We start from the raw sequence: 112,759 nt of genomic DNA on the forward strand, positions 1-112,759 counted from the left end.
CAGTCGCGCCGCCGGGCGGTGGAGAGGGCCACCTGAAACACCGGACAGCCCGGCGCGTCGAGTGGAGAGGTGCCGTCATCCCCGCGCCCCGAAAAGGCGGTGGCGTTGACGATGGCCACGGGTTTCATCGCAGCGAGCGCGTCCCCCAAAAAGCCCCGCGCAGGATCGGATTTGAGCGAGGGCACGAAAAGCCCGATCGCGTTTAGCCCCGCCGCCCGCAACGCCCGGATCAGCGCATCGACCGGCGCGGTATCGGCAGCCAGAAGATAGCTGCGGTAAAAGGTAACCGCGACGGTCTCCCCCGCCGCGTCGGCGAGGGGGAGCACCCCTTGATCGGGGTCGTAATAGCCGCAATCCGGCACCGTTTTCGTGCCCATGACCGGCCCGGCGTAAAATCCCGCCGCCAGCGCCATCTGCGCCAGCGCGGCCTGCGCCGCCACCGGCCCGCCCGCGTCACAGAGGTGCGCAAGACGGCGCAGCGTGGAAACCGGCAAAGTCGAATGCGCATCGAGCCCCGGATCCTCGCGCCCATCGGCGGGCAAGATGGCCAGCGCGATGTCATGGCGGCGGGCGAAGTCTTGGACCTGCATGATGCCGTAGGGCCAGTAATTCTCCCCCCCGATGAGGCGGATCAGAATGCCCTTGGCCCCGGTCAGCGTCTGTTCGATATAGTTGTCGACCGAGGCTGGGTGCCGCAGCGCCACAAGGTTGCACAGCCGCAGCGAGGGCAGCTTGCCCTCCCTGCCGCCGCCGCGATGCCAGCCTGCCGCGAAAGCGCCGAGGTCACTGTCGGAAAACGACAGCACCACCAGATCGGCGGGCGTTTGACCCGGATCATAGGGGGTGTCGGTATCCTCCAACCCGTGGCTTTCGCGAAAGACGACATGCATGGGCGGTCAGGCTCCCAAAGTCTCGCGGATTTTGGCAAGGTCGATGTCGTCATGCTCGGCGATCACCACCAGATGCCCGGCGCGCGTGTCGCTGCCCCAAGGGCGGTCGAACTGCTGGCGCACCCGCGCGCCCACGGCCTGCACCAACAGGCGCATCGGCTTGCCCTCAACCGCGACATAGCCCTTCACGCGCAGGATATTCTGTTCGCGCGCGAGCCGCTCGATCGAGGCCACAAGCGCATCGACATCCGAGACTTCCGGCATCGGGATCACCACGGTTTCGAAATCGTCATGCTCGTGATCGTCGTGGCCGTCATGGTGCGAGGGGCGCGCGGCAAGGTCGTCTTCGGCGGCGGCGTTGAGGCCCAGCACGACCTTGGGGTCGATCACGCCCTCGGTCATCTCAAGAATCGGAATCTCACGCGGGCTTTCCGCTTCGATCACCTTGCGGGCCTTGGCGAGGCCATCGGGACCGGCCAGATCGGCTTTGGACATCAGCACGATATCGGCGCAGGAAATCTGATCTTCGAACACTTCGGAGAGCGGTGTTTCGTGGTCAAGGCTGTCGTCGGCCAGACGCTGCGCATCCACGGCGGCGACATCGGCGGCGAAAGTGCCCGCCGTCACGGCTTCGGCATCGGCCAGCGCAATGACGCCGTCGACGGTGATCTTGGACCGGATCGCGGGCCAGTCGAAGGCTTTGAGCAGCGGTTTCGGCAGGGCCAGACCGGAAGTTTCGATCAGGATGTGATCGGGGCGGGTGGGCAGCGCCATCAGCGCTTCGATGGTGGGGATGAAATCATCGGCTACGGTGCAGCAAATGCAGCCATTCGCCAGCTCGACGATATTCTCCGCCGGGCAGTCGTCGATGGCGCAGGATTTCAGGATGTCCCCATCCACCCCCACGGTGCCGAACTCATTGACCAGAACGGCAAGGCGGCGCCCGCCTGCATTGGTCATAAGGTGGCGGATCAACGTGGTCTTGCCCGCGCCGAGAAAGCCGGTGATGACGGTAACGGGGATTTTGGCGAGATCGCTCATACGGTAGGCTCCTGCGGCAGGGTCAAAGGGGGGATACGCGCAATGCTTTGCTTGCGAAAGATGACCGGGCGTTCGCGCCATGGCACCAGCCCGTCTTGGGTGGCGGCATAGGCGGCGGCTCCGGCAAGGATGTCGGTGGCGTCTTCCTTGGTCAAGCGGCCATAGACATAGGACCATTTGCCCGGCGCAGACAGTGCCACGGCGGCCCCCTGCGAACAGGCGGAAAGACATTGCACCGGCACGATGGTCACGCCCTCGGGCGCGCCTGCGGCGTCGAGGGCGGCATGAAGCTGCGCGCCGGGGCGCGGGGCGTCTTCCTCCAGCACTTCGCCGGCGCGGCAGGTCATGCAGACATGTAGGGTTGCGCTCATTGATCTTGTTCCATCGGGTTTATGCGTGCCGGGTATGCGCTCCGGCCCGCCATGAAAAGGGGAGGCGGGGCGATTATTCAACCGTCAGCACCTCGCGGGCCGTAATCGGCGCACCGTTCACCGCCAAGGGGCGGTGATCATTGGCGTTAAGTGTGACCTCTACCGTGACCTCACCCTTGGGCAGATTGGCCAGATGCAACCATGGGCCGTAAAGCCGCCCGATCTTGGCACCGTTGACATAGACATGGGCATGGCCCTCGCCCGGTTGATTTTCGCCGCTGGCGTTCTGGGGGGCAAAGGCGAAGCCTTCGGTCTCGACAAAAAGGTTATGGCCCGACATCGGGTCGGGGGTGACGCGGATGGCAAGGCTGGGGACCTCTTCGGCGGCCAGCGCGATGGGCTGGCCATGCATGCGCGCGTGATCCGCGCCACCGTGATCCATGGCCGCATGCCCGCCGCCGCCATGGGCGGCAGGGTCGCCGTGATCATGGCCGTCGAAGGTCACCCCGTTGCTTGCGGCGATGGCAAAACCGATGCCACCGCCAAAGACCAATCCAATGGCGAATAGCGCCAGCGATCTGTCCATTTCGACCTCCCTCAGGCGCTCTGCGCGCCTTCACGTTGCCAAAAGAACCCGGCGAAACTGCCCAGCAGAACCCAGGCTGCAAGGCCGATGCCAAGCGCACGGGCAGCGAAAAGCGCGCCGATCTCGGTCGGCACCGGGCCGCTGAAGCTGTCGGGCTCGGGTGCGCCGATGACATGCGGAGCCATCAGCAGAACCGCCGCCCCGATCCATGCGCCCCACCCCTTGCCAAAGGCCAGCAGCCAGAGCGCCACCAGCGCCGCCCCAGCGGTGGCGAACCACCAGATCTGCCGCGCGGTGATGTCTGCGGCGGCGACACCGGGTACTTCCGGCGCAAGGCTGAACCCCGGCGCGAGGTGGAAAGCGACGAAGCCCGCAACGCCCCAAAGGATGCCCCAGCGGCCATCGATCACCGCGCCGCGCTCTTCGCCAAAGCTCATCGCGGCCAAAAGGATCAGCGCATAGGCGGTATAGGTCAACATGGTGAAAATCAGGCTCAGCCCATCGCGGACGGCATCGAAACCGGGCAAATCGGGATGTGCGCTGACGGGGTCGGCCCCGAAATGCACCAGCGCGCCGGTCTCATAAAGCTCGGCATGAAGCAGTACGGGCTGCACGAAATAGAGTTGCAGCAAACCGGTCAACAAGCCGGCAGAGGCCCCGGCGAACAGGGCGGAAGTCAGAAAACGTGAAAACATCGCAATGATCCTTGGATGCGAAATAACACCCGGCGCCGCGCCAATAGCGGGCCGAGCCATCAGCCAGCCTTAGGATGCGCCAAAGCCCTGCCCACACGGTGAAGGGCAGACGCAGACGAAACGGCAAGAGGCGGGCATGGAAAGAAAGCCAGAATCACAGACAGCCGGACTGCGGCATGGCAGCCCGGACCCCTGTGATACCGAACGCGGCGCTTAGTGGCAGGGAAAGCCTGTCGCGTGGCGCACGTCATGGGCGGCATCATGCAGTGCTGCGGCCTGCACATGGCCGGTCAGCGCCATCAGAGCCACACCCAATACGGCGGCAAACAGCGCCGGTACGAGTTTGCTGCGCGTGGCACCGGCGGTCTTAATCATCGTCGTCATATTCAATCTCCTTACCGTCACACCCGACGGCATCTAGCGTTTCATTTGCCTGGCAGGTCTCCTGGCTCGCGGGTCGTGGCCTTTGCCCGCCTTCCCCGCCCGAATGGACAAGTGGCACGAGGGGCATTGGCTTACCGCTTACAGTCGCGGGGGCGGCTTCGGCTTCGGGGTCTGGCGACCCCTTACTGAATTCCCTTTTCGGTCCCACACCAACAGGCGCTTTTCGGGACACCAAGCGCCCTCAATTACGCATTTTCGACCCTTCCTGACAAGCCGCATTTATCGAACCTCGCGAAACCTTATGGCTCACACAGCATTTAGTGTATAAATCTAACCCAAACCCCAGTATGCGGGTTGACCCAAACGCCACGCGCAAGGCACATTGACGGCTAGTTTCGATCGAAGGGCGGCAATTCATGAACGACAATCCGGTCTCGGCCGCTCGACAGACCCTGACCGATGACGTTCTAGGCAAGGTCGTGCGCTATGCCCGTCTGCCGCTGTGTATCACCGACCCGACCCAGCCGGACAACCCCATCGTCTATGTGAATGACGCTTTCACCGATCTGACCGGCTATGCGCTGGACGAGATCGTGGGCCAGAACTGCCGCTTCTTGCAAGGCCCTGAAACCACGCCCGAGAGCGTCGATGCGGTGCGCGAGATCCTCCTGGCCCGCCGGGTCGATACGGTCGAGATCGTGAACTACCGCAAGGATGGCAGCCGTTTCCTGAACGCCCTGCAACTGGGGCCGATCAACAACGAAGACGGCAATCTGATCTATTTCTTCGGCTCGCAGCTCGACGTTTCCGAACGCCGCCGGGTCGAGCGGGAGCACCGGCAATTGGCCGATGACGAATTGCTGCACCGGCTGCGCAATATCGTCAACGTCATGACCGCCATGGTCCGCATGACCGCCCGCGAAGAGCCGAGCCCCGCGGCCTTTGCCGACAAGGTGATCGAGCGGCTGGCCGCCTTGGGCGCGGCGCATTTCGACACGATTGGCCGCAGCGACCAGCATGAGGTGGATTTCGAGACGCTGATGGGGCCGATCATGCGGGCCTATACCTCGGCCACCGAGGATCAGATCAACCTCACCGGGGCAAACCCGCTGATCTCGCATCGCCTCGTCTCGCCCCTGACGCTGGCCTTGCATGAGTTGGCAACGAATGCGGTGAAACACGGCTCGCTGAGTTCCAGCGCCGGGCGGGTATCGTTGGATATCACTATCCTGCAGGAGCCTGCGCGCCTGCGGTTTGTCTGGCGCGAAACAGGTGGGCCGGAGGTCATCAAATCTCCGCGCAACAGCGGCTCGCGGATCATCCAGTCCTTGACCCGCGCGGTCGGCGGCACCCTGCACTACGATTGGCAGCCCGAAGGGTTGATCGCCACGGCGGAGTTCCCCGTGGCCGCCCTTGGCAAAGACTGACCGTCAGACGATCACCTGCTGCGCGGCCTGCTCTCCGACCCCGAAAACACGCTTGTAACGCGCGATCTCATCCGCCGGACCCATCGCCTTGTTCGGGTTGTCCGAGAGTTTGACCGTGGGCCGCCCATTTGCACTCACCGCTTTGCAGACCAGACTGAAGGGCGCCAGCGCATCATTCGGCACCAGCCCGCGGAAGTCATTGGTCAGCAGCGTCCCCCAACCGAAAGAGACCTTTGCCTTGCCCGCGAACTGGGCGTGCAGTTCCTTGATCTTGTCCACGTCCAGCCCATCGCTGAAGATCACCCGCTTGGTCGTCGGATCCTCGCCGCGCGCGCGCCACCAGTCGATGGCCGTCTGCGCCGCCGTGGCCGGATCGCCGCTGTCGACCCGGATGCCGGTCCAGCCCGCCAGCCAATCCGGCGCGTGATCCAGAAACCCCTTCGTGCCGTAGGTATCGGGTAGGATAATCCGCAGATTGCCCTCATGCTCATCATGCCAATCCGACAGCACGTCATAGGGCGCGCGCGCAAGGGCGCCGTCATCCTCGGCCAAAGCGGCATAGACCATGGGCAACTCATGGGCATTGGTGCCAATCGCCTCAAGCTCGCGCATCATGGCGATGCGACAGTTGGAGGTGCCGGTAAAGGCGTCGCCCAGCCCCTCATGCATCGCCTGCACGCACCAATCCTGCCAGAGGTAGGAATGCCGCCGCCGGGTGCCGAAATCCGCGATGGAAAGGTTGTCGACCTCGCGCAGCGCCTCGATCTTTTCCCAGACGCGGGTCATGGCGCGGGCGTAAAGCACCTGAAGCTCGAACTTGCCCATCGGGTCGAGCGCCGCGCGGCTGCGCAGCTCCATCAGCACCGCCAGCGCGGGGATCTCCCAAAGCATGACCTCATGCCACTTGCCCTCGAAGGTCAGCTCATATTGATCGCCCTTCCGCTCCAGATGATAGGGCGGCAGGCGCATCCCCTCGAACCACTCCATGAAATCGGGGCGGAACATCTGGCGTTTTCCGTAGAAGGTATTGCCGCGCAGCCACGTGCTTTCCCCCCGGCTGAGGCTGAGCGAGCGGATGTGGTCGAGTTGCTCGCGCAACTCCCCCTCGTCGATCAGCTTGGCCAGCGGGATATGGGTGGAGCGGTTGATCAGGCTAAAGGTGACCTGCGTGTCCGGCTTGTTGCGGAACACCGACTGGCACATCAAGAGCTTGTAGAAATCCGTGTCGATCAGTGACCGCACGATGGGGTCGATTTTCCACTTGTGGTTATAGACGCGGGTGGCGATGTCGACCATGGGGACGTTCCTTATTGGATGCCCCTTCATGCCAAGGGGGCGAACAGATGGGCAAGATAAAAGCGGCGGATCAGGCCAGCGTCACCCCCGCTGCGCGCATGCCTTCGCGGGCCTTGGCAAGCGATCCGTCCAGATCAATCGCGCGGCACAGGTCTTCGCGCACGTCGACCTTGAACCCCAGCTTGGCCGCGTCCACCGCCGAGAAGTTCACGCAGAAATCCAGCGCCAGCCCTACCATGGTCAGCCGCTCGATCCCGCGCGTGCGCAGGTAGCCTTCGAGCCCCGTGGGGGTGCGGTGGTCATTCTCGAAAAACGCCGAATAGCTGTCGATCTCGGGGTTATAGCCCTTGCGGATGATCAGATCGGCACGGTCGGTTTGCAACTCGGGGTGGAACTGCGCGCCGATGCTGCCTTGGATGCAGTGATCGGGCCACAACACCTGCGGGCCGTAGGGCATGGTGATGACCTCGTAAGGCCCGTTGTTCTTATGCGATGAGGCGAAAGACGAATGCCCCGCCGGGTGCCAATCCTGCGTCAGGATCACCGCGTCGAAGTCGGGCATCAGCGCATTGATGCCGCGCAGAACCTCATCGCCCTGCGGCACTTCCAGCGCGCCGCCGGGACAGAAATCATTTTGAACGTCGATCACGATCAGGGCATGGGTCATGGGCATTCTCCTTAACCAAAGGGGTAGGGCTGCGGATGGGGTAGGTCAATGGCACGCGCCGGATTGAGCTTTGCCGCCGAAGCGCTTATTTGACGCTCATGTATACAATCGCCGCGCTATATCACTTCACCCGCTTCGACGATCCCGCCGCGCTCAAACCCGCGCTTTTGGCGCTTTGCGAGGCGCAATCGGTCATGGGCACGCTTCTGCTGGCCCCCGAAGGGGTGAACGGCACCATCGCGGGGCCGCGCGCCGGGATCGACGCGGTGATCGCCCATCTGCGCGCCCTGCCCGGCTGCGCCGATCTGGAGTGGAAAGAAGCCACCAGCGACAAGCCGCCCTTCGGCAAGATGAAGGTGCGCATCAAGCGCGAGATCGTGACGATGGGCCAGCCCGATGTCGACCCGCGCGCCAAGGTGGGCCATTACGTCGACCCGAAGGATTGGAATGCGCTGATCCGCTCCCCCGATGTGGCGGTGATCGACACGCGCAACAGCTACGAAGTGGCGATTGGCACCTTCGAAGGCGCAGTCGACCCCGAGACCGAGAGCTTCGGTGAATTTCCCGCGTGGTGGGAGGCGAACAAAGACCGCTTCCACAACAAGAAAATCGCGATGTTCTGCACCGGCGGCATCCGGTGCGAGAAATCGACCAACTATCTGATCGGTCAGGGGGTCGAGGATGTGTTCCACCTCAAAGGCGGCATCCTGAAATACCTCGAAGAGGTGCCCGAACAGGAAAGCACATGGGAAGGCGACTGTTTCGTCTTCGACAACCGCGTCAGCGTCGGCCATGGGCTGCGCGAGGGGCCGCATATGCTCTGCCACGGCTGCCGCCGCCCGATCCTGCCCGAGGACAGGCAGCACCCTGCCTATGAGGCCGGGGTGTCCTGTCATCAATGTGTGGATGAGACTTCGGCAGAGGATAAGGAACGGTTCCGCGAACGCCAGCGCCAGATGACGCTGGCCAAGGAACGCGCGGCGCGGGAAGAGGGCTGACCGCCGCCCTCAGCGATCCGACAGCGCGAAGCCCGCATAGGCAAAGGGCATGACCGCCCGGCGAAAGCGGCCCAATTCGAACCGCGCAAGCGGGGTGCGCATGGGGGCGGGATAGGGCCGCTCAGGCGATATGCCGCGAACCAAATCGGCCAAGAGCGCTCCGGAATAGCTGCCCATCGCCACGCCATTGCCATGGTAGCACAGCCCCGCGAACATCCCCGGCTGATCCGGCACCGGCCCGACGAAGGGCATGCGGTTGCGTGCGATACAGACCATGCCGGACCAGCCATGCGGCGTTTCGACATGGCGCCACGCGGGGAACATCGCCTCGAAATCCGCCCGGGCCCGGGTCAGCGCGCGCCGCTCGGAACTGGGGTTGGACATCAGCCCGCCGCGCACGCCGAACAACATGCGATTGTCGGGCATCAGCCGGAAGTAATGCAGCAGACGGCGGCTGTCATAGCAGGCCTGTTGACTGGTCCAGCCTTGGGCGGAAAGCTCTGCCTCGGTCATCGGGCGGGTCACGATCACGCTGGACTGTGTCGGCATGTAACGCGCGGCCAACCATGGCGGCAGGTCTTCGGAGGAATAGCCGTTGGTGGCGATGATCACCCGCTCGGCCCGAATGCGGCCCCGAGGCGTCGTGACCTCGAACGCGCCCTCGCGCCCCGTCACCCCGCAGGCCGGGCTGTTGTGATAGATCGCGGCCCCCGCCTCTTCTGCGGCCTGCGCGAGGGCGGTCACATATTTGCGGGGGTTGAGCCCAAAGCCGATCGGCACGGTAATCGCGCCCTCGAACCCTGCGTTCAGCCCCTCGGCGGCCAGATCGGCCTTTTCGGTCAGCCGCGCCGTGACGCCGTAATTCTCCGCATAGTAAGCCAGCCTGCCGCGCATCTGTTCGAAATCACGCGGGCGATGGGCAAGCTGAGTTTCCCCTTGGGAATGCCGGTCGACATTGATGCCGCGGGTGGCGATGAAATCCTCCACCTGTCGGATCGCCGCCACCTCGGCCTGCCGCCAGCCAAGCCGCTCTGCCCGCCCGAATTGCCGGTCGAGCGTCGCGTCATCCAGCATCCCGCCGCCCAAGCAGCAAAAGCCCCCGTTGCGGCCCGATGCGCCGAAACCCACACGCTCGGCCTCCAGCACAGTGGCCCCGACCCCGGCCTGCGCCAGATGCAGCGCGGCGTTAAGGCCGGTGAAACCGCCGCCGATGATCACCACATCGGCCTGCGCGTCGCCTTGCAGTGCCGCACGCTCCGGCGCGCCTTGGGTCTGATCCCACCAGCAGCCTGCACGCGGCGCTTCGGAATAGGCGAAATCTGCGTAGATGCGCTTCATGCGGCGGGCCGTTCCGCCGCGCGGGCCTCCTCCTGTGCCCGCAGGCTTGAGCGTTTGCTGACCAGCGAGGCGGTGATGACCCCCACGGTCACGATGGCGATCATGATCGTCGACAGCGCGTTGATCTCGGGCGAGACGCCCAAACGCACGGCGCTGAAGATCTTGATCGGCAGCGTCGTGGCCGATGGCCCGGCGGTGAAGGAGGCAATGACCAGATCATCGAGGCTGAGCGTAAAGGCCAGCAGCCAGCCCGAGATCACCGCAGGCGCGATGATCGGCAGGGTCACGAGGCGGAAGGCTTCCCACGGGGAAGACCCGAGATCGAGCGCGGCTTCCTCCAGCGAGCGATCGAAGGTCACCAGCCGCGAGGAGACGACGACCGAGACATAGCACATCGCAAAGGTCGTATGCGCCAGCACGATGGTCAGCACGCCCCGGTCGAGACCGATGCCAATGAAAAGCAGCAGGAGCGACAGGCCGGTTATCACCTCGGGCATCACCAGCGGCGCGTAGATCATGCCGGAGAACAACGTCCGCCCCATGAACCGCCCGCCGCGCACCAGCACATAGGCCGCCATCGTGCCCAGCACCGTGGCGATGGAGGATGAGATCACCGCGACCTTCAGGGTGACCCAGGCGGCGCTCAGGAAGGCCTCGTTCTGCAACAGCTCGCCATACCAGCGGGTCGAGAATCCGGCCCAGACCGTCACCAGTTTCGAGGCATTGAAACTGTAGATCACCAGAATGATCATCGGGAGGTAGAGAAAGGCGAACCCCAAGGTGAGCGAGGTCACGTTGAACCATGTCATCCGCTTCATTGTTCGGCCTCCGCCTGTTTCTGCTGGTTGCGCTGGAAGAGGATGATCGGGATGATCAGGATCAGCAGCAGGATCACCGCCACCGCACTCGCCACCGGCCAATCGCGGTTGTTGAAGAACTCTTCCCACAGAACTTTGCCGATCATCAGCGTGCCCGACCCGCCCAAGAGCGAGGGGATCACGAATTCACCCAAGGCGGGGATGAAGACAAGGAAACTGCCCGCCACGATGCCATTGCGCGACAGCGGGATCGTCACCAGCCAGAAGGCTTGCAAACGCGAGCAGCCAAGATCCTCCGCCGCCTCGTTCAGGGATTCATCCAGACGGTCCAGCGCGGCATAGATCGGCAGGATCATGAACGGCAGGTAGGTATAGACGATGCCGATGTAGACTGCCGTATTGGTATTAAGGATCTGTAAAGGCTCTGCCGTTAAACCCAACCCCATCAAAAGTTGGTTCAGCAGCCCTTCGTTGCTGAGGATGCCCATCCACGCATAGACGCGGATCAGGAAGGAGGTCCAGAACGGCAAGATCACCAACATCATCAGGGTGGCGCGCCACTCTTCGGGGGCGCGGGCCATGCCGTAGGCGATAGGATAGCCGACCAAGAGCGTCAGCGCGGTCGATATCACGGCGATGCGCAGCGAGCTAAGGTAGGCTTTCCAATAAAGATCGTCGGAGGCGAGGAAGGTGAAATTCTCAAAATCCAACTGGGCGATCAGGGCGCTGATGCCGTCCTTCATGGTCGGCGTATAGGGCGGGATCGCCAGCGCCGTATCGGAGAGGGAGATTTTGAAAACGATCAGGAAGGGCACCAAAAACAGCGCCAACAGCCAGAGGTACGGGACCGCGATCAGGGCGAAGCGACGCATGTTCATTGCGCCAACAAAACGCCTGCGGTGGCGCTCCATGAAATCCAGACCGGGTCTTCCCATGTGATGTCACGGCGCGCGATGCGGCGGGTGTTGGCCGTCTGCGCCTTGATCACCTGCCCGCCGGGCAGTTCGACGTGATAGGTGGAGAGGTTCCCAAGATAGGCGATGTCGAGCACTTTGCCCTGAAGCGCATTGGGCGCATCCTCGGGCCGCTCGGTCGAGATGCGGATCTTCTCGGGCCGGATCGCCAGATGGGCCTGCTGCCCCTCGCTGAACGGCGCGGCAGAGGTGGCGGTCAGCGGCGGCTGCCCCTCGATCCAGTTCAGGTGGTATTGATCTTGGCCGATGGCCTTGGTGCTGGCTTCGATGATGTTCACGTCACCGATGAAGTCGGCCACATAGACGGAATTCGGCGCCTCATAGATCTCGGCCGGGGTGGCCACCTGAATCACGCGCCCCTCGTCCATCACCGCGACGCGGGAGGCGACGGTCATCGCCTCTTCTTGGTCGTGGGTCACGATGACAAAGGTGGTGCCGGTGGATTCTTGAATGTCCATCAACTCGAACTGGGTATCTTGCCGCAGCTTCTTGTCGAGCGCGCCCAAGGGTTCATCAAGCAGCAGAAGCTTCGGCGCTTTGGCCAGTGACCGCGCCAGCGCGACGCGCTGCCGTTGACCGCCGGAAATCTGATGCGGTTTGCGGCGGGCGAATTTCTCAAGCCGGGTGAGCTTAAGCATCTCGGCCACGCGGGCGGCGATGGCATCCTTGTCCATCTTGTCGCGGCGCAGGCCGAAGGCGATGTTGTCCCAGATGCTCAGATGCGGGAAGAGCGCGTAGGATTGGAACATCATATTCACCGCGCGTTTGTTCGGCGGCACTGGGGCGATGTCTTGCCCGGCCAATTCGATGCGTCCGGTGGTCGGGCTTTCGAACCCCGCCAACATGCGCATCATCGTCGTCTTGCCACAGCCCGAAGGCCCAAGCAGAGCAAAGAATTCCTGTGCGTAGATGTCCAACGACAGATCGTCGATGGCGACGAATTCACCAAATTTCTTGGTCACATTCTCAAAGCGAATGAGCGGTTTTTCGTCGGGGTTGTTCCAAGGGGCGAAGACGGTTGGGCTCACGGTTGAGAGTTCCTCTGCTCGGGCTTTGATCGGGTCACGGGGCAAGAAAAAGGGGCGCGACCGGACTGGCCGCACCCCCTGTCTCAGATCAGGTACCGGATTTGATCTTGGTCCAGAGCCGGGTCACCACGCGCTGCACTTTCGGCGGGTAGGGTGTGGTGGTGAACAGGTTGTTCAGCGCCGCCTCAGAGGGGTAGATCGCCGGGTCGCCGATCACATCCTCGACCAGATGCTCTTGCGAGGCTTTGTTGCCGTTGGCATAGTACACATAGTTCGACGCGGCGGCCATATTCTCGGCGTCCATGATGAAGTTCAGGAACTTATGCGCGCCCTCGGGGTTTGGCGCGTCGACCGGGATGGCCATCTGGTCAAACCACATCTGCGCACCTTCGGAGGGGGCGTTATAGGCGATTTCGACACCGTTGTCGGCTTCAGCCGCGCGGTCACGGGCCTGCAGGATATCGCCCGACCAGCCCACCGCGACGCAGACGTCACCGTTGGCCAAGGCGTTAATGTATTCCGAAGAATGGAACTTCTGGATATAGGGGCGGACCGGCATGAAAACCTCTTCGGCCTTCGCGATCACATCGGGGTCATGGCTGTTGGGGTCTTCGCCGATGTAGTTCAGCGCGGCAGGGATCATCTCTGCCGGGGCGTCAAGGAAATGTACGCCGCAGTCAGCCAGTTTTTCCATATTGGCCGGGTCGAAAACCAGATCCCAAGAGTCGATCGGGGCATCGTCGCCAAGAAGCTCTTTCACCTTGCCGACATTCACGCCGATCCCGGTGGTGCCCCACATATAGTTGATGGAATGGGCGTTCTCAGGATCATATTGTTCGGTCCGCGAGGAAACCACGTCCCACATGTTTTCGAGATTGGGCAGTTTAGAGGAGTCCAGCGGCTGGAATGCACCAGCCACGATCTGACGTTGCAGGAAGGTGCCCGAGGGAACGACCACGTCATAGCCTGACCCACCGGCAAGCATTTTGGTCTCCAGCACTTCGTTGCTGTCGAACACGTCATAGACCAATTCGATGCCGGTCTCTTCTTCGAATTTATCCAGCAGGGATTCGTCGATATAGTCGGACCAGTTGTAAACCCGAACGGTTTCGGCAGTGGCGGCACCTGCCATCAAGGTGGCAACGGCGACGCTGCTTAGTAGCACATGTTTCATTTCATACTCCCGTTAGACAGGTCGGGTTGATCCCCACCTTTCGTCAATTTGATCAAGTTTTGCCTCTTCGGGCAAGATGGTTTATGCTTTCATGCAGGATGAAATGCTGCAAGACACGGCAAAACAAGACGGAAAGACCGCTCCCATGGGTTCAGAAAAAACCGATTCGAGATTGCTTCCCGCCGCCGATGCGGCGGTCAAGACACCGATCCATCAGCATGTCTACGAACGCCTGCGCAAGATGATTCTCTTCGGCGATCTGGCCCCCGGACAGGGGGTCACGATCCAAGGTCTGACGACCGCTTTGGAGGCGGGCATGACGCCGGTGCGCGAGGCCATCCGCCGCCTGATATCCGAAGGGGCGCTGACCCATTTGGGCAACCGCCGGGTCACCGTGCCGGAACTGACCCATGCGGGGCTGGAAGAGCTGGGATTCATGCGGGAAACGCTGGAGCCGGAACTGACGAAACGTGCTGCAAACCGCATGACGGAAGAGCGTTTGAACGCTTTGAAAGATTGCGACAGCGCCCTGAACCTTGCCATCGACCGGGGCGATGTCGGTGGCTATTTGATGCAGAACTACAGCTTTCACCGGATGATTTACGACCTTGCCGAAGCGCCGATCATGGCCGCGACGGTGGACCGTCTTTGGCTGCGTTTCGGCCCCTCGCTTCGGGTGGTTTGCGGGCGCTATGGCACCAGCAATCTGCCCGACAAACACGCCGAGCTTTTGGCGGCCTTTGCCGAGGGAGACGCCGCTTTGGCGGGTGAGGTCATGGCGGGCGATGTTGCCCAAGGAATGACCCAAATTCGCGCAGCCCTCGATGGGCTGCCGGTTCCGCGTTGATTCGATTGACATACTATAATTTGATCATATTCTGCGGCTAAGCTCATTTTTCATGCAACTAGAAGGTGCACAGCCATGCCGCCCATCACGAATCACCTCCCCACCGCAGACCTTCAGGCGCTGGATGCGGCGCATCACATGCATCCTTTCACCACCAATGATGAACTGGGTGACAAGGGCGCGCGCATCATCACAAGGGCCAAGGGCATCTACCTGACCGACAGCGAAGGGAATGAGATTCTCGATGCGATGGCGGGGCTGTGGTGCGTGAACCTTGGCTATGGCCGCGAAGAGATGGGCAAGGTCGCCGCGCGGCAGATGAACGAACTGCCCTATTACAACACGTTCTTCCAGACGACCCATGTGCCCGCCATCGCGCTGGCCAAGGAACTGGCCGATCTGGCCCCCGGTGATCTGAACCACGTCTTCTTCGCCGGGTCGGGGTCAGAGGCGAATGACACCAACCTGCGCATGGTCCGCACCTATTGGGCGCAAAAGGGCAAGCCCGAGAAGAGCCATGTCATCAGCCGCAAGAACGCCTATCACGGCTCTTCGGTCGGTTCGGCCAGTCTGGGCGGCATGACCTATATGCATGAACAAGGTGGCCTGCCGATCCCCGGCATCCATCACATCGGTCAGCCCGATTGGTATGCCGAAGGTGGGGATATGTCGCCCGAAGACTTCGGCCTGAAACGCGCGCAGGAGCTGGAAGCGAAGATTAATGAGCTGGGCGCAGACAAGGTCGCCGCCTTCATCGCCGAACCGGTTCAGGGCGCGGGCGGGGTCGTCGTGCCGCCCAGCACCTATTGGCCCGAGATTCAGCGCATTTGCGACAAACACAACATTCTGCTGATCGCCGACGAGGTGATCTGCGGCTTTGGTCGGACAGGCAATTGGTTCGGCTCGCAAACCATGGGCATCAAGCCGCATATCATGACCATCGCCAAGGGGCTGAGCTCGGGCTACGCGCCCATCGGCGGGTCGATTGTCTGTGACGAGGTGGCCGAGGTCATCAACGCCTGCGAGTTCAACCACGGCTACACCTACTCTGGCCATCCAGTCTGCGCCGCCGTGGCACTGGAAAACCTGCGGATCATGCAGGAAGAGAACATCGTCGAGCATGTGCAAAACGTCGCCGCCCCCGCGCTGAAAGAGGCGTTGGACAAGCTGGGTGAGCATCCGCTGGTGGGCGGGGTGAACGTATCGGGCCTGATGGCCTCCCTCCCGCTGACACCGCATAAGGAAAGCCGCGCGAAATTTGCCGATAGCGGCACTGCCGGATACATTTGCCGCGAACATTGCTTTGCCAACAATCTGGTGATGCGCCATGTCGGCGACCGGATGATCATCTCTCCGCCGCTGGTCATCACCCCGGAAGAGATCAAGATCTTCGCCGAACGGGCAACCAAGGCGCTCGATGCGACCTATGCCGATCTGAAAGACAAGGACATGCTCAAGGCCGCGTCCTAAAACATCGGGCTGCCCCCAACCGGGGGCGACCCCTCACTCTTTGCGCAGTCGGGCCAGCAGACGGGGCGAGGCATAGCCGTCCGGCGCGATCCCCTTGGCCTTTTGATAGCTGCGCACGGCATTGACGGTCAGCGGACCGATCTTGGCGTCGATCTTTTGCGTGTCAAAGCCCGCGTCGGTCAGCAGGGTCTGCAATTCGATCCGCTCATCAAAGCTCAGCGCGCGGTCTTCGCGCGGCCACTCTTGCTGTATCTCCCCCGCCCCGCCGATACGGTCGGCCAGATGGCCCACACCAATGACATAGGCATCCGCCGTGTTATAGCGTTCGATCACCGCGAAATTGGGGAAGATCATAAAGGCGGCCCCCTCTGCGCCCGCAGGCAGCAAGATCGACGCGGGCCCATGATCCGGCACCGCCCCACCTTCGAGCGCGGTGACGCCAAGGTCGGCCCATTCCGCCGCGGTCTTGGTCACCGCGCGGTCGGCCAGCAGATAGTCGAACCCTTCCGGCAAGGCCACTTCGACACCCCAAGGCTGCCCCTCGGTCCAGCCGAAATGCTTGAGATAGGCGGCGGTAGAGGCCAGCGCATCGCTGGGGTTATCCCCCCAGATGTCGCGCCGTCCGTCGCCATCCCAATCGACCGCATGGGCGTGAAAGGACGAGGGCATGAACTGCGTATGCCCCATCGCGCCCGCCCAAGAGCCGCGCAACTGTTCGGCATCGGTATCGCCCGCCTGTAGGATGCGCAGAGCGTCGAGCAATTCGCCTTCGAAAAATTCCGCCCGCCGCGCGTCATAGGCAAGGGTGGCCAGTGAATCCAACACCCGATCCCCGCCCCGGAAGCTGCCATAGGCGCTCTCCAGCCCCCAGATCGCGGTGACGATCTCTTTCTCGACCCCATATTCCGCTTCGATTTCTTCCAGCGTGCGCTGCCATTGCGCGAGCGCCTTCTGCCCGTTCTGCACCCGTAGGTCCGAGGTAGCGGTGTCGAGGTAATCCCAAATCGTTTTGGTGAATTCCGACTGGTTGCGGTCGCGGCGGATCACCTCCGCATCGTAGCTGACCGTATCCAGCGCGCGGTCAAAGACATCCGGGTCGATGCCCTGTTGCAGGGCGCGCGGGCGAAACTCTTTCACCCAAACGCGCAGTCCGGCATCGTCACCACTGATCTCTGCCGCGGGTTCCTGCGGCGCTGGTGTCACGGAGGCCAGCACCGCCTGCGGCGCCCGCGGCGCGGGACGCAGGGATTCAGCCGGGCCAGACGCAAAGGCCGGCGCCCCCATGCCAGCGGTCGCCAGAATGCCTGAAATCATCGCGTAATGCCGGATCATAATCGCCTCACCTCATAGAGTTGCGGCAAATTCTATGCCCGCCCCGCCCCGGTGGAAAGGGAGGGGAGCGGCCATCCGCGAAGCTCCGCCGGTTTGCCGCTTCAGCGACGGGTGCGGGTCACTTTGCGCTTGATCTTGTCCTTCTTGCGCTTGGCCTTCACGGCCTTGCCGCGCGGCTTGCTACGGCCCGCCGGGCTGCGGCGGCCCCCACCCCCGCCCTGTTTGACCTTTTGGTCTTCGATCTCGAGCAGTTCCAGCGCGATGCCCCCGGTCACGGGGACCGCCTCGGCCAGCCGCACGGTGACCCGCTGTCCGAGGCCAATGGTCATGCCGGTGTCCGAGCCCATCAGTGTCTGCGCCTCGGCGTCGTGGTGGAAATACTCGCGCCCGAGCGAGCGCATCGGCACCAGACCGTCGGCGCCGGTCTCGTCAAGCTTCACAAAGGCACCAAAACGCGCGATGCCACTGATCCGCCCGGTGAACTCATTGCCCACGCGCTCCGACAGAAAAGCCGCGAGGTAACGGTCGGTCGTGTCACGCTCGGCCACCATCGAGCGGCGCTCGGTGTCGGAGATATGCGCGCCGGTCTGCTCCAGCCCCTCGATTTCCTCGGGTGTCAGCCCATCCTTGCCCCAGCCATGCGCCGTGATCAGCGCGCGGTGCACGATAAGGTCGGCATAACGGCGAATGGGCGAGGTGAAATGCGCGTAGGAGCGCAGCGCGAGGCCGAAGTGCCCAATATGCGCTGGCCCGTAATAGGCCTGCGTCATCGAGCGCAGGGTGCTGAGGTTGATCAGCTCCGCGTCGTTGGTCCCCGCCGCCTGATCCAGCAGCCGGTTGAGATGCGCGGTTTGCAGCACCTGCCCCTTGGCCAGCGTGAAGCCCGCCGCCTGCGCGGTTTCGCGCAGGGATTCGAGCTTCTCTGGCGAGGGTTCCTCGTGGATGCGGAACAGCAGCGGGGTTTTCTTTTTGATCAGCGTCTCGGCGGCGGCGACATTGGCCAAGACCATGAACTCTTCGATCAGCCGATGCGCGTCGAGCCGGTCGCGGAAGTTCACCGACTTCACCTTGCCGTCCGCGCCCAGCTCGATCTTGCGCTCCGGTAGGTCCAGTTCCAGCGGCTGGCGCTCGGCCCGGGCCTGTTTCAGCGCGCCATAGGCGGCGTAAAGCGGCTGAAGCACAGGCTCCAGCAGGGGGCCGGTGCGGTCGTTCGGATTGCCGTCGATGGCGTCCTGCACCTCCTCGTAATGCAGCGAGGCGGGCGAGCGCATGAGACCCCGGTGGAACGTATGGCCGATCTTGTTGCCCTTGGTATCCAGCACCATGCGCACGGCGATACAGGCACGCGGTACGCCCTCGTGCAGAGAGCAAAGGTCCCCCGAAAGCCGATCCGGCAGCATCGGCACCACGCGGTCGGGGAAATAGGTCGAGTTGCCGCGCTTGCGCGCCTCGCGGTCCAGTGGCGAGCCGGGTGTCACATAGGCGGCGACATCGGCGATGGCGACCCAAAGCACATGGCCGCCCTCGTTCTTCGGGTCGTCGTCGGCATGGGCATAGCAGGCGTCGTCATGGTCGCGCGCATCCGAAGGGTCGATGGTGATGAGCGGCAGGTCCCGCAGGTCTTCGCGGCCCTTCAGCCCCTGCGGCTTGGCGGCATCGGCCTGCGCGATCACGTCGTCCGGGAAATCGTCGGGGATGCCGTGCTGGTGGATCGCGATGAGCGAGACCGCCCGCGGCTCGGACGGGTCGCCCAGCCGCTCGACGATGCGCGCGCGGGGCGACCCCATGCGCGCCTTGGGCCCGGCCTGCTCGGCCTCGACCAACTCGCCGTCTTTCGCGCCATGTGTATGGTCGGCACCGACGCGCCATTCGCGATCCGTGCCCTTGTCGATCGGGACGATCCGCCCGCCTTCGGCAGCCTTGCGGAAGATGCCCAGCACCTTGCGCGGGTTAGATCCGATGCGGCGAATGAGCCGCGCCTCATAGTGATGATCTTCGCCTTTTACCAGCGTCAGCCGCGCCAGAATGCGGTCGCCTTCGCCAAGCGCCGGGTCGCTGTCGCGCGGGATTAGCAGCACGATGGGTTCTTTGCCCTCGCCATGCCACTCCATCGGCTTGGCAAACAAATCGCCATCGCTGTCCGGCCCCGTGACCAGCAAGACCGAGACCGGCGGCAGGCGGTCGGGATCCTGATAGCTGCGCTTGCGCTTTTCCAGATGGCCCTCGGCCTCCAGCTCTTTCAGCACGCGCTTCAGGTCGATCCGCGCCGCGCCTTTGATGCCAAAGGCTTTGGCGATGTCGCGCTTGGCGGTCAGCGTGGGGTTCTGTTCGATCCAGTCGAGGATCTCGGATTTGCTGGGTATCTTGCTCATAGCTCAGCAGGTAGCACGCAGCCCCCCTGTCGTCATGGCAAATCGTGAATTTCGTCCACGTCCCGCAGGGTGGAGACTTCGGCGATGCGGTAGCCCGGCAAGGTCGCGCGGCTGTCGGCCAGCGCATGGGGGCCGGACCAGCGCACCCCGTCAAACAGGCTGGGCGGCGCGCGGCGGGGGTGCTTCAGCCCCACGAGCCAATAGCCGCCATCGGGCGCAGGTCCAAACACCGCGTCATGGTTGCCAAGCGCATCGAAGGCCCGTGACAGTTCCCTGCGGGTGATGCCCGGGATATCCGCCCCGATCACGCAGGCCGGCCCCGGCGTGTGGCGCAGCATCCGCGCCATACGGTCACCGAGGTTGCCCCCGCCCTGCGGCCAGCGCGGCAGATGCGCGGGCCAGACCCGGCTTTGCACCCCTTCGACATCGGGCGCGACGGCCAGCACCACCTGCCAACGCGAGTCTTCGATCCGACGCAGCAGGCGGCGCGTTTGATGGCGAAACCACCACGCCGCGCCGACCATGCCGATGTCACGGCCCAGACGGGTTTTCACCCGGCCGGGGCGCGGCTCTTTCACCATGACGATGAGCGTTGGTTTCACGTGAAATAATTCCGCAGCACGCGCGCGTAGATGGATTTGAGCTGTTCGATATGTTCGACCCGCACATGCTCATCGACTTGGTGCATGGACTGCCCCACCAGACCGAATTCCACCACCGGGCAATGCGCCTTCACGAAACGCGCGTCCGAGGTGCCGCCGGTGGTGGAAAGCTCTGGCTGCACGCCCGTCTCAGCCTCAACCGCGCCCGCGACCAGATCGGACAGCGCGCCCGGCGGGGTGATGAAACTCTCGCCCGAGATGGTGATCTCCACCTCCACTTGCAGACCGAACTCCTCGGCGATTTTGTCCGCCTCGCCCCGCAGCCAGTCGCTGAGGCTCGCGCCCGAATGGTGGTCGTTAAACCGGATGTTGACCGCGCCACGGCATTGCGCCGGGATCACGTTGGTCGCTTTATTGCCGGTGTCTACAGTGACCACGGCCAGCGTCGAAGGGTCGAAGTGATCGCTGCCCTGATCCAACTCATGGCTGGCCAGACGATCCATCAGCCGCACCATTGCGGGCAGCGGGTTGTTGGCGCGGTGCGGATAGGCGGCATGGCCCTGTTTGCCCGTCACCTTGAAATGCGCGTTCATCGAGCCGCGCCGCCCGATCTTGATCATATCGCCCATGGTCTCGGGGCAAGTCGGCTCCCCCACAAGGCAGACATCCATCCGCTCGCCGTTTTCGGCCATGTAGTCCAACAGCGCCGTGGTGCCGTCGAGGGCATCGCCCTCCTCATCCCCGGTGATCGCCAGTACGATGGAGCCGTCAGGCGGTGTGTCCTTCGCGAAATCCACCGCTGCCGCGACGAAAGCCGCCACGCCCGATTTCATATCCGTGGTGCCCCGGCCATACATGATGCCGTCTTTGATCTCGGCCCCGAAGGGGGGCATCGACCAATCGGCCTCATCCCCGATGGGCACGACATCGGTATGGCCGTTGAAGCCGAAAGACTTGGTGTCGCCCTTGTTGCCCCAGCGGGCAAAAAGGTTGCAGATGCCGCCCCGGTCGACGCGCGTACAGTCGAAACCCGCCGCGTCCAACACCTCTTCGAGCACTTCCAACGCCCCGTCGTTCGCAGGGGTGACAGAGGCGCAGCGCACCAGTTTCGCGGTGAGATCAACAGGGTCGAGACCGGACATATCGGCTCCTTTTCAGGGGTTATCGCTTGTCCGGTAACTTGTGTGGGCAAATCGCGCCGATGCCAAGGGGGCGCATTGCAATTCCCCGTGTGGGGCGCGGGTCAGTCGTAAAAGGGGGTCATTTGCGCGACGATAACCGAATTCTCCTCAAGCGCGCGCTGCATCAGGGCGCGCTCCTCGGCGTCGATTTCCTGACCTTCCGCTTCGCGCTCTTCCAGCGTGCCATAGCCGGTCACGTCCAGCGGGTTGGTATCGGCCTGTTTGAGGATTGCCACCGTCTCGCGCACAGCTTCGGCCTCATCAATGCCGGAGGCGAAACACATCAGCGCAGCACCGGTGGCCTTGTCGGGCAGGCCATCACCCTCCTTGCGGCCAATCTGAACCAAAAGGGTAAAGACCTGCTGGCGCGAGGGTTTCTTGGTTTTCTTGGGTTCAGACATGATAAGGGCCGCCGATTGCTTTCGGCAGCCCTAACCTTTTCGCTCAGACTTGGAAAGGGGCCACGCCCCTACCCTTAGGTCTTGCCGCGGACCAACCGTGTGACCCAGATCAGCAGGCAGGCACCGATGACACCCACCACCAACTGACCGAACCAACCGCCGAGCGTGCTGCCGACGATCAGCATCAAGAGCCAGTTCGCGACCAAGGCACCCACGATGCCGAGGATGATGTTCATGATCAGACCCATGTCCGATTTCATGATCTTTTCCGCGATCCAGCCCGCAAGGCCGCCCACGATGATTGCGGCAAACCAACCGATACCCGTCATGTCGTCAATCTCCTTTGAATTCAGGTCTCAACGCCATGACGGGGCATTTGGTTCCGATCAGTCGCGCAGCAACTCATTGATCGAGGTTTTGGAGCGGGTCTTGGCATCCACCCGCTTTACGATCACGGCACAGTAAAGGTTCACGTTGTTCTTCGACGGCATGGTGCCCGCCACAACGACAGAGCCTGCAGGCACTTCGCCATACATGATCTCACCGGTCTCACGGTCGACGATCTTGGTCGACTGGCCGATGAAGACGCCCATGCCCAGCACCGAGCCTTCGCGCACGATGCAGCCTTCGACGACTTCCGAGCGCGCGCCGATGAAGCAATTGTCTTCGATGATGGTCGGCCCGGCCTGCATCGGCTCAAGCACGCCGCCGATGCCGACGCCGCCCGACAGGTGCACGTTCTTGCCGATCTGGGCGCAGGAGCCGACGGTGGCCCATGTGTCGACCATGGTGCCAGAGTCGACATAGGCGCCGATGTTCACGAAAGACGGCATCAGCACCACGCCCGGCGCGATATAGGCCGAACGGCGCACCACGCAGTTCGGCACGGCGCGGAAGCCCGCCTCTTTCCACTCGGCATCGCTCCAACCCTTGAACTTGCTGTCGACCTTGTCCCACCAGCCGGCGCCCTGCGGGCCGCCTTCCTGGTGCTCCATGTCCTTGATGCGGAAGCCCAGCAGCACGGCCTTCTTGGCCCACTGATTGACGTGCCACTGACCGTCGTCCTGCTTTTCCGCCACACGCAGCTTGCCGCTGTCGAGCGCGTTCAGCGTCTCTTCGATGGCGTCGCGCACTTCGCCGGTGGTGGCGGATGTGATCTGATCGCGGGTATCCCAAGCGGCTTCGATGGCGGTTTCAAGTTGGGCGTTGGACATGGGGCAAGTCTCCGAATGATGAAAAGGCCTTTTGAGGGCTATAGCCTTGCACTGCCAAGGGTGCAATTGCCGGGCGATGAGGGGCGTGGTCATTCACCGAACAACAGGGCATCTTGACCTAAGCGGCCATCGCGCCACCTGAGCCAAGCCCCAGACCAAGGAAAGACCCGAGGATGACCGACGAACACCGCCACCCCCTGCGCCGCGCCAATGTAGACCGTGCCAAGGCCCAAGACGCCCCCGACACGCCGCAAACCCGCGCGCCGGCCTATCGTCTGGCCTTTACCGACGATGACTTCATGTGCCGCGACGAGTTGCGCCCGGTGCGTCTGCAACTGGAACTGCTCAAGCCCGAACTGCTGCTGGACGCCCATGGCATCCAATCGACCATCGTGCTCTTTGGCGGGGCGCGCATCCCCGAACCGGCCGAGAAACACACTGCCCGGACCAAGACGCTGGCCGATCTATCGCGCTTTTACGACGAGACGCGCACCTTTGCCCGGCTGATGACCGAAAAGTCGATGGAAAGCGGCGGCACCGAGAACGTCATCGTCACGGGGGGCGGGCCGGGTGTGATGGAGGCGGGCAACCGCGGCGCGCTGGACGCGGGCGGCCATTCCATCGGGCTCAACATCGTGCTGCCGTTCGAGCAGGCGCCCAACGAATATGTCACGCCCGAGCTTTGCTTCAACTTCCACTATTTCGCGATCCGCAAGATGCATTTCCTGATGCGTGCCCGCGCGATCTGCGTCTTCCCCGGTGGTTTCGGCACTATGGACGAGCTCTTTGAGGCGCTGACGCTGATCCAGACCGGGCGCATGAACCGGGTGCCCTTCTTGCTGTTCGGGCGCGCATTCTGGGAAAAGATTATCAACTGGGACGCGCTGGCCGATGCGGGCACGATCTCGCCCGAAGACCTCGACCTGTTCCGCTTTGTCGAGAGCGCGGATGAGGCGATGGAGGTGATCGACAATTGGGAAACCGCCCCCGCCCGCGAACATGTGCCGGGCCGCGAAGAGGTCGAAGATCACGGTTGAGCCGCCTTTCCCCGCCCCCAGCCCCGTCACCGGGTAAAGGTCTGATCCAAGGCCGCTTCGGCCCCTCGGACGATATCGTGCAGGATATCAGCGGCGGGGCTGACCGCGCCGATCAACCCGGCCACCTCTCCGACAAAGGCGTTGGCGGTGCGCGCATCGCCCGCTGCCACTGCTGCCTGCCAGCGCGGCAACTCCTGCGCCAGTGCGGCGCGCAGCCCGTCGGGGTCGTCATGCCAGCGATCGGTGAAATCGTTGCGCAGAACACGGCCCGTGTAGCGTTTGGGCCAATCATAGCCGCGCATGATGTCGGTCACGGTGCTGCGCAGCGTGTCGTCGCCGCTGGCCTTGATCGCGGCCTTTAGCATCGCGGGATGCACCAGCGCCTCTGCCGAGGCCCAGAAGCGCGAGCCAACGACCACGCCGTCGGCCCCCAGCATCAGCGCCGCCGCCAATCCGCGCCCATCCGCCACGCCGCCTGCGGCGCAGAGCAGCACCTCGGGCGCATGGCGGGCGATGTGATCCGCGACTTCGGGCACAAGGGTAAAGGTCGCGCGTTTCTCGCCGTGGCCGCCGGCCTCGGCCCCTTGGGCCACGATGATCTCGGCCCCCAGATCAATCGCATGGGCGGCATCGCGCAGGGTTTGCACCTGACAGATCAACGGCACCTTCGCTGCGCGGATCGCAGGGATGAACTCTGCCGGGTCGCCGAAGGAAAGGAAGATCGCTGCCGGATCACGGTCGAGCGCTTGTTCCAGCGCCTGCGGATGCTCACGCAACTTCCATGTGATGAAACCGCAGCCGACCGATTGGTTGCCCGCCATATCCATCTGCTCGGCGATCCAATCGCCTGCGTCATAGGCGCCGCCGATCATCCCCAAACCGCCCGCACCCGAAACCGCCGCGGCGAGCCGCCCGCCGGCGGCGAAGGCCATCGGCGCCTGGATAATCGGGTGGTCAATCCCCAGCCGTTTGGTCAGCCGCGTGGTCAGCATCGCCTACCGCCCCGCCAGAATGGCATCGGCAGCCTTCTCGGCGATCATTACCGTCGGCGACGCCGTGTTGCCCGAGACGATCTTGGGCATGATCGACGCGTCAACCACCCGCAGGCCGCCCAAGCCATGCACCCGCAGATCGCTATCGACCACCGCCATCGGATCGCTGCCCATCTTGCAGGTGCCGACGGGATGGAAAATCGTCGTGGCGATGTCGCGCGCCTTGTCGAGCAGGTCTTCGTCGCTCTGAACGGCGGGGCCGGGCAGAATTTCCTCGGGCGCATAGGGGTGCAGCGCCTTGGCTGTCATGATGTGCCGCGCCTGTTTCATCGCCGTGACCGCCACGCGCTTGTCGTTCTCTGCGGAAAGGTAATTCAGCCGGATATCGGGCTGCACCGCGCTGTCGCAGCTGGTGAGATGGCAAGAGCCGATGCTTTCGGGGCGCAGGTTACAGACCGAGACGGTGATCGCCGGGAAAGGGTGCAGCGGATCACCCAGCTTGTCGGTCGACAGCGGCTGCACGTGATACTCCAGATCCGGCGTTTCCAGCGCGGGGTCGGATTTGGTGAACATGCCGAATTGGCTGGGCGCCATCGCCAAGGGACCGCTGCGGCGCAGGAGGTATTCCAACCCCATCCGGCCCTTGCCCCAGATCGAATGGGTCATCGTGTTGAGCGTTTTGGTGTTCTGCACCTTGTAGACAGTGCGGATTTGCAAATGGTCCTGAAGGTTCTCCCCAACGCCGGGCAGATCATGCAGCGTGTTGATCCCCATGCCGCTCAAAAGGTCACCCCGCCCGATCCCCGAAAGCTCAAGGATCTTGGGCGAATTGATCGCCCCTGCCGACAGCAACACCTCGCCCTCGGCCTCGGCGCGCATCGCGCGGCCCTGATGGGTGAAGCGCACACCGCTGACGCGCTTGCCGTCCAAGACCAGCCCATCGGTATGGGCATGGGTGATCACGCGCAGGTTGGGCCGCTTCATCGCAGGGCGCAGGAAACCGCGCGCCGTGTTCCAACGCACGCCGCCCTTCTGGTTCACCTCGAAAAAGCCCGAACCTTCGTTATCGCCATCGTTGAAATCGGCCCGCGGCTCGATCCCGAACTCCCGCGCGCCGTCTTGCACGGCCTCCAGAATATCCCACCGCAGGCGCTGCTTGCTGACCTTCCACTCGCCCCCCGCGCGGTGCATTTCGCTGCGCCCGCCATGGTGATCCTCGGATTTCAGGAAATAGGGCAGCACGTCGTCCCAGCTCCACCCGGCATTGCCCAGTTGCCGCCAGTGGTCATAGTCCGCCGCCTGCCCGCGCATGTAAATCATGCCGTTCACCGAAGAGCAGCCGCCCAGCACCTTGCCCCGCGGATAGGCCAGCGAGCGCCCGTTCAACCCCGCCTCGGGCGCAGTTTTCATCATCCAATCCGTGCGCGGGTTGCCGATACAGTAAAGATATCCCACCGGCACCTTCACCCAGTGATAATTGTCATCCCCCCCGGCTTCGAGCAGCAGAACCCGATTGGCCGGATCGGCGCTGAGACGGTTGGCCAAGACACAGCCCGCGGTGCCCGCACCTACAATGATATAATCATAGCGGCCCTCTAGCTGGGTCTCGTCATTCATGCTGCTCTCTCCCGATAATCTGTCCCGCCTCCCCGGCCCGTCATTGGTAGAGCGCGCGGCGACGGGTCACAATCCCTGCCGTAAATCGCCCCCCGCTTCTACGGCTTTTGCCGCAAAGCCACATTCACCGCGCTTTGCATGTGCGGCGAATCCGTTTGTTGATTTTTTCGACCCATGAGTGAATATGGCCGGATTGGACATATTCCTCCCGCGATGCGCGACGTTCATTTCGGGGGAAAGACTTTGCCGCCAATTGGTGGCCAGAAACAAAGGCTTGAACTGGTGCGGCGACCCGAATTCATACTCTTTCTCGGATGTCTCGCCATCACCTTTGGGGTGTTCCTTTACGGCAATCGCAGCAATGATGCCGCCGCCGAACGGGCCTTTGACCGCATCGCCGAGGAAAGCCTGCAAAGCCTTGATGCGCGGATGCATACCTATCTGCAAAGCCTCAATGGCATCGCCGCCTTCATGAATGCCTCGGACGAGGTGACGGCAACTGACTTCGCGCATTACGTCGACACGCTTGAGATCGACAGCTTTCTGCCCGGCATCAACGGCATCGGCTTTGTCGCCCCCGTCGCCCGAGGCACCGAAGAGGCATTCATCGAAAAGGTCACCGCCCTCGGGATCAAGGATTTCCGCATCCACCCCGACACCGGCAATGCCGAGAAGATGGTGATCCAGTACATCTACCCCCAAGGCCCGAATGCCGAGGCTGTGGGCCTTGATATCAGCTTTAACGAAGACCGCCGCCGCGCCGCCCTGCGGGCCCGCGAAACGCGAGAGCCGAAGCTGACGCCGCGCATCCTGCTGGTGCAGGACAAGACGCGGCAGCCCGGTTTCCTGCTGCTGCGCCCGGTTTATGCCGCCGAGAACAGCCCGGCGCAGGAGACCGCCGGTTTCATCGGTTGGGTCTATGCGCCCTTTGTCGGGGCGAACCTGCTGTCGGGGCTGACTCCGGCTCAGGGAGAGTCCTATGACATCCAAGTCTACGATGGGCTGACCACGGCCCCCGAAAGCCGGATCTTCGACAGCACGCCCGAAGGCGTCGCCTCCGGCCACCACAGCATCACCCAGACCATCGAGCGCTTTGGCCGCCCTTGGACCGTTGTCCATATCAGCACCGCCAGCTTCGATCGCGCCACCCATAGCGCGGTGCCGGAAATCCTGCTGATCTCTGGCATCCTGCTGGCGATCCTGTTCTTCGTGGCCTTCCGCAGCCTGCGCCAGCGCAGCGCCGCGCTGAGCGAGCTTGCCGTGCTGCGCGAACGCCAGATCGACGCCCATGAAGAGGAAAACCGCGCCGTTATCGAGAATGCGGTCACGCCCATCTTCTTGCTCGACAGCGATGACCGGGTGCTCTTTGCCAACCAAGCGGCGTTGGTCTGCTTTGGCTATGGGCATGAGGCGCTCAAGGGGATGGAGTTCGGCGACCTCGTCACCGATCTGGTTGAGGATCACGACCACGAACAGGTCAACGCGGCGGGCAAGACCTGCTTTGGCCAAGACCTCAAGCTTGATCTGCAACGCAACAATTGGACCACCCACACGGGCGACCGGCGGGTGACCGCGATCGTGCGTGACCTGACCTCGGAACTGGCGGTGCAGGACGAGCTTGCGCGGAACAAGGCACTTTATGACCTCGCCCTCGAAGGCGCGCAGATTGGGGTTTTCGACATCGACCTGCGCACCGGCAAATCCGAGGTGTCCGACACATGGCGGCGCATTCTGGGGATGGCGGATTTCGAGCGGCTGCCCGACCCGCAGGGGGAATTCCTCAAACGCGTTCACCCCGATGACCTGCCCCTGCTGACCCAGACCGATCAGGCCTGTATCTCGGGGCAGCAACAACGTTCCGTCACCGAATACCGGCTGAAAATCGGCACCGGCGAATGGCGCTGGATGCGCTCGGACGCGGTGGTGACCGAACGCGACGAAAACGGCACCGCCCTGCGGATGGTCGGCACCCAGACCGATGTGACCGACATCGTCCACGCCCGCAACGCGCTTGAAACCAGCGAGCGGCGGTTTCGCCAAGTGCTGGCCGCGGCCCCGGTGGGCATGGCGATCTTGGGCGAAGGCGGCGTGTTCAACAGCGTCAACAGCGCGCTTTGCACCCTCTGCGGCTATAGCGAAGAAGAGCTTTTGTCGAACACCAAACTGGGCGATCTCATGCCCGAGGGCGATCTGAAAAAGCTCTACGGTGAGGTGCGCGGGCTGGTCGATTCCCGCAGTTCGCAGAACTATCAGGCCGAATACCGCATCACCCACAAGCTGGGCTATGAACGCTGGGGCCTGTTCAACGTCTCATGGACCTTTGACAAGAACACGCGCGGCTATGTCTTTATCGTGCAGATCAACGACATCACCGACCAAAAGAAGCTGGAGCAGATCAAGAGCGAATTCGTCTCGACCGTCAGCCATGAGCTGCGCACGCCGCTGACCTCGATCAAGGGCGCTTTGGGGCTGATCGACACTTCGGACGACAGCCGCTTCCTCCCCGCGCATATCCGCCTGATCGACATTGCGCGCAGCAATGCCGACCGGCTGTCGCATATCGTGAACGACATTCTCGACCTTGAAAAGATTTCATCCGGCGAGGTGCAGTTCGACTTCCACGATGTCGATCTGAACAAGGTGATCGCCGACTCGGTCAACGAAATGTCGCCCTTTGCGATCACCCATAACAACACCTTGGGCCTGCAACTGCCCGACAAGCCGCTGACGGTTCGGGTGGATGAAAGCCGCACCCGGCAGGTGCTGGCCAATCTGATCTCGAACGCCTGTAAATACTCCGATGCCGAGAGCGAGGTGCAAATCCGCGCCGAGCGGCTGGGGGACCGGGCCATCGTCTTTATCCAGAATACCGGCCCCGGCGTGCCGGAAAACTTCCGGCCGCGCATCTTTCAGGCTTTCTCGCAGGCCGACGGCTCTGACACCCGCGCCAAGGGCGGCACCGGGCTGGGGCTGAACATCACGCGGCAGATCATCAAGCGCCAAGGCGGCACCATCGGCTTCGAAAGCATCCCCAACGGCGTCACCGTCTTTTGGTTCACCTGCCCCATCGCCGAGGCGCAGACCGCGCAAACGCCCGCCAGCCCCGACGCGGAAGCAGAGGAGCGGGACACCAAGCTGCGCGTGCTGCATATCGAAGACGACATCGACTTTGCCGAGGTGATCCGCACCGGGTTGGACAGCGTGGCAGAGGTGACCAATGTCACCAACCTCGCCCAAGCCCGACAGTTGATCGGCCAAGACGAACTCGACGTCGTGATCCTTGATTGGTCCCTGCCCGACGGCGACGCACGCTCTTTGCTGGAAGACATCATTCGCCTGCATCCTGCTGCCAAGATCATCAGCCTTTCCGCGGACAACAACCGCGAACCCGACCCCCGCGTGGGGATCAACCTTGTCAAATCACGGAGCGGGATCAGCTCGGTGGTCAACTCAATCACAGGGACAACTGCGCGCGCTTCCTGACCGGCGCATCATAAACCGTGGCATTTTGGCGAAGTGACGCTAAAGTGCGACATGCCATATTATTGCCAATATGCTCTGGCATTTTGATTAAATTACAACGCACAAGTCATGCTATAGTTTGAAGCATGTCCGCTTCGGGGCGAGGAATTCCAAGTGTCGTCAAAGCCATTTACCAAGCGTACCGCCGCCACATTTCTTCTGGGCACTGCCATTTCCGGCAGCTGGTACACCGCAACATCCGCACTTTTCGCGGGCCAAATGGGGGAGGTTATCCCCGTCGTCGGTGCGATCATTCTGGCGGGGCTTACGCCCTTTGCCGCGACCGCATTGCAACCGAACTCACAGACTACTGCCGATAATTCAGATATCGAACAAAGGCTTAGAGTATTTGACAGCCATGCCATTGTGAACATCGTGGATACGGGCGGGATGCTGGAACAGGTCAACGACCGTTTCATCGAACTGACGGGCTACACCCGCGACCAATTGATCGGCCAGCCTGTGTCGATGCTTTACCAAGAAGAGTTTCGCGAACTCGCCGCAGAGATCCGGGCCGCCTTGATGGCAGGCAAGACGTGGCAGGGCGAAACCCCGCTGCGCTGCGCCGATGGCCGGGTGATCCAGACGCAGTGCACCGTGATGCCACTTTTCGACAGAAAGGGCGCTTGGACCGGGTCGATCTCGGCCCGTACCGATGTGACCCACGCCAAGGAACTTCTGGCCGAACGCGACACGGCGGAAACGCTCTATGAGTTGCGCGACGATATCTGGATCGTCGACGCCGAGACAGAGCGGTTCAGCTACATGAACCGCGTCGCGATGGGCCACACGGGTTGGAGCAAGGACAGCTATCGTAGCAAAACGCTCGAAACCCTGACCGAGGATAGCGACAACCCGGCCCTGATCGACGCCTGCCGCGCGCTGAAAAAGTCGGGCAAAGCAATGACGCAGTTCGACACGCAACTGTTCGGCAACCATTTCCAAGTTACGATCAAGCTGCTGCCCACCGGCGGCTCGGCGGGGCGGTTCTTGATCATGCTGCATGATATTTCGGATATCATCGACGAAGAGCGGATGAAGTCGGAGTTCATCTCGATGGTCAGTCACGAGCTACGCTCGCCTCTGACCTCGATCAAGGGCTCCATGGGGCTGCTCTTGTCGCGGGCGGCGGGCGAATTGCCCAGCAAGGCGCGTGCCTTGCTTGAGATTTCTCACCGCAACGCCGACCGGCTTGTGCTGATCATCAACGACATCCTCGATCTTGAAAAAATCTCGAACGGGCGGCTGGAATTCAATCTTGAGGAAGTGGACATCGCGGAACTCCTGCACGAGACCAGCGCCGCCAATGCCTCACTGGAACAGCGCCATGGCGTGCGCATTCAGGTCGAGGGGACGGAGGACTTGAACAAGGTCACCACGGATCCGAACCGGGTCATTCAGGTGCTGACGAACTTCCTGTCGAACGCCGCCAAATTCTCCAAACCCGGGGAGCGTGTGACCATTCGCGCCGAAGAGAATGACGACGAATTGCGCGTCTCCGTGGCGGACCGTGGCCCCGGCATTCCGGCTTCGGAGCAGCACAAGGTGTTCCAGCGGTTTGCCGATCTGTCCAATTCCGACAGGGCCGACAAAGGCGGCACCGGGCTGGGCCTTAGCGTTTGCAAAGCCATCGTCGAGAATCTCGGCGGCAAAATAGGTTTTGACAGCCGCGAGGGATTTGGTACGACATTTTACTTTACCCTGCCGAAGAAAAATTCTCAGGTAGCGGCAGAGGAACCGGCTGCGTTGCTGCGCGAAGCCTCCTAGAGAGAGTATGGAATGATCAAACTGCTGCACGTCGAGGATGACGCCGATATTCGTGAAATCGCGCTGATGGCGCTTGAGCTGAGCGGCGATTTCGACGTCGTCCAATGCGAGACCGGGGAAGCGGCGCTGAATCAAGTTCAGTCCTACACGCCCGACGTGATCCTGCTCGATATGATGATGCCCGGCATGACCGGTCGCCAGACGCTTGAGAAGATGCGCGAGATGGAAAGCCTGCGCGACGTGCCCGCGATCTTCATGACCGCCCGCGCCCAGCACAATGAGATCGAAGAGCTGCGCGATCTGGGGGCGGCTGACGTGATCAGCAAACCCTTCGATCCGATCTCGCTGGCGGATCAGGTCAAGGCGGCAATGCAGGCAGGCTGAGCCAACTTGCCTTTGGCCTGCCCTGCCGGTCGGGTTTGCGATAAATTGTCAGTAAGTTTTGGATCGACCCACCGGTCGCCGCGCCCTTAGGCGTGGGTGTCGATTTCCTGCCGGCAATGGGCGACGAACCCATCCAGTTCCGAGATGATCTCGATCGGGCAATCCGCGTGGTTGGCGCGCGGCCCGGCCAGATGTTCGACAATCTGTGTTTCGCATTTGCGCGCCAGACGGCCCAGCTCTTCAAAGCCGAGCGACCCGGCGCTGCCTGCGATCTGGTGCAAAATAGCCTGTGCGCTGGCCAGATTGCTTTTAATTTCGTCAACGGTGGTCCCGTCCCAGGCGGCCAACCCATGGGTTGCGATCAGCGTCTGACGCTCGTCCAGCATTTCGACAAAGCGCTGCCTGATGCGCTCTATGCCGGGAAGTTCCGCTAACATTTTAGTCATGCCTGTTGATCATTCTGCCAAAAGTCATTGAGTGATCTGGTATGCGCCTCACTGGCGGCTTCTGCACTCGCATGGGCCTGTGCCAGCGCATCCATGACGGAATTGCCGCTCTTCCAGATCAGCCGCACGGCCTCTCCCGCGCTGACACGCGGGTGAACACGCTCGCCATTATTGTCGAACAATTCGGTTTGAGACAACTCAAAGTTAACCGCATCCATCAAACCGCCCATATTCGGACGCCAGCCGCTCTCGGTGACACAAACGAAGGTGCCATTGCCCGCGTAGGACATCAGCACCTGATGATCGACGAGCGTGTCGGCCAAGATCTCGGCCACATCGGAGACAAGGCTATAGAACTCGAAAGAGGTCATCGTCGCGTGGAAAGCGTCGACCTCGCGGATGGTGAAGGCAAAGGCGGTGGAGCCGAAAAGCGCGCTGCGCGACAGTTGGGCGACGTAGTTCTCCATCGCGGTATAGTCGATCACATTGTCCACGTCATAGATCGGGACCGGCTCGAACAGCTCCATATGCGTCGCCTGATCGGCGATGGACTTGGCGGCGAAGATCTTTTTGGTCCGCTGCTGACGCTCTTTCACCATGCCTTCGACCAGCCCGATGCGGGCTTTGAGTTCGGCAATCTCGAAAGGCTTGGTCACATAGTCGGTTGCCCCGGCGGCAAAGGCCGCGTCGATATAGCGCTTGTCGGACATCGCGGTGAGCATCAGGATCGGCGTATCGGCATGGCGCGCCGAATTGCGGATGTGCTGCGCCAGTTCGATCCCATCCATGCCCGGCATCTGAATATCGAGCATGAAGCAATCGATCGGCCCAAGGTTGGGATCGCCCAACATGTCAACCGCATGCAGAGCCGATGGGGCGGTCGTCAGGTCATGCGCGCCGATGATCTCTACAAATTGCCCAAGCAATTCGAGGATAATCGGATCGTCATCCACCGCCAGAATTCTCATTACATCTCTCCACAGATCAAAATCTTTGGGCCCCAAATTGGACGGACCGCTGCTTTCTTCCAATTTCTCTGGGAACTGTGGCCTAATTTTGGCGAATTCTTAGTAAATAGGCGACAAACCGGGGCACTGTTTCCTTATCGGGGGGATTTAGCCCGACAAACGGCCCTCTTTACGGTTTCTTCATTCCTGATCGGTCAGAGTGCGACCTCTCGCGGGGTGTGATTCCCTCCAATGCAAACGGCCCGACGTTTCCGCCGGGCCGGTCCAGTGTCTCCTAGCTTTAAGCCTTAGCCCAAGGTCGCCTTGATCGCGTCGGCGGTGACCCCCACGACCTTATCCGCTTCCTCGCGGGTCAGGCAGAAGGGCGGCGCGAAACCGATGATGTCGCCTTGGGGCATGGCGCGGGCGATAACACCGGCCTTGACCATATCGCCGACGATGGTCGGCACCACCTTGCGTGCGGGATCGAAGGGCGTGCGGCCATCGCGATCTTCGACCAGTTCCACGGCGCAGAGCATCCCTTCGCCGCGGATGTCGCCCACCTTGGGGTGGTCGCCCAAGGCCTCCTTCATCTGCGCATTCAGATAGCCGCCCACGTCCGAGGCATTCTCGATCAGCTTCAGATCGTCGATTAGCTTGAGGTTCGCGATCCCCGCTGCCGCACCGATGGGGTGGGCCGAATAGGTCCAGCCGTGACCGATGGGGCCGTTCTCATCCGTGCCCTGCTCCAACACCTTCCACATTTTGTCGCCCACGATGGAGCCCGACAGCGGCGCATAGGCCGAGGTCAGCCCTTTGGCAATGGTGATCAGATCAGGCTTCATCCCGTAGTGGTCCGAGCCGAACATCGAGCCCAGACGGCCAAAGCCGGTGACGACCTCATCCGCGACCAGCAGGATGTCATGCTTGTTCAACACCTCTTGCACGGCGGCCCAATAGCCCTCGGGCGGCGGCACGATGCCCCCGGTGCCCAGAACCGGCTCCCCGATGAAGGCGGCGATGGTGTCGGCCCCTTCGCGTTCGATCAGCGCTTCCAACTCGCCCACCAGATGGGCGGTGAACTCCGCTTCGCTCATCTTGGCATCGGGGCGGCGGTAGTAATAGGGCGCGTCGGTGTGGACCACCTGCGCCAGCGGCAGGTCGAATTTCTTGTGGAACAGCTCCAACCCGGTGAGCGAGCCGGTGACGAGGCCCGAGCCGTGATAACCACGCCAACGCGAAATGATCTTCTTCTTCTCGGGGCGGCCAAGGATGTTGTTGTAATACCAGATCAGCTTGACGTTGGTCTCATTCGCGTCCGAGCCGCCGAGGCCGAAATAGACCTTGCTCATGCCTTCGGGCGCGCGGTCGAGGATCATCTTGGACAGGGTGATGCTCGCCTCGGTGCCATGGCCGACGTAGGAGTGATAATAGGCCAGTTCATGCGCCTGTTCGGCAATCGCCTCGGCAATCTCGGTGCGGCCATAGCCCACGTTCACACAGTAGAGGCCCGCGAAAGCGTCGAGCAATTCATTGCCGTCGCGGTCAGTGATATGGCTGCCCTTGGCGGTCTTGATCACACGGGTCGGGCTTTCGCCGCGCGCGTGCTGCGCCAGATGGGTGGAGGGGTGAAAAAAATTCTCACGGTCCCATTGTTCGAGCATATCGTTCTTCAGCATTGGTCTTTCCTTTCTTCCGACGCGCCTTTGCGCCGTATCTTTCAAATCTTAGGCCCAGTCACGGCAGACGTATTTGACTTCCGTAAAGGCTTCGAGCCCCAGCCGCGATCCCTCGCGTCCGATCCCCGATTGTTTCGTGCCGCCAAAGGGGATCGGCGCGCCGGTCACCTTGGTGCGGTTCACCGCTACCATGCCGAAACAGAGCGCCCGGCTGGCGCGGTAGATGCGGCGCGGGTCTTGGCTGTGGACATAGGCCACCAACCCATACTCCGTGTCATTGGCCCGCTGGATCGCCTCATCCTCGCTGTCGAAGGCCGCGATGGCGGCCACGGGGCCAAAGGTTTCCTCGCGCATGATCAGCGCATCCGCAGGCACATCCGCCAGCACCGTCGGTTCAAAGAACAACGGCCCTGCCGCGTGACGCTTGCCACCACAAAGCAGCCGCGCCCCACGGTCAAGCGCATCTTTGACGTGTTCTTCTTGTTTGGCCACGGCCTTTTCGTTCATCAACGGCCCGATGTCGGGATCATCCGCACCGATACCCACGGTCAGCGCCTGCGTTGCTGCGGTGAACCGCGCGCAGAAGGTGGCATAGCTGTCGCGGGCAATGAAAAAGCGGTTCGCGCCGAGGCAGTCCTGACCGGAGGTGGCGAACTTGGCCTTGATCGCCTCTTCGACGGCGCGGTCCATATCGGCATCGTCGAACATGATGAAGGGCGCATGGCCGCCCAGTTCGAGCACCAGACGTTTCACCGAATCCGATGCCTGACGGTAAAGCAGCTTGCCGATCTCGGTAGAGCCGGTGAAAGAGATGGCCCGCACCCGGGTGTCTTCCATCCACGGCTTCACAATCTCGGGCGCCTCCCCGGTGACGACGTTGAACACCCCCTTGGGCAGCCCCGCCTGTTCGCCCAATTCGGCCAGCGCCAGCGCCGAAAACGGCGTCTCTGCCGAAGGATGCGCCACCACGGTGCAGCCCGCCGCCAGCGCCGCCCCCGCCTTGCGGGTCAGCATGGCAGAGGGGAAGTTCCACGGCGTGATGAGCGCGGCCACGCCCACCGGCTCGCGCCAGATTTCCACCTCGGCGTCGGGCAGATGCGAGGTGACGCCCTCGATGTTGGGGCGGCGGGCCTCTTCGGAATAGAACTCGAAGAAGGAGGCGGCATAGTCGATCTCACCGCGCGACTCGGAGATGGGTTTGCCCTGTTCGGCGGTCATGATCCGCGCCAGATCTTCGCGGTTCTCCAGCATCAGGTCGCGCCAGCGGCGCAGGATCGCGCCACGCTCTTGCGGCAACAGGCCCGACCAATGGGGGAAGGCAGCATGTGCGGCATCCACCGCGCCGCGGCTGTCCTCGGCGCTAAGCTTGGCCACCGCACCGAGCACCGCGCCGCTGGCCGGGTCGGTCACGGTGAAATCATCGCTTCGCGCCCCCGCGACCCATGCGCCATCGACATAGGCAAAGTGGCGGGCCAGTGCGCCCCGCGACAGCGCGGGCAGACCATCGGCAGGGGTTGGGATCATCTTGGTCATCGGGCACCTCCTTGGGATGAATTGCCCGGAAGGTAAGACAGGATGCGGCGCGGGTTTGACTGAATATCAGCCAATCCGCAGGAGGTTTTGCGGCGCGGCCCCCGGCCCGCCGGAAAAACTACGGCGGCTTAGCTTTCGCCCTCGGGCAGCAGCAGCGACAGCGGCAGCGGTGCCGATTTGACCGATTTGGTGACGACATAGGTAAAGTAGCGGCTCAGCCCGGCCTGCTGGTCCAACAGCGCATCCATCAGACGTTGGTAGCTGTCGATGTCGCGGGTGACGACCTGTAGCAGATAGTCAAAGCCGCCGCCCAAGGCCCAGCACTGCACGATCTCATCATGCTGCGCGATCACGGCCTCGAAACGCTGAAACGCCTCGGCCCGGTGGTTGCCCAATTCGGCCTGCACAAAAACAGTGACATGCGGGGCGATGCGGCGCAGGGCGACATGGGCCTGATAGCCGGTGATAATGCCCGCAGCCTCCAGCCGCGACAGCCGTTCGCCGCAGGCGGTGGCGCTCAGGTTGACCTTGTCGGCAAGCGCGGATTTGGCGATGCGCCCCTCGCGAGAGAGGATCGACAGCACCGCGATATCGCGCTTATCGAGTTTGACAAAGCTCATATCCGCTTCATGCGAGCGCATGCCGGACTTGTCAATTGTCATGATTGTGGTGATCATCCAGATCATGACAAAATGGCGCCCAGACCCCGGATCCCTGACCCGTCCTGCCTATCGCTCACTCGTTCAGGCGATTGAAACGGCAATACAGAACGGCGTGCTCAAACCCGGAGACCGCCTGCCGACACAGCGCCAGATGGCCTTTGACCTGTCGCTCAGCGTGCAGACCGTCAGCCGCGCCTATGACAAGCTGGTCGAGGCGGGCAAGATCGTCGGAGAGGTCGGGCGCGGCACTTTCGTGCGCGCGGCGAGCGATGAGATCTCCATGCCCTTCGTCAGCCGCAAGGCCGCCGGGCGGTTGCTGGATATGTCGATCCTGAAACCAGTGCTGGATCACGCCCATGAAGAGGCGATGCAAAAGACGCTCCGCGCCATGGCCCGTTCCCTGCCCCGCGCGATGATGGGCGGGTTTCGCCAAGACCTCCGCGCCGGGGACAGCAGCAGCGCGGCGCGGCGCTGGCTCTCGCTCTGCGGGCTGGATCTGGAGGGGATGGCGGTGGTGCCCACCAACGGCAGCACCAGCGCGATGACCGTGGCGATGATGACGGCGGCGCAACCGGGCGATCTGATCGTCAGCGAAGACATCGGCCATCATACCCTGCGCCCCCTCGCCCGTTTTCTGGGCATCCGCCTGCAAGGGGTGACCGTCGACGCGGGCGGCATCTGCCCCGACGGGCTGGAGCGGATCTGCGCGAAAGAACCGGTGAAGGCTGTCTACCTGATCCCCAATGGGGCCAATCCGCTGGCCTTTACCATGACGGAAAGCCGCCGCGCCGCGGTGATCGAGGTGGCAAGACGCCATGACCTGCTGATCATCGAAAACCAATCATGGGGGCCGCTGCAAGACGCGCCGCCGCCGCCGATAGCGGCGATGGCCCCGGAACGGGTGCTCTATTTCACCAGCCTCACCAAATGTCTGCTGCCGGGGCTGCGGGTCGGCTATCTGGTGGTGCCGGATCACCTCTGCGCCTCGGCGGCCAACCGGCATATGGTGACCAGTTGGATGGCCACAAATATGATGACCGAGATCGCCGGGCGCTGGATCGAGGAAGGCACTGCCGAAACCCTGCTCAACCGTCAGCAATTGGCCCTGCGCGACCGCGCCGATTTCGCCGCCAATGTGTTTCGCGGCCTCGACATGCGGACCAGTTCGAACGGGCTGCACCTCTGGCTGCCCTGTCATGACATCTACGAAGAGGCCGACCTGGTCAAATCCATCCGCGAAAGCGGCGTCGCCGTGGCCAACGGGGCCAGTTTCGCCATCGGCCCGCCCGACCGCCACCCGGGGCTGCGGGTCTCAATCGGGGGGCAATCCTTTCCCGAATTCGCCCGTGGGATTCGCATGATCGATGCAAGATTACGCAACAGGGGTAGGGCGGAAGGACTGTGAGAGCGGCCCAAATTGTCATGGATCAATATTCACATTGACATGATTGGGATCGGTTTAAATGATCTAGCAGTCAGGACATTAGTTTCGCTGCGGCCTTTGTGCTGCGCGGGCAATAAATGAAAGGGAGACAGATGGCTAATTTCAAGACCGTTATCACCGGGGGTATCCTCGCAGCCGTGACAAGCGTCGCAGGCGCGGCCTCCGCCGACACATGGCGCTATGCATTCGAAGAGGCACTGGACGAGGTGCAGGGTAAATACGCTCAGAAATTCAAGGAAGAGGTCGAGGCGAACTCCGACCACGAAGTGCAGCTTTTCCCCTATGGCACCTTGGGTGAATCCGTCGACACGATGGAACAGGCGCAGGCCGGCATCCTGCAGTTCGTGGACCAGTCCCCCGGCTTCACCGGCGCGCTGATCCCCGAGGCGCAGGTCTTCTTCGTGCCCTACCTGCTGCCGCAGGACGACGAGCAACTGTTCGAATTCTTCCGCAGCTCCAAGGCCATCAACGAAATGTTCCCCGAGCTTTATGCAGAGCAGGGCTTGGAACTGCTCAAGATGTTCCCCGAGGGTGACGTTTGCATGACCACGCAAGAGCCGGTCAAAACGCCCGAAGACCTCAACGAGGTCAAGTTCCGCGTCATGACCAACCCGCTCTTGGTCGAAAGCTACAAAGCCTTCGGCGCGACCCCGACACCGCTGCCATGGGGCGAAGTCTATGGCGCGATGCAGACCGGCATCATCCAGGGCCAAGAGAACCCCGGCTTCTATCTGGAATCCACCAAGATGTATGAGGTGACCGAGGTCATCACCTGCATCGGCCACAACAACTTCACCACCGCTGTGATGGCCAACAAAGATTTCTATGACGGCCTGTCGGATGCGGACAAAGAGGTGGTTCAGAACGCCTCTGATGCGGCATTCGAATACATCCTCGAATACCAGTCCGGCCTGCAGGAAAAGTCGCTGGATAACATCGCCAAGGCGAAGCCCGACATGCAGATCAACATCCTGTCCGAAGAAGAGCGTCAGCCCTTCAAAGACAAGGCCGCTTCGGTCGAAGAAGCCTTCATCGAGATGACAGGCGACAGCGGCAAGAAAATCCTTGACCAATTCAAGGCAGACCTCGAAGCCGTCAAGTAAACGATTTTCTCACCCTCCGGCATCACCGGGGGGTGACCTTATTTTGACGCGATCCATTTGAACCATTCACGGGATGACGCCGGTGACGGAAGACAACCACAGTTCGCAACTGCAATCTCAGACAGATACCACCGGCACCGATGACGCCCCCGTGGGCACCTATAAATCCACCCTCCCCGGCCCTTTGGGCACGATCGACAACGCGATCAGCTGGCTTGAGTCCGTAATGCTCGCCGCTGGTGTCTTGTTGATGGCCGCCAATACGATTGCCAATGTGGTGGGCCGCTTCGTCTTCCAAAGCTCAATCTTTTTTTCCGAAGAGCTGAACAGCGTTCTGATCATTCTCATCACCTTTGCGGGCATCTCCTATGCCGCGCGGCATGGGCGGCACATCCGCATGTCGGCAATTTTCGACGCCCTGCCCCCGCGCCCGCGCAAAGTGCTGATGATCTTTATCGCCTTCGTCACCGCCGTCTTCATGTTCGGCCTTGCTTGGTACGCATTGCAATACATCATGACCCAAGCCGGGCGCGGCCGCCTGCTGCCCGCGCTGCAAGTGCCGGTGTGGTGGACGCTGGTCTGGGTGCCTTTCGGCTTTTTCATGACAGGGCTGCAATACCTGCTGACCGCGATCAAAAACATCATCGAACCAGATATTTACCTGTCGACCAGCGTTCTCGAAGGCTACGACGACAACGAGCGGGAGGTCTGAGCCATGGCCGTCACCATTTTCTCTGTCATGGTCGTTCTGCTGCTGCTCGGCTTTCCTATGATGATCCCGCTGATCGTGGGGGCTTTCGTCGGTTTCTATTCGCTCTTCGGCGGTTTCGGCCAGCTTGAGACGATGGTGCAGCAGATGATGGCGGGGGTCAGACCGGCCTCGCTGATTGCCGTACCGATGTTCATCTTTGCCGCCGACATCATGACACGGGGCCAGTCCGCCGGGCGGCTCATCGACATGGTGATGTCTTTCGTCGGCCACCTCAAGGGCGGCCTCGCCGTCTCTACCGCCGCCGCCTGCACGATGTTTGGCGCGGTCTCGGGCTCGACGCAGGCCACCGTGGTCGCCGTCGGCTCACCGCTGCGGCCTCGGATGCTCAAAGCGGGCTACAAGGACAGTTTCGTGCTGGCGCTGATCGTAAACTCCTCCGACATCGCCTTTCTGATCCCGCCCTCCATCGGGATGATCATCTACGGCGTCGTCTCCAACACGTCGATTGCCGAACTCTTCATCGCGGGCATCGGGCCGGGGCTGCTGATCCTCGCGCTCTTCTCGGTCTATTCCGTGATCTACGCCTACCGCCACAACGTCCCCACCGAGGAAAAAGCCACATGGGGCGAACGCGCCCGCGCGGTGCGTCAAGCGCTCTGGCCGCTGGGGTTCCCGGCGATCATCATCGGCGGCATCTACGGCGGTGTCTTCTCCCCGACCGAGGCGGCGGCGGCCTGCGTGCTCTATGCCATTTTCCTTGAGATGATCGTCTTTCGGGAAATCGACTTTGCCGGCATCTATGAGACCGCGAAATCGACCGGGTTGATCACCGCCGTGGTCTTCATCCTCGTCGCCGCGGGCGCGGCCTTTTCTTGGGTGATCTCCTTCGCGCAGATCCCGCAAGCGGTACTGACCGGCATCGGGATCGACAGCATGGGCCCGATTGGCGTGCTTTTCGTCATCTCCATCGCCTTCTTCATCGGCTGTATGTTCGTGGACCCGATCGTCGTGATCCTCGTCTTCGTGCCGATCTTTGCCCCGGTGGTGGACTCGGTCGGCCTTGACCCGGTGCTGGTCGGCACCGTCATCACGTTGCAAGTCGCCATCGGCTCGGCCACGCCGCCCTTCGGCTGTGACATCTTCACCGCCATCGCGGTCTTCAAACGGCCCTATATGGAGGTCATCCGCGGCACCCCGCCCTTCATCATCATGCTGCTGAGCGTCTCGGTTGCCCTGATCTTCTTCCCGCAGATCGCCCTGTTCCTGCGCGATCTGGCCTTTGCGAAATAAGAGGAGAGCGTCATGTTCACCCATATCCTCGCCCCCTATGATGGCTCGGTGAATGCCGACCGCGCGCTGATGAAGGCGGCAGAGATGGCCAAGCTGACCGGGGCAAAGGTGACGCTGCTGACGATCTACCGGCATCATTCGATGCTGGAGGCGTCGCTGTCGATGGTGCGGGTGAACGATCCGGGCAATATCGACGACGCCATGCAGGCCCATGCGACCGAGATCATCACCCATGGCAAGCAACTGATGAAAGACGCGGGCGTCGAGAATGTCCGCGCCTTCGTCCGCTCTGGCCGCCCCGCGCGGGCGGTGACGGAATTTGCCAAGAAACATGAGGTCGATCTGATCGTCATCGGCTCACGCGGCCTTGGGGCCACGGGTGACAGCTATCTCTTGGGATCGGTCTCTCACAAGGTTACGGGGCTCGCGAAATGCCCCGTGCTTGTCGTCTAGGTCAAAGGAATATTCAGGTGACACCCCCTGTGCAAAGCGAGACGCTTGATTGCCGTTTGCGTGAAGATGACCCCGTGCGACTGGGGGCGATGCTGCTGTCGACCGACATGACCTTTGAACGCGACGCCGCGCGGCTGATCGACCCGGCGCAGGCGGCGCTGCATGTGGCCCGGATCGCCTTTGAGAACCCCACCACACCCGACCGGCTGCGCGCCATGACCCCCGATATGGCGCGCACGGCGGCGCTTTTGGTGCCGGGCATCCAGCTCTCGGCCATCGCCTTTTGCTGCACCTCGGCCTCGGTCGCCATCGGCAACCCGGCAGTGCGCGAGGCGATTGGCGAGGGGCTGCCCGGCGTGCCCGTCATCACCCCCGCCTCTGCCGCCATCGCAGGCTTTGCCGCGCTCGGCGTGACACGGGTGGCGATGCTGACCCCCTATCTGCCGGAAACCGCCGCGCCGCTGGCCACCTATTTCAACGATCAGGGGCTAGAGGTCATGCGCAACGGGGCCTTCGCATTGGAAGACGACCGCGACATGGCGCGGATCGACGACGAGAGCATCATAAACGGCGCCGCTTCGCTGGATGGCGCGGAAGTAGAGGCATTTTTCCTCTCCTGCACCTCCCTGCGCGGCGTCGACGTGATCGACCGGATCGAAGCACGGCTGGGCAAGCCCGTCGTGACCTCAAACCAAGCGCTGTGCTGGGCGTTGCAACGGATGGGCGGGCTTTCGGGCCGCCCCGATGGCTATGGCCGTCTGTTCGACTGCGACATGCCAAGCGCCCATGCACAAGGCATCATTCCGTGATCCCGGCCCCTCTGGCCGGATCGCATTATTCGGATAACCAGACATGAAAGGGGCTGGCCTATGACCACGTATGAGGCGAATTTTACAAACAGCGAGTACCAGCGCCGGGTCGACCGAACGCGCAAGACCATGGCCGCGCGCAATCTCGATGCCATCGTCGTCAGCGATCCGTCGAACATGTCTTGGCTCTCGGGCTATGACGGTTGGTCGTTCTATGTTTACCAAGCGGTGATCCTGACCCATGAGGGCGAGCCGGTCTGGTGGGGCCGCGGCATGGACGCGCTCGGTGCCCGGCGGACGGTCTTCATGGAGGACGACTGCATTCGCGGCTATGACGATACCTACGTCCAGAACCCCGAAAAACACCCGATGGAAGACCTCTCGGCCCTCTTGAGCGAAATGGGGTTGGAGCAGGCGCGCATCGGCGTCGAGATGGACAACTACTATTACTCCGCCCGTGCCCATGACACGCTGAAAGCCAAGCTGCCCAAAGCTACCTTCATGGATGCCACGGCGCTGGTGAACTGGGAACGCGCGATCAAATCCGAGCGCGAGATCGAATATATGGAACGCGCCGCCCGCATCGTGGAGGAAATGCACGTCCGCATCCTCGAAGTCGCCGTGCCCGGCATGCGCAAGAACGATCTGGTGGCCGAGATCTATGCCACCGGCATTCGCGGCGCGCAGGGGTTCTGGGGCGACTACCCGGCCATCGTGCCCATGGCCCCCTCGGGCATGGACGCCACCGCCCCGCATCTCACGTGGGACGACCGGCCCATGCAGCCCAATGAGGCGACCTTCTTCGAGATCGCAGGCGCGCATCGGCGCTACCAATGCCCCCAGTCGCGCACGCTGTTCTTTGGCGATGTCCCGCAGAAATACCGCGACGCGGAAAGCGCCGTGCTGGATGCGATTGACGCAGGTCTCGAACAGGCCAAACCCGGCAACCGGGCCGAGGATATCGCCAACGCCTTTAACGCCACGCTGAACAAGGCGGGATTCGAGAAGGACAGCCGCTGCGGCTATGCCATCGGCATCAGCTACCCGCCGGACTGGGGCGAGCGCACCATCTCTTTCCGCCGTGGCGACAAGACGATCCTAGAGCCCGGCATGACCTTCCATTTCATGCCCGCCCTTTGGCTCGACGACGGCGGGCTTGAGATCACCGAGCCGATCCGCATCACCGAAACCGGCCATGAATGTTTCTGCACCACACCGCGAAAGTTGTTTGTTTCCGCATGACCAGCAATCCCATCACCCCGACCATCCCGCTCGACCAACCCGGCGCGCATCACGGATTCCTGCGCCTGCCCTACAGCCGCGACGACAGCGCTTGGGGGTCGGTGATGATCCCCATCACCGTGATCAATGGCGGCCACGGCCCGACCGCTCTGCTCACAGGCGGCAACCACGGCGATGAATACGAAGGCCCGATTGCCCTACAGGAACTGGCCGCCACGCTGGATCCGGCTGAGGTCACGGGCCGCGTCATCCTCCTGCCGATGATGAACCAACCTGCCTTCACCGCCGGACGCCGCTGTTCGCCCATCGACGGCGGCAACATGAACCGCTGTTTCCCGGGCCGCCCCGACGGCACGGTGACCCAAAAGATCGCACATTACATCGCCAGTGAACTGGTGCCGCTGGCTGACCTGGTGCTCGATTACCATTCCGGCGGGCGCACGCTGGATTTCCTGCCCTTCGCAGCGGCGCATATCCTGCCCGACAAGAAACAGGAGGCCGCCTGTATGGCCGCGATGGCGGCGTTCAACGCGCCCTACTCCATGAAAATGCTAGAGATCGACAACCGCGGCATGTTCGACACCGAGGTCGAGGAGCAGGGAAAGGTCTTTGTCACCACCGAACTGGGCGGGGCGGGGACATCGACCGCCAAAAGCGTCGCCGTGGCCCGCAAGGGTGCGCGCAACCTGCTGATCCATGCGGGCATTCTGCAAGGGGAGCCGGAAGTGGCCGAGAGCGTGATGCTCGACATGCCCGACGGGCGCTGCTTCACCTTTAGCGAGACCAACGCCCTGCTAGAGCCTCTGGTCGATCTGGGGGATGCAGTGACCGAAGGCCAGCCGATTGCCCGGCTCTGGCCCAGCGACCGCAGCGGTCAGCCAGCGGTCCTCGCCCATGCGCAGCTCAGCGGTATTCTGACCGCCCGGCATGTGCCGGGGCTGGTCAAAATGGGCGATTGCATCGGCGTGGTGGCGCAGGTGGTCTGAACCACCCGCGCCCGCCTCATTCGTCGACGGGGAAGTAGCAGGCCGCCGGATGCGGTGCGCCCTCCAAGGGGGGGCGCTCCTTGCGGCAGACGTCTTGCACCTTCCAGCAACGCGGCGCGAAGGGGCAGCCCTCGGGGATCGCCAGCGGGGAGGGCAATTCGCCCTGCAGCTTGATCCGCTCCTTGCCGCCTTCGGGGTCGGCGCGGGGCGTGGCCGACAGAAGGGCCGCCGTATAGGGATGGCGCGGGTTGTCGAAGACCTCGTCCTTCGGCCCCTTTTCCACCGCGCGGCCGAGGTACATGACGATGACGTCATCGGCCACGTGTCGCACGACGGACAGGTCATGGCTGATGAAGAGATAGGCCAGATCCATCTTCTCCTGCAGGTCGACCAGCAGGTTCAGGATGGCCGACTGGATCGACAGATCCAAGGCCGAGACCGGCTCGTCCAGCACCAGCACCTTGGGGTCGAGCATCAGCGCGCGGGCCACCGCGATCCGCTGGCGCTGACCGCCCGAGAACATATGTGGGTAGCGGTCGTAATGCTCGGGCCGCAGACCGACGAGGCGCAGCATCTCGCGCGCCTTTTCTTCGCGCTGCTTCTTGGACATGTCCTTGCGGTTAATGACCAAGGGTTCCTGCAGGATCGTGCCGATCTGCTGGCGCGGGTTCAGCGAGCCGTAGGGGTCTTGGAACACGATCTGCACATGCTGGCGCAGGTCGGCCCAGTCCTCTGGCCGAACCGCTTTGCCATCGAGCGTGAGCGCGCCTGCGGTCGGCTCCTCGATCATCGTGACCATGCGCGCCAGTGTGGACTTGCCGCAGCCGCTCTCGCCCACCACCGCAAGCGTCTTGCCGGGGTGCAGTTCGAAATCGAGGCCGGCCACGGCTTTCAGCGTCTGGGTCTTGCGCAGGAAGCCGCCACCAACCTGATAGTGACGCTGCAGCGCGTCGGCGGTCATTACGGGGGCAGTCATGACGCGACCCTTTCATCGGTGTTGAGCGGATAGAAGCAACGGGCCTTGCCCAGATCCTCGCCCAAGGGCGGCGGGTTCTCGGCGCGGCATTTGTCGTTGGCGAACTTGCAGCGCGGCGAGAACAGGCAGCCCGCTGGCCGGTCGAACTGGCCCGGCACCACGCCGGGGATCGTCGGCAGGCGTTTCTCGGTGGCACGCTCGGGCAGCGCGTCCAGCAGCGCCGCCGTATAGGGGTGATGCGGTTCGCGGAACAGCGGCAGCACCTGCTGCTCTTCGATCTTCTGGCCTGCATATTGCACGCTCACGCGCTCGGCGGTTTCGGCCACCACGCCCATGTCATGGGTGATCAGCACCAGCCCCATGCCGGTCTCGTCGCGCAGCGTGGTCAGCAGGTCGAGGATCTGCGCCTGAATGGTCACGTCGAGCGCCGTCGTCGGCTCGTCCGCGATCAGCAGCTTCGGTTTGCAGGCAATCGCCATGGCGATCATCACGCGCTGGTTCATCCCGCCCGACATCTGGTGCGGGAAGACCGAGAGCCGCTTTTCCGGGTCCGGGATGCCGACCTGCTCAAACAGCTCGATGGCCCGCTTGTGCCGCTCGGCCCGGTTTAGGCCCAGATGCACGCGGAGCGATTCCTTGATCTGCCAGCCCACCGGGAAACAGGGGTTGAGCGAGGACATCGGCTCTTGAAAGATCATCGCCAGATCGTTGCCAACAATCTTGCGCCGGGCGCGTTTGTCCATGGTCAGCAGGTCGTGGCCATCAAAGGTCAGTTCATCGGCGGTCACGGTGGCGGTCCAGGGCAGAAGCCCCATCAGCGCCAGCATCGAGACAGATTTGCCCGAGCCACTTTCGCCGACGATGGCGAGAATCTCACCGGTGTCGACATCCTGATCGACGCTGTCCACGGCGCGGAACTTGCCCGACGCGGTGGCGAAATCGACCGAGAGGTTGCGGATACGCAATAGAGACATCAATCAGCTCCGCTTCAGTTTCGGGTCGAGGGCGTCGCGCAGACCGTCGCCCATGAGGTTGATCGCGAGCACGGTGACGAGGATCGCAAGACCCGGGAAGGTCACGACCCACCATGCGCGCAGGATGAACTCGCGCGCCTCGGCCAGCATGGTGCCCCATTCGGGGGTCGGCGGCTGTGCGCCCATGCCCAGAAAGCCCAAGGCGGCGGCGTCGAGGATCGCGGTGGAGAAGGACAGCGCGGCCTGCACGATGATCGGCGCAAGGCAGTTCGGCAGCACGGTCACCACCATCAGCCGCAGCGTGCTGGCGCCAACGACGCGGGCCGAGGTCACATAGTCCTTCTGCCGCTCGGAGATCACGCTTGCGCGGGTCAGGCGGACGTAATGCGGCTGCAGCACGATGGCGATGGCGATCATCGCATTGGTGAGGCTCGGCCCGAGGATCGCCACCAGCACCAGCGCCAGCAAGAGCGACGGGAAAGCGAGGATGATGTCCATGATCCGCATGATGATCGTGTCGACCCACTTGGGCGCGAAGCCGGAGATGAGGCCGATGATGATCCCGCCCGAGGCGGCAATGGTCACCACCACGATGCCCACGAAGAAGGAATAGCGCGCGCCGACGATCAGCCGCGACAGCATGTCCCGGCCCAGAGGATCGGTGCCCAGCACGTGTTTCCACGTCCCCCCCTCTTGCCACGCGGGCGGTTGCAGGATGGCCGAGCGGAACTGCTCGGTCGCGTCATGCGGGGCGATCCATGGGCCGAAGAGCGCCAGCACGGCGAAGATGGCAAAGATCCACAGGCCGATCACGGCCCCGCGGTTTTCTCGGAAATAGAACCAGAATTCGCGCAAGCGGCCGGGGCGGTCGTGCACCATTTCGGCTTCGGCAGAGAGTGCGTCGTCCATTAGCGTTTCCTGATCTTGGGGTTGATGATGCCGTAAAGCATGTCGACGGTGAGGTTCACGACCATGACCATGACGGCGATGAGCAGAAGGCCACCCTGCACCACCGGGTAGTCGCGGCGGAAGATGCTGTCGACCATCCACTTGCCGATGCCCGGCCAGCTAAAGATCGTCTCGGTCAGGATGGCGCCCGCCAGCAGTGTGCCGACCGACAGGCCGATCACGGTGATGACGGGGATAAGCGCGTTGCGCAGGGCGTGGATGCCGTTGATCCGGCCCGTCGACATGCCCTTGGCGCGGGCGGTACGGATGTAATCCTCGCCCAGGACTTCGAGCATGGCCGACCGGGTTTGCCGCGCGATCACCGCCAGCGGGATCGTCCCCAGCACGATGGTCGGCAGCAGCAGGTGCCGCAGCGCCGAGAGGAAGGCCCCGTCCTGCCCCGAGACGATGCTGTCGATCAGCATGAAGCCAGTGGCGTTGGGGAAATAGTAAAGAAGGTCGATCCGGCCCGAAACCGGGGTCCAGCCCAAGTTGCCGGAAAAGACGATGATCAGAAGCAAGGCCCACCAGAAGATCGGCATCGAATAGCCCACCAGCGCGGTGGACATCAGCGCCCGGTCAAAGAACTTGCCCCGGTTCACCGCAGCGATCACGCCTGCGGGCAGGCCCAAGGCCACGGCGAAGATCATCGCACAGAGCGACAGCTCCAGCGTCGCGGGGAAGAGCGAGAAGAACTCATCCCACACAGGGCGTTTGGTCACGAAGGACGTGCCCAAATCCCCCTGAATCACGCCGGTGAAGTAATCCCAAAACTGCACATAGATCGGCCGGTCAAAGCCGAACTGCTGTTGCAGTTCGAGATAGCGTTCTTGGGAAATGCCGCGCTCACCGGCCATGACGACAATTGGGTCGCCGGGCAGCAAACGGATAAAGGCAAATGATATCAGCGTGACGCCGATAAAGGTGGGGAGGAAGGTCGCAAGGCGCGACAAGACATATTTCAGCACGGGAGCACCATCAGTTCCTTCGGAAAGTTGGTCAGGGATTTGTAGCCATCTTCGGTGATCAGCACGTCATCTTCGATGCGTACGCCAAAGTTGCCGATCTCATAGAGGCCGGGTTCGTTGGTGTACACCGTTCCGGCGGGTAAAGTCATGTGGTTGCCGCGCATAATATAGGGCGCTTCATGCACATCGCGGCCAAGGCCGTGGCCAGTCTTGGTGCGGATGCGATCGGCAAAAGGAGAGGCTTCGAGCACGCCCGTTACCACGTCGTCGATCTCATGCGCGGTGACGCCTGCACGGGTCGCCTCCAGCCCGGCAAGGTTGGCGCGCAGCACGGTGTCATAGACCGCGCGCCCCTCGTCGCTGACATGGCCGAGGAAAACGGTGCGGGTGATGTCGGCGGCAAAGCCGTCCTTGCGCGCGCCGAAGTCGATCAGCAGCGCATCGCCCGCTTTGACGTGGTAATCCTCACGCGCCTTGGCATGGGGGCGGGCCGAGCCGTCACCGGCGGCGACGATGGGAGCGAATGACAGATCATCGGCCCCTTCAGCGAAGACCATCTGCACAAGCTTCTGTTCGATCTCTTTCTCGGTCTGGCCGAGCTTGACGGAGTCCAGCGTGGCGCGCAGGGCGCGTTCGGAAATGTCGATGGCCTTTTGCAGCGCCGCGACCTCGGCCTCGGTCTTGATCATGCGGGGGGCGGAGATTTCGCGCTCGGCGTCGATGATCCGCAGGTCGGGCTGCGCTTTCTTCAGCGCGTGATGCACGAAGACGCGCATCACTTGGCCTTCGACGGCGAGCGAGGTGATGTTCAAATGTTGCATCAGCGCGGCAAAGGCATCGTCATAGCCCGTCTGGTCGCGCCAATCGAAAACGGCCCCGTCGAAACCGATCAGTTCCCAACTGCCCAACTCAAGGTTCGGCACCAAGGCGGCGGCGGGGCCGCGGGCGGGGATCACCAGAACGAAGGGGCGTTCGTGGCTCATGAAGGCATGGTCGACGGCGCGGGTGAAATTCGGGCCGGGCACCAGCGCCACGGCATCGACCGATAGGTCGGCGGCGATATCGGCATAGGCCGACAGGCGATCATTCAACGAAGGAGACATGGGCTGGCTTTCGGGCTGGCGAGGTTAATAAAATGGGGACGGCACATGATGCCGCCCCCTTTGGTCAAAGCGGCAGGGTTACTGCTTCAGGCCAACTTGGTTGAAGATGTGGCCACCCAGCGGGTGCACGACATAGTTTTCAACTTCGGGGCGCATGGTCATGTAGACGACCGAATGCGCGATGGTGGCCCAAGGCGCTTGATCCTTGAAGATTTCCTGCGCTTCTTCGTAAAGCGGCGCGCGCTCTTCTTGGGTCGGCAGAACCTTGGCTTTCTGGATCAGCGCGTCGAATTCCTCGTTGCACCACTGGGCGCGGTTGGATTTCTCGACACCGTCACAGCCCAGCAGAACCGCGAGGAAGTTGTCTGGGTCGCCGTTGTCGCCGGTCCAACCCAGCAGCACCGCGCCGTCACGGTCCTTGGACTTGGAACGCTCAAGGTACTCACCCCATTCGTAGGAGACGATTTCGACATCGACACCAACCTTGGAGAAGTCCTCTTGCATCAGCTCTGCCATACGGCGGGCGTTGGGGTTGTAGGGACGCTGCACCGGCATCGCCCAGATCTTCATCGACAGATCGCTGACGCCTTCTTCCTCGAGCATCGCCTTGGCGGCCTCGGGGTCATAGTTGTCGTCTTCGATGGCGTCGTTGTAGGACCACATGGTCGGCGGCAGCGGGTTCTTGGCGATTTCGCCGGAGCCTTGGAACACCACGTCGATGATCGCCTGTTTGTCGATCGCCATGTTCAGGGCCTTGCGGACCTTGGCATTGTCGAAGGGCGCGACCTGCGTGTTATAGGCCAGATAGCCCACGTTCAGACCTTCCTGCTCCATCACGACGATGTCTTCGGCGTCTTTCATCGCCTGAACATCGGCCGGGTTCGGATATGCCATGACGTGGCACTCACCCGCCTGCACCTTCTGGTAGCGCACGGAGGCGTCGGGCGTGATCGCGAAGATCAGGCTTTCGACCTTGGCCGCATCGCCCCAGTAGTCATCGTTGCGCAGATAACGGATGACCGCGTCTTTCTGGTAGGCTTGGAACTTGAACGGGCCGGTGCCGATGGGCGCTTGGTTCACCATTTCAGGCGTGCCCGCTTCCATCATCGCGTCGGCATATTCCTTGGACACGATCGAAGCAAAGTCCATCGCCATATTCGCGATGAAGGGCGCTTCGGGACGGGTCAGGTTGAAGGCCACGGTGTAGTCGTCGACCTTCTCGATGCTTTCGATCAGATCGGGCATCGACATGCCGCCGTAGTATTCCCATGTGCCGCCCGAGACGGTGTGATAGGGGTTCTCTTCGTTGCCCTGACGGTCAAAGCTGAAGATCACGTCGTCGGCGTTGAAATCGCGTGTCGGCGTGAACTGGTCGTTGGCGTGAAATTTCACGCCTTTGCGCAGCTTGAAGGTCACGGTCATGCCGTCTTCGCTGACTTCCCAGCTTTCGGCCAGCGCGGGCACGACTTCGGTCGTGCCGACTTTGAACTCGGCCAGACGGTTGTAGATCGGGTGGCTGGAGGCGTCGAATGTGGTGCCGGCTGTGTACAGCGCGGGGTCAAAACCCTCGGGCGAGCCTTCGGAGCAATAGACCAGCGATTGGGCCGATACCGCCGAGGCCCCAAGGGCCGCCAGCATGGCACCGGTGGCCAATTTCGTTGTAAAAGACATAATATTCTCTCTCCTGGTTGGTTTGTTTCTTGGCAGCGGGGTATCCGCCGCAGGTGATACGCCCTTACGGGCGAGACGACGCGAATGCGGTAGCAACTGCCCCTTCATTCGGACGTATTCTATTGGGGCCAGCGGCCTGTTCGTATTGCATCCGCCCCACCCAAAGCACGCGGGCGGGCCTGTCGGTCTTGTTGGACCACGAATGCGGGCTGCTGCCGAGGTAATGCAGGCTGTCGCCGGGCCGCATGATATGCTCCCCCCCATCGACGACCTGCGCGATCTCCCCCTCAAGGATATAGATCACCTCTTCGCCCTCATGGACAACCTCTTCCGAGGCGTAGCCCGGCGGCACGTTCATGATGTAGGAAGACAGTTCATGGCCCGGAAAATCCGCGCCGATCTTCTCATATTCGATGGATGAGCCCGAGACGGCAAAGCGCGGCCGCTCGGCGGCACGGGTCAGGCTGTCTTGGGTCTTTGGCGTATGGATGAAAAAGCTGACATCGACCTGAAGCGCCACGGCGATCTGCGACAGGGTGCCCAGCGAAGGCGTGGCCCGGCCCCGCTCGACCTGGCTGAGATACCCGACCGACACGCCAGAGGCTTCGCCCAACTGCTGTAGAGTCAGGGACAAACGATGACGTTGCTTACGCATACGCGCGCCAAGCGTCGATACACTGTCGCCATTGGCAGTCAGCAAATTCACCCTCCCTGTGAACAGCGGCCCGATCTCATGCCGGGCATAGCCTTTTCATGTCTCGCTGTGTGAAATCAAAAAGGTTGAGGGTCAACAATAATTTTTTTACTTCACCGCGGCGCAGGGCGCGCGGCTCTGGTCAGCGGCGGCGGATGTCATTCTACTCAAAGGATTTTAGTTGCGCCCGGTCGATCCGCGCCACTTCACGCGCCGTCGGGTCAAGCGGGGCAAAAGAAACGCTCAACCCGCTGGGATGCCATTCGCAAAGGCCGATTCCAGTGCCCTCCACGATACGCAGGTCGCGGGTTTCGGTCAGGTCGATGGTGGAATGCAGCCCGTTGGAGATCACCACCGGAATGCCGTGCCAGTGGCTCACCCTGTTCACATGAACATGGCCCGAGAGGATGCCCGCCACGCGCTGCCCCTTCAGCGTCTCGGCCAAACGCGCACTGCTCGCCCCGTCCAGACTGCCCCATGCGAGGGTGGCGGGATCAATGCGCGGCGGGTGGTGGATCACCAAGAGTTTCGCCAGATCGCCATGACGCTCAAGCGCGGCTTCCAGAAACTCGAACTGCGCGTCGTCCAGCGCCCCGGCCACCTTGCCCGGCACGCTGCTGTCCAAGGTGATGACATGCAAATCGCCCTGCCGCGCATCGTGGAAATAGGGCGCATCGGCCAGCCCCGGCGCAAAGACCGCGTTGAACCCGTCGCGTTTGTCATGGTTGCCGAGGGCCATCACCAGCGGCGCTTTCAGCGGTTCCATGATCTCGCGCACAAGGGCATAGCTTTGCTGGTCGCCGTGGTTGGTCAAATCGCCGCTGGCGACCACGAAATCGGGCTGGGGCTCCATCGCGTTGATCACCTCCACCACGCGGCGCAGGGTGGCGGGCGTGTCGCTGTGCAGATGCGGGTCGTTCAGATCGGGATGCGAGATATGCAGGTCGGTCAGGTGGACGAAACGGGTCATGGGCGTACTCCTGCGGCTGTCAGCAGGGTTTTCGTATAAGGGTGCTCGGGGCTGCGCAACACATCTGCCGCCGCACCGCTTTCCAAGGTCTTGCCATGCTGCAGCACCAGCACCCGGTCGCAGATCGATCCGACCACGGCAAGGTCATGGCTGATAAAGACCATGCCGAGGCCCAGATCATCCTGCAGGTCCATCAGAAGGTTGAGAATTTGCGCCTGCACCGAGACATCGAGGGCCGAGACCGCCTCATCCGCGACCAACAAAGCGGGCCGCGTGACGATGGCCCGCGCGATGGCGATGCGCTGGCGCTGCCCGCCCGAGAACTCATGCGGATATTTGCCCGCATCGGCGGCATGCAGCCCGACCTGCTCCAAGGCTTCGGCGATGCGGCGGGGGAGATTCTCGGTCTCGCCATTGGCGCGCAGCGGCTCGGCGATGGACCAGCCGACGCGGCGGCGCGGGTTGAGCGAGCCGAAAGGGTCTTGGAACACCATCTGAAAATCGCGCCGCAGGCTGCGCAGTTCTTGCCCCCCGAGCCCATGCAGGTCACGCCCCCGAAACAGCACCGCGCCCGCGTCGGGACGCTCGAACGCCATGATCAGCCGCGCCAGAGTGGATTTGCCCGAGCCGCTTTCCCCAACCACGCCCAAGGTCTCACCCGCCTGCAGCGAAAAGGACGCGTTTTCCAAGGCGGTCAGCACCGGCGGCGCACGCAGCAGGCTTTGGCGCGGCAGTTTGTAGCGGCGGGTCAGGTTGCGGACCTCTAGAAGCGGCGCGTCAGTCATGGCGCTGCTCCGTCAGCAGATGGCAGGCGGCACGCCCCACGTCGCTCTGCACGAAGGCCGGACGCTGCGTTGCGCAATGGGGCAGTTCCACCGGGCAGCGCCCTGCGAAACGGCAGCCCTGCGGCAGCCCATGCAGCGGCGGGACCGCGCCCGGAATGGTCGGCAGCCTGCGCCGTCTCCCTTGCGCATCCCGCCCCGCCACGCCCGCATCGGGCCGCGCGGCTAAAAGCCCCTTGGTATAGGGATGCGCAGGCGTGCCCAGCACCTCTGCCGTGCGGCCCTGCTCGACCATATCGCCCGCATACATCACCGCGATATCTTCGGTCGCCCGCGCCACGGCGGCAAGGTCGTGGCTGATGAATACCAGCGCCATTTGCCGCTCCCGCGCGAGCCGTTGCAGCAGGTCGGTGATCCGCAGCGCCACATTGGCGTCAAGCGCGGTTGTCGGCTCATCCGCGATCAGCAGCATCGGGTTGCAGGCCAGCGCCAGCGCGATCAGCACCCGCTGGCGCTGGCCGCCCGACATTTCATGCGGGAACTGCCGCAGGCGACGGTCGGGGTCGGGAATGCCCACCTCTTCGAACAGGCTCAACGTGCGGGCGCGGGCCGCGCGGCGCGTCAGCCCGTCGTGCAGCAGCATCGGCTCCATCACCGTGTCACCCACCCGCCGCAATGGGTTGAGCGCCGCCATCGGTTCTTGAAACACCATCGCCACGCGGCGGCTGCGCAGCCTCTGCCAATCCCGCTCAGACGCGACGGCCATGTCCTGCCCGTCAATCCGCAGCTGCCCGGTCAGTCGCGCGCTTTCGGGAGCCATGCCCATCAGGCAGAGCGCCAGCAGCGTCTTGCCCGAACCGCTTTCGCCGACGACCCCCAAACGGTCGCCGCGCTCGATGACCAGATTGGCATCGCGCAGGGCGGCGACCGTGCCGAAATGGATCGAAAGATCGCTAAGCTCGATCATCGGGCGCGCACCAATCGCGGGTCGGCGATGTCGCGCAGCCCGTCGCCCAGAAGGCCAAAGCCCAGCACCGCCACCACGATGCAGAGTCCGGGGTAGATCGCCAGTTGCGGGGCGAGGTACATCAGCGTCTGCGCCTCCGACAGCATCCGCCCCCAGCTCGACGCGGGCGGCTGCGCGCCGAGGCCGAGGTAGCTCAGCGCCGCCTCGGCGAGGATCGCCACGGCAAACTCAATGGTCGCCTGCACGATCACCGCCGTGGCGATATTGGGCAGGATGTGATCGCGGCTGATGCCGAAACGCCCGCGCCCGGCGGCGCGGGCAGCGGCGACGTAGTCGCGCGTCCAGATCTGGTTCGCCGAGGCGCGGGTGACGCGGGCGAAAATGGGGATGTTGATGAAGGAGATTGCCAGCACCGCGTTGGTCAGCGAAGGCCCGAAGACCGCCGCGAGCATGATCGCGAACAAAAGCGCCGGGAAGGCGAAGCCCAGATCCGCAAGCCGCATCACCGCATCCTCGACCCAGCCGCCAAGCGCCGAGGCCAGAAGCCCGAGCCCCACCCCGATGCTGCCGCCCAAGAGCACCGCCACCAGCGCCACGGTCATCGAGTTCCGCGCCGCCGCCATAAGCTGCGCGACCACGTCTCGCCCAAGCTGGTCGGTGCCGAGCCAGTGCGTCTCCGATGGTGGCGCGAACTTGGTGGAGATCGACATTGCCTGCGGGTCATGCGGGGTCCAGACCAGCGACAGCGCCGCCACCCCGACAACGAGGCTGACCAGCATCGCACCCAGCAGGAAATTCGCCGGAAGCCGCTTCATGCCCGGGCCTTCAGTCGGGGGTCGATCACGACGTAAAGCAGATCAACCACGAAATTCGCCGTCACCACGATGGCGGCAAAGAGCATCACCAGCGCCTGCACCGTGGGCAGGTCACGGTTGGCGATGGATTGGAAGATCAGCCGCCCCAGACCGGGCAGGTAAAAGACATTCTCGATCACGATGGTCCCGGTGACCAATGCGGCGAACTGCATGCCGACAATGGTCACGATGGGCACCAGCGCATTGGGCAGTACATGGGCCCAAAGCACCCGGCGCCGCGAGAGGCCGCTGGCGCGTGCGGTGCGCACGAAGTCCTGCCGCATCACCTCCAGCGCCGAAGAGCGCGTGACCCGCGCCAGCACCGCCGATTGCACCAGCGCCAGCGCCACCGTGGGCAGGATGAGCGAGCGCAGGGCCGCGCCCGGATCGTCCCAGCCCGCAAAGCCCCCCGGCGGCAGCCAGCGCAGTTTCACGGCAAAGAGCATGACCAGCAGGATCGACAACCAGAAGGCGGGCACCGCGATGCCAAGCTGGCTGAGGAACATCACCCCCCAGTCGCCCGCCCGGCCATGCTGCGCCGCCGCCGTGATGCCGAGGCTCAGCGCCAGCACCAGCGTCAAGAGCATTCCCGCCACGGCGAGCGAGATCGTCATAGGCAGGCGTTCGGCGATGAGTTCCGAAACCGGCACGCGGAAGGAATGGCTCGTCCCGAAATCCCCCTGTAGCGCGTTCCAGACCCACGCAAGGTAGCGCGTCACCACCGGCTCGTTGAGCCCCAGCTGCTCGCGCAACGCCGCCAGTGCGTCCTCGCTGGCATCCATGCCGAGGATGGTCAGCGCCGGATCGCCCGGCAGCACGTTCATCACGGCAAAGACCACGAGTGAGACCGCGAGCAGGGTCAGCACGAAACCGAGCGTGCGGCGGAAAAGGAAATAGGCCACGAAGTCAGGTCCAAAGGCCGCGGCACCGGGGGCGCCGCGGCCGTTTCAGGTCAGTTGGCGATGCGCACATTCTTCAGCGGCATGTAAAGGACGGGCGAGGAGGACCAGTAACCTTCGACCTCCTGCCGGAAGACGCCCAAGAGAGGCAGCTGGAACAGGAAGCCATGCACCGATTGGTCGGACAACATCTGCTGGCCCTGTTTCAGCAGTTCGTTGCGCGCGTCGGGATCGACCTCGGTCTGGATCTTCTCCCACAGCGCGGTCATCTCCGCATTGTCGTAGCCGTAGAAATAATCCGGACCGCGGGCGAAATTGCCCATGTCGTTGGGGCTGGTGTGGGCGATGATCGTCATGTCGTAGTTCTTCTGCTTGTAGACCTCATCGATCCAGAAGCCCCATTCGACATTCTCGACCTTGGCGTCGATCCCGGCCTCGGCAAGCTGGTTCTGGATGATCTCGGCCGAGCGGGTGGCGTAAGGGAACGGCGGGACGCGTAGGGTCATCGTCGTGCCGGCCACCCCGGCGGCTTCGAACATCTCCTCGGCCTTGGCGCTGTCATGCGGATAGGCATCCGTCAGGTCGACATAGGCGGTGCCATGCGGCGGGTAGAAGCTGCCGATCGGCACGGCTTGGCCGTACATCGCGCCCTCAATGATCTCGTCGCGGTCGATGGCGGTGGCCACGGCGCGGCGCACCTCGACATTGTCGAAAGGCGGCTTGGCGTTGTTCATGGCGAGGATCACTTCGCCCTCGGTCGAGCCGACGTTGACCCTAAAGCGCGGATCGGCCTCGAACTGCGGCAGCAGTTCCGGCGCGGGGAAGCCGGGGAAGGCGTCGAGTTCCTCGGCCATCATCGCCGCGGTGGCGGCCGCGGGGTCTGAGATGAAGCGGAACACCACCTTGTCGAGCGCCACGTCAGCTGCATCGCGGTGATCGGGGTTCTTGACCAGCGTCAGCCGGTCGCCCCGGGTCCAGCTGTCGAACTTGAAGGGGCCGGAGCCCACCGGGTTGGCGTTGTTGGTCCCGGCACTCTCGGCGGCCACGATGGCGCTGTCGCCCTGCCCCATGTTGAACAGGAAGAAGGCGTCCTTGGCCTTGAGCGTGATCTCGACGGTCTGCGGGTCGACCGTCTTGACGCTCTCGATCGGCTCGAAAATATCCTTCGAGGGGTTCACGCTGTCTTCGCTCATGGCGCGGTCGAAGGAATAGACCACATCCTCGGCATCCAGCGTGCTGCCGTCGTGGAAGGTCACGCCTTCGGCGAGCATGAAGGTATAGGTCAGCCCGTCCTCAGAGACCTCCCAAGAGGTTGCGAGGTTCGGCTGCACCTCGCCATTCTCGGCCACGGTGGTCAGCGATTCGAAGACGTTTTGCGTCATCATGCTGTCGATGGAGGCGGTCGCATCCGCCGTGGGATCGAGCGATGTGGGCTCCTGCTGCATGCCGATGACAAGCTCGGCGGCAGCAGAGGCCGAGGCCATCAGGCCAAAGGCCAGCGTCAGCGCGGGAAGGGTTCTGGAAAGGGTCAGTTCGGACATGGGGCAGCACTCCTGTGGGTCGGGGCGCGTTCGGCCTCACCGATTGCGCCCTTTGTGACAGACTGCGCCGGGCGGGGCGTTCGGTCAACGGCTTTGCCGCGTCGGACGGAAACTTCATGCAATTGCAACAATATGGCGGATTTATCCGATTGCCCGCAGGGGCAAAGACTGACCGTGCTTCGGCCCTTTTGCCCCGCCGCGGGCGGTGCTAGCCTCCGCGCAGAGAGGGCAGGTTATGGATAATTCTACGACAAGTTTCGATTGCATCGTCATCGGTGCGGGCATCGCGGGCGCTTCTGTCGCCGCCGAACTGTCCAGCGACCGCCGGGTGCTGCTGCTGGAGCGCGAAAGCCAGCCGGGCTATCACACCACGGGCCGCTCTGCCGCGCTGTTTACGGTGACCTATGGGCCGGAGGTGATCCGCGCCCTCTCCCGCGCCTCTGCCGCCTTCTTTCACGACCCCGAAAGCCCGCATCTGGCGCATCCGCTGCTGGAACCCCGCAGCGCGGTCTTCGTCGCGCGGCAGGACCAGCAGGCGTCGCTTGCCCGCAGTGCCGAGGCGTTGGGCGCCCATGTCACCCCGCTGAGCGGGGCCCAGGTCGAGACCCTCGTGCCGCTGCTGCGCAAAGGCTATGCCACCGGCGGGCTGCGCGACGCTTCGGCGGCGGATATCGACGTGAACGGGCTGCATCAGCACTACCTCAAGACTTTCCGCGCAGCGGGCGGCGTTTTGCACACCAAGGCCGAGGTGCAGGCGCTTCGCAAAGAGGGTGACTGGCAGGTCGACACGAACCAAGGCACCTTCCACGCGCCGGTGATCGTCAATGCCGCCGGGGCTTGGGCGGATGAGATCGCCACACTGGCCGGGTTAAAGCCTGCGGGCCTCACCCCGAAACGCCGCACGGCGCTGACGGTGGCCCCGCCCGAGGGCATGGTGCCGGACCGTTGGCCGATGGTGGTGGATATTGACGAGCAGTTCTACCTCAAGGCCGATGCGGGCAAGCTGCTGATCTCCCCTGCCGATGCCACGCCCTCACCGCCCTGCGACGCCCAGCCCGAGGAGTTGGACATCGCGATCTGCATCGACCGGATCGAAACCGCCTTCGACATCGAGCGCCCGCGCATCGAAAGCCGCTGGGCCGGGCTGCGCAGTTTCCTTCCCGATGGCGATCCGGTGGCGGGGTTCGATCCCGAGGGAGAGGGTTTCTTTTGGCTCGCCGGTCAAGGCGGCTACGGCATCCAGACCGCCCCGGCGCTGGCACGCGCGGCGGCGGCATTGGTGCGGGGAGAGGAAATCCCCGGCGACATCGCCGCCGAGGGTGTCACTGCAGAAGCGCTGGCACGGGACCGCGCGGGGCTGGCTTAACCGCCCATCCCCGCCTCGGCCTCGATCTGCTTGCGCGACTTGCGCGCGCGCTCGGTCGCAGATTTCAACTGGCCGCAGGCCGCCATGATGTCCTCGCCCCGGGGGGTGCGAATGGGCGAGGCATAGCCGGCCTGATAGATGATGTTGGCAAAAGCCCGGATGCGGTTGTTCGACGACCGCTCATAGGGTGAGCCGGGCCATTCGTTGAAGGGAATGAGGTTGATCTTGGCCGGGATGCCCTCGATCAGCTTGACCAGACGATGCGCGTCTTCGTCGCTGTCGTTCACGTCCTTCAGCATCACGTATTCAAAGGTGATCCGCTCGGAGTTGCTGACCTTGGGATAGGCCTTCAGCGCCTCCAGCAGCGCCTCGATGTTCCAGCGCTTGTTGATCGGCACCAGCTTGTTGCGCACCTCGTCGGTGGTGGCGTGGAAGGAGACGGCCAGCTGGCAGCCGATCTCGGCGGCGGTGCGGTGAATCTCGGGCACGACGCCGGAGGTCGACAGCGTGATGCGGCGGCGCGAAAGCTGGATGCCCTCGGGGTCCATCGCGATCTTCATCGCGTCCCGCACGTTTTCGAAATTATACAGCGGCTCGCCCATGCCCATCAGCACGATATTGCTCAAAAGCCGGGTTTCATCTTTCGGCGCGCCGATTTCGGGCCATTCGCCCAGATCGTCACGCGCCACCATGACCTGACCGATGATCTCGCCCGCCGTGAGGTTGCGGACCAGCTTCTGGGTGCCGGTGTGGCAGAAAGAACAGGTGAGCGTGCAGCCCACTTGGCTGGAGACACAAAGCGTGCCGCGCCCCTCTTCGGGGATATAGACCACCTCGACCTCATGGCCGCCCGCGATGCGCACAAGGTACTTGCGGGTGCCGTCTTCGCTGACCGCGCGGGTCACCACCTCCGGCACTTCGATCACGAATTTCTCAGCCAATTGAGCACGGTAGCCCTTGGCGAGGTTGGTCATCGCATCGAAATCCCGCACCCCCCACTGATAAATCCATTGCCAAATCTGCCCCACACGCATCTTCGCTTGTTTCTCGGGCGTGCCATGGGCGATCAGCGCGTCGCGCATGGCGTCGCGGGTCAGGCCGACAAGGTTGATCGGCCCTTCGGGCAGCTTACGGGGAAGGGTCATCACGTCTTGGGTGATGGGCGCGGAAGCGGACATTTCAAAGACTCACTGGCTAGGGATGGGTCTCTATATAAGAAAAGGCGCGATTTGCAAAAGGGTTTGGCCGCCGAGGTCTGGGACCGCCCTCAATAGGTCTTCTTGCTTGTCCGCAACTCCCCCGTCGCGAGAACCGGCGCGGCATCCAGACTGTCCACGTTCAGCATTGCCGCCACACGCTCCAACGACGACACCAGCTGCGCCTGCTCCCAATCGGCGAGATCCGCAAAGGCGCGGACGTAGCGCTGTTGCAGCGCATCGGGGGCTTCTTCCAGCACATCCTCGCCTTGGGTGGTCAAGGTGATGTTGGTCTGCCGACGGTCCTGCGCCGAAGGCTGGCGCGAGACCAAGCTGCGCGCCACCAGCTTGTCGACCAAGGCGGTCACGGTGGCTTGGCTCACCCCCATCTGATTGGCGAGGGTCTTGGCCGTCGGGTCTTTCTTCTCTCCCACGATCTGCAAAACGCGCAGCTGCGCGGGGGTTACCCCCGCGGCCTGCGCCAGATCGCGGGCATAGAGTTCCGTGGCCCGCAAAATGCGGCGCAAAGCGATCAGACTTTCGTCGACCCGGTCGGGATGTTTCTGCGTCATGGTGCATCATTGCACATTGGCAGCATTCTCAGCAATCGCTCAAAACCCGCCTGATCGCTTAGTATAGCTAAGCGAAGCCGCCTAATTTCGTTCGGAAAACGAAACAATTATGCACAGTTCTATGGCGCTTAAAGCACGCTATAAGCGCATTTTGAAGTAATTTTCTTTGATTGTTGAAGTATTACCGCGCATGACTTATTTAGCCTATCGAAACAATCAGGGAGCCACGAACGGATGCAGAATAAACTCGACATGAAAAAAGCCCGCACACCCAAGCTGCGCAAGCCCAATGCCGAGGACGGAGCCGCCATCTGGCGGTTGATTCGCGACTGTAAGCCGCTCGACGAAAACTCGCTTTATGCGAACCTGATCCAAGCCGACCACTTCCGCGACACCTGCGTCGTGGCCGAATTGGATGGTGATATCGTGGGCTGGATCTCCGGCCATATGATCCCTGCACAAGACGCCTTCTTTGTCTGGCAGGTCGCCGTCAGCCCCAAGGCCCGCGGCCTTGGTCTGGGCAAAACCATGCTGATGGAACTGGTGAACCGCGATGAGACCGAGGACGCCAAGACCCTCAAAACCACGATCACCCGCGACAACGACGCCTCTTGGGGGCTGTTCCGCAGCTTTGCGAACCACATCGGCGGCGATCTGTCCGATGCGCCCCACTTTACCAAAGACGCCCATTTCGAGGGCGCGCATGACACCGAACATATGGTGACGATCACGCTGCCCGAGGCCGCCGCGCTGAAACGCGCCGCGTAAACCGCAGCTGACAATTCACACGACAGACTCTCTTGAAGAGAAAGGAATTCCTATGCCTAAGGACATGGCGCAGAACACGACCATCTTTACCCGCCGCGAGAGCGAAGCCCGCTCCTACTGCCGTGGCATGAACGCCGTTTTCACCCGCGCCAGCGGCTCGGAAATGTTCGATGGCGAAGGCAACCGCTACATCGACTTTCTCGCCGGCTGCTCTTCGTTGAACTACGGGCACAACGACCCGGACATGAAGCAGGCACTGGTGGAACATATCACCGCTGATGGCATCGCCCACGGCCTTGACTTCCATAGCGAGACCAAGGCGGCCTTCCTCGAAGCCTATGAGGAGAAAATTCTCAAGCCGCGCGACATGGACTATAAGGTCATGATGACCGGCCCGACCGGCACCAATGCCGTCGAAGCCGCGATCAAGCTGGCGCGCAAGGTGACGGGCCGGACCAATGTGATCTCCTTCACCAACGGCTTTCACGGCATGACCATGGGCGCGCTGGCGCTGACCGGCAACAAAGGCAAGCGCGGCGGCGCGGGCGGCGGCTCGCTGGCCGATGTCACCCACATGCCTTTCGAAGGCGCCTTGGGCGAGAACGTGGACACGCTTGAGATGATCGACGCAATGCTGTCGAACCCCTCCTCGGGCATCGACGCGCCCGCGGCCTTTATCTTTGAGCCGATCCAAGGCGAAGGCGGGTTGAACGCGGCCTCCGACGCATGGATGCAGGGCATCGAAAAGATCGCCCGCAAACATGGCGCGCTGCTGATCGTCGACGACATTCAGGCGGGCTGCGGCCGGTCGGGGAGCTTCTTCTCTTTCGAGGCATCCGGCATCAAGCCTGACATGATCACCCAGGCGAAATCGCTTTCCGGCTTCGGCCTGCCTTTCGCGGCCCTGCTGATCGCGCCTGAGCATGACATCTGGAAGCCCGCCGAGCATAACGGCACTTTCCGCGGCAACACCCATGCCTTCGTCACCGCCCGCGTTGCGATTGAGAAATTCTGGTCCGATGACAAGTTTGAAAAGTCGCTGGCCGAAAAAGCCGTGCTGCTGACCACCGCGCTTAAAGATGTGGCCGATCTGGTCGACGGCGCCACGCTGAAAGGCCGCGGCCTGATGCAGGGCGTCGACGTCGGCTCGGGCGAGCTGGCCGGTGCGATCTGCGCGCGTGCCTATGAATTGGGCCTCGTGATCGAAACATCGGGCGCAAACGACGAGATCGTAAAATATCTTGCCCCGCTCACCACGCCGGAGAAGGTTATGCGCGAAGGCTTTGATATCCTTCTGCAAGCGACCCGCGATGTGACGGGCAACATGAAACTGGCAGCGGAGTAATACCGATGATTGTACGCGATTTTAACAAACTTCAGGGCACAGACCGTCACGTGGCGGATGCGAAATGGACCTCTACACGGATGCTTCTGGCCGATGACGGGATGGGGTTTTCCTTCCACATCACCGTGCTTGAGGCCGGGTCGGAGCACACGTTTCACTACAAGCATCACTTCGAGAGCGTCTATTGCATGAAGGGCAAAGGCTCGATCACCGATCTCGCCACCGGCGAGACGCATGAGATCACCCCCGGCGTCATGTACGCCCTGAACCTGAACGACAAACACACCCTGCGCGCAGAGGAAGAACTACACATGGCGTGCTGCTTCAACCCGCCGGTCACCGGCAACGAAGTGCACCGCGAAGATGGTTCCTATGCGCCTGCCGAGGAGGTCGCTTAAGTTTTATGACTCAACCGTCCCACACTGTCGAAAAAATCGGCGGGACGTCCATGTCCCGCGTGAACCAACTCAAAGACACGCTCTTTGTCGGTGACCGTAAGGGCGCGGACATCTATGGGCGCGTCTTCGTGGTCTCCGCCTTCGGCGGGATCACGAACCTGTTGCTGGAGCATAAGAAATCAGGTGAGCCGGGCGTTTACGCCCACCTGGCCAACGCCAGCAACGATCACGGCTGGCACGAGGCGCTGACCCGTGTTTCAGCCGAGATGCAGCGCGTGCACCGTGAGGTGCTGGAGCATCCCGGTGACATCGAACAGGCCGACGCCTTCGTGTCCGAGCGCACCCATGGTGCCCGTAACTGCCTGATCGACCTGCAGCGCCTCTGCGCCTACGGCCACTTCCGCCTGTCGGAGCATATGTTGCAAATTCGCGAGTTGCTCTCCGGTCTGGGCGAGGCGCATTCCGCCTTCGTCACCACGATCCTGCTGCAGCGCGCTGGCGTGAATGCCCGGTTCGTCGACCTCTCAGGTTGGCGCGACGAGGGCAATGTGACGCTCGACGAGCGCATCGCGCAGGCGATGGAGGGGATCGACCCGCAGACGGAAATGCCCATCGTCACCGGCTATGCGCAATGCGCCGAAGGTCTGATGCGCGAATTCGACCGCGGCTATTCCGAGGTGACCTTCTCCAAGCTCGCCGCCCTGACGGCTGCGCGCGAGGCGATCATCCACAAGGAATTCCACCTGTCGTCCTGCGACCCGAAACTCGTGGGCGAGCATGCCGTCAAGAAAATTGGCCGCACCAATTACGACGTGGCAGACCAGCTCTCGAACATGGGGATGGAGGCGATCCACCCCAAGGCGGCCAAGACCCTGCGCCAGGCCGACGTGCCGCTGCGCGTGACCAATGCCTTCGAGCCCGAAGACCCCGGCACGCTGATCGATGACCGTCAGGCCGAAGCGCCCGCGGTTGAGATCGTCACCGGTCTCGACATCGTCACCCTCGAGCTGTTCGAGCAGGACATGGTCGGCGTGAAAGGCTATGACACCGCGATCCTCGACGTGCTGACGCGGCACAATGTGCGGATCGTCTCGAAGGTCTCGAACGCCAATACGATCACCCATTATCTGGACGCGTCTCTGAAGACGATGCGCCGGGTAGAGAAGGATCTGGCCGCGATTTACCCCGCCGCCGAGATCACCACCCGCACACTGTCCATGGCCTCGGTCATCGGGCGCGATCTGAATGGCTTGTCGGTGCTGCAACGGGGCCTCGTGGCCATCGCTGAGGCTGGCGAGACGGCGATCGGCGCGAGCCAAGGGCCGCGCAACGTGGACGTGCAGTTCATCGTCGAACGGGAGAGCCTGCAACCGGTGATCAAGGCGCTGCACGGTGCGTTTATCGAGGAAGAGGTGGCGGCGCCGCTGTCGCGCGCGGCCTGACGCCGAAATATACGACGTATCCTTAGCCGCGGCTCCCGAAAGGAAGCCGCGGCTTCTTCGTGCAAGGGCCATCTCCTGCCCGCGGGTTGGCGAACCAACATATTTTCGATACCACTTTATGCCTCAACCATGATGTGCGCCCGCGAAGTCGCTCCCAGCCTCACCAAATCGCCTACCCGGTCGCACCGAAGGTGCGCCCAGCATGGTCTGACACGCCTCTGGCGTGACGGGCGGGCAGGCGATGGCCGGCGCCTACGGCTTGTCCCGGGCCCGGGTGGCACGTTCGCCCCAAACAAAAACGGCCCCGCAATCGCGAGGCCGTCCCAAACTCTCAAATCGCAGAGGCTCATCCCCCGCAGCGCTTCTCCGCATCTTCCACCGCTGCGGTGAAGCCCAGAAGCGAGAATGTGTCCTTGGTCTGCGTCCCGCGCGAGGAGCGACCAGTCAGCGTCGCATCCGCGCCACGCTTCATCGCGGCGATGATCTTGGCATCATCCGCCGTCGTCGCGGGCCATGCCCATTCGCCTTCGGTGAACAGCTCGTAGCTGCTGCCCGAAATGTCCATTGTCACGGTCGAGCCCGAAGCGAAAGGATAGCCGCCGGTGAAAGCGACCTGACCCTTGGCCTCAGCCGAAGGTCGGTAAAACACCATCAGCAACGTCTGGCCCCGGTTCACCGCCACCACACGCCCGTCGCGCGTGTTGACCACTTCCTTCGGCGTCGAGACGCCCCAGCATTCTGTCGGGTTATCTTCTACAAAGACGCTCCAGTCGGTCTTGGCAGCCACCCGGTTGGTGCTCTGCTCCTGCGCCACAGCGCCGCTTGCCACAAGGGCGAGCGCCCCAAGTGCAAGACCACATGTCTTCATCATTCCCATCTGTCCAGCCTCCAGCCGTCCTTGACCTCAACACGTCCACAGACCCCGACCGGGCAACCTCGGGCGGGTTGCTCTCTTGCGGGCGTCTGTTATCTGTTCGACACCAATCACAATAACGGCAAACGCGCGACCGACGAAACCCTGATTGGCAGGTTTTCGCCCAGAAACAGGATGAACCTCATGACCAAAGCAGCCCCCTTTGCGGAAATCTGGCGCGGACCCTTTCTGGAAAGCGTGCATTCCGGCCATGCCGTGATCTGCGATGCCAGCGGCCAGATCGTCGAGGCTTGGGGTGACCCGGAAAAGATCATTTTGCCGCGCTCTTCCTCCAAGATGATCCAAGCGCTGCCGCTGATCAATTCCGGCGCGGCGGACAAGGCGGGGCTGAGCACCGAGCAACTGGCGCTTGCCTGCGCCTCGCACCAAGGGGCCGCCATCCACACCGATCGGGTGGGCGTCTGGCTTGATACTTTGGGTCTGGACGACGCCGCCTTTCGCTGCGGCCCGCAGGAGCCCGCCGACCGCGACGCGATGGAGGGGCTGATCCGCGCCCATGAGAAACCCTGCCAGATCCACAACAACTGCTCGGGCAAACACGCAGGTTTCCTGACGCTGAACCAACATCTCGGCGGCGGCGCAGATTACGAAAAGCCGGAGCACGCGGTGCAAAAAGCCTGCCTCGAAGCTTTCGAGACGGTCACCCAAGAAACCTCCCCCGGCTATGGGATCGACGGCTGCTCGGCCCCGAATTACGCCTGCACGCTGCACGGCATGGCCCGCGCCATGGCGCATTTTGCCGCCGCCCCCGAAGACTCTGCCGAGGCGCGCCTACACGAAGCCATGCGCCTGCACCCCGAACTCGTCGCGGGCGAAGGCCGCGCCTGCACGGAACTGATGCGGGCGATGGACGGCAAGGTCGCCTTGAAAACCGGGGCCGAAGGCTTCTTCATCGCCATCTGGCCCGAGCGCAAACTGGGCATCGCACTGAAAGCCGCCTGCGGCACCACCCGCGCCGCCGAATGCGCGATCACTGCACTGATGGTCAAACTGGGGGCGCTGGACGCCAACCACCCCGCCGCGCTCAAGCGGATGAACGCGCCGATCAAGAACTGGCGCGGGCTTGAAACCGGGATGCTGAAACCGGCGGCGGGACTGCTCTAGACCTCTCGCGCTGCCGCTTGGCTCAAAGGAAGCGGCAGCGCCACGCGGGCAGTCTCAGCCCGCAAATTCGCTCCGCGCGTAGCCCTGCACGAACAGCAGCGCGGTCAGATCGCCAAAGTTGATGCGGATGTCACATTCCGCCGCGACAGACGGCTTCGCATGTAGCGCCACCCCCATGCCCGCGCGCCCCAACATGCCCAGATCATTGGCGCCATCGCCCACGGCGATGACCTGATCCTCGGCGATGCCCAGCTTTGCCGTGATCTCTTCCAGCGCAGTCACCTTGGCCTCACGCCCGAGGATCGGAAGCCCCACATCGCCCGTCAGCGCGGCCTGTTCGACCAGCAGCGTATTGGCGCGATTCTCATCAAAGCCCAGCATCTCGGCCACTTTGGCGGTAAAGGCGGTGAATCCGCCCGAGACCAGCGCGGCATAGCCGCCATTGGTCTTCATCGTGCCCACCAGCGCCCCGCCGCCGGGCATCAGAGTGATCCGCTCGGCCAAAACCTTGTCGATCACGCTGGCCTTTAGCCCTTTCAACAGGCCCACCCGCTCGCGCAGAGCGCCGTCGAAGTCCAACTCACCGTTCATGGCGCGGGCGGTGATTTCTTTCACGCGCTCCCCGACGCCTGCCTCATCGGCCAATTCGTCGATACATTCTTGCTGGATCATCGTGCTGTCCATATCGGCGAGCAGCATCTTCTTGCGGCGGCCCTCTGTCGGCACGATCACCAGATCGACCCCCATAGACTGGCAGCTTTCCCAGACATCCCAACGGTTTTCCGGCATCTGGGACAGTGAGAACTCCGCCGCCTCATCCGGGGCCAGCCAAAGCGCGTCACCCCCGCCCCAAGCGTTGCGCAGGCTTTCCACCAGCGCGGGGTCGAGGCTGGGGTTGGTGGGGGAGGTCAACAAGATTGCCGTGAACATAAGTTTCCGATCCGCATCATTCGCGCCGCGCAAAGCGACATGACCGGCGTCCTAGCGTCATTTTGCGACTTGCGCCAGCCCGGCCTCCCCGCGTATCCCGGCAAGTGGGACACCCTTCCCCAACGAAGGGCGAATATCTGAGAGGGTAGCATCAATGGCTATGAACCAACCGGCACCGCGCCCGGAAGCGAAACCTGTTGCCGTACCGGCAAACCCGCGTTTCTCCTCCGGCCCCTGCGCCAAAATCCCCACATTCGATTTGACCAAGCTCGCGGATGCACCGCTGGGCCGCAGCCACCGTGCCGCGCCCGGCAAGGCCAAGCTCGCCGAGGCGATCGAGACCACCCGCGAAGTGCTTGGCGTGCCCGCCGACTACCGCATCGGCATCGTGCCCGCCTCCGACACCGGCGCCTTCGAGATGGCCATGTGGTCGCTCTTGGGCGAACGCCCGGCCGAGATGGTGGCATGGGAAAGCTTCGGCGCGGGCTGGGTCACCGACGTGGTCAAGCAGCTGAAGATCGACGCGCAGGTCCACACCGCCGACTATGGCGAGATCGTCGACATGGCCGCGTTGAACTATGACAACGACGTCTGCTTTACATGGAACGGCACGACCTCGGGCGTGCGCGTGCCCACCGGCGACGTGATCCCGGCGAACCGCGCAGGCCTCACGCTCTGCGACGCAACCTCCGCCGCTTTCGCGCAAGACCTGCCGTGGGACAAGCTCGATGTGACGACCTTCTCTTGGCAGAAGGTGCTGGGCGGCGAAGCGGCGCATGGCATGTTGATCCTTTCCCCCCGCGCCGTGGAACGGCTGGAAAGCTACACGCCCGCATGGCCGCTGCCGAAGATCTTCCGCCTGACCAAGGGCGGCAAGCTGAACGAAGGCATTTTCAAAGGCGAGACGATCAACACGCCCTCCATGCTCTGCGTCGAAGATTACCTGCTGGCGCTCGACTGGGCCAAGTCCGTGGGCGGCCTCAGAGGTCTGATCGCACGCGCCGATGCCAACACCAAGGCCGTGGCGGATTTCGTCGAAGCGCATGACTGGATCGACTTCCTCGCGACCGATCCGGCGACACGCTCCAACACCTCGGTGTGCCTGAAGTTCACCGACGCGCGCATCAAAGACGGCGCCGCCTTTGCCAAGGCCGTGGCCAAGCGGCTGGCAGATGAGGGCGCAGCCCTCGACATCGGCGCTTACCGCGATGCCCCTCCGGGTCTGCGCATCTGGTGCGGCGGCACGGTCGAGACGGCGGACATCGAAGCGATGCTGCCTTGGCTCGCCTGGGCCTTCGAGGCCGAAATCAACGCGTGACGCGATGGTGCGCGAGGATCGCGCACCCTACTCCCCCCTCTCGTCGGTTGCGCGTCTCTGCGCACCGCTGACCCCGTTTATGAAGGACCAGACAGATGGCTCCCAAAGTACTCATCTCCGACAAACTCTCCGAAGCTGCCGTTCAGATCTTCCGCGACCGCGGCATCGACGTGGATTTCCAGCCCGATCTGGGCAAGGACAAAGACAAACTGGCCGAGATCATCGGCAATTATGACGGCCTCGCCATCCGCTCGGCCACCAAGGTGACGGAAAAGATCCTCGCCAATGCGCCGAACCTCAAAGTCATCGGCCGCGCGGGCATCGGCACTGACAACATCGACAAGGAAGCCGCCTCGAAACAGGGTGTGATCGTGATGAACACGCCCTACGGCAACATGATCACCACCGCCGAACATGCCATCGCGATGATGTTCGCCGTGGCACGCCAGATCCCCGAAGCAAGCGCCTCCACCCATGCTGGCAAATGGGAAAAGTCCAAGTTCATGGGGGTCGAGCTGACCGGCAAGACCCTTGGCGTGATCGGCGCGGGCAACATCGGCGGCATCGTCTGTGACCGCGCGCGCGGGCTGAAGATGAAGGTCGTGGCCTATGACCCCTTCTTGGGCGAGGAGAAGGCCGAGAAGATGGGCGTCGAGAAGGTCGAGTTGGAGGAGCTTCTCTCGCGCGCCGATTTCATCACCCTGCACGTTCCCTACACCGAGCAGACCGCGAACATCCTGAGCCGTGAGAACCTCGAGAAGACCAAGAAAGGCGTGCGCATCATCAACTGCGCCCGCGGCGGTCTGGTGGACGAGGAAGCGCTGGCCGATCTGCTGAAATCGGGCCATGTGGCGGGCGCGGGTTTTGATGTGTTTGCTGAGGAACCGGCCAAGGAGAACCCGCTCTTCAACCTGCCCAACGTGGTCTGCACCCCGCACCTCGGTGCCGCGACCACCGAGGCGCAAGAGAACGTGGCCCTGCAAGTGGCCGAACAGATGTCCGACTACCTGCTCACCGGGGCCGTGACCAACGCGCTCAACATGCCCTCGGTCACCGCCGAGGAAGCCAAGGTCATGGGGCCGTGGGTCAAGCTTGCTGGCCACCTCGGCGCTTTCATTGGCCAGATGACGGACGAGCCGATCAAGGCGATCAACATCCTCTATGACGGCTCTGTCGCCAAGATGAACCTCAAGGCGCTGAACTGCGGCGTTGTGGCGGGCATCATGAAACGCGCCAACCCGGACGTGAATATGGTCTCCGCCCCCGTGGTCGCGCGTGAAAAGGGCATCCAGATCTCGACCACCAACCAAGACAAATCCGGCGTCTTCGACGGCTATGTGAAAGTGACTGTGGTGACCGAAAAGCGCGAACGCTCCATCGCGGGCACTGTCTTCTCGGACGGCAAGCCGCGCTTTATCCAGATCAAGGGCATCACCATCGACGCCGAGATCGGGGAGCACATGCTCTATACCACCAACGAAGACGTGCCGGGCATCATCGGCACGCTGGGCCAGACCATGGGCGAAAACGGCGTAAACATCGCCAACTTCACCCTTGGCCGCCACACCGCCAAGGGCGAGGCGATTGCCCTGCTCTATGTCGACGATCAGGTGCCCGAGACGGTAATCGGCAAACTGCGCGACACCGGCATGTTCCGGCAGATCAAGCCGCTGCAATTCGACGTGGCCTAAGCACCGCACGACCTGCACAATCTGGAAGCGCCCCCTCGTGGGGCGCTTTTGCTTTCGGGGGCATCTTGCGCCTCAGCCTTCCCTTCCCCGCCGCTTTGCGGCATCACGAGGGGGTGCAGAAGGACAGGAACGATCATGCCCAGCCCCATCTACGCCATCGGAGACATCCACGGTTACGCCGCCGAGCTTGAGCGCGTCTTGACCCTGATCGAAGAAGACGGCGGGCCGGAGGCGCAGATCGTCTTTCTGGGCGACTACACCGACCGCGGCCCCGACAGCAAAGCGGTGATCGAACGGCTGGCCCAGGGCAAGGCCGAGGGCCGCAACTGGACCTTCCTGATGGGCAATCACGACCGCATGTTCCGCTGGTTCATGGAGGATTTCCCCCGCCACGATCCGCTGCTGCTGGTTGAGCTTAACTGGCTGAACCCGCGTTTGGGCGGCGACACGACGCTGAACTCCTACGGCGTGTCGGTCAGCGGGCGCGACCGGATGTCAGAGGTGCATGAGAAAGCCCGCGCAGCGGTGCCGCAGAGCCATGTGGATTTCCTCAAGACCCTCGCCCTGTCGCATCAAACGCCCGACCTTTTCTTTGCCCATGCGGGCATCCGCCCCGGGGTGCCGTTAGGCGATCAGCGCGAGAATGATCTGTTGTGGATCCGCAAGGAGTTTCACCAATATATCGCGCCGCATCCCAAGCTGATCGTCCATGGCCACACGCCGGTCGACAGCGCCATGCACTATGGCAATCGGGTGAACCTCGACACCGGGGCGGGCTATGGCAAACCGCTCTGCGCGGCGGTGTTTGAAGGGGAGGACGTTTGGGTTCTCACGCAGCAGGGGCGCAATCGCCTGCGCCCCTGAGCGGTTCAGGTCCAGTCCAGCACCACCTTGCCCGACCGCCCCGATTTCATCGCGGCGAAACCCTGTTCGAAATCGTCGACCCCGAAGCGGTGCGTGATGATCCCCGAGACATCCAGCCCGTTCTCCAACATGGCGATCATCTTGTACCAAGTCTCAAAAATCTCGCGGCCGTAGACGCCCTTGATGGTGATCGCCTTGAAGACGATGCGGCTCCAGTCCACCGGCGATTTGCCCGGCGGAATGCCCAGCATCGCGATGCGCCCGCCCATGGTCATCGCCTCGACCATTTGATCGAGCGCCTGCTGGTTGCCCGACATCTCGAGGCCGACGTCAAACCCCTGTTTCATCTTCAGCTTGCCGATCACCGCGCCCAGGTCTTCCTTGGCCACGTTCACCGGCACCACATCGGCGACCTTTTCCGCCAGCGCCAGACGGTCGGGGTTCACATCCGTGATCACCACATGCCGTGCGCCCACGTGCCGCGCCACCGCGGCGGCCATGATGCCGATCGGCCCCGCGCCGGTGATCAGCACGTCCTCGCCCACCAGATCGAAGCTGAGCGCCGTGTGCACCGCGTTGCCCAAAGGATCGAGGATCGCGCCGATGTCGTCCGAAATCTCGTCCGGCAGCGGCACCACGTTGAAGGCGGGCAGACGCAGGTATTGCGCAAAGGCCCCCTGCTCGTTCACCCCGATGCCCCGCGTCGCGGGGTCGAGGTGGAACTTGCCCGCGCGGCTCTGTCGCGACTGTTTGCCGATCAGATGCCCCTCGCCCGAGCAGCGCTGGCCGACCTCCAGCCCCTCGACATTGCGGCCAAGCTCGACGATCTCGCCCGCAAATTCATGGCCGGTTATCAGCCCCACCGGCACGGTCCCGGCAGCCCAGTCGTCCCAGTTCCAGATGTGGATGTCGGTGCCGCAGATGCCGGTCTTGTTGATCTTGATCAGCACATCGTCGGGGCCGATCTCGGGCACCGGGGCATAGGTCATCCATAGCCCCTCGCGCGGGTGAAGCTTGGCCAGTGCCTTCATCTCATTGGTCGCCATCAAATCACCCCGCAGGCCTTGCCGGCCGTCTCAAAGGCTTTCAGCGCGCGGTCGAGTTGCTCGCGCGTCAGGGCCGCGTTCATCTGGGTGCGGATGCGCGCTTGACCGCGCGGCACCACCGGGAAGAAGAAGCCGGAGACATAGACACCTTCCTCGAAGAGCTTGGCCGCCATGTCCTGCGCCAGTTGCGCCTCGCCCAGCATGACAGGCACGATGGGGTGCTCGCCCGGGAGCAGGTCAAAGCCCAGCTTCTCCAGACCCGCGCGCCAGTACTCAGTGTTCTCCAAAAGCCGCGCGCGCAGGTCGTCGCCTTCTTCCACCAGTTCCAGCGCCCGAATACCGGCGCGCACGATCGACGACGGCAGCGAGTTCGAGAACAGATAGGGTCGTGCGCGCTGGCGCAGCAGGTCGATCACCGGCTGTGGCCCCGCGATGTAGCCGCCGATGGCGCCGCCGAGCGCCTTGCCCAGCGTGCCGGTCACGATGTCGACCTTGACGCCGTAATGCGCCGGCGTGCCCGCGCCCTTCGGCCCCATGAAACCGGTGGAATGGCAATCGTCGACCATCACCAGCGCCTCGTATTTCTCAGCCAGCGCTACGATCTCCGGCAGCTTGGCCAGATAGCCGTCCATCGAGAAGACCCCGTCGGTGGCGATCATGATGAACCGCGCCCCGTCCGCGCGGGCCTGTTTCAGCTTGGCCTCGAGATCCGCCATGTCGCTGTTGGCATAGCGGTAGCGCTTGGCCTTGCAGAGCCGGATGCCGTCGATGATCGAGGCATGGTTCAGCGCATCCGAAATGACCGCGTCCTCCGGCCCCAGAAGCGGCTCGAACAGCCCGCCGTTGGCGTCGAAACATGCGGCGAAGAGGATCGAATCGTCGTGGCCGAGGAAATTGGCCAGCTTCTGCTCCAGCTCGCGGTGGATGTCCTGCGTGCCGCAGATGAAGCGGACCGAGGCCATGCCGAAGCCCTTTTCGTCCATCGCTTCCTTGGCCGCCGCGATCAGCTCGGGGTGATCGGCAAGGCCAAGGTAGTTGTTGGCGCAAAGGTTGATGACCTCGCGGTCGCCCACGGCGATCTCGCCGCCCTGCGGGGTGGTGATGAGCCGCTCGCGCTTCATCATGCCCTCGGCGTCGATCTCGGACAGGGTGTCGGTGACATGGGATAGAAATGCTTGGGTCATGAGGCTCTCCTTTTCAGAAGGCATCTACCATAACGGAGGCTGTTCCGAAATAGAGGATTTCCGGAATGGCGGATTTTTTCCGATATATCGGAGGTCAGGCGTCCTGCACGACCAGAAAGGCGCGCACCGGCCCTTCGGTGGCGCGGATCGCATGGGGCACGTCGGCGGCATAGCGCGCGGTGTCGCCAGCCTGCAGCCGCTCGGTCCCGCTGCCGCTGGTGACCTCCACCGCGCCTTCGAAGACGCTGAGATGCTCGCGCGCGCCGCGGGTGTGGGGCGCACTGTCGAGCACGCCGCCCTCTGCGATGAGCAACTCGTAGACCTCGTGATGCCCAGCCTCCTCGGGCGGGGAAAGAATGCGGATGCGGCAGCCGTCGCCCAGATTGTTGATCGTCGGCACGGCGGCGCTGCGCAGCACTTCGATCTGCGGCTCGCCGGGGGCGGCGTCGAGAAGGCCGGCGAAATCCACCTGCAAAGCGCGGGTCAGGTTCCACAGCGTGGCGATGGTCGGGCTCGACTCACCGCGCTCGATCTGGCTGACCATGGAGCGCGACACGCCCGAAAGCTTCGCCACGGCATCAAGCGACAGCCCCTGCCCCTGCCGCGCCTCTTTCAGGCGGGCGGGCAGCTGTGTCAGGATCTTGTCGGTGTTGTCCGTCATGGCGGATATGTCGCGCGGCACCTCGCTCCTGTCAAGCCGCCGCATGACGGGACGTTTCGCCTGACTTTGCCTTGCCCGCCCCCCATAGTGCCGCCAACGATCAGAGGAGAGTTTCATGTCAGACGATATCGTCATCCTGAGCGGCGCACGCACCGCCATCGGCACTTTCGGCGGCGCGCTTGCCGCCATCCCGCCCACCAAGCTGGGCAGCACCGTCGCGGCGGCAGCAATGGCGCGCGCGGGCGTCGATCCGGCGCAGATCGGCCATGTCGTCTTCGGCACCGTCATCAACACCGAGCCGCGCGACATGTACCTCAGCCGCGTCGCCGCGCGCGACGCGGGCGTGCCCGACGAGGTGCCAGCAATGAACGTAAACCGGCTCTGCGGCTCAGGCGTGCAGGCGCTGGTCTCGGCCACGCAAAGCCTGATGCTGGGCGATGCGGACTTCGCGCTTGCTGGCGGCGCCGAAAGCATGTCGCGCGCGCCCTATGTGCTGCCCGATGCCCGCTGGGGCCAGAAGATGGGCGATGCACGCAGCCTCGACATGCTGTTGGGCACGCTGAACTGCCCCTTCGGCACCGGCCATATGGGCGTGACGGCCGAGAACGTGGCAGATGAACACACGATCACCCGCGAAGAGATGGACGCCTTTGCCCTGCAAAGTCAGGAACGCGCGGCGGCAGCCATCGCGGCGGGATATTTCAAGGACCAGATCGTGCCGGTCGAGGTGAAGGTGAAGCGCGACATGGTGGCCTTCGACACCGACGAACACCCCAAGTCCACCACCGCAGAGGCGCTGGCCGGGCTGCGCCCCGTCTTCCAGAAGGACGGCCGCGTCACGGCGGGCAACGCCAGCGGCATCAACGACGGTGCCGCGGCGCTGGTGCTGGCCCGCGCGGAGGCCGCGGAGGCCGCCGGGCTCACACCCCGCGCCCGCATCCTCGGCTACGCCCACGCGGGCGTGCGACCCGAGGTCATGGGCATCGGACCGGTCCCCGCCGTGCGCCGCCTGCTGGAGCGCACCGGGCTGAAGGCCGATGACTTTGACGTGATCGAAAGCAACGAGGCTTTCGCCAGCCAGGCGCTGGCTGTGAGCAAGGAACTCGGCTTTGACCCCGCAAAGGTCAACCCGAACGGCGGCGCCATCGCCCTTGGCCACCCTGTCGGCGCGACGGGGGCGATCATCACGGTGAAAGCGCTCTACGAATTGGAGCGGATCGGCGGTAAGCGCGCGTTGATCACCATGTGCATCGGCGGCGGGCAAGGCATCGCCATGGCCATCGAACGTATCGCCTGAAGGCCGGGGTTGGGGGCCGCGCGGCCCCCTGCCCTAAAGCAGCGCGTCGATCAGGGCGATTGTGGTGGCCCCGGCCACACCGGACATCACCGCAGTCGCCGCGATATAGCGCCAGAAACGCGGGCGGCGCTCGGGCTGCTCCTGAGCCTGCCGGTTCAGCGCCTGCTCGACCAGCCCCGGCAGGCGGGGGCCGAAACGGGCCATGACCATCGCCGTGTCGCGCAGATCAGAGACGATGGCCCGCGGACCGAGCGACTTGGTGATATAGTCGGTCACGATGGGGCTGGCGACTTCCCAGATGTTGATATGCGGGTTGAGCGAGCGGGCGACCCCCTCCACCACGACCATGGTGCGTTGCAGCAAGATCAACTCGGTCCGGGTTTCCATGCCGAAACGCTCGGTCACCTCGAACAGATAGGTCAGCAGCCGCGCCATGGAAATGCGGGTGGCATCCATGCCGAAAATCGGCTCGCCCACCGCGCGCAGGGCGCGGGCGAACTCGTCAACGTCCTTGTCGGCAGGCACATAACCCGCCTCGAAATGCACCTTGGCGACGCGCTGGTAATCACGGCGGATGAAGCCATAGAGAATCTCGGCATAGACCCGGCGGGTGTAGCTGTCGATATGACCCATGATGCCGAAGTCATAGGCGATGATGTCGCCATTGGCGGCGACCTTGAGGTTGCCTTGGTGCATGTCAGCGTGGAAATAACCATCGCGCAGAGCGTGCTGGAGGAAGAGTTGCAGCACCCGTTCCGACAGCGCCACCCGGTCGTGCCCCGCCGCATCCAGCGCGGCATTGTCGCCCAGCGGCAGCCCATCGGCCCAGCCCAGCGTCATCACGCGGCGGCCCGAATAATTCCATTTGATCTCGGGCAGTTGAAACCCGGCGTCATCCTTAGTGTTGGCCGCGAACTCCGACGCGGCAGAGCTTTCGAGCCGCAGGTCCAACTCCCCCCGCACGACGCCGTCGAAATGCTCGATCACCTCCATCGGGCGCAGACGGCGCGACCCGGGCGAGAAAATCTCGGCCATCCGCGCGGCGAGGTAGAAGGCGTCGATGTCCTTGCGGAAGGCTTTCTCGATGCCGGGCCGCAGGACTTTGACGGCAACCTCTTCGCCGGTCTCGGCCAGCCGCGCGTGATGCACCTGCGCGATGGAGGCTGCGGCGACGGGTTCGCTGAACTCGGAAAAGATCGCGCTGACCGGCTCGCCCAACTCCTGCTCCACCGCGCTGCGGGCCAGCGCCATGTCAAAGGGCGGCAGTTTGTCTTGCAGCACGCGCAATTGCACCGCCAGATCGTCGCCCACCACGTCGGGGCGGGTCGACAACACCTGACCGAATTTGATGTAGGCCGGGCCAAGCGCCGTCAGCGCGCGGGTGGCGGGCGGCATCGTCGGGTCGCCCTTGTAGCCCAGCCATTTGAACGGCAGGCCAAGCGCGCGGGCCACGAAACGCAGCGGCGGGGAGGCATCGAAAGCATCCAGCACCACATTCATCGCCCCGGCGCGTTCCAACGTCGCGCCCGTGCGGATCAACCGCCAGATGTTGTGCGGACCGCGCATCAGAGCTTCCAACCCGAATGCAGCGCCGCAATCCCCATCGACAGGTTGCGATATTTGGCCTGACCAAAGCCCGCCGCGCGGACCATCGACAGGAAGGTCTCTTGATCGGGGAAATTGCGGATCGATTCGACCAGATATTGATAGCTGTCGCGGTCCCCCGCGATGGCTTGGCCCATGCGCGGGATCACGTTGAAGCTGTAGAGGTCATAGGCTTTCTGCATCGCCGGGTTGGGCAGTTGGCTGAACTCCAACACCATCAGACGGCCACCGGGGCGCAGCACGCGGTACGCTTCATTCAGCGCCTCTTGGGGGCGGGTCACATTCCGGATGCCGAAGCTGATCGTGTAGACATCAAAGGTGTTGTCGGGGAACGGCAGCGCCATCGCGTCGCCCACCACCCAATCAAGGCTGCCGGTCAGCCTGTCCGCCTCGGCCCGCTGGCGGCCTTCGACCAGCATCGGCTCGGTCAGGTCGAGCACGGTGGCATGGCCGCGCCCGGCACGTTTGAGGAATTTGAAAGACACATCGCCAGTGCCCCCCGCCACATCGAGCAGTTTCTGACCGGGGCGCGGGGCGAGCCAGTCCATCATCGCCTCTTTCCAGACGCGGTGGATCCCGATGCTCATCACATCGTTCATGATGTCGTATTTGCTGGCGACAGAGTTGAACACACCCTGCACGCGCCCGGCCTTTTCATGTTCGGGCACGGTCTCGAAACCGAAATGGGTTGTTTTGTCAGCGTCCTGGGTCATCTGCTCTTGCGATCCTCTGGTTCTGTCCCTTGTTATAGGGTGCCGGGGGGCAGGGACAATGCGTGCCTTTTGTCACAGGCAAGCCAGAGGGGAAACCGAGATGCCGGAACTGCCAGAGGTCGAAACCGTCCGCCGGGGACTGGTCCCTGCGATGGAGGGCCAAGTGATTGCCCGCGCCGAGGTGAACCGCCCCGACCTGCGCTGGCCCTTCCCCGAGCGGATGGCGGAACGGCTCACCGGGCAGCGCGTCGGGTTGCTGCGGCGGCGGTCAAAATACATCCTCGCCGATCTGGAAAGCGGGGAATCGCTCTTGGTGCATTTGGGCATGTCCGGGCGGATGCTGGTTTCGGGCGACCCTTTGGGGCAATTTCAGCACGACCACCCCGCGCCCGAGAAACATGACCATGTCGTGTTGCATATGGGTAACGGTGCGCGGATCACCTTTAACGACCCGCGCCGTTTCGGCGCGATGGATTTGATGCCCACCGCCGGGGCCGAGACGCACAAGCTGCTCGCCTTGCTCGGGCCGGAACCCTTGGGCAACGACTTTCACGAAGCGCATCTGGTCGCCGCGCTGAAAGGCCGCAACACGCCGATCAAATCTGCGCTGTTGGATCAGCGGATCGTGGCGGGCTTGGGCAATATCTATGTCTGCGAAGCGCTTTACCGCGCGGGGATTCACCCGGCCCGCAAGGCCGGGCGCATCTCGGCTGCGCGGGTCGCCGGGCTGGTGCCGATCATCCGAAACGTGCTGACGGATGCGATCACGGCGGGGGGATCGTCGCTCAAGGATTTTCGGCAAGCGGATGGCGAATTGGGCTATTTCCAACATAGTTTCGACGTCTATGGCCGCGCGGGCCAAGCCTGCCGCAGACCCGGCTGCGATGGCACCATCGCGCGCATCGTGCAAAGCGGACGCTCTTCCTTCTATTGTCCGCGCTGCCAAAGATAACTTGAAACATGGAGGGGCCGTGGTATGCACATTCCCCTGAGCGCAACAACAAAGAGCATTCTTGATGGCTTACGAAACGATCACCGTGGACGTGGACAACCATGTGGCCCTGATCACCCTGAACCGCCCGGATGCGCTGAACGCGCTCAACGAGGCGCTGCTGGGTGAACTTGCCAAGGCGCTGAAAAGCGCGCAGGAAAACGACAAGGTCCGCTGCATCGTCATCACCGGCTCGGAAAAGGCCTTCGCCGCCGGGGCCGACATCGCGATGATGCGCGAGAAAAGCTTTGTCGACGTCTTCATGGGGGATCTTTTCACGCCCGAAACCGATCAGATTCTGCGCGTGCGCAAGCCGATCATCGCCGCCGTGTCGGGCTATGCCCTCGGCGGGGGCTGCGAATTGGCGATGATGTGTGACTTTATCATCTGTTCGGAAAGCGCCAAGTTCGGCCAGCCCGAGATCAACCTCGGCGTCGTGGCAGGCATCGGCGGCACCCAGCGTCTGACACGGCTGGTGGGCAAGTCCAAAGCGATGGACATGAACCTCACGGGCCGCTTCATGGATGCCGAAGAAGCCGAACGCTCGGGGCTCGTGTCCCGCGTGGTGCCGGTGAAGAAACTGATGGAAGAGGCGCTCGGCGCCGCGACCAAGATCGCCGAGAAGTCGATGATCTCGGCCACCGTGGTCAAGGAATGCGTGAACCGCGCCTATGAGGTGCCGCTGAGCGAGGGGTTGCTGTTCGAGCGTCGCATGTTCCATTCGCTGTTCAACACCGAAGACCAGAACGAGGGCATGTCCGCCTTCCTCGAAAAGCGCGAAGCGCAATTCCGCGACAAATAAGCGTCGCCCCCGGCGCGGCTTGCATTGCCGCGCCCGCTGCCTTATAGGCGGCACCAATACATGCGCGTGCAGCCCGCTCTGGCTAGAATCACCTACCCCAAAGGGGGTCCGGATCTCCGGTCGGGTTGGCGTCACGCGTTGCTACGCAACATATGAACCCGAAGGCTGATACTCATGGCAAACACCCGTCAATCCGCTAAACGCGCCCGTCAAAACGAAAAGCGTTTTGCGATCAACAAAGCACGCCGTTCGCGCATCCGCACCTACCTGCGCAAAGTCGAAGAGGCGATCACCTCCGGTGACAAAGAAGCTGCAACCGCCGCTCTGAAAGCCGCCCAGCCCGAGCTGATGCGCGGCGTCACCAAAGGCGTTTTCCACAAAAACACCGCGTCGCGCAAAATGTCGCGCCTGTCCGCGCGGGTCAAAGCACTGGGCTAATTCGGCTTCTCAGCCAAGCCCTTAGAAACACAAGAGGCGCCGCATTGCGGCGCCTTTTTTCGTGCGGGTGCAGCGAAAAAAACACGCCAGAGATTCTTTTCCGGCAATCTCTGAGTCAAGATGGAAGATATGTTGAAGCGAACCGGAAACACTTGCTACCAAAGGTCCAGCGATTCATTTCGCTTGGGGGGACAGGCCCTGAACACGGCGTCAGCCAACTGGCAGAATGCCAAATTCAGGGGGGTGCAAGTGACCGTTCACAAACGGTTCCGCGTACCATCGTGAATGCTGCTGCCAGCACGTTTACCCTGTCGATGAGAACACGAACGGTTCGTTCAGCGCCTCTTGCGCCGGTTTACGGCACATCAGGCGCATGGGCAGGCCATTCTTTAAAAGTCCGAAGGACACAGGTCGGTCATCCGCGTGGGACCGGGTGGATGACCTGTTGCCGGGTGAAACAATTTATGGGCCGAGAACCACTCGGTCTCTGTGCGAAGAGCAAAGCGGGACGTAAGGCACGATGACACTAGATCACTGGGGCGAGATCAAAGAGCGGCTTCTAAAGACCGTGGGGCAGAACAACTACACCACTTGGATTGAACCGCTTGTGCCCGGCGCCGTCGAAGACGGAATCGTGACGCTCAAAGTGCCGACAAATTTCTTCGGCAACTACGTCAGCCAGAACTTCTCGGATCTGATTCTGCATGAGATCAACGTGACGGGCACCGATGCCACGCGTCTGAACTTTGCCCTGAATCAGCAGCCCAGCCCCGCCGCCGAAAAGCCCGCCCCGGCTGCGCGTCAGACCTCGGCTGCCGTGAAACCCGCCGCCAATTCGCAGCTCAGCACCGCCCCGCTCGACCCGCGCTTCAGCTTTGACAATTTCGTCGTCGGCAAGCCCAACGAACTGGCCCATGCCGCCGCCCGCCGCGTCGCCGAAGGCGGCCCCGTCACCTTCAACCCGCTGTTCCTTTACGGGGGCGTCGGCCTTGGTAAGACCCACCTGATGCACGCGATCGCCCGCGAGCTGCATGAGCGCAAGCCCGAGATGAACGTGCTCTACCTCTCGGCCGAGCAGTTCATGTACCGTTTCGTGCAGGCCCTGCGCGACCGCAAGATGATGGACTTCAAGGAAATCTTCCGCTCCGTCGACGTGCTGATGGTCGATGACGTGCAGTTCATCGCGGGCAAGGATTCCACCCAGGAAGAGTTCTTCCACACGTTCAACGCGCTGGTGGACCAGCACAAGCAGATCATCATCTCCGCCGACCGCGCCCCGGGTGAGATCAAAGACCTCGAAGACCGCGTGAAATCGCGCCTGCAATGCGGCTTGATCGTGGACCTGCACCCCACGGACTACGAGTTGCGCCTCGGCATTCTGCAAAGCAAGGTGGACGTGCAGCGCAAGACCTACCCCGACCTTGAAGTGGCCGACGGCGTGTTGGAATTCCTCGCGCATCGCATCACCTCGAACGTCCGCGTCCTCGAAGGTGCGCTGACCCGCCTCTTCGCCTTCGCATCGCTGGTGGGCCGCGAGATCGACATGGGGCTGACGCAGGATTGTCTCGCCGACGTGCTGCGCGCTTCCGAGCGCAAGATCTCGGTCGAGGAAATCCAGCGCAAGGTTTCCGACCATTACAACATCCGCCTCAGCGACATGATCGGCCCCAAGCGCCTGCGCAGCTACGCGCGCCCGCGTCAGGTCGCCATGTATCTGTGCAAACAGATGACCAGCCGCTCCCTGCCCGAGATCGGCCGCCGCTTCGGCGGGCGCGACCACACCACCGTCATGCACGGGGTGCGCCGGATCGAAGAACTCAAGGTCTCGGACGGGCAGATCGCCGAGGATCTGGAACTGCTGCGTCGAGCGCTCGAATCCTAGTCATAGCGGCCTGAGGGTTGTCCTCAGGACACGATCAAACAGCGATCGGGGGCGCAGCTTGCGCCCCTCTTGCATTCACTTCAACAAAGCCACAAAAGTTCTTGTGTAAGCGTGGGAACCGGGTAGTTTGCCTCTCCCGGCAGTCGGTATGGGAGAAGGCACATGAAATTCAGCATCGAACGCGCGGCACTGCTCAAGGCCGTTTCGCAAGCCCAATCCGTGGTCGAGCGCCGCAACACCATTCCGATCCTCGCCAACGTGCTGATCGAGGCCGAGGGCAGCGATGTCTCCTTCCGCGCCACCGATCTGGACATCGAAGTGGTCGACAAGGTCGCAGCGCAAGTCGAGCGCGCCGGTGCCACCACCGTTTCGGCCACCCTGCTGCATGAGATCGTGCGCAAGCTGCCCGATGGCGCGCTGATCAGCCTTACATCTGACACCGCCGCTGGCCGCCTGACGGTCGAAGCAGGCCGATCGAACTTCTCGCTGGCGACACTGCCGCGTGAGGATTTCCCGGTCATGGCCTCGTCGGAATATGCCTCGAACTTCTCGGCCCCCGCCCCGGTGCTGCGCCGCCTGTTCGACAAGTCGAAATTCGCCATCTCCACCGAGGAGACGCGCTATTACCTCAACGGGGTCTACCTGCATGTGGCGGATGCCGAGGGCGGCAAGGCGCTGCGCTGCGTGGCGACCGATGGTCACCGTTTGGCCCGGATCGACGCCGAAATGCCCGAAGGTGCGGCGGAGATGCCCGGCGTAATCGTGCCGCGCAAGACCGTGGGCGAGCTGCGCAAACTGCTCGACGATGACGAGATGGAAATCGCGGTGTCCGTGTCCGAGACCAAGATCCGTTTCGCCACCCCGGCCATCACCCTGACCTCCAAGGTCATCGACGGCACCTTCCCCGACTACACCCGCGTGATCCCGCAGGGGAACACCCGCAAGATGGAAGTCGACGCCGCCGATTTCGCCCGCGCGGTGGACCGCGTGGCGACCGTCTCGTCCGAGCGTTCGCGCGCCGTGAAACTGCAACTTGACGAAGACCGCCTCGTGCTCTCGGTCAACGCCCCCGACAGCGGCGCGGCGGAGGAAGAACTGGCCGTGGCTTACGGCGACGAGCGGCTCGAGATTGGCTTCAACGCGAAATACCTGCTGGAGATCGCCAGCCAAGTGGACCGCGAAAATGCCGTTTTCCTGTTCAACTCCTCGGGCGACCCGACCCTGATGCGCGAGGGCACAGATACCTCGGCGGTCTATGTCGTCATGCCGATGCGCGTGTGACGCTGGCGGAAATTTTCACAATTTCCGCGCCGTTTTCTTTCAAAGAAAACAGGTGCTGAATGGCGCAGCTGTCTCTCTCCAACCTTGGCCTTTCGCATTTCCGCTCGCACAAACGCGCGGTGATCGAGGTCGACGCGCGGCCCGTGGCGCTTTACGGGCCGAATGGCGCGGGCAAGACCAATGTGATCGAGGCGATCTCGCTCCTGTCGCCCGGGCGCGGGCTGCGGCGCAGCAGCGCGCAGGACATGGCGCGCCGTCCCGAGGCTCTGGGCTGGAAGGTCACCGGGGTCTTGCACGGACCAAGCGTTCTCCACGAGGTCGAAATCTGGTCCGAGGGTGGTGCCGCCCGGCAAACCAAGATCGACGGCAAAGCCACGGCCCAGACCGCGCTTGGGCGCATCGCCCGGGTGCTCTGGCTTATTCCCGCGATGGACCGGCTCTGGATCGAGGGGGCCGAGGGGCGGCGGCGGTTTCTCGACCGGGTGACGCTTTCGATGCTGCCCGATCATGCCGAATTGTCGCTAAGCTATGAAAAGGCCATGCGCGAGCGCAACCGGCTGCTGAAGGACATGGTGCGCGAGCCCGCGTGGTATGCAGCCCTTGAGGACCGCATGGCCGAGACCGGGGCACAGATCCATGCCAACCGGCAACAAGCCCTCATCGCCCTCGCCACGGCGCAGGAGGAGGCGCAGACCGCCTTCCCCATCGCCACGCTGATGCTGCAAAATGACATGCCCGACAGCGCCGAGGGGCTGCGCCGGGCGCTGTCGGACAACCGGATGCGCGATGTCGCCGCCGGGCGCACGCTGATCGGCCCGCATCGCGCCGATCTTGAGGGCACCTATGCTGCCAAGGGCATCGCCGCGCGGGATTGCTCGACCGGGGAGCAAAAGGCGCTGCTGGTCTCGCTCATCCTCGCCAATGCCCGCGCCATCGCCGCCGATTTCGGCGCGCCGCCGCTTCTGCTGCTGGACGAGGTGGCCGCCCATCTCGACGCCAGCCGCCGCGCGGCGCTCTATGATGAGATCACGGCACTCGGCGCGCAGGCCTGGATGACGGGCACCGGGCCGGAGCTGTTCGACAGCCTCGGAGACCGCGCGCAATACGTCGAGGTCACCGAGGAAGACGGGCTGTCACAGGTGGTGCGTCAGTCATGACCCTCTCCCCTGCCGACCTGCTGCTCTACTGCGGCGCGCTTCTGATCCTCTTCCTCACCCCCGGCCCAGTCTGGCTGGCGATGATGGCCCGCGCGCTCTCGGGCGGGTTTCAGGCGGCTTGGCCGCTGGCGCTTGGCGTGGCGGTGGGCGACATGCTCTGGCCGCTGGTGGCGATCCTCGGGATCACTTGGATCGTCTCGGCCGTCGACACGCTGATGGAGGTGCTGCGTTGGATCGCCGCACTGGTCTTCATCGCCATGGGGCTGGGCCTAATCTGGCAGGCGGGCGCGAAGATCGACACCGACCGCCGCCTCACCCGCCCCGGCATGTGGGCGGGCTTCGTTGCGGGGCTCATCGCGATCCTCGGCAATCCCAAGGCGGTGCTCTTCTACATGGGCGTGTTGCCCGGCTTCTTCGACCTGCGCGAGGTCACCGCCCCGGACATCGCCGCGATCCTTGCGGCCTCGGTCATCGTGCCGCTCCTGGGCAACCTCGTGATCGCGCTTCTCGTGGGCCATCTGCGCGGCTTTCTGACCGCCCCGCGCACCCTGCGGCGGATCAATCTGGCCTCCGGTGCGATGCTGGTTCTCGTCGGGCTGATCATCCCCTTCACCTGACACAAAATATGGGGGGATCGGCGTGACAATCCCCGGCCAAACCACTATAAATCGGGCAAACGATAAGGGTTTTCTCCGCATGTCCGACACTGATCTGACACCACAGGAATACGGCGCCGATTCCATCAAGGTTCTCAAAGGGTTGGAGGCTGTTCGCAAACGCCCCGGCATGTATATCGGGGACACCGACGACGGCTCGGGCCTGCACCACATGGTTTATGAGGTCGTGGACAACGGCATCGACGAGGCGCTGGCCGGTCATGCCGATGCGGTGACGGTCACGATCCACGCGGATTCCAGCGTATCTGTGAGCGACAACGGCCGCGGCATCCCGGTGGGGATCCACGAGGAAGAGGGCGTCTCGGCGGCCGAGGTCATCATGACCCAGTTGCACGCGGGCGGTAAATTCGACAGCAACTCCTACAAGGTCTCGGGCGGTCTGCACGGGGTCGGCGTCTCGGTCGTGAACGCGCTCTCGGACTGGCTGGAACTGCGCATCTGGCGCGAGGGCAAGGAACATGTCGCGCGCTTCGAAGGCGGCTTCACCACCAAGCACCTCGAAGTCGTGGGCGAGACCGACCGCACCGGCACCGAGGTCCGCTTCATGGCCTCGACCGACACCTTCTCGAACATCGACTACAGCTTCGAGACGCTGGAAAAGCGCCTGCGCGAACTGGCCTTCCTGAACTCCGGCGTGCGCATCATCCTGAAGGACGAGCGCCCCGTCGAGCCGCTGCAGACCGAGCTTTACTACGAAGGCGGCGTGAAGGAATTCGTCAAATACCTCGACCGGCACAAACACGCGGTCATGGACGAGCCGATCTTCATCACCGGCGAGCGCGATGACATCGGCATCGAGGTCGCCATGTGGTGGAACGACAGCTACCATGAGACGGTTCTGCCCTTCACCAACAACATCCCGCAGCGCGACGGCGGCACCCATATGGCGGGCTTCCGCGGCGCGCTGACGCGCACCATCAACGCCTATGCCCAGACCAGCGGCATCGCCAAGAAGGAGAAGATCAGCTTTACCGGCGACGACGCCCGTGAGGGTCTGACCTGCGTGCTGTCGGTGAAAGTGCCCGATCCGAAGTTCTCGTCACAGACCAAGGACAAGCTGGTTTCCTCCGAGGTGCGCCCGGCGGTCGAGGGTCTGATGAACGAACGCCTCGCCGAATGGTTCGAGGAGAACCCGAACGAGGCCAAGCAGATCGTCGGCAAGATCGTGGAGGCCGCGCAGGCCCGCGAGGCGGCGCGCAAGGCGCGCGAGTTGACCCGCCGCAAAACGGCAATGGACGTGAACTTCCTTGCCGGCAAGCTCAAGGATTGCTCGGAGAAAGACCCGTCCAAGACCGAAGTCTTCCTCGTCGAGGGGGACAGCGCCGGCGGCTCGGCCCAGACCGGGCGCGACCGTCAGACGCAGGCGATCCTGCCGCTCAAGGGCAAGATCCTCAACGTGGAACGCGCGCGTTTCGACCGGATGCTGGGCAGCCAGGAGATCGGCAACCTCGTCATGGCGCTCGGCACCGGGATCGGGCGGGACGAGTTCAACATCGACAAGCTGCGCTACCACAAGATCGTCATCATGACCGACGCCGACGTCGACGGCGCGCATATCCGGACGCTGCTGCTGACCTTCTTCTACCGCCAGATGCCCGAATTGATCGAGAACGGCCATCTCTACATCGCGCAGCCGCCGCTCTACAAAGTGTCGCGCGGCAAGTCCGAGGTCTATCTCAAGGATGAGGCCGCGATGGAGGACTACCTGATCCAGCAGGGCGTCGACGGCGCCATGCTGCGCCAAGGCAATGGCGAGGAAATCACCGGCCAGGACCTGACCCGCGTGGTCGACATGGCGCGCCAGCTCAAGCGCGTGCTAGAGGCTTTCCCGACCCACTACCCGCGCCACATCCTCGAACAGGCAGCCATCGCCGGGGCCTTTGTCGAGGGCGCGGTGGACAGCGACCTGCAGGGCGTGGCCGACAAGGTCGCCGACCGTCTGAACCTGATCGCGCTGGAATACGAGCGCGGCTGGCAGGGCCGCATTACGCAAGACCACGGCATCCGCCTCGCCCGCATCCTACGCGGCGTGGAGGAGGTGCGCACGCTTGACGGCCGCATGCTGCGTTCGGGCGAGGCGAAGAAATCCGGCAGCTTCACCAAGCACCTGCAGGAGGTCTACGACCAGCCCGCCAAGCTGATCCGCAAGGACCGGAGCCAGATGATCTACGGCCCGATGGACCTCCTCGACGCGATCCTCGCCGAGGGCGAAAAGGGCCTGTCGCTGCAGCGCTACAAGGGCCTGGGCGAGATGAACCCCGACCAGCTGTGGGAAACCACCCTCGACCCAGACGCCCGCACGCTGCTGCAGGTCCGCGTGGAGGATATGGCCGAGGCCGATGATCTCTTCACCAAGCTGATGGGTGACGTGGTAGAGCCGCGCCGCGAGTTCATCCAGCAGAACGCGCTGAGCGTGGAGAATTTGGATTTTTGAGGGCGTGTAGGTGCCCTCAAAGCGCCAGCGCGGCTGCCAAATCTCAAACCGATAATCCGCCGCGCCGCCCAAACAGCGACGCGGCGTTTTCATTTCATTTGGCCGATTACCCGATGATGCCGTTCAGCGTCTCGGAGGGGCGCATTACGCGGGCGGTTTTTTCGGCGTCGGTGTGGTAGTAGCCGCCCAGATCGACAGCCGCGCCTTGGGCCGCGGCAAGCTCGGACAGGATGTCAGCTTCCTTGGCGGCCAAGTCCTTGGCGATGGGTGCGAACTCTGCGGCGAGCTCTGCGTCATCACTCTGCGCGGCGACGGCTTCGGCCCAGTAGCGCGCGAACCAATAGTGGCTGTCGCGGTTGTCGGGCTCACCCACCTTGCGCGAAGGGGAACGACCGTGGTCGAGGATCCCCTGCGTCGCGGTTTCCACGGCATCACCCAGCACGCGCGCCTTCTCGTTGCCGCGGGCATCGGCGAGGAACTTCAGGCTCTCGCCGAGGGCGCAGAATTCGCCAAGGCTGTCCCACCGCAGGTGGTTCTGCTCCATCAACTGCTGAACGTGTTTCGGGGCAGAGCCGCCCGCGCCAGTCTCGAACAGACCGCCGCCGTTCATCAGCTTCACGATCGACAGCATCTTGGCCGAGGTCGCCAGCTCCAAGATCGGGAAGAGGTCGGTCAGGTAGTCGCGCAGCACGTTGCCGGTGATCGCGATGGTGTTCTCGCCTTTGGTGATGGTCTCCAGCGAGGCGCGGGTGGCTTCGCGGGGGGCCATGATCTCGAACTTGGCGGCGACGCCCTGCGCCTCGAGGATGGGCTTCACGTAGGAGATCAACTCGGCGTCATGGGCGCGGTTTGCGTCCAGCCAGAAGATCGCGCGGCAGCCTTCGGCCTTTTGGCGGGAGATGGCAAGGTTTACCCAATCCTCAATCGGCGCCTTGCGCGCGGAGGAAGAGCGCCAGATGTCACCGGCCTCGACCTTGTGCTGGTGCAGCACGGTGCCGTCGTCAAGGATCATCTTGACGGTGCCCGCTTCGGCCAGCTCAAACGTGGTCGGGTGGGAGCCGTATTCTTCGGCCTTTTGCGCCATAAGGCCGATGTTCTGCACCGTGCCTGCGGTGGCCGGATCCAGCTTGCCGTTCTCTTTGAAGAAGTTGATCGCCTCGTCGTAAACCGGCGCATAGGAGTTGTCGGGGATCACGCAGTTGGCGTCATGCTCTTTGCCGTCCGGGCCCCAGCCCTTGCCGCCAGCGCGGATCAGCGCGGGCATCGAGGCGTCGATGATCACGTCAGAAGAGACATGCAGGTTGGTGATGCCCTTGTCGGAATCGACCATATACATCGGCGGACGGTCTTCCATACAGGCGTCGATGTCGGCCATGATCTCGCTCTCGCCCTTCACGCGCTCCAGCAGATCGCCGAGACCGGAGTTGGGGTTCACGCCCAGTTCCTTGAGCTTTTGCCCATGCTTTTCAAATACCGGCGCAAGATAGGCTTTGACCGCGTGACCAAAGAGGATCGGGTCAGAGACCTTCATCATCGTGGCCTTGAGATGCAGCGAGAAGAGAATGCCGTCTTCTTTGGTCTTCTCGATCTGGGTGTTGAGGAAGTCCTTCAGCGCCGCGGCGCTCATGAAGGTCGCATCGACCACGGTGCCGGCGGGATACTCAAGCCCCTCTTTAAGCACCTTTTCCCCGTCCGCGGTTTCCAACACGATCCTGGCGCCAGTCGCGGCGTCAAGCGTGGCCGAAACTTCGTTGGAGAAGAAATCATTGCCGGACATGGACGACACATGCGTCTTGCTGTCCGATTTCCAATCTCCCATGCGGTGCGGGTTGGACTGGGCAAAGCTCTTGACGGCTTTGGCCGCGCGGCGGTCGGAGTTGCCTTCGCGCAGGACCGGGTTCACGGCGGAGCCTTTGATGCCGTCATATTTCGCGCGCACGGCTTTTTCTTCATCTGTGCTCGGCTCTTCGGGGTAGTCGGGCAGCGCGTAGCCTTGGGCCTGAAGCTCTTTGATCGCGGCGACCAGCTGCGGCACGGAGGCAGAGATGTTTGGCAGTTTGATGACATTGGCCTCGGGCGTCTTCACCAGACGGCCCAATTCCGCCAGATCGTCCGACTGGCGCTGTTCTTCGCTCAGATGCTCAGGGAAAGTCGCGAGGATACGGCCCGCGAGGCTGATGTCTTTCGTGCCGACGCTCACACCGGCGGCTTCGGCGAACTTTTTGATGATCGGCAACAGCGAGGCAGAGGCCAGCTCCGGCGCTTCGTCAACTTTGGTGTAGATGATATCGGACATGATTGCTCCAAATTGCTGCATTTGCTGCCCTGATAGCGGAAGAGGCGGCGAAGGTCGACGGTATACCGCAGTATGCGGTGAGGTCGTTTCAGGAAAAGCGGATTTCAGCCTTTTCGACCCGCCACCTAGCGCTGCCTGCGCGCTGCCGTCTAGCGGGCGACGCTGCGCAGTTGCAGAATCTGCATCCCAATCGCCATGGCCGGGCCGATCCCCACGGCGAAAAGCAGCGTGCCGAGACCCAAGGTGCCGCCCAAGGCCCAGCCGATCGCCACGACGGACAATTCGATGCTCATGCGGACCAGCGCGATGGGTTTGCCGGTGACCCGCTGCAGCCCCGTCATCAACCCGTCCCGCGGCCCGGGGCCGAGGTTTGCAACGAGGTAGATCGCGCCGCCAAAGCCAGTCACGAAGACGCCGGTCAGCGCCAACACGGCATTCGCCAGATCGCTGTCGAAGTGGGGCAGGATCGGCAACGCATATTCCAGCACCAGCGCCACGATCACCGCGTTCAGAATGGTGCCGATGCCGGGCGTCTGCATCAGCGGGATCCAAAGCAAAAGAACCACGGCGCTGATCAAGAAGGTGGCAAAGCCAAGGCTCCACCCCGTGATGCGGGTCACCCCTTCGGCGAAAACGGTCCAAGGGCTGACGCCGACACCCGCCGTGACCAAAAGCGCCTCGCCCAAGCCGAACATCAACAACCCCAGAACCAAAAACACCATCGACGCCAATGGCGGCCTGAGCGTGAAGGCTTTGGGCGAACTCCACCGCAGCCGGGGAACAGAGGTGACAGACAGGAAACTCACGGCGCAACCTTCGGCGGAATGCTCAAGATGCCCTGTTGTTCCAGTTCACGTCAGAACCGGCAAGGTCAATCTAGCCTGTACCCCTCACCGCCAGCGCGAAAAGCCGAAGGTCATATAATCCTTCTGATAGGCTTCCGCCGTGAGTGCTTCGATCTCATCGTCATAGATATCGCCGAGCGTGAAGGGGCCGCGCTCCACCATCTGGGGCAGGGCCGGGACGGTGGCATGGCCTTGACCCGCGGCCAAAGCGGGAAGTTCGCTGGCCAACTCCTCTTCGCGGATGATACGGTCGGGCAGGCAGAACGCCCCGAAACCCGCGATGGCTTGGGCCTGAGAACACCATGCAGCATCCACCCGGATTGAGGTTTGCCCGGCCAGATTGCCTTTGAGAAACTTCAGGAAGGCGACAAAAGCGGCGCGATGCGCGTCTCGATCATATTCGGCGTCGGGTCCATCCTTTGGCAGCGGCACCTTGTAGCGCCGCATCAGCGTGTTGCGCAGCTGGCGGTAACTGCCCTCCCCCGTGGTCAGGATATGGCGGCAAAAGGCATCATGCGCGCGCAGGGCGGGATGGCGCAGTACGGTAAAGCCGCGATGCCCGTGCGTTTTGCGTTTCCACTGCCGCAGCTCTTTTTGCGACATCTTATCGCGCAGCGCCTCGCGCGGGACACCATCGAGGGCGGCGAGCCAGTCCAACACCTGTTCCTGCGGGCCGGATTTAATCGGCAGATAGATCAACCCGCTGGTCGCCGCCGCCACATAGGAGGGCACATTCGGCCCGCGCCGTGGCTCGAAATTGGGGGTGCGGGTCAGGTCGAAACGGTCGAGCCGCGCCAGCGCCGCTAGCATCTCGTCATAATTGCTGACCTTGGCCGAGATCGGGCTGGGGTTTTGTTTCTTGAGGTTCTTGTCCAGCCCCTCCAACTGCTCATCCACGCCGAGGTAGCGCGCAAGCCCGTTCATCACCTCAACGCTTTGCAGGTCTTCGTAAGCCACATAGAACGCCGTCTGGCCGGAGATTTGCAAACGGTTCAGTAGCGTGATCTGGAATTGTTGCAGGGCATCCAAATGGGCGCTGAACTCATCGGCGTCAAAGACAGCCTGCGCCACCTTCTGCGCCTTCATATCGGTCAGCTTCCACTGCCCCGTGGCCTGCGCGATCTTCCAACTGACATAGCTGTCGACCGGGTTGCGCGTGAGCACGATCTTGGCGCAGCGCTGATCTTCGACGATATGGTCAAAAACACGCGGGTCGTGGTCGTGAAAATAGCGGAAACCACCCAACGCATCCTGCTGACCCCGGATCGCCGCCAGCAGCTTTTTGGGGTTCTCGTCCCGCGTGGCCTGATCGACGCCAAGGATCGGCTCGCTTTTGGGATAGCCCATGAAGAAAGGGTTAAACGCCTCCCCATGACAGGCGATCCCGGCAAAGGCGTTCAGGTTCGCCTCTAGGAAGTTGGACCCGGTCCGCATCTCGGCGAAGACTACGAAACTGTCGAATTTGTCGCGCATGGGTTATTTCACCAGATAGGGTTTGGGGGAAGGTTTGGCATCGGCGCTGCCCCCTTGGGCCACCGAAAAATCGCCGACCAGATAGGGGTGCATGCCTTGGTTCTTGAGGTTCTGGAGGAACTGGCCAAAGCCGTTCAGATCGACCATGCGCGGCGCCTCTGACAGGCGACGCAGACGGGGGCGGCCAATTTCGTCAAGGATATCTTGCAAGGGCTCCATCGGCGCTTCGATGAAATCCGCCATGGTCCAGACCCGCACACGCGCCTTGGTATAGGGCGAATTCAACACATCCAAATGCGTGCTTTCCGTCTTTTGCAGCTTGGCGGCCAGACGGCGAATATCGGCGAAATCGAGGTTCGAGCGGAACAGGGGCACCGCCCAAGCGCCGGTGATGACCGAAATATGCGCGTTGGGGTCTTTGGCCACACGCCAGTTGATCTGTTGATTGTCCATCGGGCCGAACTGAAAGCACTGACGCTCGCCCCTTGTATTCCAGATCAGGTTGGTCAGGAACGCGCTGGCATTGTGATCGCGCAGCACCGGGTTGTCCGACAAGGCTCCGTTCAGCGTGGTTTCCCCACCCGCAAAATGCACCTGGTCGGGGGCGAAAAGATGCCCATGCACGCGCGCACCACTGGCCCGGCTCAGCCAATGTTCGAAATCCTCGAAAATCTCGGTAAAGCCCTGAAACACCGAATAGGGCGCGGCGGTGACGCCATTCTCCCAATCCTCGTTGGGAAAACGGCTTTGCATATAAAGCCCGGCGCGGCCCCGGGTGCGCCGCTCCACCGCGTTGGCAAAGATACGGTCGATCTTGCCCGGGTTCGGCTCGGTCTTTTTCATCGCACCGGCAGGGTCGGTCAGGAAGGCATCATAAAGCCGGTCCGCATGGGGCCAAATCTTGCGTGCCACGAAACAATCAGAGCGGCGCAAAAGCTGGAGGTGATCGTCGTAGAAGATATGCGGCTTGCCCTGAAAATCGAACTTGGACAGGGTCAGCGATCGGCTTTCGATCTTGCTGGAATAGAGCCGTGCAAGGGTCTGAAAATAGCTTTCGTCCGGGATCCAAACGTGCCGGAAGAACTTGTCGTAGGTGGGCCGGTCCGGGTCTTGCAAGATCGCCGACAGGGTGCGCCGGGTCAGGCACCACCACTGCGAGCCCATATGCGGCACGATCCCGCGCGGCATCCGACGCTTCAACCGCAGCAGGCGCTGCACCTCGACCGCGCGGTCGAACAGATAGCGGTTGCGCCGCCATGAGAAGGGGAAACGCAGGGTAAACCGCTCTGCATCCAGCCCGCCCACGGTCCAGGGCACATCCGCCGTGGTTGCGCTTTCGATGAAATCGGTTTGGGGACGGTCCTCAAGATAGTCGACCAACTCCTGCACCGGGCGCAGCGGCAGGCAAGAGCCGGAGGCCAGATAGACATGGCGCACCTTGGGAAAGCGCGAGAGCATCAATTCCGCCGCGCCCTGAGAGGCGGCAACGATTCCCCAGGTGCCCCATTCGCAGCGCTTGCGCGGGCTAAAGCAGACATCCTTGAGATCCGACAGCGCCGCCACGAAGGCATCATGCGCCCGCCGGGGCACCGCCTTGTCGATATGGATCACCACCGGACAACCCGCCGCCGCCCAATGCCGCGCGACCTGCTCGGCCCGGTCAAAGGCGTTGTGCACCAACATGACGATCCCGACGCTCATGCCCAGTTCCCTTTGGACATGAGGCCGAGGATCTCAAGCTGCCGCCAGTTGATGTAGCGTTCCGACCATTTGCACCAAAGCTGCGGGTCGTCCTTCAGCTGTGCGGCATAGGCTTTGTATTCGACCGAAGCCGCGTAATGCTCGCTACGCTGTAACTCTTCCGCCGCCTTGGCCCCGAAGGTGTCGAGGAATTTGGCGTGCAACAGCACGCCCGAGGCCTTCTCTCCGCCCCATTCGTCATAGACCTGATTGAGCCCGCGCGGCAGCAGCATATGGGTCGAACTGACATAGGCATAGCGCCGATCCCATTTGACCAGCGGCACCTTGTTCAGCGCGGGCGCCTTGGCAGGCGCGTCGGGAAAGAACACCCGCGCCCGTGGTCCGCCCTGTATCCACAGGTTTCCAAACCGCCGATTGCGCGAAATGGTGTAGTTGCCACTGTCGAACCATGCGGCGATCTCAATCGGATTTTGGCCCGCCTGATAGGGCTCCTCGTCAAGCCGCCCCTTGGGATACATATCCAGCAACATCGCTGAAAAGCTCTTGATCGAAGAGGCATCGAGCCAGTCGGTCAGCGCCCGCAGGGGGCGCGTGTCGCAAAAGGGGTAGACGAGAAACTCATCCGGATCGACCGTCAGCGCCCAATGGCCATGGGCGTATTTCATCTGCAACCAGTTCAGCCAATCCACCCCAAAGCGGGAGCGTTTGTAACTGGACTTGGCACTCCAGACCGAGACATCGGGCTGCTCGGCCAGATAATCGAGCGCGCCATCGTCACTGTCATTATCGACAAAGAAGAAATGCCCGACGCCCATCTCGCGGTAGTATTTCAGGAAATAGGGCAGCCGGATCGCTTCGTTGCGCTGCGTGCAGAACAGCAGAATATCGTCAGCCTTAATCTGTGCGGTCCGGTTCGCCACAGAGGTCAACTCGCGCCGCTTGCGGAAGGCGCGGATGCGCCAGCGCTTGCGTTGCAGCCGCAACCGATATGACTGAATTAAGCCCAAACCGCCCCTTACCTATCGCGTCTGACCGCCCCCCTCTACCGCGCTATCACGTCGACTTTAACACGGTCTTGAAGTGTTCGGCCCATGTTGGCGCGATAAAAGTCGTCGCTGGGCGCGGGTCTGGCACAGATGCGGCCCATTCTTCGATTGTTCTGATCCATGAATAGGGTTCGCTCAGGGGCGCGTAAACGGCTTTGTCACCCAAGACCTCATGCAAGACCGGCAAATCGTTGCATAAAACACGCGTTCCAAGGCTCAGCGCCTCTGCCGGCGGCAGGCCAAACCCCTCTGCATGGCTGGGGAAAAGCATCCCCGCCGCCCCCTGCACCAAGGCTGCCAATCCTTTGTCGCTGAGGTTCGCCAGCTCTTGCACGGGGCCGTTTTCAGGCAGGCGGTCGAGCCGGTCGAAAACCGCGCTGTTGTTCCACCCCCGCGCCCCGCAGATCAGCAAGAGCGGCGCATCGGGCCCCATCTTCTGCCAGAGATCCAACAAAAAGCCGTGGTTCTTGCGCGGCTCGATCGTGCCGACAACGACGAAATAGGGACGCTCTGGCGGAAGCCCCACAGGCAGCTCGCCAGCATCGGGCGCGGGCAGATCGACGCCGAGATGCGCGACGACGGCAAGCGGAATCCGCCCGCGCATCTGCGCCTCGCTGCGCTGGCGCGTGTCTTGTGAGTTGTAAATCACCAGATCGGCCTGCGCGCTCACCCGGTCGATCCTGGCCCGAAACGGCGCAACGGAGCCGGGGCGTTGGTAGGCGGGATATTCCAATGGGATCACGTCATGGATGAGAACAGCACTCCGCCCCCGCGCCTGTTTCACGGCGCCCAAAACCCGATCCGTCAGATTGCTGTGCCCGACATTCAGATAGGCAAAACCCGGCGGCAGATGCCGGGAGAGCGTCGCGGGCAACCGGGCCGGAACGCAGCGCGCGACTGCCAAACGCCGCAAGTCGCTCTCTGCCCGGCTGAGCGCCACAGTACGCCCCCGCGGCAGACGCGAAAGCAGATCCGCCCGCCCCCAAGGAACGCGGCCCGCAAGCCGATCCTGAAAGCCCCGCATCCCATCGCGGTCCAGCAGGACATACCCCAAAGCAGTGCGCGCCACTCCAAAAAGCGGCGCGTCCTCTGTCAAAAGATGTGAGAGATAGGCCAGTTCGACCCGATCCACCCCCGTCGCGCCCCGCCCAACCCGACGCAAACTGCGCGTCAGGTCCAACAGCCGCGCGGGGGGAGATTGCTTCTGCAAAGGCCCGCTTCTCGCCCCTACTGCGCCGCGCAGTCGACTTGCGAGATGCTTTGCAGATAGGCCGAAAGTTCGTCGCGCAATTCTTCACGGGCAAGGCCGAATGCCACGGTCGCTTGCAAAAAGCCCGCTTTAGAGCCGCAATCGAACCGCTGACCGCGGAAACGGAAGCCATAGACATCGCGGTCTTGCTCGATCTCTTGCGCGATCGCATCGGTCAATTGAATTTCACCGCCCGAGCCGGATTTCAGCTTGTTCAGGTTCTTCAAAACAGTCGGCGCGAGAATATAGCGCCCGATCACCGCGAGGTTCGATGGTGCTTCGTCGACGGCCGGCTTCTCAACCATGCCATTGACCCTCACACGATCACCGCGCTCTTCGCTGGTATCGAGAATGCCGTAAGAGGATGTGCGGGAAGGCTCCACCTCCATCGCGGCGACCATGCTGCCGCCGGTTTCCTCATAGGCCTCGACCATCTGTTGTAGACAAGGTTTTTCCGCCGCGATCACGTCATCCGGCAGCATCACGGCAAAGGGCTCATTGCCGATCAAACGGCGCGCGCACCACACTGCATGGCCCAAGCCCAGCGCCTGGTGCTGGCGAATATAGGCGATTGCGCCACTGTCCATATTGGTGCTTTGCAGTGTCTCCAAAAGCTCGGTTTTGCCCTTTTTACGCAACTCCTGCTCAAGCTGCGGCGCGTGATCGAAGTAATCCTCCAGCGCGCCTTTTCCGCGCGAGGTCACGAAGATGAACTCTTTGATCCCGGCGGCGCGCGCCTCATCGATTGCATATTGAACCAAGGGCCGGTCGACGAGGGTCATAATCTCTTTCGGCACCGATTTGGTGGCGGGCAGAAAGCGTGTCCCCATGCCTGCAACGGGGAAAATCGCTTTTGTAACCTTCTTGCGCATTTTAATCCTTACAACTTATTCGAAATATACAGATCGCCACGGTCAATTTACCTGCGTCTTTCTACCGGCGATGATCATCGCCGAAACCGCGCTGTCTGGCAACTCGCTTAACTTCCCTTTGCAGCCTGTCGAGGCGCCGAGTTAAGCGGAAAACCGCGTCATCCCGTGTGGACTTTCCGTATATTCCACCTGTTTGCAGCCAGATAGCGTGGGCCGGATCAAAGGCAACGCGGTGATAAAGCGCCGTCGGCGAAAGGTTGATCAGGGTCACGATCTCACCCGATAATGCCCGTTTTGCAGCCTCTGCCCGGTCTTGCGCCAGTTTAATAGGCCGGGTGAACATGGCCACGCTGCGCCGGGCGCGGGCGGGAAAGGGGCGGAAAGCGCTGCTGGCCTTCTCAGGCAGGGTGACGCTGGTAATGGGGCGCTTCTCCCCTTCGGCGTGTCCCTCGTCCAACCTGCGCAGCAGCCTTGGCACATCGCGCGGCTCCAACCCGCCGCTTATCAGATGGCGCAGCAGACGGCGTCGCTCTTGGGCGCGCAGATGCGCCCAATGGGCGGCACGGTCCTGCGCAGGCAGATGTTTGCGATGAAACACGGCCCAGCTCGCCCCGATATCGAAAAGATCGCGCGGCACGCGGTTGGCGCTTCGCATGGCGTTGGCGGCGAAACCGTGGTGGACCTCGGCCAGTGGCACGATTGCCGTGGCATGGCCCGCCCGCGCCAGCCGCATGTTCAGATCGGTCTCATCGAGATAGTAATAAAAGGCCGGGTCAAAGCCGCCCACTTCCACCAAGACATCGCGCCGAAAGGCCATATTAGTGCCTTCGGTCTTGATTGCCCCGCCGGGCGGAGGGTGCAGGATGCTGAGGGTTTCAGGGTCGACATCGAGCGTTTCCGGCTCTCCGACACCATTCAATTGGCGCGCACGATATTGAAACGAGATGCCGTTTCGCCCCCGGACGAAGCCGGTCATCGCCGCGACCTCGGGCCGTTGCGCAGGCTCCAGCAGGTGGCGCAGCCATTGCGGCTCGGGCACCGCGTCATCGTCGATAAAGGCCACGACCTCCCCCGCGGCCTCGGCAATCCCAAGGTTGCGCGCGGCAGAGATATTCGGCCTGTCGAAAGGGACCAGTTTCACCGCCCAAGCGAAATGCATGGCGCGGGCCACGGCGATCCCGGCGGGATCGGCCACGATGATGACTTCGAAAGGGGTATATTGAAGCTGTTCCACCCCCGTCAGGCAGCGCCGCAATGCTTCGGGCCGATTCCGGCTGACAATCACGATGCTGACAGGCACGCCGCTTTCAAGCGTGGCACTGACGGGGGTGGCGGTCATTCCAGACCCATTTTCGCCATCATGGCTTCAAGCTTTGGCACATCTTCGGGGTTGTTCAATTCCCAAAACTCGCGCCCCTTAGCCTCGACCTCCGCACAGAACACGGCGCGGCCATTTTCAAGGAAACGCAACTGCTCCAACCCTTCCAACTGCTCCAAGGGGCCGACAGGCCAGCTTGGGTATTGCGCCAGCGCATCGGGGCGGTAGGCATAGACGCCGACATGGTGGAAGACCGGGGTCATATCCGTCTCTGCATAGGGCTTTCCGGTATAGGGAACGACCTCTTTCGAGAAGTAGAGCGCCTGATGATCGGCGCCGAAAACCGCCGTGGTGCCGCCCACGCGGCCCGCTTTGCGGTCGGCCAAAAGACTGTTCAGAGTGGCCCCGTCGCAGCGCAGAACCGGGGTGGCGATCTCGGCCTCGGGGGTGTCTTTCAACCCCTGCACCAGCCCTTCGACGAACCAATGCGGCGTGAGAGGCGCGTCACCTTGCAGATTCACCACGATGTCATAGCCCCCGCCCAATGCGGCATGGGCCTCGGCACAGCGTTCGGTGCCGTTGGCGCAGGTCTCCGAAGTCATCACGACCTCGGCGCCGAAGCCTTCGGCGGCCTCGCGAATGCGGTCGTCGTCGGTGGCCACCACCACGCGGTCGACACCCGACACCGCGCTGGCGGCCCGCCAACTGCGTTCGATCAGGGTTTGTTTCTGGCCCGACGCCCCGGTGAGCGCCACCAGAGGCTTGCCGGGATAGCGTGTGGAAGCATAGCGGGCGGGGATGACGATCAGGACAGACATCAGCCCGCCTTCAACTCAACGCCCGGGGCATGGGCGATGAAGAAAGGGTTGGCGAAGTCTTCTTTGCCGTAGGTCAGGGGCGAGAGGTCGTCAAAGCGCACCACCGCGCCGCCTGCCCCGTTCAGCACCGCATGGCCCGCGGCGGTGTCCCATTCCATCGTGCGGCCCAAACGCGGGTAGAGATCGGCCTCTCCGGTCGCGACGAGACAGAATTTCAGCGACGACCCCGCCGAAGTCATGTCGCGCACGGCGTATTTTCCGATGTAATCATCGGTCGCCTGATCGCGGTGAGATTTCGAGGCGACGACCATCAGGGCCGCATTGTCAGGGTCAGAGACCGAAATCGCCTTGGTCTCCCCCACCTGCCGCTTGTCGAATGCGCCGACCTCCTCGACCGACTGGCCGTCGGCTTGGGTAAAGAACATCCGGGCTTTGGCGGGGGCATAGACCACGCCGCGCGTCGGCACGCCGCCTTCGACCAGAGCGATGTTTACCGTGAAATCTCCGCGGCGGTGGACGAACTCTTTGGTGCCGTCCAGCGGATCTACGATGAGAAAGGTATCGCCCTTGGCGGAATGGGTCGCGGCCTGTTCTTCGGTCACCAGCATGACATCGGGGAAAGCCGCGCGGAGCCCGTCGGAAATGATCGCATCTGCGGCTTCGTCGGCGGCGGTGACGGGGCTGTCGTCGGATTTCGATTTCACCTCGAAATCGTCCTGACCGTAGATCTCCATGATCTTGTCCCCGGCTTCCAATGCCAGCCGCCGCATTTCCGCGACCAGTTTCTCGTAATTCATTCTGCCTCCGGCCCTGCGGGCTGTCGTTGCTTCAATTCACCCTTTCCCTTATGCTGCGGAGCTAACGGAACAGCAAGAATTCCGTGCCACGCTAGGGCTTCGTCAAGGACGCGCGCATGTTCCAGTCTTCCAGAAAGCCGAAATCCGGCATCGGTTCTGCCCTCGCCATCGCGGAACTGGTCTACCATTCCGTGGTGCGCAACGTGCGCAAACAGCACAACAATGCCTTTATCGCCATCGCGATGAACATGCTGCAAACAGTGATGTTCGTACTGGCCTTCTATGTGATGTTCTCGATCCTCGGAATGCGCGGCTCTGCCGTGCGGGGTGACTTCCTCATATATCTGATGTCGGGGATTTTCCTTTACCTCACCCATGTGAAGGCGTTGGGCGCGGTCGCAGGGTCTGAGGGGCCGGCAAGTCCGATGATGCAGCACGCTCCGATGAACACGATCATCGCCATCGCATCGGCGGCGGTGGGGTCGCTCTATATCCAAGTGCTGTCGCTCTTCGTGATCTTGTTCATCTATCATGTGGCGGTCACGCCGATCACCATAGACCAGCCCTTTGCCGCTTTCGGGATGATGCTGACCGCTTGGTTTACCGGCTGCGCGCTTGGGCTGGTGATGCTGGCAATCAAACCGTGGTTTCCGTCTTTCGTGACGATTTTCTCGACCGTCTATCAGCGCGCCAATATGATCGCTTCGGGGAAGATGTTCCTCGCCAACTCTCTGCCCGGCTATATGCTGGCGATGTTTGACTGGAACCCGCTGTTTCACAGCATCGACCAAGCGCGCGGCTTTGCCTTTATCAATTACAACCCGCGCTACACCAGTTGGGAATATCCGCTTTGGGTCGGGCTGGTGCTTTTGATGATCGGGCTGATGGGCGAATTCTATACCCGCCGCCATGCGTCGATCAGTTGGAACGCCCGGCGATGAGACTGCTGGCGCTCCTCCTCTGCCTCTGGGCACTGCCTGTTTGGGCAACGCAGGATGCATGGCCTGCCCTGCATGACGTCGGCGGCGTCGCGGCGGATGATGTGTTGAACATTCGCCAAGCCCCAAGTGCCAATGCTCCAATCATCGGCAGTTTCGAGCCTGGCGCCCAGAACATCGAAGTGATCCGCCCCGATGATCATCACGGTTGGGGCTTGGTCAACACGGGCGAAGGAACCGGATGGGTGTCTCTACGCTTCCTCACCCGGCAACCGGGCCAATGGGCCGGGGCGATGCCACCCGTGGCCCATTGCGGCGGGACAGAGCCGTTTTGGTCTTTTGAGGTGACCGGCGATGCGCTGAGCTATGACGCCATGGCGGGCGGCGCAGGCGATTACCGCATCACGCAGTCAGGCCCGGCGCAGGGGCGACGCGACAGTTTCCACATGATCGCCGAGGGGCGGCAGGGCGCGGCCATCGCTACGATCGCGGCCCGCGCCTGTAGCGATGGCATGTCGGACCGCGCCTATAGGCTGGCGGTCGACTTCCTTTTGCAAGGGAATGATGGCTGGCAACATCAGACAGGGTGTTGTTCTCTCAGCCGCTAGAGCAACGGACTTTTTGAAAAAGTCCGTCACCGTTTTCTTTTAAAGAAAACGTCACTTTACCACACGCAGCGTCAAGTTGATCCGCCCGCCTTTGGGCAGCAATGTCGAGGTGCCGGGCTTGATCCGATCCACGCCGTGATAGGTCAGCCGCGCGTCACCGCCCATCACCACCACGTCGCCCGATTGCAGCCAGATCGATTCCGTCTTGCCCCCTCGGGTTAGGTTGCCGATCCGAAACAGCCCATCGTCCCCCAGAGAGACTGAGACCACAGGCCACTGAAAATCCGCCTCGTCCCGGTCCTGATGCAGCCCCATGCGCGCATCTGCATCGTAATAATTGATCAGGCAGCATTCCGGGCGGCGCTCCAACCCGGTCAACTGATCCCAAATCGCCATAATCGGTGCCGGAATCTCGGGCCAAGGCTGGCCGTCGGGGTGTTCGGTGACGTAGCGATACCCGCGCCGATCGGAAAACCAGCCATAGCGCCCTGCCGCGCTCATCCGCACCGACATGCGCCCGCCGCGCGGCACTTCGGGGCGAAGGAACGGCGCCTGGCGCACCACGCCGCGCACCGCCTCCAGTACCTCCTGCTGGGCCGCTCTTCCTAGAAATTCCTTGTGAATATCAAAGCCCCGGAGGCGCAAAGCAGTCATTTTTCGTTCTTCCTCGCTCGTTTAGCAAAAACATCACGGAATCGCGACCATCCAGACCAGCCAATGGTTGCAGGGTGCAAATACCCTCCCTATATACGCTCCGAACCGTCGAAGGCACGTGGTCTTCGATGTCAACAGATCGGGGCAGGATGCCAAAACGGGTCCGCGCCTCGTGTCATCGCCTTAGATTCAAAGAGGGATCGAAACATGTCCAAAGTAATCGGTATTGACCTTGGCACCACCAACAGCTGTATCGCCATCATGGATGGCAGCCAGCCGCGTGTGATCGAAAACGCCGAAGGCGCGCGCACCACGCCGTCGATCGTCGCCTTCACCGACGACGAGCGCCTTGTCGGCCAGCCGGCGAAACGCCAGGCGGTCACCAACCCTGAAAACACAGTCTTTGGCGTCAAGCGCCTGATCGGCCGCCGCAACGACGATGCGGATCTGGCCAAAGACAAAAAGAACATGCCGTTCAACGTCATCGACGGCGGCAACGGCGACGCATGGGTCGAAGCCAAGGGTGAGAAATACTCCCCAAGCCAAATCTCGGCCTTCATCCTCGGCAAGATGAAAGAAACCGCAGAAAGCTATCTGGGTGAGGAAGTCTCTCAGGCAGTCATCACCGTGCCGGCCTACTTCAACGACGCTCAGCGTCAGGCCACCAAAGACGCCGGCAAAATCGCCGGTCTCGAAGTGCTGCGCATCATCAACGAGCCGACAGCCGCCGCGCTGGCCTACGGCCTCGACAAAGAGAATACGCAAACCATCGCGGTCTATGACCTTGGCGGCGGTACATTCGACGTGACCATTCTTGAGATCGACGACGGCCTGTTCGAAGTGAAATCCACCAACGGCGACACGTTCCTCGGTGGTGAAGACTTCGACATGCGCATCGTGAACTACCTTGCGGAAGAGTTCAAAAAGGCCAATGGCGTTGACCTGACGCAAGACAAGATGGCGCTGCAGCGTCTGAAGGAAGCGGCAGAGAAGGCTAAGATCGAACTGTCCTCCTCCAGCCAGACCGAGATCAACCAGCCCTTCATTTCGATGGGCAAGGACGGCTCGCCGCTGCACATGGTCATGAAACTGACCCGCGCCAAACTGGAAAGCCTTGTTGGTGACCTGATTAAGGCCTCGATGAAGCCCTGCGCCGCCGCGCTGAAAGATGCCGGTCTGTCCGCGTCTGACATCGACGAAGTTGTGCTCGTGGGTGGTATGACCCGCATGCCGAAGGTGGCCGAAGAGGTCTCCAAATTCTTTGGCAAGGAACCGCATAAGGGTGTGAACCCGGACGAAGTGGTGGCCCTTGGTGCCGCCATTCAGGCCGGCGTTTTGCAAGGCGACGTGAAGGACGTGGTCCTGCTTGACGTGACCCCGCTGTCGCTCGGCATCGAGACGCTGGGTGGTGTCTTCACCCGTCTGATCGACCGCAACACCACGATCCCGACGAAGAAGTCTCAGGTCTTCTCGACCGCCGAAGACAACCAGAACGCTGTGACCATCCGGGTCTTCCAAGGTGAACGTGAGATGGCAGCCGACAACAAGATGCTCGGTGCCTTCAACCTTGAGAACATCCCGCCTGCCCCGCGCGGCATGCCGCAGATCGAAGTGACCTTCGACATTGACGCCAACGGCATCGTGTCGGTCGGCGCGCTCGACAAAGGCACCGGTAAGGAGCAGAAGATCACGATCCAAGCTTCGGGCGGTCTGTCGGATGCGGATATCGAACAGATGGTCAAGGACGCGGAAGAGAATGCCGAGGCGGACAAGTCCCGTCGCGAGCTGATCGAAGCGAAGAACCAGGCGGAATCGCTGATCCATTCGACCGAAAAGTCGCTGGAAGAGCATTCCGACAAGGTCGACCCGACCACCGTCGAAGCGATCGAACTGGCCATTGCCGCGCTGAAAGATGAGCTGGAAACAGACAACGCCGACAAGATCAAGAACGGCATCCAGAACGTCACCGAAGCTGCCATGAAACTGGGCGAAGCCATCTATAAGGCCGCTCAGGACGAGGGCGGCAGCGACGACACGGCGCAGCCTTCGGATGCTCAGCAAGCGCAAGGTGGCGATGACGACATCCTTGATGCCGAGTTCGAAGATCTGGACGACGACAAGCGCGCGTAAGCGTGAAACGGAACCTGTGAAAGGGCCGGTCCGTCAGACGGGCCGGCCCATCACGTTCCAGCGCAGGAGCATGATAACCCATGGCAAAACGTGATTACTACGAGGTGCTTGGCGTTGCCAAAGGGGCCTCTGCCGACGAGATCAAGAAAGCCTATCGCCGCAAGGTGAAGGACCTTCACCCCGACCGCAACAAAGACAATCCCCAAGCCGAAGCCCAATTCAAAGAAGTGGGTGAGGCCTATGACGTGCTCAAGGACGGCGACAAGAAAGCCGCCTATGATCGCTACGGCCACGCCGCCTTTGAAGGTGGCATGGGCGGCGGGCGTCCCGGTGGCGGCATGGGCGGCGGTCAGGGCGATTTCTCTTCGGCCTTTTCAGACGTCTTCGACGATCTCTTCGGTGACTTCATGGGCCAACGTGGGGGTGGCGGCGGACGCCGTGCCGCACGCGGGGCTGATTTGCGCTATAACCTGCGCATCTCGCTCGAAGATGCCTTCTCTGGCATGCAAAAGTCGATCACTGTCCCGGCCTCTGTCCAATGTGACGCCTGTGACGGCAGCGGTGCCGAAGGCGGCGCGGAACCTTCGACCTGCCCCACCTGTTCGGGCATGGGCAAGGTGCGCGCCCAGCAAGGTTTCTTTACCGTCGAGCGGACCTGCCCGACCTGTTCCGGCATGGGGCAGATCGTCAAGAATCCTTGCAAGAAATGCCGTGGCGCGGGCCGGGTTGAGAAAGAGCGCACGCTCTCGGTCAACATCCCCGCGGGCGTCGAGACCGGCACGCGCATCCGTCTTGCTGGCGAAGGCGAAGCGGGCATGCGCGGCGGGCCGTCGGGTGATCTCTACATCTTTATCGAGGTGGCCGATCACGACTTGTTCGAACGCGACGGGCCGAACCTCTTCTGCCGTGTTCCGGTGTCGATGAGCACCGCCGCTTTGGGTGGCAATATCGAAGTGCCCACCATCGACGGGGGCCGGGGCCGCGTGCAGATCCCCGCGGGCAGCCAATCGGGGCGTCAGATGCGTCTGCGCGGCAAGGGCATGCCGCCGCTGCGTGGCGGTGGCGTGGGTGATATGATCATCGAACTGGCGGTCGAAACCCCGGTGAACCTGACCAACCGGCAGAGAGAACTGCTGCGCGAGTTCGAGGGCGAGGCCCAGAACAACAACCCCGAGAGCAGCAACTTCTTCTCTTCCGTCAAATCCTTCTGGGATTCGATGAAGGGTTAACCATTGGGGGAGCTGCGAAGGCGGCTCCCCTTTTGCGGCAATATGGTGAACGAAGTTATAATCGTCCGTTAACCGAATAATAACCACTTTGACGCAACACTCCGGGCATGAACCGCGCCCCGAGAATTTTGGCTGATCAGCCCCTCCCCTATCTGCTGGACGAAGCGCAAGCGCCGCCGTCCAACACGGGGAAGCAACCCTCTTACATCGCGGATCACCGCCAACGTTTGCGCAGCCGTTTCATCGACGGGGGCGCGGCGGCCATGCCGGATTACGAGATGTTGGAGCTTGTCCTCTTCCGCGCCATCCCGCGACGGGATGTAAAGCCGCTGGCGCGCGAACTGCTCGACCGGTTCGGCGATTTCAACCGCGTCATTACCGCCCCCGCCGCCCGGCTGCGCGATGTCAAAGGCGTAGGCGAAGCGGTGATTGTCGAACTCAAGATCATTGAGGCTGCGGCGCAGCGTCTGGCCCGGGCGAAGGTGCTGCAAAGGCATATCGTCACCTCATGGGATGCGCTGCTGGACTATTGCCACACCACCATGGCCCATCTGGAGATGGAGCAGTTTCGCGTCCTCTACCTCGACCGGAAAAACATCCTCATCGCGGATGAGGAACAGGCAAAGGGCACGGTGGACCATGTGCCAGTCTACCCGCGCGAGGTTGCCAAACGGGCGCTTGAGTTGAACGCCAGTGCGATCATCCTTGTGCACAATCACCCCTCGGGCGACCCCAGCCCGTCACGCTCAGACATCGACATGACCCGGCAGGTCGCCGCCGCCTGTGACGCTCTGGGGCTGACGCTGCATGACCACCTGATCATCGGAAAATCGCGCGAGCTCAGCTTTCGCAGTGAGGGGCATTTATAGCGGGGTGCGCCTAGCGCACCCAAACCTCCACCCGCCGGTTGGCCTGACGGCCCCATTCGCTATCGTCACAGGCAATCGGCATCGCCTCGCCAAAGGCATCGACCCGCAGATCGATACGCGACAGGTTGGCGGTGACCGCAGCGGCGCTGACGGCACGCTGTACCGCTTCGGCACGGCGCAGGGCGATTTCGCGATTGGCCCGCGCGGCCCCCTCGCCATCGCTGAAGCCCACGAACATCAGCCGCCGCGCGTCATATAGCCCCTGTTCCAAGGCCCGCGCCAACTGCTGCACGTTGGACCGCGACTGCGCATCAAGCCGGATCGACCCCGCCTCGAAGCGGAAAGAGGTGGTCAGCCGCGCCATCGGCACAAGCGTCGCCGTCATGCGCTGCAACTCCTCTAGCGGGGTTTCGACACCCGCCGTGATGATCGCATTGGCAAAGCGGTTTCCCTGTTCCTCAACCGGGATTTCCTCGGGCGTTTGATCCACGAAACCGGCCCGACGGATCACGATCTGGGCCGAAGGGCCACGGGTAAAGGCCAGAAACTCGCGCGTGATCAACGGCAAGCGCCGGGCGGGGAAATAGAGGAACATCGGCGCGGTCAGCGGGTAGTCTTCGGTTTTGATCGTGCGCCGTGCGGCATCCAGCGCAAAACCGCAGTTGCCGCCGAGGGTTAGCACCTCGGTCTCGCCCTGTTCGGCATAGCTGGTGATGCCAAGGGCGAAAACATCCCGCGCGACCGCCTCGGCCAGCGCATCGGGCATGGCGTGGCGGGTGACATCGGCGCTCAGTTCCAGCCCGGCGGGGGTGAGAACCTGATCCACGATGGCTTGGCTCAACCCGCTATCGGCGGTGGGCAGATGCAACTCAATCGGCGCGTCCGGCCCGCCGAGGCGCTGCCAATTCTTGATCTCGCCCGAGAACACCCGCGCCAAAGTCAGTGGCGAGATTTGTTTGACCGGATTGGACGGGGCGACCACAGGCACCACCGCATCGAGCGCCAGAACCCGGCTGCGATTGGCCCCAGTCAGATCACCCAAGCCTGCCTCACGGGCATTGATCCGCTCCTCGCGGCGCACCTCGCGCAGGGCCATGACGACATCGGCCTCATCCGCCAGCAGATCGGCAAAGCCCTCGTTGGTATTGCTTGCCCGGAAATCGAACCGCGCGGCGAGCTTGCCGTCGTCCTGACGCGCCAGCAGCAGCGCGAAGCGCCCGCTGTCCCCCTCTTCGCGGCTGACGGTATAGCCCTGCCGCGCGGCAAAGGCTTCGATCAAGGCGGGCATCAGCACCGCCCCCATGGTGGCAGAGCCCGAGAAGCGCACCTCGGCCACGAAATCTTCCAGGTTGGGGCAGCCCGGCCCGGCGCAGGACACGCCGCTGCTGTCGACGGTCAATTCGCCATAGTCCGTCTCGACACGGTAGAATTCGCCGTCGAACCCCAGCAGGGTGCCGCTGAGTTCGACGCTGCCATCGCGCGAGGTCAGTGTGATGTCCTGCGCCGCAGATGCGCCCGCTGTAAAAAGCAAAAGTGCGGCGCTGATCGCCGCACGTTTCAACCCGTTCATCTAGACCTACCCGGTTGCGTCAGTTCTGCGCGACTTTCAGGTCTTGGAGCAAATTATTCAACACCAGAAAGTTGCCGACCGCGTCACAGTCCGGCACGGCGAGGGTCAGGTTCTGAGTTTTCACCGGATCGTCGCCGCGCAGTTCCAGCGCCTGTGCTTCGATCTCAAGCCCGCAGTTCGCCTCGCTTACCTCGGCCTCCACGCTCAGCGCGACATCGCCCTCCTGCGCCGCTTTGGCGACCGGGAAGCTATAGACTTCGGCCATCAACGGCTCAGCGGTGTCGGTATCGCCATTGCGAGTCATGAAGCCGCCTTCGCCCAGCACGGCAGCGGTCATATCGCGCGGCGCGCCGGACCAGACATGGCCCGCGTCGCCGTAATCCGCGCCGAACTCGCGGGCGTGAAGCTCGAACCCTGCCGTGCCTTTCCATTGCAGCACGACGCGGTTGAAATCAGAGAGTTCAGGGACCGAAGTCTGCGCCACCGCGCCATCGCCATTGCCGAAGGCGAGAATGAAAACAGCCTCTTCCGCCAAGGCCGGGACGGTGACGGACAACTGCCCTTGGTCATCGGTGACTTCGGTGAAAATCATCCCGTTGTGATGCACGGTCAGCCGCTCATTTGGCAGGCAGGCGGCATCGAGGGTAAGTTTCACCATCGCGGCGGCAACGGCATGGGCTTCGGCGATGATATCGCAGGTCGCGGGGATCGCGGCGCTGTGGTTTTTCGGGGCGGGCGGCAGGCCTTGGGGCGCTGCGGCCTTGACCACGCGGTCATCCAGCGTCGGCAGGGCAATGGGGCTTTCAAGCGCGGCAGAGGTCAGGGTGATGCCCTCAACCTCAAGCAAGGCGCCATTGTCGGCCACCGGAAGCTGCGCCTCACCTGCGCCATAGCGCTGCTGCGCGGTGTCGGAGCTTTGCATGACATAGCCAATGCCCACTGCACAGGCCAGAGTGCCGACAGCTGTCAGAATTTCTTTCGTGCGCCGCATGACAAGTCTCCTTCAACGGATTCGTTAGAGACTTTATGGGCGCGGATCAGGGCCGGGGTATGGCCCTGAAACGCCAAGTTATGGGCGAAAAGGTGACGCCGCTCAGGTGATCTGGCCGTGGCAGTGTTTGAACTTTTTGCCAGAGCCGCAGGGGCAAGGATCGTTCCGGCCCGGGTTGCCCCATGTGGACGGATCGTTCTCGTCAAAGCCGGGGGCTGCGGCTTCGGCCTGTTCAGAGGCCTCATCCGCCGCCTCGCTCGCCGCAGCCTGCATCGCAGCCTGTCGGGCGGCCATTTCCTGCATCATCTCGCGGCGCTGCTCTTCGCTCATCGGTTGGATCTGACCCAGCTTCTGGGTCACCTCCTGCCGCAGACTGTCGAGCATCGTCTCAAACAATTGGAAGGCTTCGTTCTTATACTCGTTCAGCGGATCGCGCTGTGCGTAGCTGCGGAAGCCCACGACCGAGCGCAGATGTTCGAGCGTCAGCAGGTGGTCGCGCCATTTGGTGTCGATCGCTTGCAACAACAGCTGTTTCTCGATGTTGCGCATGTTCTCTTCGCCAAAGGCTTCGGCCTTCTTGGCCATCAGCTCATCCGTGGCTTTCATCAGACGTTCGCGGATCACCTCGTCATCCACGCCGTCCTCTTCGCACCATGCGATGATCGGCACGTCGACGTTCAACTGTTCGATCACCGCGGCATAGAAACCTTGGGTGTCCCACTGATCGGCGTAGGTCTTGGGCGGCATATAGGTGTCGATCAGATCGTCGATTACCTGCTCGCGCATGTCGGTGACGATCTCATTGAGGTTGTCCGCCTCCATGATCTCGCGGCGCTGGCCAAAGATCACTTTGCGCTGCTCGTTCATCACATCGTCAAACTTCAACAGCTGCTTTCGGATGTCAAAGTTGCGGCCCTCGACCTTCGCCTGCGCCCGCTCCAGCGATTTGTTGACCCATGGGTGCACGATGGCTTCGCCATCTTTCAGGCCCAGCGTCGTCAGCACTTTCTCAAGCCGCTCCGAGCCGAAGATGCGCATCAGGTCATCTTCGAGCGACAGGAAGAACGAAGTGCGGCCCGGGTCACCCTGACGGCCCGAACGGCCCCGCAGCTGGTTGTCGATGCGACGGCTCTCGTGACGCTCGGAGGCCAGAACGTAGAGACCGCCAGCCTCCAGCACCTTCTGCTTTTCCTCGGCATGCTGCGCTTCGATCTGGGCCCGGATGTTGGCCGGGTCGGCCTCGGGGTCGGCATCCAGCGCGTCGATCACTTTCAATTCGACGTTGCCACCCAACTGAATATCGGTGCCGCGGCCCGCCATATTGGTGGCGATGGTCACCGCGCCCAGCTTGCCCGCTTCGGCGATGATCTGCGCCTCTTGCTCGTGCTGGCGGGCGTTGAGCACGTTGTGCTCGATCCCGGCGGCGGTCAGCATGGCGCTGAGCTGTTCGGACTTCTCGATCGAGGTGGTGCCGACAAGGCAGGGCTGCCCCTTGGCATGGGCCTCTTTGACCCGTTCGATCATCGCCTCGTACTTCTCACGCGCGGTGCGATAAACGGCATCGTCTTCGTCCACACGGGCGATTGGCACATTGGTCGGCACTTCGACCACGCCGAGGCCGTAGATCTCGGCGAATTCTTCGGCTTCGGTCAGGGCCGTGCCGGTCATGCCGCCCAGTTTGTCGTAAAGGCGGAAGTAGTTTTGGAAGGTGACGCTGGCGAGGGTCACGTTCTCGGGCTGGATATCAACGCCTTCCTTGGCTTCGATCGCTTGGTGCAGGCCGTCCGACAGGCGGCGGCCCGGCATCATGCGGCCGGTGAATTCGTCAATCAATGTCACCGCGCCGTCGCGCACGATGTAGTCCTTGTCGCGCTGGAACAGCTTATGCGCGCGCAGACCTTGGTTGACGTGGTGCACGATGGTCGTACTTTCGGGGTCGTAAAGGGTCATCCCCTCTTCGATCAATTCCCGCGCGCGCAACTGCTCTTCGAGGAACTCGTTGCCCTCGTCGGTGAAGGTCACGTTGCGGGTTTTCTCGTCCAGCTCGTAATGTTCATCGGTGAGCGAGGGGATCAGCGCGTCGATGATCTGGTACATCTCGGAACGGTCCTGCGACGGGCCAGAGATGATCAGCGGCGTCCGCGCTTCGTCGATCAAAATGCTGTCGACTTCGTCCACGAT

At 62.7% G+C, this 112,759-nt stretch carries 103 protein-coding genes and 1 riboswitch (2 of these 104 running past the window's edge); of the genes, 39 read left to right on the top strand and 64 right to left on the bottom strand.

What is annotated here, in order from left to right; genetic code table 11:
• The 6 genes from cobN to ACGYLC_RS01195 form a co-directional block, all read right to left on the bottom strand.
• On the bottom strand, window positions 1-890 hold the 5' portion of the coding sequence (cobN, locus tag ACGYLC_RS01170) for a cobaltochelatase subunit CobN (RefSeq protein ID WP_394421168.1). 2,353 nt of this gene lie to the left of the window's left edge; 890 of the gene's 3,243 nt are visible here — the first part of the coding sequence; its start codon is at window positions 888-890; its stop codon lies beyond the left edge, outside the window.
• 6 nt (window positions 891-896) lie between these two features.
• Window positions 897-1,931: a cobalamin biosynthesis protein CobW gene (gene cobW / locus ACGYLC_RS01175; RefSeq protein WP_394421170.1), complete on the bottom strand. Its 1,035-nt coding sequence runs from the start codon at window positions 1,929-1,931 to the stop codon at window positions 897-899.
• Window positions 1,928-2,302 carry a DUF1636 family protein gene (locus tag ACGYLC_RS01180; protein ID WP_394397962.1) on the bottom strand — a complete coding sequence of 125 codons (375 nt, stop codon included), beginning with the start codon at window positions 2,300-2,302 and terminating at the stop codon, window positions 1,928-1,930. Before ACGYLC_RS01180 ends, cobW begins: the two co-directional genes overlap by 4 nt.
• A gap of 73 nt (window positions 2,303-2,375) precedes the next feature.
• A complete protein-coding gene (locus ACGYLC_RS01185; RefSeq protein WP_394421172.1) occupies window positions 2,376-2,888 on the bottom strand; it encodes a hypothetical protein in 513 nt (170 codons plus the stop codon).
• 11 nt (window positions 2,889-2,899) lie between these two features.
• A complete protein-coding gene (locus tag ACGYLC_RS01190) occupies window positions 2,900-3,583 on the bottom strand; it encodes a CbtA family protein (protein ID WP_394397965.1) in 684 nt (227 codons plus the stop codon).
• A gap of 213 nt (window positions 3,584-3,796) precedes the next feature.
• The gene (locus ACGYLC_RS01195; protein WP_082849519.1) at window positions 3,797-3,967 is read right to left on the bottom strand and encodes a CbtB-domain containing protein; all 171 of its coding nucleotides are present in this window, start codon (window positions 3,965-3,967) and stop codon (window positions 3,797-3,799) included.
• 33 nt (window positions 3,968-4,000) lie between these two features.
• Window positions 4,001-4,218: riboswitch (cobalamin riboswitch) on the bottom strand.
• Between the two features lie 165 nt (window positions 4,219-4,383).
• Here ACGYLC_RS01195 and ACGYLC_RS01200 point away from each other — a divergent pair.
• A complete protein-coding gene (locus tag ACGYLC_RS01200) occupies window positions 4,384-5,394 on the top strand; it encodes a PAS domain-containing protein (protein WP_394421174.1) in 1,011 nt (336 codons plus the stop codon).
• A gap of 3 nt (window positions 5,395-5,397) precedes the next feature.
• Here ACGYLC_RS01200 and pncB read toward each other — a convergent pair whose 3' ends face one another.
• Entirely contained in the window at window positions 5,398-6,690 is a 1,293-nt protein-coding gene (pncB, locus tag ACGYLC_RS01205; protein WP_394421176.1) for a nicotinate phosphoribosyltransferase, read from the bottom strand.
• A 70-nt stretch (window positions 6,691-6,760) separates the two neighbouring features.
• A complete protein-coding gene (gene pncA / locus ACGYLC_RS01210; RefSeq protein WP_394421177.1) occupies window positions 6,761-7,357 on the bottom strand; it encodes a bifunctional nicotinamidase/pyrazinamidase in 597 nt (198 codons plus the stop codon).
• 98 nt (window positions 7,358-7,455) lie between these two features.
• Between pncA and ACGYLC_RS01215 the strand changes: the two genes are divergently transcribed.
• On the top strand, window positions 7,456-8,355 hold the full coding sequence (locus tag ACGYLC_RS01215; protein WP_394421178.1) for a rhodanese-related sulfurtransferase: 900 nt from the start codon (window positions 7,456-7,458) through the stop codon (window positions 8,353-8,355).
• Window positions 8,356-8,364: 9 nt separating this feature from the next.
• Here ACGYLC_RS01215 and ACGYLC_RS01220 read toward each other — a convergent pair whose 3' ends face one another.
• The 5 genes from ACGYLC_RS01220 to ACGYLC_RS01240 all read right to left on the bottom strand — a co-directional run bounded on the left by ACGYLC_RS01220 (window position 8,365) and on the right by ACGYLC_RS01240 (window position 13,687).
• Window positions 8,365-9,693, bottom strand: coding sequence for an NAD(P)/FAD-dependent oxidoreductase (locus tag ACGYLC_RS01220; RefSeq protein WP_394421180.1), 1,329 nt, complete (start codon window positions 9,691-9,693; stop codon window positions 8,365-8,367).
• Window positions 9,690-10,511, bottom strand: a complete 822-nt coding sequence (locus ACGYLC_RS01225; RefSeq protein ID WP_394397977.1) for an ABC transporter permease — start codon at window positions 10,509-10,511, stop codon at window positions 9,690-9,692. The genes ACGYLC_RS01220 and ACGYLC_RS01225 overlap by 4 nt, the downstream gene beginning before the upstream one ends.
• Window positions 10,508-11,383: an ABC transporter permease subunit gene (locus ACGYLC_RS01230; RefSeq protein ID WP_394421181.1), complete on the bottom strand. Its 876-nt coding sequence runs from the start codon at window positions 11,381-11,383 to the stop codon at window positions 10,508-10,510. Before ACGYLC_RS01230 ends, ACGYLC_RS01225 begins: the two co-directional genes overlap by 4 nt.
• A gap of 2 nt (window positions 11,384-11,385) precedes the next feature.
• A complete protein-coding gene (locus ACGYLC_RS01235; RefSeq protein ID WP_394421182.1) occupies window positions 11,386-12,513 on the bottom strand; it encodes an ABC transporter ATP-binding protein in 1,128 nt (375 codons plus the stop codon).
• An 88-nt stretch (window positions 12,514-12,601) separates the two neighbouring features.
• Window positions 12,602-13,687 carry a polyamine ABC transporter substrate-binding protein gene (locus tag ACGYLC_RS01240; protein WP_394421184.1) on the bottom strand — a complete coding sequence of 362 codons (1,086 nt, stop codon included), beginning with the start codon at window positions 13,685-13,687 and terminating at the stop codon, window positions 12,602-12,604.
• A gap of 145 nt (window positions 13,688-13,832) precedes the next feature.
• On the opposite strand from ACGYLC_RS01240, the gene ACGYLC_RS01245 reads away from it, so the two are divergent.
• Window positions 13,833-14,534 carry a GntR family transcriptional regulator gene (locus ACGYLC_RS01245; RefSeq protein WP_394397983.1) on the top strand — a complete coding sequence of 234 codons (702 nt, stop codon included), beginning with the start codon at window positions 13,833-13,835 and terminating at the stop codon, window positions 14,532-14,534.
• A 75-nt stretch (window positions 14,535-14,609) separates the two neighbouring features.
• On the top strand, window positions 14,610-16,004 hold the full coding sequence (locus ACGYLC_RS01250; RefSeq protein WP_394421185.1) for an aspartate aminotransferase family protein: 1,395 nt from the start codon (window positions 14,610-14,612) through the stop codon (window positions 16,002-16,004).
• 33 nt (window positions 16,005-16,037) lie between these two features.
• Here ACGYLC_RS01250 and ACGYLC_RS01255 read toward each other — a convergent pair whose 3' ends face one another.
• The 7 genes from ACGYLC_RS01255 to dapD all read right to left on the bottom strand — a co-directional run bounded on the left by ACGYLC_RS01255 (window position 16,038) and on the right by dapD (window position 23,106).
• Entirely contained in the window at window positions 16,038-17,336 is a 1,299-nt protein-coding gene (locus ACGYLC_RS01255; RefSeq protein ID WP_394421187.1) for a lytic murein transglycosylase, read from the bottom strand.
• A gap of 101 nt (window positions 17,337-17,437) precedes the next feature.
• A complete protein-coding gene (gene rnr, locus ACGYLC_RS01260; protein WP_394421189.1) occupies window positions 17,438-19,708 on the bottom strand; it encodes a ribonuclease R in 2,271 nt (756 codons plus the stop codon).
• A 32-nt stretch (window positions 19,709-19,740) separates the two neighbouring features.
• Window positions 19,741-20,310, bottom strand: coding sequence for a TIGR04282 family arsenosugar biosynthesis glycosyltransferase (locus ACGYLC_RS01265; protein WP_394421191.1), 570 nt, complete (start codon window positions 20,308-20,310; stop codon window positions 19,741-19,743).
• A complete protein-coding gene (dapE, locus tag ACGYLC_RS01270; RefSeq protein ID WP_394397993.1) occupies window positions 20,307-21,452 on the bottom strand; it encodes a succinyl-diaminopimelate desuccinylase in 1,146 nt (381 codons plus the stop codon). Before dapE ends, ACGYLC_RS01265 begins: the two co-directional genes overlap by 4 nt.
• A gap of 101 nt (window positions 21,453-21,553) precedes the next feature.
• Window positions 21,554-21,892 carry a hypothetical protein gene (locus ACGYLC_RS01275; protein ID WP_394397995.1) on the bottom strand — a complete coding sequence of 113 codons (339 nt, stop codon included), beginning with the start codon at window positions 21,890-21,892 and terminating at the stop codon, window positions 21,554-21,556.
• A 74-nt stretch (window positions 21,893-21,966) separates the two neighbouring features.
• Window positions 21,967-22,221: a GlsB/YeaQ/YmgE family stress response membrane protein gene (locus ACGYLC_RS01280; protein ID WP_394397997.1), complete on the bottom strand. Its 255-nt coding sequence runs from the start codon at window positions 22,219-22,221 to the stop codon at window positions 21,967-21,969.
• A 57-nt stretch (window positions 22,222-22,278) separates the two neighbouring features.
• A complete protein-coding gene (gene dapD / locus ACGYLC_RS01285; protein ID WP_394421194.1) occupies window positions 22,279-23,106 on the bottom strand; it encodes a 2,3,4,5-tetrahydropyridine-2,6-dicarboxylate N-succinyltransferase in 828 nt (275 codons plus the stop codon).
• Window positions 23,107-23,279: 173 nt separating this feature from the next.
• Here dapD and ACGYLC_RS01290 point away from each other — a divergent pair, with 173 nt between their 5' ends.
• Complete coding sequence (locus tag ACGYLC_RS01290) at window positions 23,280-24,143, top strand: TIGR00730 family Rossman fold protein (RefSeq protein WP_394421196.1); 864 nt, start codon at window positions 23,280-23,282, stop codon at window positions 24,141-24,143.
• A gap of 26 nt (window positions 24,144-24,169) precedes the next feature.
• Here ACGYLC_RS01290 and ACGYLC_RS01295 read toward each other — a convergent pair whose 3' ends face one another.
• The 3 genes from ACGYLC_RS01295 to ACGYLC_RS01305 form a co-directional block, all read right to left on the bottom strand.
• On the bottom strand, window positions 24,170-25,135 hold the full coding sequence (locus ACGYLC_RS01295) for an NAD(P)H-dependent flavin oxidoreductase (protein WP_394421197.1): 966 nt from the start codon (window positions 25,133-25,135) through the stop codon (window positions 24,170-24,172).
• Between the two features lie 3 nt (window positions 25,136-25,138).
• Entirely contained in the window at window positions 25,139-26,752 is a 1,614-nt protein-coding gene (locus ACGYLC_RS01300) for a GMC family oxidoreductase (RefSeq protein ID WP_394421198.1), read from the bottom strand.
• A gap of 66 nt (window positions 26,753-26,818) precedes the next feature.
• On the bottom strand, window positions 26,819-27,187 hold the full coding sequence (locus ACGYLC_RS01305) for a hypothetical protein (protein WP_394398005.1): 369 nt from the start codon (window positions 27,185-27,187) through the stop codon (window positions 26,819-26,821).
• Here ACGYLC_RS01305 and ACGYLC_RS01310 point away from each other — a divergent pair.
• The 3 genes from ACGYLC_RS01310 (at window position 27,182) to ACGYLC_RS01320 (ending at window position 32,425) form a co-directional block, all read left to right on the top strand.
• Complete coding sequence (locus tag ACGYLC_RS01310; protein WP_394421200.1) at window positions 27,182-30,235, top strand: CHASE domain-containing protein; 3,054 nt, start codon at window positions 27,182-27,184, stop codon at window positions 30,233-30,235. The two genes, ACGYLC_RS01305 and ACGYLC_RS01310, sit on opposite strands and share 6 nt — an antisense overlap.
• Window positions 30,236-30,388: 153 nt before the next feature.
• Window positions 30,389-32,041 (top strand): ATP-binding protein, encoded by a 1,653-nt coding sequence (locus ACGYLC_RS01315; RefSeq protein WP_394421202.1) that lies wholly within the window; start codon window positions 30,389-30,391, stop codon window positions 32,039-32,041.
• A gap of 12 nt (window positions 32,042-32,053) precedes the next feature.
• Complete coding sequence (locus ACGYLC_RS01320) at window positions 32,054-32,425, top strand: response regulator (protein WP_067261066.1); 372 nt, start codon at window positions 32,054-32,056, stop codon at window positions 32,423-32,425.
• Window positions 32,426-32,511: 86 nt separating this feature from the next.
• Here the strand turns inward: ACGYLC_RS01320 and ACGYLC_RS01325 are convergent, their stop codons facing one another.
• The 5 genes from ACGYLC_RS01325 to ACGYLC_RS01345 all read right to left on the bottom strand — a co-directional run bounded on the left by ACGYLC_RS01325 (window position 32,512) and on the right by ACGYLC_RS01345 (window position 37,650).
• Window positions 32,512-32,871, bottom strand: coding sequence for an Hpt domain-containing protein (locus tag ACGYLC_RS01325; protein ID WP_394421204.1), 360 nt, complete (start codon window positions 32,869-32,871; stop codon window positions 32,512-32,514).
• On the bottom strand, window positions 32,868-33,839 hold the full coding sequence (locus tag ACGYLC_RS01330) for a PleD family two-component system response regulator (RefSeq protein ID WP_394421205.1): 972 nt from the start codon (window positions 33,837-33,839) through the stop codon (window positions 32,868-32,870). Before ACGYLC_RS01330 ends, ACGYLC_RS01325 begins: the two co-directional genes overlap by 4 nt.
• Before the next feature lie 287 nt (window positions 33,840-34,126).
• Complete coding sequence (locus tag ACGYLC_RS01335) at window positions 34,127-35,497, bottom strand: aspartate aminotransferase family protein (protein ID WP_394421206.1); 1,371 nt, start codon at window positions 35,495-35,497, stop codon at window positions 34,127-34,129.
• Between the two features lie 48 nt (window positions 35,498-35,545).
• Window positions 35,546-37,030, bottom strand: coding sequence for an NAD-dependent succinate-semialdehyde dehydrogenase (locus tag ACGYLC_RS01340; protein ID WP_394421208.1), 1,485 nt, complete (start codon window positions 37,028-37,030; stop codon window positions 35,546-35,548).
• A 128-nt stretch (window positions 37,031-37,158) separates the two neighbouring features.
• Window positions 37,159-37,650 carry an Lrp/AsnC family transcriptional regulator gene (locus ACGYLC_RS01345; RefSeq protein WP_067262584.1) on the bottom strand — a complete coding sequence of 164 codons (492 nt, stop codon included), beginning with the start codon at window positions 37,648-37,650 and terminating at the stop codon, window positions 37,159-37,161.
• 19 nt (window positions 37,651-37,669) lie between these two features.
• On the opposite strand from ACGYLC_RS01345, the gene ACGYLC_RS01350 reads away from it, so the two are divergent.
• The 8 genes from ACGYLC_RS01350 to doeB all read left to right on the top strand — a co-directional run bounded on the left by ACGYLC_RS01350 (window position 37,670) and on the right by doeB (window position 45,731).
• On the top strand, window positions 37,670-39,097 hold the full coding sequence (locus ACGYLC_RS01350; protein ID WP_394421211.1) for a PLP-dependent aminotransferase family protein: 1,428 nt from the start codon (window positions 37,670-37,672) through the stop codon (window positions 39,095-39,097).
• Window positions 39,098-39,228: 131 nt separating this feature from the next.
• Window positions 39,229-40,239 carry a TRAP transporter substrate-binding protein DctP gene (gene dctP / locus ACGYLC_RS01355; protein WP_394421213.1) on the top strand — a complete coding sequence of 337 codons (1,011 nt, stop codon included), beginning with the start codon at window positions 39,229-39,231 and terminating at the stop codon, window positions 40,237-40,239.
• Window positions 40,240-40,312: 73 nt separating this feature from the next.
• Entirely contained in the window at window positions 40,313-40,951 is a 639-nt protein-coding gene (locus ACGYLC_RS01360) for a TRAP transporter small permease (RefSeq protein ID WP_197470835.1), read from the top strand.
• Between the two features lie 3 nt (window positions 40,952-40,954).
• Window positions 40,955-42,241: a TRAP transporter large permease gene (locus tag ACGYLC_RS01365; protein WP_394398027.1), complete on the top strand. Its 1,287-nt coding sequence runs from the start codon at window positions 40,955-40,957 to the stop codon at window positions 42,239-42,241.
• Between the two features lie 12 nt (window positions 42,242-42,253).
• The gene (locus ACGYLC_RS01370) at window positions 42,254-42,694 is read left to right on the top strand and encodes a universal stress protein (RefSeq protein WP_067262549.1); all 441 of its coding nucleotides are present in this window, start codon (window positions 42,254-42,256) and stop codon (window positions 42,692-42,694) included.
• A 17-nt stretch (window positions 42,695-42,711) separates the two neighbouring features.
• A complete protein-coding gene (locus ACGYLC_RS01375; protein ID WP_394421215.1) occupies window positions 42,712-43,503 on the top strand; it encodes an ectoine utilization protein EutA in 792 nt (263 codons plus the stop codon).
• A 60-nt stretch (window positions 43,504-43,563) separates the two neighbouring features.
• A complete protein-coding gene (gene doeA, locus ACGYLC_RS01380) occupies window positions 43,564-44,745 on the top strand; it encodes an ectoine hydrolase DoeA (protein ID WP_394398033.1) in 1,182 nt (393 codons plus the stop codon).
• Window positions 44,742-45,731, top strand: a complete 990-nt coding sequence (gene doeB / locus ACGYLC_RS01385; protein ID WP_394421217.1) for a N(2)-acetyl-L-2,4-diaminobutanoate deacetylase DoeB — start codon at window positions 44,742-44,744, stop codon at window positions 45,729-45,731. Before doeA ends, doeB begins: the two co-directional genes overlap by 4 nt.
• A 16-nt stretch (window positions 45,732-45,747) precedes the next feature.
• On the opposite strand, the gene ACGYLC_RS01390 is transcribed toward doeB, so the two are convergent.
• The 13 genes from ACGYLC_RS01390 to ACGYLC_RS01450 all read right to left on the bottom strand — a co-directional run bounded on the left by ACGYLC_RS01390 (window position 45,748) and on the right by ACGYLC_RS01450 (window position 59,078).
• Window positions 45,748-46,707 (bottom strand): ABC transporter ATP-binding protein, encoded by a 960-nt coding sequence (locus ACGYLC_RS01390; protein WP_394398037.1) that lies wholly within the window; start codon window positions 46,705-46,707, stop codon window positions 45,748-45,750.
• Window positions 46,704-47,681 carry an ABC transporter ATP-binding protein gene (locus tag ACGYLC_RS01395; protein WP_394421219.1) on the bottom strand — a complete coding sequence of 326 codons (978 nt, stop codon included), beginning with the start codon at window positions 47,679-47,681 and terminating at the stop codon, window positions 46,704-46,706. The genes ACGYLC_RS01390 and ACGYLC_RS01395 overlap by 4 nt, the downstream gene beginning before the upstream one ends.
• A gap of 3 nt (window positions 47,682-47,684) precedes the next feature.
• Complete coding sequence (locus tag ACGYLC_RS01400; RefSeq protein WP_394421220.1) at window positions 47,685-48,590, bottom strand: ABC transporter permease subunit; 906 nt, start codon at window positions 48,588-48,590, stop codon at window positions 47,685-47,687.
• Entirely contained in the window at window positions 48,590-49,597 is a 1,008-nt protein-coding gene (locus tag ACGYLC_RS01405; protein WP_394398042.1) for an ABC transporter permease subunit, read from the bottom strand. The genes ACGYLC_RS01400 and ACGYLC_RS01405 overlap by 1 nt, the downstream gene beginning before the upstream one ends.
• Window positions 49,591-50,700 carry a M24 family metallopeptidase gene (locus tag ACGYLC_RS01410; RefSeq protein ID WP_394421222.1) on the bottom strand — a complete coding sequence of 370 codons (1,110 nt, stop codon included), beginning with the start codon at window positions 50,698-50,700 and terminating at the stop codon, window positions 49,591-49,593. Before ACGYLC_RS01410 ends, ACGYLC_RS01405 begins: the two co-directional genes overlap by 7 nt.
• A gap of 78 nt (window positions 50,701-50,778) precedes the next feature.
• A complete protein-coding gene (locus ACGYLC_RS01415; RefSeq protein ID WP_394421224.1) occupies window positions 50,779-52,371 on the bottom strand; it encodes an ABC transporter substrate-binding protein in 1,593 nt (530 codons plus the stop codon).
• A gap of 64 nt (window positions 52,372-52,435) precedes the next feature.
• On the bottom strand, window positions 52,436-53,026 hold the full coding sequence (locus ACGYLC_RS01420; RefSeq protein ID WP_394421807.1) for a helix-turn-helix domain-containing protein: 591 nt from the start codon (window positions 53,024-53,026) through the stop codon (window positions 52,436-52,438).
• 202 nt (window positions 53,027-53,228) lie between these two features.
• Window positions 53,229-54,035, bottom strand: coding sequence for a metallophosphoesterase family protein (locus ACGYLC_RS01425; protein WP_394421226.1), 807 nt, complete (start codon window positions 54,033-54,035; stop codon window positions 53,229-53,231).
• On the bottom strand, window positions 54,032-54,820 hold the full coding sequence (locus ACGYLC_RS01430; protein ID WP_394421228.1) for an ATP-binding cassette domain-containing protein: 789 nt from the start codon (window positions 54,818-54,820) through the stop codon (window positions 54,032-54,034). The genes ACGYLC_RS01425 and ACGYLC_RS01430 overlap by 4 nt, the downstream gene beginning before the upstream one ends.
• Window positions 54,813-55,784: an ABC transporter ATP-binding protein gene (locus ACGYLC_RS01435; protein ID WP_394421230.1), complete on the bottom strand. Its 972-nt coding sequence runs from the start codon at window positions 55,782-55,784 to the stop codon at window positions 54,813-54,815. Before ACGYLC_RS01435 ends, ACGYLC_RS01430 begins: the two co-directional genes overlap by 8 nt.
• Window positions 55,781-56,599, bottom strand: a complete 819-nt coding sequence (locus tag ACGYLC_RS01440) for an ABC transporter permease (RefSeq protein ID WP_394421231.1) — start codon at window positions 56,597-56,599, stop codon at window positions 55,781-55,783. The genes ACGYLC_RS01435 and ACGYLC_RS01440 overlap by 4 nt, the downstream gene beginning before the upstream one ends.
• Window positions 56,596-57,540 carry an ABC transporter permease gene (locus ACGYLC_RS01445; protein ID WP_394421233.1) on the bottom strand — a complete coding sequence of 315 codons (945 nt, stop codon included), beginning with the start codon at window positions 57,538-57,540 and terminating at the stop codon, window positions 56,596-56,598. Before ACGYLC_RS01445 ends, ACGYLC_RS01440 begins: the two co-directional genes overlap by 4 nt.
• 50 nt (window positions 57,541-57,590) lie before the next feature.
• A complete protein-coding gene (locus ACGYLC_RS01450; protein ID WP_394421235.1) occupies window positions 57,591-59,078 on the bottom strand; it encodes an ABC transporter substrate-binding protein in 1,488 nt (495 codons plus the stop codon).
• Between the two features lie 235 nt (window positions 59,079-59,313).
• Between ACGYLC_RS01450 and ACGYLC_RS01455 the strand changes: the two genes are divergently transcribed.
• Window positions 59,314-60,444 (top strand): NAD(P)/FAD-dependent oxidoreductase, encoded by a 1,131-nt coding sequence (locus ACGYLC_RS01455; RefSeq protein WP_394421236.1) that lies wholly within the window; start codon window positions 59,314-59,316, stop codon window positions 60,442-60,444.
• Here ACGYLC_RS01455 and rlmN read toward each other — a convergent pair.
• The gene (gene rlmN, locus ACGYLC_RS01460; RefSeq protein WP_394421238.1) at window positions 60,441-61,622 is read right to left on the bottom strand and encodes a 23S rRNA (adenine(2503)-C(2))-methyltransferase RlmN; all 1,182 of its coding nucleotides are present in this window, start codon (window positions 61,620-61,622) and stop codon (window positions 60,441-60,443) included. The two genes, ACGYLC_RS01455 and rlmN, sit on opposite strands and share 4 nt — an antisense overlap.
• Before the next feature lie 89 nt (window positions 61,623-61,711).
• Entirely contained in the window at window positions 61,712-62,212 is a 501-nt protein-coding gene (locus ACGYLC_RS01465) for a MarR family winged helix-turn-helix transcriptional regulator (RefSeq protein ID WP_271688566.1), read from the bottom strand.
• A 234-nt stretch (window positions 62,213-62,446) separates the two neighbouring features.
• On the opposite strand from ACGYLC_RS01465, the gene ectA reads away from it, so the two are divergent.
• From ectA to ACGYLC_RS01485, 4 genes are read left to right on the top strand one after another with little or no spacing between them, the layout of a single operon-like run.
• A complete protein-coding gene (gene ectA, locus ACGYLC_RS01470) occupies window positions 62,447-62,980 on the top strand; it encodes a diaminobutyrate acetyltransferase (RefSeq protein ID WP_067261582.1) in 534 nt (177 codons plus the stop codon).
• A gap of 52 nt (window positions 62,981-63,032) precedes the next feature.
• The gene (gene ectB / locus ACGYLC_RS01475) at window positions 63,033-64,325 is read left to right on the top strand and encodes a diaminobutyrate--2-oxoglutarate transaminase (protein WP_394421240.1); all 1,293 of its coding nucleotides are present in this window, start codon (window positions 63,033-63,035) and stop codon (window positions 64,323-64,325) included.
• Between the two features lie 5 nt (window positions 64,326-64,330).
• Complete coding sequence (locus tag ACGYLC_RS01480) at window positions 64,331-64,723, top strand: ectoine synthase (RefSeq protein ID WP_067261585.1); 393 nt, start codon at window positions 64,331-64,333, stop codon at window positions 64,721-64,723.
• A gap of 5 nt (window positions 64,724-64,728) precedes the next feature.
• Window positions 64,729-66,165, top strand: a complete 1,437-nt coding sequence (locus ACGYLC_RS01485; protein WP_394421242.1) for an aspartate kinase — start codon at window positions 64,729-64,731, stop codon at window positions 66,163-66,165.
• Window positions 66,166-66,511: 346 nt separating this feature from the next.
• Here the strand turns inward: ACGYLC_RS01485 and ACGYLC_RS01490 are convergent, their stop codons facing one another.
• Window positions 66,512-67,036, bottom strand: a complete 525-nt coding sequence (locus tag ACGYLC_RS01490) for an invasion associated locus B family protein (RefSeq protein ID WP_394398069.1) — start codon at window positions 67,034-67,036, stop codon at window positions 66,512-66,514.
• A gap of 186 nt (window positions 67,037-67,222) precedes the next feature.
• On the opposite strand from ACGYLC_RS01490, the gene ACGYLC_RS01495 reads away from it, so the two are divergent.
• Window positions 67,223-68,203 (top strand): asparaginase, encoded by a 981-nt coding sequence (locus ACGYLC_RS01495; RefSeq protein WP_394421244.1) that lies wholly within the window; start codon window positions 67,223-67,225, stop codon window positions 68,201-68,203.
• A 54-nt stretch (window positions 68,204-68,257) separates the two neighbouring features.
• Here ACGYLC_RS01495 and serB read toward each other — a convergent pair whose 3' ends face one another.
• Window positions 68,258-69,133: a phosphoserine phosphatase SerB gene (serB, locus tag ACGYLC_RS01500; RefSeq protein WP_394421246.1), complete on the bottom strand. Its 876-nt coding sequence runs from the start codon at window positions 69,131-69,133 to the stop codon at window positions 68,258-68,260.
• A gap of 154 nt (window positions 69,134-69,287) precedes the next feature.
• Here serB and ACGYLC_RS01505 point away from each other — a divergent pair, with 154 nt between their 5' ends.
• From ACGYLC_RS01505 to ACGYLC_RS01515, 3 genes are all read left to right on the top strand, one after another.
• The gene (locus ACGYLC_RS01505; RefSeq protein WP_394398074.1) at window positions 69,288-70,451 is read left to right on the top strand and encodes a phosphoserine transaminase; all 1,164 of its coding nucleotides are present in this window, start codon (window positions 69,288-69,290) and stop codon (window positions 70,449-70,451) included.
• Window positions 70,452-70,546: 95 nt separating this feature from the next.
• Window positions 70,547-72,142: a phosphoglycerate dehydrogenase gene (gene serA, locus ACGYLC_RS01510; protein ID WP_394421248.1), complete on the top strand. Its 1,596-nt coding sequence runs from the start codon at window positions 70,547-70,549 to the stop codon at window positions 72,140-72,142.
• A gap of 135 nt (window positions 72,143-72,277) precedes the next feature.
• Window positions 72,278-73,006 carry a metallophosphoesterase family protein gene (locus ACGYLC_RS01515; RefSeq protein ID WP_394421250.1) on the top strand — a complete coding sequence of 243 codons (729 nt, stop codon included), beginning with the start codon at window positions 72,278-72,280 and terminating at the stop codon, window positions 73,004-73,006.
• A gap of 5 nt (window positions 73,007-73,011) precedes the next feature.
• Here ACGYLC_RS01515 and tdh read toward each other — a convergent pair whose 3' ends face one another.
• The 3 genes from tdh to ACGYLC_RS01530 all read right to left on the bottom strand — a co-directional run bounded on the left by tdh (window position 73,012) and on the right by ACGYLC_RS01530 (window position 75,897).
• Window positions 73,012-74,052 (bottom strand): L-threonine 3-dehydrogenase, encoded by a 1,041-nt coding sequence (gene tdh / locus ACGYLC_RS01520; protein WP_394421252.1) that lies wholly within the window; start codon window positions 74,050-74,052, stop codon window positions 73,012-73,014.
• Complete coding sequence (locus ACGYLC_RS01525; protein WP_394421255.1) at window positions 74,052-75,236, bottom strand: glycine C-acetyltransferase; 1,185 nt, start codon at window positions 75,234-75,236, stop codon at window positions 74,052-74,054. The genes tdh and ACGYLC_RS01525 overlap by 1 nt, the downstream gene beginning before the upstream one ends.
• Before the next feature lie 94 nt (window positions 75,237-75,330).
• Window positions 75,331-75,897 carry a helix-turn-helix domain-containing protein gene (locus ACGYLC_RS01530; protein ID WP_394421809.1) on the bottom strand — a complete coding sequence of 189 codons (567 nt, stop codon included), beginning with the start codon at window positions 75,895-75,897 and terminating at the stop codon, window positions 75,331-75,333.
• A gap of 115 nt (window positions 75,898-76,012) precedes the next feature.
• On the opposite strand from ACGYLC_RS01530, the gene ACGYLC_RS01535 reads away from it, so the two are divergent.
• Window positions 76,013-77,194, top strand: a complete 1,182-nt coding sequence (locus ACGYLC_RS01535; protein ID WP_394421257.1) for an acetyl-CoA C-acyltransferase family protein — start codon at window positions 76,013-76,015, stop codon at window positions 77,192-77,194.
• Between the two features lie 33 nt (window positions 77,195-77,227).
• Here ACGYLC_RS01535 and ubiB read toward each other — a convergent pair whose 3' ends face one another.
• Window positions 77,228-78,760, bottom strand: coding sequence for a 2-polyprenylphenol 6-hydroxylase (gene ubiB, locus ACGYLC_RS01540; protein WP_394421258.1), 1,533 nt, complete (start codon window positions 78,758-78,760; stop codon window positions 77,228-77,230).
• Window positions 78,760-79,512 (bottom strand): bifunctional demethylmenaquinone methyltransferase/2-methoxy-6-polyprenyl-1,4-benzoquinol methylase UbiE, encoded by a 753-nt coding sequence (ubiE, locus tag ACGYLC_RS01545; protein WP_394421260.1) that lies wholly within the window; start codon window positions 79,510-79,512, stop codon window positions 78,760-78,762. Before ubiE ends, ubiB begins: the two co-directional genes overlap by 1 nt.
• Before the next feature lie 100 nt (window positions 79,513-79,612).
• Between ubiE and mutM the strand changes: the two genes are divergently transcribed.
• The 8 genes from mutM to gyrB all read left to right on the top strand — a co-directional run bounded on the left by mutM (window position 79,613) and on the right by gyrB (window position 89,174).
• Window positions 79,613-80,464, top strand: a complete 852-nt coding sequence (gene mutM / locus ACGYLC_RS01550; protein WP_394421261.1) for a bifunctional DNA-formamidopyrimidine glycosylase/DNA-(apurinic or apyrimidinic site) lyase — start codon at window positions 79,613-79,615, stop codon at window positions 80,462-80,464.
• A gap of 64 nt (window positions 80,465-80,528) precedes the next feature.
• A complete protein-coding gene (locus ACGYLC_RS01555) occupies window positions 80,529-81,305 on the top strand; it encodes an enoyl-CoA hydratase (RefSeq protein ID WP_394421262.1) in 777 nt (258 codons plus the stop codon).
• A gap of 174 nt (window positions 81,306-81,479) precedes the next feature.
• Window positions 81,480-81,743, top strand: coding sequence for a 30S ribosomal protein S20 (gene rpsT, locus ACGYLC_RS01560; protein WP_067261164.1), 264 nt, complete (start codon window positions 81,480-81,482; stop codon window positions 81,741-81,743).
• Between the two features lie 520 nt (window positions 81,744-82,263).
• Window positions 82,264-83,625: a chromosomal replication initiator protein DnaA gene (gene dnaA / locus ACGYLC_RS01565; RefSeq protein ID WP_394421264.1), complete on the top strand. Its 1,362-nt coding sequence runs from the start codon at window positions 82,264-82,266 to the stop codon at window positions 83,623-83,625.
• Between the two features lie 162 nt (window positions 83,626-83,787).
• On the top strand, window positions 83,788-84,906 hold the full coding sequence (gene dnaN, locus ACGYLC_RS01570; protein WP_394398095.1) for a DNA polymerase III subunit beta: 1,119 nt from the start codon (window positions 83,788-83,790) through the stop codon (window positions 84,904-84,906).
• A 59-nt stretch (window positions 84,907-84,965) separates the two neighbouring features.
• Window positions 84,966-86,063: a DNA replication/repair protein RecF gene (gene recF, locus ACGYLC_RS01575; protein ID WP_394421266.1), complete on the top strand. Its 1,098-nt coding sequence runs from the start codon at window positions 84,966-84,968 to the stop codon at window positions 86,061-86,063.
• A complete protein-coding gene (locus tag ACGYLC_RS01580; protein ID WP_394421268.1) occupies window positions 86,060-86,680 on the top strand; it encodes a LysE family translocator in 621 nt (206 codons plus the stop codon). The genes recF and ACGYLC_RS01580 overlap by 4 nt, the downstream gene beginning before the upstream one ends.
• A 79-nt stretch (window positions 86,681-86,759) precedes the next feature.
• Window positions 86,760-89,174 (top strand): DNA topoisomerase (ATP-hydrolyzing) subunit B, encoded by a 2,415-nt coding sequence (gene gyrB / locus ACGYLC_RS01585; protein ID WP_394421270.1) that lies wholly within the window; start codon window positions 86,760-86,762, stop codon window positions 89,172-89,174.
• Window positions 89,175-89,280: 106 nt separating this feature from the next.
• Here the strand turns inward: gyrB and ACGYLC_RS01590 are convergent, their stop codons facing one another.
• The 10 genes from ACGYLC_RS01590 to cysQ all read right to left on the bottom strand — a co-directional run bounded on the left by ACGYLC_RS01590 (window position 89,281) and on the right by cysQ (window position 101,589).
• The gene (locus tag ACGYLC_RS01590) at window positions 89,281-91,470 is read right to left on the bottom strand and encodes an NADP-dependent isocitrate dehydrogenase (protein ID WP_394421272.1); all 2,190 of its coding nucleotides are present in this window, start codon (window positions 91,468-91,470) and stop codon (window positions 89,281-89,283) included.
• 149 nt (window positions 91,471-91,619) lie between these two features.
• Window positions 91,620-92,276, bottom strand: coding sequence for a YitT family protein (locus ACGYLC_RS01595; protein ID WP_394421273.1), 657 nt, complete (start codon window positions 92,274-92,276; stop codon window positions 91,620-91,622).
• Window positions 92,277-92,360: 84 nt separating this feature from the next.
• The gene (locus tag ACGYLC_RS01600) at window positions 92,361-93,788 is read right to left on the bottom strand and encodes a nodulation protein NodH (RefSeq protein WP_394421275.1); all 1,428 of its coding nucleotides are present in this window, start codon (window positions 93,786-93,788) and stop codon (window positions 92,361-92,363) included.
• Window positions 93,789-93,791: 3 nt separating this feature from the next.
• Window positions 93,792-95,489, bottom strand: coding sequence for a beta-1,6-N-acetylglucosaminyltransferase (locus ACGYLC_RS01605; protein ID WP_394421276.1), 1,698 nt, complete (start codon window positions 95,487-95,489; stop codon window positions 93,792-93,794).
• Window positions 95,486-96,472: a glycosyltransferase family 2 protein gene (locus ACGYLC_RS01610; protein ID WP_394421810.1), complete on the bottom strand. Its 987-nt coding sequence runs from the start codon at window positions 96,470-96,472 to the stop codon at window positions 95,486-95,488. The genes ACGYLC_RS01605 and ACGYLC_RS01610 overlap by 4 nt, the downstream gene beginning before the upstream one ends.
• A gap of 70 nt (window positions 96,473-96,542) precedes the next feature.
• Window positions 96,543-97,745: a glycosyltransferase family 4 protein gene (locus tag ACGYLC_RS01615; RefSeq protein WP_394421278.1), complete on the bottom strand. Its 1,203-nt coding sequence runs from the start codon at window positions 97,743-97,745 to the stop codon at window positions 96,543-96,545.
• 17 nt (window positions 97,746-97,762) lie between these two features.
• Window positions 97,763-98,656: a UTP--glucose-1-phosphate uridylyltransferase GalU gene (galU, locus tag ACGYLC_RS01620; RefSeq protein WP_394421280.1), complete on the bottom strand. Its 894-nt coding sequence runs from the start codon at window positions 98,654-98,656 to the stop codon at window positions 97,763-97,765.
• A gap of 61 nt (window positions 98,657-98,717) precedes the next feature.
• Entirely contained in the window at window positions 98,718-99,995 is a 1,278-nt protein-coding gene (locus ACGYLC_RS01625; RefSeq protein ID WP_394421281.1) for a glycosyltransferase family 2 protein, read from the bottom strand.
• Window positions 99,992-100,792, bottom strand: coding sequence for a 3-deoxy-manno-octulosonate cytidylyltransferase (locus tag ACGYLC_RS01630; protein WP_394421282.1), 801 nt, complete (start codon window positions 100,790-100,792; stop codon window positions 99,992-99,994). Before ACGYLC_RS01630 ends, ACGYLC_RS01625 begins: the two co-directional genes overlap by 4 nt.
• The gene (cysQ, locus tag ACGYLC_RS01635; protein WP_394421283.1) at window positions 100,792-101,589 is read right to left on the bottom strand and encodes a 3'(2'),5'-bisphosphate nucleotidase CysQ; all 798 of its coding nucleotides are present in this window, start codon (window positions 101,587-101,589) and stop codon (window positions 100,792-100,794) included. Before cysQ ends, ACGYLC_RS01630 begins: the two co-directional genes overlap by 1 nt.
• 116 nt (window positions 101,590-101,705) lie before the next feature.
• Between cysQ and ACGYLC_RS01640 the strand changes: the two genes are divergently transcribed.
• On the top strand, window positions 101,706-102,530 hold the full coding sequence (locus ACGYLC_RS01640; RefSeq protein ID WP_067264256.1) for an ABC transporter permease: 825 nt from the start codon (window positions 101,706-101,708) through the stop codon (window positions 102,528-102,530).
• Window positions 102,527-103,135, top strand: coding sequence for an SH3 domain-containing protein (locus ACGYLC_RS01645; protein ID WP_394421284.1), 609 nt, complete (start codon window positions 102,527-102,529; stop codon window positions 103,133-103,135). Before ACGYLC_RS01640 ends, ACGYLC_RS01645 begins: the two co-directional genes overlap by 4 nt.
• 51 nt (window positions 103,136-103,186) lie before the next feature.
• On the opposite strand, the gene ACGYLC_RS01650 is transcribed toward ACGYLC_RS01645, so the two are convergent.
• Window positions 103,187-103,789 carry an alpha-ketoglutarate-dependent dioxygenase AlkB family protein gene (locus ACGYLC_RS01650; RefSeq protein ID WP_394421286.1) on the bottom strand — a complete coding sequence of 201 codons (603 nt, stop codon included), beginning with the start codon at window positions 103,787-103,789 and terminating at the stop codon, window positions 103,187-103,189.
• Window positions 103,790-103,996: 207 nt separating this feature from the next.
• Here ACGYLC_RS01650 and dnaK point away from each other — a divergent pair, with 207 nt between their 5' ends.
• The 3 genes from dnaK to radC all read left to right on the top strand — a co-directional run bounded on the left by dnaK (window position 103,997) and on the right by radC (window position 108,017).
• Complete coding sequence (gene dnaK, locus ACGYLC_RS01655; protein WP_394398157.1) at window positions 103,997-105,919, top strand: molecular chaperone DnaK; 1,923 nt, start codon at window positions 103,997-103,999, stop codon at window positions 105,917-105,919.
• Between the two features lie 80 nt (window positions 105,920-105,999).
• Window positions 106,000-107,148, top strand: coding sequence for a molecular chaperone DnaJ (gene dnaJ, locus ACGYLC_RS01660; RefSeq protein WP_394421288.1), 1,149 nt, complete (start codon window positions 106,000-106,002; stop codon window positions 107,146-107,148).
• 107 nt (window positions 107,149-107,255) lie between these two features.
• Window positions 107,256-108,017: a DNA repair protein RadC gene (gene radC / locus ACGYLC_RS01665; RefSeq protein WP_394421290.1), complete on the top strand. Its 762-nt coding sequence runs from the start codon at window positions 107,256-107,258 to the stop codon at window positions 108,015-108,017.
• A gap of 10 nt (window positions 108,018-108,027) precedes the next feature.
• Here the strand turns inward: radC and ACGYLC_RS01670 are convergent, their stop codons facing one another.
• The 3 genes from ACGYLC_RS01670 to secA form a co-directional block, all read right to left on the bottom strand.
• A complete protein-coding gene (locus ACGYLC_RS01670) occupies window positions 108,028-109,587 on the bottom strand; it encodes a substrate-binding domain-containing protein (RefSeq protein ID WP_394421291.1) in 1,560 nt (519 codons plus the stop codon).
• Between the two features lie 19 nt (window positions 109,588-109,606).
• Window positions 109,607-110,578 (bottom strand): hypothetical protein, encoded by a 972-nt coding sequence (locus ACGYLC_RS01675; RefSeq protein ID WP_394421292.1) that lies wholly within the window; start codon window positions 110,576-110,578, stop codon window positions 109,607-109,609.
• A 102-nt stretch (window positions 110,579-110,680) separates the two neighbouring features.
• A protein-coding gene (gene secA / locus ACGYLC_RS01680; protein ID WP_394421293.1) for a preprotein translocase subunit SecA crosses the window boundary here: on the bottom strand, window positions 110,681-112,759 show its 3' portion. 624 nt of this gene lie beyond the right edge of the window; only the last 2,079 of its 2,703 coding nucleotides appear in the window; its start codon lies beyond the right edge, outside the window — the gene reads right to left on this strand; it ends in the stop codon at window positions 110,681-110,683.

The sequence above is a fragment of the Sulfitobacter sp. 1A12157 genome, assembly GCF_043557345.1.
GTDB lineage: Bacteria > Pseudomonadota > Alphaproteobacteria > Rhodobacterales > Rhodobacteraceae > Sulfitobacter.

What these genes read in the sequence shown, in the direction of transcription:
- cobW (WP_394421170.1), bottom strand. Translation starts at nt 1,931, where the DNA reads ATGAGCGATCTCGCCAAAATCCCCGTTACCGTCATCACCGGCTTTCTC.
- ACGYLC_RS01180 (WP_394397962.1), bottom strand. Translation starts at nt 2,302, where the DNA reads ATGAGCGCAACCCTACATGTCTGCATGACCTGCCGCGCCGGCGAAGTG.
- ACGYLC_RS01185 (WP_394421172.1), bottom strand. Translation starts at nt 2,888, where the DNA reads ATGGACAGATCGCTGGCGCTATTCGCCATTGGATTGGTCTTTGGCGGT.
- ACGYLC_RS01190 (WP_394397965.1), bottom strand. Translation starts at nt 3,583, where the DNA reads ATGTTTTCACGTTTTCTGACTTCCGCCCTGTTCGCCGGGGCCTCTGCC.
- ACGYLC_RS01195 (WP_082849519.1), bottom strand. Translation starts at nt 3,967, where the DNA reads ATGACGACGATGATTAAGACCGCCGGTGCCACGCGCAGCAAACTCGTA.
- ACGYLC_RS01200 (WP_394421174.1), top strand. Translation starts at nt 4,384, where the DNA reads ATGAACGACAATCCGGTCTCGGCCGCTCGACAGACCCTGACCGATGAC.
- pncB (WP_394421176.1), bottom strand. Translation starts at nt 6,690, where the DNA reads ATGGTCGACATCGCCACCCGCGTCTATAACCACAAGTGGAAAATCGAC.
- pncA (WP_394421177.1), bottom strand. Translation starts at nt 7,357, where the DNA reads ATGACCCATGCCCTGATCGTGATCGACGTTCAAAATGATTTCTGTCCC.
- ACGYLC_RS01215 (WP_394421178.1), top strand. Translation starts at nt 7,456, where the DNA reads ATGTATACAATCGCCGCGCTATATCACTTCACCCGCTTCGACGATCCC.
- ACGYLC_RS01220 (WP_394421180.1), bottom strand. Translation starts at nt 9,693, where the DNA reads ATGAAGCGCATCTACGCAGATTTCGCCTATTCCGAAGCGCCGCGTGCA.
- ACGYLC_RS01225 (WP_394397977.1), bottom strand. Translation starts at nt 10,511, where the DNA reads ATGAAGCGGATGACATGGTTCAACGTGACCTCGCTCACCTTGGGGTTC.
- ACGYLC_RS01230 (WP_394421181.1), bottom strand. Translation starts at nt 11,383, where the DNA reads ATGCGTCGCTTCGCCCTGATCGCGGTCCCGTACCTCTGGCTGTTGGCG.
- ACGYLC_RS01240 (WP_394421184.1), bottom strand. Translation starts at nt 13,687, where the DNA reads ATGAAACATGTGCTACTAAGCAGCGTCGCCGTTGCCACCTTGATGGCA.
- ACGYLC_RS01245 (WP_394397983.1), top strand. Translation starts at nt 13,833, where the DNA reads ATGGGTTCAGAAAAAACCGATTCGAGATTGCTTCCCGCCGCCGATGCG.
- ACGYLC_RS01250 (WP_394421185.1), top strand. Translation starts at nt 14,610, where the DNA reads ATGCCGCCCATCACGAATCACCTCCCCACCGCAGACCTTCAGGCGCTG.
- ACGYLC_RS01255 (WP_394421187.1), bottom strand. Translation starts at nt 17,336, where the DNA reads ATGATCCGGCATTACGCGATGATTTCAGGCATTCTGGCGACCGCTGGC.
- rnr (WP_394421189.1), bottom strand. Translation starts at nt 19,708, where the DNA reads ATGAGCAAGATACCCAGCAAATCCGAGATCCTCGACTGGATCGAACAG.
- dapE (WP_394397993.1), bottom strand. Translation starts at nt 21,452, where the DNA reads ATGTCCGGTCTCGACCCTGTTGATCTCACCGCGAAACTGGTGCGCTGC.
- ACGYLC_RS01275 (WP_394397995.1), bottom strand. Translation starts at nt 21,892, where the DNA reads ATGTCTGAACCCAAGAAAACCAAGAAACCCTCGCGCCAGCAGGTCTTT.
- ACGYLC_RS01280 (WP_394397997.1), bottom strand. Translation starts at nt 22,221, where the DNA reads ATGACGGGTATCGGTTGGTTTGCCGCAATCATCGTGGGCGGCCTTGCG.
- dapD (WP_394421194.1), bottom strand. Translation starts at nt 23,106, where the DNA reads ATGTCCAACGCCCAACTTGAAACCGCCATCGAAGCCGCTTGGGATACC.
- ACGYLC_RS01290 (WP_394421196.1), top strand. Translation starts at nt 23,280, where the DNA reads ATGACCGACGAACACCGCCACCCCCTGCGCCGCGCCAATGTAGACCGT.
- ACGYLC_RS01295 (WP_394421197.1), bottom strand. Translation starts at nt 25,135, where the DNA reads ATGCTGACCACGCGGCTGACCAAACGGCTGGGGATTGACCACCCGATT.
- ACGYLC_RS01300 (WP_394421198.1), bottom strand. Translation starts at nt 26,752, where the DNA reads ATGAATGACGAGACCCAGCTAGAGGGCCGCTATGATTATATCATTGTA.
- ACGYLC_RS01310 (WP_394421200.1), top strand. Translation starts at nt 27,182, where the DNA reads ATGCATACCTATCTGCAAAGCCTCAATGGCATCGCCGCCTTCATGAAT.
- ACGYLC_RS01305 (WP_394398005.1), bottom strand. Translation starts at nt 27,187, where the DNA reads ATGCATCCGCGCATCAAGGCTTTGCAGGCTTTCCTCGGCGATGCGGTC.
- ACGYLC_RS01320 (WP_067261066.1), top strand. Translation starts at nt 32,054, where the DNA reads ATGATCAAACTGCTGCACGTCGAGGATGACGCCGATATTCGTGAAATC.
- ACGYLC_RS01325 (WP_394421204.1), bottom strand. Translation starts at nt 32,871, where the DNA reads ATGACTAAAATGTTAGCGGAACTTCCCGGCATAGAGCGCATCAGGCAG.
- ACGYLC_RS01330 (WP_394421205.1), bottom strand. Translation starts at nt 33,839, where the DNA reads ATGAGAATTCTGGCGGTGGATGACGATCCGATTATCCTCGAATTGCTT.
- ACGYLC_RS01335 (WP_394421206.1), bottom strand. Translation starts at nt 35,497, where the DNA reads ATGCTGAAGAACGATATGCTCGAACAATGGGACCGTGAGAATTTTTTT.
- ACGYLC_RS01340 (WP_394421208.1), bottom strand. Translation starts at nt 37,030, where the DNA reads ATGACCAAGATGATCCCAACCCCTGCCGATGGTCTGCCCGCGCTGTCG.
- ACGYLC_RS01345 (WP_067262584.1), bottom strand. Translation starts at nt 37,650, where the DNA reads ATGAGCTTTGTCAAACTCGATAAGCGCGATATCGCGGTGCTGTCGATC.
- ACGYLC_RS01350 (WP_394421211.1), top strand. Translation starts at nt 37,670, where the DNA reads ATGCCGGACTTGTCAATTGTCATGATTGTGGTGATCATCCAGATCATG.
- dctP (WP_394421213.1), top strand. Translation starts at nt 39,229, where the DNA reads ATGGCTAATTTCAAGACCGTTATCACCGGGGGTATCCTCGCAGCCGTG.
- ACGYLC_RS01360 (WP_197470835.1), top strand. Translation starts at nt 40,313, where the DNA reads ATGACGCCGGTGACGGAAGACAACCACAGTTCGCAACTGCAATCTCAG.
- ACGYLC_RS01365 (WP_394398027.1), top strand. Translation starts at nt 40,955, where the DNA reads ATGGCCGTCACCATTTTCTCTGTCATGGTCGTTCTGCTGCTGCTCGGC.
- ACGYLC_RS01370 (WP_067262549.1), top strand. Translation starts at nt 42,254, where the DNA reads ATGTTCACCCATATCCTCGCCCCCTATGATGGCTCGGTGAATGCCGAC.
- doeA (WP_394398033.1), top strand. Translation starts at nt 43,564, where the DNA reads ATGACCACGTATGAGGCGAATTTTACAAACAGCGAGTACCAGCGCCGG.
- doeB (WP_394421217.1), top strand. Translation starts at nt 44,742, where the DNA reads ATGACCAGCAATCCCATCACCCCGACCATCCCGCTCGACCAACCCGGC.
- ACGYLC_RS01390 (WP_394398037.1), bottom strand. Translation starts at nt 46,707, where the DNA reads ATGACTGCCCCCGTAATGACCGCCGACGCGCTGCAGCGTCACTATCAG.
- ACGYLC_RS01395 (WP_394421219.1), bottom strand. Translation starts at nt 47,681, where the DNA reads ATGTCTCTATTGCGTATCCGCAACCTCTCGGTCGATTTCGCCACCGCG.
- ACGYLC_RS01400 (WP_394421220.1), bottom strand. Translation starts at nt 48,590, where the DNA reads ATGGACGACGCACTCTCTGCCGAAGCCGAAATGGTGCACGACCGCCCC.
- ACGYLC_RS01410 (WP_394421222.1), bottom strand. Translation starts at nt 50,700, where the DNA reads ATGTCTCCTTCGTTGAATGATCGCCTGTCGGCCTATGCCGATATCGCC.
- ACGYLC_RS01415 (WP_394421224.1), bottom strand. Translation starts at nt 52,371, where the DNA reads ATGTCTTTTACAACGAAATTGGCCACCGGTGCCATGCTGGCGGCCCTT.
- ACGYLC_RS01420 (WP_394421807.1), bottom strand. Translation starts at nt 53,026, where the DNA reads ATGCGTAAGCAACGTCATCGTTTGTCCCTGACTCTACAGCAGTTGGGC.
- ACGYLC_RS01425 (WP_394421226.1), bottom strand. Translation starts at nt 54,035, where the DNA reads ATGACCCGTTTCGTCCACCTGACCGACCTGCATATCTCGCATCCCGAT.
- ACGYLC_RS01430 (WP_394421228.1), bottom strand. Translation starts at nt 54,820, where the DNA reads ATGACTGACGCGCCGCTTCTAGAGGTCCGCAACCTGACCCGCCGCTAC.
- ACGYLC_RS01435 (WP_394421230.1), bottom strand. Translation starts at nt 55,784, where the DNA reads ATGATCGAGCTTAGCGATCTTTCGATCCATTTCGGCACGGTCGCCGCC.
- ACGYLC_RS01440 (WP_394421231.1), bottom strand. Translation starts at nt 56,599, where the DNA reads ATGAAGCGGCTTCCGGCGAATTTCCTGCTGGGTGCGATGCTGGTCAGC.
- ACGYLC_RS01450 (WP_394421235.1), bottom strand. Translation starts at nt 59,078, where the DNA reads ATGTCCGAACTGACCCTTTCCAGAACCCTTCCCGCGCTGACGCTGGCC.
- ACGYLC_RS01455 (WP_394421236.1), top strand. Translation starts at nt 59,314, where the DNA reads ATGGATAATTCTACGACAAGTTTCGATTGCATCGTCATCGGTGCGGGC.
- rlmN (WP_394421238.1), bottom strand. Translation starts at nt 61,622, where the DNA reads ATGTCCGCTTCCGCGCCCATCACCCAAGACGTGATGACCCTTCCCCGT.
- ACGYLC_RS01465 (WP_271688566.1), bottom strand. Translation starts at nt 62,212, where the DNA reads ATGACGCAGAAACATCCCGACCGGGTCGACGAAAGTCTGATCGCTTTG.
- ectA (WP_067261582.1), top strand. Translation starts at nt 62,447, where the DNA reads ATGCAGAATAAACTCGACATGAAAAAAGCCCGCACACCCAAGCTGCGC.
- ectB (WP_394421240.1), top strand. Translation starts at nt 63,033, where the DNA reads ATGCCTAAGGACATGGCGCAGAACACGACCATCTTTACCCGCCGCGAG.
- ACGYLC_RS01480 (WP_067261585.1), top strand. Translation starts at nt 64,331, where the DNA reads ATGATTGTACGCGATTTTAACAAACTTCAGGGCACAGACCGTCACGTG.
- ACGYLC_RS01485 (WP_394421242.1), top strand. Translation starts at nt 64,729, where the DNA reads ATGACTCAACCGTCCCACACTGTCGAAAAAATCGGCGGGACGTCCATG.
- ACGYLC_RS01490 (WP_394398069.1), bottom strand. Translation starts at nt 67,036, where the DNA reads ATGATGAAGACATGTGGTCTTGCACTTGGGGCGCTCGCCCTTGTGGCA.
- ACGYLC_RS01495 (WP_394421244.1), top strand. Translation starts at nt 67,223, where the DNA reads ATGACCAAAGCAGCCCCCTTTGCGGAAATCTGGCGCGGACCCTTTCTG.
- serB (WP_394421246.1), bottom strand. Translation starts at nt 69,133, where the DNA reads ATGTTCACGGCAATCTTGTTGACCTCCCCCACCAACCCCAGCCTCGAC.
- ACGYLC_RS01505 (WP_394398074.1), top strand. Translation starts at nt 69,288, where the DNA reads ATGGCTATGAACCAACCGGCACCGCGCCCGGAAGCGAAACCTGTTGCC.
- serA (WP_394421248.1), top strand. Translation starts at nt 70,547, where the DNA reads ATGGCTCCCAAAGTACTCATCTCCGACAAACTCTCCGAAGCTGCCGTT.
- ACGYLC_RS01515 (WP_394421250.1), top strand. Translation starts at nt 72,278, where the DNA reads ATGCCCAGCCCCATCTACGCCATCGGAGACATCCACGGTTACGCCGCC.
- tdh (WP_394421252.1), bottom strand. Translation starts at nt 74,052, where the DNA reads ATGGCGACCAATGAGATGAAGGCACTGGCCAAGCTTCACCCGCGCGAG.
- ACGYLC_RS01525 (WP_394421255.1), bottom strand. Translation starts at nt 75,236, where the DNA reads ATGACCCAAGCATTTCTATCCCATGTCACCGACACCCTGTCCGAGATC.
- ACGYLC_RS01530 (WP_394421809.1), bottom strand. Translation starts at nt 75,897, where the DNA reads ATGACGGACAACACCGACAAGATCCTGACACAGCTGCCCGCCCGCCTG.
- ACGYLC_RS01535 (WP_394421257.1), top strand. Translation starts at nt 76,013, where the DNA reads ATGTCAGACGATATCGTCATCCTGAGCGGCGCACGCACCGCCATCGGC.
- ubiB (WP_394421258.1), bottom strand. Translation starts at nt 78,760, where the DNA reads ATGCGCGGTCCGCACAACATCTGGCGGTTGATCCGCACGGGCGCGACG.
- ubiE (WP_394421260.1), bottom strand. Translation starts at nt 79,512, where the DNA reads ATGACCCAGGACGCTGACAAAACAACCCATTTCGGTTTCGAGACCGTG.
- mutM (WP_394421261.1), top strand. Translation starts at nt 79,613, where the DNA reads ATGCCGGAACTGCCAGAGGTCGAAACCGTCCGCCGGGGACTGGTCCCT.
- ACGYLC_RS01555 (WP_394421262.1), top strand. Translation starts at nt 80,529, where the DNA reads ATGGCTTACGAAACGATCACCGTGGACGTGGACAACCATGTGGCCCTG.
- rpsT (WP_067261164.1), top strand. Translation starts at nt 81,480, where the DNA reads ATGGCAAACACCCGTCAATCCGCTAAACGCGCCCGTCAAAACGAAAAG.
- dnaA (WP_394421264.1), top strand. Translation starts at nt 82,264, where the DNA reads ATGACACTAGATCACTGGGGCGAGATCAAAGAGCGGCTTCTAAAGACC.
- dnaN (WP_394398095.1), top strand. Translation starts at nt 83,788, where the DNA reads ATGAAATTCAGCATCGAACGCGCGGCACTGCTCAAGGCCGTTTCGCAA.
- recF (WP_394421266.1), top strand. Translation starts at nt 84,966, where the DNA reads ATGGCGCAGCTGTCTCTCTCCAACCTTGGCCTTTCGCATTTCCGCTCG.
- ACGYLC_RS01580 (WP_394421268.1), top strand. Translation starts at nt 86,060, where the DNA reads ATGACCCTCTCCCCTGCCGACCTGCTGCTCTACTGCGGCGCGCTTCTG.
- gyrB (WP_394421270.1), top strand. Translation starts at nt 86,760, where the DNA reads ATGTCCGACACTGATCTGACACCACAGGAATACGGCGCCGATTCCATC.
- ACGYLC_RS01590 (WP_394421272.1), bottom strand. Translation starts at nt 91,470, where the DNA reads ATGTCCGATATCATCTACACCAAAGTTGACGAAGCGCCGGAGCTGGCC.
- ACGYLC_RS01600 (WP_394421275.1), bottom strand. Translation starts at nt 93,788, where the DNA reads ATGCGCGACAAATTCGACAGTTTCGTAGTCTTCGCCGAGATGCGGACC.
- ACGYLC_RS01605 (WP_394421276.1), bottom strand. Translation starts at nt 95,489, where the DNA reads ATGAGCGTCGGGATCGTCATGTTGGTGCACAACGCCTTTGACCGGGCC.
- galU (WP_394421280.1), bottom strand. Translation starts at nt 98,656, where the DNA reads ATGCGCAAGAAGGTTACAAAAGCGATTTTCCCCGTTGCAGGCATGGGG.
- ACGYLC_RS01625 (WP_394421281.1), bottom strand. Translation starts at nt 99,995, where the DNA reads ATGACCGCCACCCCCGTCAGTGCCACGCTTGAAAGCGGCGTGCCTGTC.
- ACGYLC_RS01630 (WP_394421282.1), bottom strand. Translation starts at nt 100,792, where the DNA reads ATGTCTGTCCTGATCGTCATCCCCGCCCGCTATGCTTCCACACGCTAT.
- cysQ (WP_394421283.1), bottom strand. Translation starts at nt 101,589, where the DNA reads ATGAATTACGAGAAACTGGTCGCGGAAATGCGGCGGCTGGCATTGGAA.
- ACGYLC_RS01640 (WP_067264256.1), top strand. Translation starts at nt 101,706, where the DNA reads ATGTTCCAGTCTTCCAGAAAGCCGAAATCCGGCATCGGTTCTGCCCTC.
- ACGYLC_RS01645 (WP_394421284.1), top strand. Translation starts at nt 102,527, where the DNA reads ATGAGACTGCTGGCGCTCCTCCTCTGCCTCTGGGCACTGCCTGTTTGG.
- ACGYLC_RS01650 (WP_394421286.1), bottom strand. Translation starts at nt 103,789, where the DNA reads ATGACTGCTTTGCGCCTCCGGGGCTTTGATATTCACAAGGAATTTCTA.
- dnaK (WP_394398157.1), top strand. Translation starts at nt 103,997, where the DNA reads ATGTCCAAAGTAATCGGTATTGACCTTGGCACCACCAACAGCTGTATC.
- dnaJ (WP_394421288.1), top strand. Translation starts at nt 106,000, where the DNA reads ATGGCAAAACGTGATTACTACGAGGTGCTTGGCGTTGCCAAAGGGGCC.
- radC (WP_394421290.1), top strand. Translation starts at nt 107,256, where the DNA reads ATGAACCGCGCCCCGAGAATTTTGGCTGATCAGCCCCTCCCCTATCTG.
- ACGYLC_RS01670 (WP_394421291.1), bottom strand. Translation starts at nt 109,587, where the DNA reads ATGAACGGGTTGAAACGTGCGGCGATCAGCGCCGCACTTTTGCTTTTT.
- ACGYLC_RS01675 (WP_394421292.1), bottom strand. Translation starts at nt 110,578, where the DNA reads ATGCGGCGCACGAAAGAAATTCTGACAGCTGTCGGCACTCTGGCCTGT.